General features: G+C 50.4%; 80 protein-coding genes. 66 read left to right on the forward strand and 14 right to left on the reverse strand.

Annotated features, from left to right (window positions below):
* The 13 genes from ACFQ0N_RS32375 to ACFQ0N_RS32435 form a co-directional block, all read left to right on the forward strand.
* Positions 1 to 391, forward strand: a 391-nt coding sequence (locus ACFQ0N_RS32375) for a hypothetical protein (protein ID WP_379334251.1), incomplete at its 5' end; no start/stop codon positions are given.
* Between the two features lie 662 nt (positions 392 to 1,053).
* Positions 1,054 to 2,667, forward strand: a complete 1,614-nt coding sequence (locus ACFQ0N_RS32380) for a response regulator (RefSeq protein WP_379334252.1) — start codon at positions 1,054 to 1,056, stop codon at positions 2,665 to 2,667.
* 10 nt (positions 2,668 to 2,677) lie between these two features.
* Complete coding sequence (locus ACFQ0N_RS32385; protein ID WP_379334253.1) at positions 2,678 to 4,516, forward strand: cache domain-containing sensor histidine kinase; 1,839 nt, start codon at positions 2,678 to 2,680, stop codon at positions 4,514 to 4,516.
* Positions 4,516 to 5,517 (forward strand): substrate-binding domain-containing protein, encoded by a 1,002-nt coding sequence (locus ACFQ0N_RS32390; RefSeq protein WP_379334327.1) that lies wholly within the window; start codon positions 4,516 to 4,518, stop codon positions 5,515 to 5,517. The genes ACFQ0N_RS32385 and ACFQ0N_RS32390 overlap by 1 nt, the downstream gene beginning before the upstream one ends.
* 127 nt (positions 5,518 to 5,644) lie before the next feature.
* The gene (locus tag ACFQ0N_RS32395; RefSeq protein ID WP_379334254.1) at positions 5,645 to 7,144 is read left to right on the forward strand and encodes a sugar ABC transporter ATP-binding protein; all 1,500 of its coding nucleotides are present in this window, start codon (positions 5,645 to 5,647) and stop codon (positions 7,142 to 7,144) included.
* Positions 7,145 to 7,183: 39 nt separating this feature from the next.
* Positions 7,184 to 8,170: an ABC transporter permease gene (locus ACFQ0N_RS32400; protein WP_379334255.1), complete on the forward strand. Its 987-nt coding sequence runs from the start codon at positions 7,184 to 7,186 to the stop codon at positions 8,168 to 8,170.
* 56 nt (positions 8,171 to 8,226) lie between these two features.
* A complete protein-coding gene (locus ACFQ0N_RS32405; RefSeq protein ID WP_379334256.1) occupies positions 8,227 to 9,228 on the forward strand; it encodes an ABC transporter substrate-binding protein in 1,002 nt (333 codons plus the stop codon).
* A 34-nt stretch (positions 9,229 to 9,262) separates the two neighbouring features.
* Positions 9,263 to 9,907 carry a fructose-6-phosphate aldolase gene (gene fsa / locus ACFQ0N_RS32410; protein WP_379334257.1) on the forward strand — a complete coding sequence of 215 codons (645 nt, stop codon included), beginning with the start codon at positions 9,263 to 9,265 and terminating at the stop codon, positions 9,905 to 9,907.
* An 18-nt stretch (positions 9,908 to 9,925) separates the two neighbouring features.
* Positions 9,926 to 11,485, forward strand: a complete 1,560-nt coding sequence (locus ACFQ0N_RS32415; protein WP_379334258.1) for a xylulokinase — start codon at positions 9,926 to 9,928, stop codon at positions 11,483 to 11,485.
* A 682-nt stretch (positions 11,486 to 12,167) separates the two neighbouring features.
* On the forward strand, positions 12,168 to 13,484 hold the full coding sequence (locus ACFQ0N_RS32420; RefSeq protein WP_379334259.1) for an ABC transporter substrate-binding protein: 1,317 nt from the start codon (positions 12,168 to 12,170) through the stop codon (positions 13,482 to 13,484).
* Positions 13,485 to 13,586: 102 nt separating this feature from the next.
* Positions 13,587 to 14,489: a carbohydrate ABC transporter permease gene (locus tag ACFQ0N_RS32425; RefSeq protein WP_379334260.1), complete on the forward strand. Its 903-nt coding sequence runs from the start codon at positions 13,587 to 13,589 to the stop codon at positions 14,487 to 14,489.
* A gap of 1 nt (position 14,490) precedes the next feature.
* Entirely contained in the window at positions 14,491 to 15,360 is an 870-nt protein-coding gene (locus ACFQ0N_RS32430) for a carbohydrate ABC transporter permease (protein ID WP_379334261.1), read from the forward strand.
* A gap of 30 nt (positions 15,361 to 15,390) precedes the next feature.
* Positions 15,391 to 16,152, forward strand: coding sequence for a phytanoyl-CoA dioxygenase family protein (locus tag ACFQ0N_RS32435; protein WP_379334262.1), 762 nt, complete (start codon positions 15,391 to 15,393; stop codon positions 16,150 to 16,152).
* 347 nt (positions 16,153 to 16,499) lie between these two features.
* Here ACFQ0N_RS32435 and ACFQ0N_RS32440 read toward each other — a convergent pair whose 3' ends face one another.
* A complete protein-coding gene (locus ACFQ0N_RS32440; RefSeq protein ID WP_379334263.1) occupies positions 16,500 to 17,495 on the reverse strand; it encodes a LacI family DNA-binding transcriptional regulator in 996 nt (331 codons plus the stop codon).
* A gap of 84 nt (positions 17,496 to 17,579) precedes the next feature.
* Here ACFQ0N_RS32440 and ACFQ0N_RS32445 point away from each other — a divergent pair, with 84 nt between their 5' ends.
* From ACFQ0N_RS32445 to ACFQ0N_RS32485, 9 genes are all read left to right on the forward strand, one after another.
* Positions 17,580 to 17,774: a hypothetical protein gene (locus ACFQ0N_RS32445; RefSeq protein WP_379334264.1), complete on the forward strand. Its 195-nt coding sequence runs from the start codon at positions 17,580 to 17,582 to the stop codon at positions 17,772 to 17,774.
* 7 nt (positions 17,775 to 17,781) lie between these two features.
* Complete coding sequence (locus ACFQ0N_RS32450; RefSeq protein ID WP_379334328.1) at positions 17,782 to 19,065, forward strand: Gfo/Idh/MocA family protein; 1,284 nt, start codon at positions 17,782 to 17,784, stop codon at positions 19,063 to 19,065.
* Between the two features lie 41 nt (positions 19,066 to 19,106).
* A complete protein-coding gene (locus ACFQ0N_RS32455; protein WP_379334265.1) occupies positions 19,107 to 20,630 on the forward strand; it encodes an ABC transporter substrate-binding protein in 1,524 nt (507 codons plus the stop codon).
* 84 nt (positions 20,631 to 20,714) lie between these two features.
* Positions 20,715 to 21,659 carry a carbohydrate ABC transporter permease gene (locus tag ACFQ0N_RS32460; RefSeq protein WP_379334266.1) on the forward strand — a complete coding sequence of 315 codons (945 nt, stop codon included), beginning with the start codon at positions 20,715 to 20,717 and terminating at the stop codon, positions 21,657 to 21,659.
* Positions 21,659 to 22,498 (forward strand): carbohydrate ABC transporter permease, encoded by an 840-nt coding sequence (locus ACFQ0N_RS32465; RefSeq protein WP_379334267.1) that lies wholly within the window; start codon positions 21,659 to 21,661, stop codon positions 22,496 to 22,498. The genes ACFQ0N_RS32460 and ACFQ0N_RS32465 overlap by 1 nt, the downstream gene beginning before the upstream one ends.
* Before the next feature lie 45 nt (positions 22,499 to 22,543).
* Entirely contained in the window at positions 22,544 to 27,847 is a 5,304-nt protein-coding gene (locus ACFQ0N_RS32470) for a sugar-binding protein (protein WP_379334268.1), read from the forward strand.
* Between the two features lie 193 nt (positions 27,848 to 28,040).
* A complete protein-coding gene (locus ACFQ0N_RS32475; protein WP_379334269.1) occupies positions 28,041 to 28,499 on the forward strand; it encodes a double zinc ribbon domain-containing protein in 459 nt (152 codons plus the stop codon).
* A gap of 127 nt (positions 28,500 to 28,626) precedes the next feature.
* Positions 28,627 to 29,790, forward strand: a complete 1,164-nt coding sequence (gene nagA, locus ACFQ0N_RS32480; protein WP_379334270.1) for an N-acetylglucosamine-6-phosphate deacetylase — start codon at positions 28,627 to 28,629, stop codon at positions 29,788 to 29,790.
* A 202-nt stretch (positions 29,791 to 29,992) separates the two neighbouring features.
* The gene (locus ACFQ0N_RS32485; RefSeq protein WP_379334271.1) at positions 29,993 to 30,601 is read left to right on the forward strand and encodes a DUF1361 domain-containing protein; all 609 of its coding nucleotides are present in this window, start codon (positions 29,993 to 29,995) and stop codon (positions 30,599 to 30,601) included.
* Positions 30,602 to 30,662: 61 nt separating this feature from the next.
* Here the strand turns inward: ACFQ0N_RS32485 and ACFQ0N_RS32490 are convergent, their stop codons facing one another.
* Complete coding sequence (locus tag ACFQ0N_RS32490; protein ID WP_379334272.1) at positions 30,663 to 31,463, reverse strand: polysaccharide deacetylase family protein; 801 nt, start codon at positions 31,461 to 31,463, stop codon at positions 30,663 to 30,665.
* Positions 31,464 to 31,646: 183 nt separating this feature from the next.
* Here ACFQ0N_RS32490 and ACFQ0N_RS32495 point away from each other — a divergent pair, with 183 nt between their 5' ends.
* The 7 genes from ACFQ0N_RS32495 (at position 31,647) to ACFQ0N_RS32525 (ending at position 36,694) form a co-directional block, all read left to right on the forward strand.
* Positions 31,647 to 31,835: a PepSY domain-containing protein gene (locus ACFQ0N_RS32495; RefSeq protein WP_379334329.1), complete on the forward strand. Its 189-nt coding sequence runs from the start codon at positions 31,647 to 31,649 to the stop codon at positions 31,833 to 31,835.
* 94 nt (positions 31,836 to 31,929) lie between these two features.
* Positions 31,930 to 32,463, forward strand: coding sequence for an RNA polymerase sigma factor (locus ACFQ0N_RS32500; protein WP_379334273.1), 534 nt, complete (start codon positions 31,930 to 31,932; stop codon positions 32,461 to 32,463).
* On the forward strand, positions 32,423 to 33,781 hold the full coding sequence (locus ACFQ0N_RS32505; RefSeq protein ID WP_379334274.1) for a DUF4179 domain-containing protein: 1,359 nt from the start codon (positions 32,423 to 32,425) through the stop codon (positions 33,779 to 33,781). Before ACFQ0N_RS32500 ends, ACFQ0N_RS32505 begins: the two co-directional genes overlap by 41 nt.
* Before the next feature lie 96 nt (positions 33,782 to 33,877).
* Positions 33,878 to 34,306, forward strand: a complete 429-nt coding sequence (locus ACFQ0N_RS32510; protein WP_379334275.1) for an ester cyclase — start codon at positions 33,878 to 33,880, stop codon at positions 34,304 to 34,306.
* Between the two features lie 114 nt (positions 34,307 to 34,420).
* Complete coding sequence (locus tag ACFQ0N_RS32515) at positions 34,421 to 35,299, forward strand: ROK family protein (protein ID WP_379334276.1); 879 nt, start codon at positions 34,421 to 34,423, stop codon at positions 35,297 to 35,299.
* Positions 35,300 to 35,734: 435 nt separating this feature from the next.
* The gene (locus ACFQ0N_RS32520) at positions 35,735 to 36,472 is read left to right on the forward strand and encodes a phytanoyl-CoA dioxygenase family protein (protein WP_379334277.1); all 738 of its coding nucleotides are present in this window, start codon (positions 35,735 to 35,737) and stop codon (positions 36,470 to 36,472) included.
* Between the two features lie 72 nt (positions 36,473 to 36,544).
* Complete coding sequence (locus ACFQ0N_RS32525) at positions 36,545 to 36,694, forward strand: hypothetical protein (protein WP_379334278.1); 150 nt, start codon at positions 36,545 to 36,547, stop codon at positions 36,692 to 36,694.
* A 46-nt stretch (positions 36,695 to 36,740) separates the two neighbouring features.
* On the opposite strand, the gene ACFQ0N_RS32530 is transcribed toward ACFQ0N_RS32525, so the two are convergent.
* From ACFQ0N_RS32530 to ACFQ0N_RS32545, 4 genes are all read right to left on the reverse strand, one after another.
* Positions 36,741 to 37,184, reverse strand: a complete 444-nt coding sequence (locus ACFQ0N_RS32530; RefSeq protein WP_379334279.1) for a hypothetical protein — start codon at positions 37,182 to 37,184, stop codon at positions 36,741 to 36,743.
* Position 37,185: 1 nt separating this feature from the next.
* Positions 37,186 to 39,393 (reverse strand): MMPL family transporter, encoded by a 2,208-nt coding sequence (locus tag ACFQ0N_RS32535; protein ID WP_379334280.1) that lies wholly within the window; start codon positions 39,391 to 39,393, stop codon positions 37,186 to 37,188.
* 984 nt (positions 39,394 to 40,377) lie between these two features.
* Entirely contained in the window at positions 40,378 to 41,766 is a 1,389-nt protein-coding gene (locus tag ACFQ0N_RS32540) for a sensor histidine kinase (protein WP_379334281.1), read from the reverse strand.
* The gene (locus ACFQ0N_RS32545; RefSeq protein WP_379334282.1) at positions 41,766 to 42,443 is read right to left on the reverse strand and encodes a response regulator transcription factor; all 678 of its coding nucleotides are present in this window, start codon (positions 42,441 to 42,443) and stop codon (positions 41,766 to 41,768) included. The genes ACFQ0N_RS32540 and ACFQ0N_RS32545 overlap by 1 nt, the downstream gene beginning before the upstream one ends.
* A 251-nt stretch (positions 42,444 to 42,694) precedes the next feature.
* On the opposite strand from ACFQ0N_RS32545, the gene ACFQ0N_RS32550 reads away from it, so the two are divergent.
* The 5 genes from ACFQ0N_RS32550 to ACFQ0N_RS32570 all read left to right on the forward strand — a co-directional run bounded on the left by ACFQ0N_RS32550 (position 42,695) and on the right by ACFQ0N_RS32570 (position 49,391).
* Positions 42,695 to 43,999 (forward strand): response regulator, encoded by a 1,305-nt coding sequence (locus ACFQ0N_RS32550; RefSeq protein WP_379334283.1) that lies wholly within the window; start codon positions 42,695 to 42,697, stop codon positions 43,997 to 43,999.
* Between the two features lie 9 nt (positions 44,000 to 44,008).
* Positions 44,009 to 45,784, forward strand: a complete 1,776-nt coding sequence (locus ACFQ0N_RS32555; RefSeq protein WP_379334284.1) for a sensor histidine kinase — start codon at positions 44,009 to 44,011, stop codon at positions 45,782 to 45,784.
* 119 nt (positions 45,785 to 45,903) lie between these two features.
* Complete coding sequence (locus ACFQ0N_RS32560; protein ID WP_379334285.1) at positions 45,904 to 46,866, forward strand: ABC transporter permease; 963 nt, start codon at positions 45,904 to 45,906, stop codon at positions 46,864 to 46,866.
* Positions 46,860 to 47,720, forward strand: a complete 861-nt coding sequence (locus ACFQ0N_RS32565; RefSeq protein WP_379334286.1) for a carbohydrate ABC transporter permease — start codon at positions 46,860 to 46,862, stop codon at positions 47,718 to 47,720. Before ACFQ0N_RS32560 ends, ACFQ0N_RS32565 begins: the two co-directional genes overlap by 7 nt.
* A 105-nt stretch (positions 47,721 to 47,825) precedes the next feature.
* A complete protein-coding gene (locus ACFQ0N_RS32570; RefSeq protein WP_379334287.1) occupies positions 47,826 to 49,391 on the forward strand; it encodes an extracellular solute-binding protein in 1,566 nt (521 codons plus the stop codon).
* 61 nt (positions 49,392 to 49,452) lie between these two features.
* On the opposite strand, the gene ACFQ0N_RS32575 is transcribed toward ACFQ0N_RS32570, so the two are convergent.
* The gene (locus ACFQ0N_RS32575) at positions 49,453 to 50,250 is read right to left on the reverse strand and encodes a helix-turn-helix domain-containing protein (protein ID WP_379334288.1); all 798 of its coding nucleotides are present in this window, start codon (positions 50,248 to 50,250) and stop codon (positions 49,453 to 49,455) included.
* Positions 50,251 to 50,380: 130 nt separating this feature from the next.
* Here ACFQ0N_RS32575 and ACFQ0N_RS32580 point away from each other — a divergent pair, with 130 nt between their 5' ends.
* On the forward strand, positions 50,381 to 52,627 hold the full coding sequence (locus ACFQ0N_RS32580) for an FAD-dependent oxidoreductase (protein ID WP_379334289.1): 2,247 nt from the start codon (positions 50,381 to 50,383) through the stop codon (positions 52,625 to 52,627).
* 89 nt (positions 52,628 to 52,716) lie between these two features.
* Here ACFQ0N_RS32580 and ACFQ0N_RS32585 read toward each other — a convergent pair whose 3' ends face one another.
* Positions 52,717 to 55,494: an S-layer homology domain-containing protein gene (locus ACFQ0N_RS32585; RefSeq protein WP_379334290.1), complete on the reverse strand. Its 2,778-nt coding sequence runs from the start codon at positions 55,492 to 55,494 to the stop codon at positions 52,717 to 52,719.
* A 554-nt stretch (positions 55,495 to 56,048) separates the two neighbouring features.
* On the opposite strand from ACFQ0N_RS32585, the gene ACFQ0N_RS32590 reads away from it, so the two are divergent.
* The 5 genes from ACFQ0N_RS32590 to ACFQ0N_RS32610 all read left to right on the forward strand — a co-directional run bounded on the left by ACFQ0N_RS32590 (position 56,049) and on the right by ACFQ0N_RS32610 (position 61,535).
* Complete coding sequence (locus ACFQ0N_RS32590; RefSeq protein WP_379334291.1) at positions 56,049 to 57,002, forward strand: ABC transporter permease; 954 nt, start codon at positions 56,049 to 56,051, stop codon at positions 57,000 to 57,002.
* On the forward strand, positions 56,992 to 57,945 hold the full coding sequence (locus ACFQ0N_RS32595) for an iron chelate uptake ABC transporter family permease subunit (RefSeq protein ID WP_379334292.1): 954 nt from the start codon (positions 56,992 to 56,994) through the stop codon (positions 57,943 to 57,945). The genes ACFQ0N_RS32590 and ACFQ0N_RS32595 overlap by 11 nt, the downstream gene beginning before the upstream one ends.
* Positions 57,936 to 58,694 (forward strand): iron ABC transporter ATP-binding protein, encoded by a 759-nt coding sequence (locus tag ACFQ0N_RS32600; RefSeq protein ID WP_379334293.1) that lies wholly within the window; start codon positions 57,936 to 57,938, stop codon positions 58,692 to 58,694. Before ACFQ0N_RS32595 ends, ACFQ0N_RS32600 begins: the two co-directional genes overlap by 10 nt.
* Positions 58,695 to 58,775: 81 nt before the next feature.
* Positions 58,776 to 59,810: a siderophore ABC transporter substrate-binding protein gene (locus tag ACFQ0N_RS32605; protein ID WP_379334294.1), complete on the forward strand. Its 1,035-nt coding sequence runs from the start codon at positions 58,776 to 58,778 to the stop codon at positions 59,808 to 59,810.
* Between the two features lie 153 nt (positions 59,811 to 59,963).
* Positions 59,964 to 61,535 (forward strand): helix-turn-helix domain-containing protein, encoded by a 1,572-nt coding sequence (locus tag ACFQ0N_RS32610; protein WP_379334295.1) that lies wholly within the window; start codon positions 59,964 to 59,966, stop codon positions 61,533 to 61,535.
* A gap of 48 nt (positions 61,536 to 61,583) precedes the next feature.
* On the opposite strand, the gene ACFQ0N_RS32615 is transcribed toward ACFQ0N_RS32610, so the two are convergent.
* Entirely contained in the window at positions 61,584 to 62,966 is a 1,383-nt protein-coding gene (locus tag ACFQ0N_RS32615; protein WP_379334296.1) for an ADP-ribosylglycohydrolase family protein, read from the reverse strand.
* A 276-nt stretch (positions 62,967 to 63,242) separates the two neighbouring features.
* Between ACFQ0N_RS32615 and ACFQ0N_RS32620 the strand changes: the two genes are divergently transcribed.
* The 4 genes from ACFQ0N_RS32620 (at position 63,243) to ACFQ0N_RS32635 (ending at position 72,739) form a co-directional block, all read left to right on the forward strand.
* Positions 63,243 to 65,759, forward strand: coding sequence for a DUF4855 domain-containing protein (locus ACFQ0N_RS32620; protein WP_379334297.1), 2,517 nt, complete (start codon positions 63,243 to 63,245; stop codon positions 65,757 to 65,759).
* Positions 65,760 to 65,788: 29 nt separating this feature from the next.
* Positions 65,789 to 67,459 carry an extracellular solute-binding protein gene (locus ACFQ0N_RS32625; RefSeq protein ID WP_379334298.1) on the forward strand — a complete coding sequence of 557 codons (1,671 nt, stop codon included), beginning with the start codon at positions 65,789 to 65,791 and terminating at the stop codon, positions 67,457 to 67,459.
* Positions 67,460 to 67,746: 287 nt separating this feature from the next.
* Positions 67,747 to 69,678, forward strand: a complete 1,932-nt coding sequence (locus tag ACFQ0N_RS32630; protein ID WP_379334299.1) for a DUF4855 domain-containing protein — start codon at positions 67,747 to 67,749, stop codon at positions 69,676 to 69,678.
* Positions 69,679 to 69,721: 43 nt separating this feature from the next.
* Positions 69,722 to 72,739, forward strand: coding sequence for an NPCBM/NEW2 domain-containing protein (locus tag ACFQ0N_RS32635; RefSeq protein WP_379334300.1), 3,018 nt, complete (start codon positions 69,722 to 69,724; stop codon positions 72,737 to 72,739).
* 105 nt (positions 72,740 to 72,844) lie between these two features.
* Here the strand turns inward: ACFQ0N_RS32635 and ACFQ0N_RS32640 are convergent, their stop codons facing one another.
* Positions 72,845 to 73,555, reverse strand: a complete 711-nt coding sequence (locus tag ACFQ0N_RS32640; protein ID WP_379334301.1) for a FadR/GntR family transcriptional regulator — start codon at positions 73,553 to 73,555, stop codon at positions 72,845 to 72,847.
* A gap of 154 nt (positions 73,556 to 73,709) precedes the next feature.
* Here ACFQ0N_RS32640 and ACFQ0N_RS32645 point away from each other — a divergent pair, with 154 nt between their 5' ends.
* The 4 genes from ACFQ0N_RS32645 (at position 73,710) to ACFQ0N_RS32660 (ending at position 77,224) form a co-directional block, all read left to right on the forward strand.
* Positions 73,710 to 75,125 (forward strand): FAD-binding oxidoreductase, encoded by a 1,416-nt coding sequence (locus ACFQ0N_RS32645; RefSeq protein ID WP_379334302.1) that lies wholly within the window; start codon positions 73,710 to 73,712, stop codon positions 75,123 to 75,125.
* Positions 75,118 to 76,479 carry a (Fe-S)-binding protein gene (locus ACFQ0N_RS32650; protein ID WP_379334303.1) on the forward strand — a complete coding sequence of 454 codons (1,362 nt, stop codon included), beginning with the start codon at positions 75,118 to 75,120 and terminating at the stop codon, positions 76,477 to 76,479. Before ACFQ0N_RS32645 ends, ACFQ0N_RS32650 begins: the two co-directional genes overlap by 8 nt.
* 59 nt (positions 76,480 to 76,538) lie before the next feature.
* Positions 76,539 to 76,829: a YqkE family protein gene (locus ACFQ0N_RS32655; protein WP_379334304.1), complete on the forward strand. Its 291-nt coding sequence runs from the start codon at positions 76,539 to 76,541 to the stop codon at positions 76,827 to 76,829.
* Between the two features lie 134 nt (positions 76,830 to 76,963).
* Positions 76,964 to 77,224: a hypothetical protein gene (locus ACFQ0N_RS32660; protein WP_379334305.1), complete on the forward strand. Its 261-nt coding sequence runs from the start codon at positions 76,964 to 76,966 to the stop codon at positions 77,222 to 77,224.
* A 232-nt stretch (positions 77,225 to 77,456) separates the two neighbouring features.
* On the opposite strand, the gene ACFQ0N_RS32665 is transcribed toward ACFQ0N_RS32660, so the two are convergent.
* The 3 genes from ACFQ0N_RS32665 to ACFQ0N_RS32675 form a co-directional block, all read right to left on the reverse strand.
* A complete protein-coding gene (locus ACFQ0N_RS32665; RefSeq protein WP_379334306.1) occupies positions 77,457 to 77,729 on the reverse strand; it encodes a hypothetical protein in 273 nt (90 codons plus the stop codon).
* Positions 77,730 to 77,848: 119 nt separating this feature from the next.
* Entirely contained in the window at positions 77,849 to 78,553 is a 705-nt protein-coding gene (locus tag ACFQ0N_RS32670) for a hypothetical protein (RefSeq protein ID WP_379334307.1), read from the reverse strand.
* Between the two features lie 655 nt (positions 78,554 to 79,208).
* Positions 79,209 to 80,231 (reverse strand): LacI family DNA-binding transcriptional regulator, encoded by a 1,023-nt coding sequence (locus tag ACFQ0N_RS32675; protein ID WP_379334308.1) that lies wholly within the window; start codon positions 80,229 to 80,231, stop codon positions 79,209 to 79,211.
* Between the two features lie 289 nt (positions 80,232 to 80,520).
* Between ACFQ0N_RS32675 and ACFQ0N_RS32680 the strand changes: the two genes are divergently transcribed.
* The 3 genes from ACFQ0N_RS32680 to ACFQ0N_RS32690 all read left to right on the forward strand — a co-directional run bounded on the left by ACFQ0N_RS32680 (position 80,521) and on the right by ACFQ0N_RS32690 (position 84,072).
* Positions 80,521 to 80,907 carry a hypothetical protein gene (locus ACFQ0N_RS32680; protein ID WP_379334309.1) on the forward strand — a complete coding sequence of 129 codons (387 nt, stop codon included), beginning with the start codon at positions 80,521 to 80,523 and terminating at the stop codon, positions 80,905 to 80,907.
* Positions 80,840 to 83,134 carry a glycoside hydrolase family 2 protein gene (locus ACFQ0N_RS32685; protein ID WP_379334310.1) on the forward strand — a complete coding sequence of 765 codons (2,295 nt, stop codon included), beginning with the start codon at positions 80,840 to 80,842 and terminating at the stop codon, positions 83,132 to 83,134. Before ACFQ0N_RS32680 ends, ACFQ0N_RS32685 begins: the two co-directional genes overlap by 68 nt.
* A gap of 299 nt (positions 83,135 to 83,433) precedes the next feature.
* A complete protein-coding gene (locus ACFQ0N_RS32690; RefSeq protein WP_379334311.1) occupies positions 83,434 to 84,072 on the forward strand; it encodes a phosphatase PAP2 family protein in 639 nt (212 codons plus the stop codon).
* A gap of 64 nt (positions 84,073 to 84,136) precedes the next feature.
* Here ACFQ0N_RS32690 and ACFQ0N_RS32695 read toward each other — a convergent pair whose 3' ends face one another.
* Entirely contained in the window at positions 84,137 to 84,796 is a 660-nt protein-coding gene (locus ACFQ0N_RS32695; RefSeq protein ID WP_379334312.1) for a GntR family transcriptional regulator, read from the reverse strand.
* A gap of 237 nt (positions 84,797 to 85,033) precedes the next feature.
* Between ACFQ0N_RS32695 and ACFQ0N_RS32700 the strand changes: the two genes are divergently transcribed.
* The 15 genes from ACFQ0N_RS32700 (at position 85,034) to ACFQ0N_RS32770 (ending at position 102,696) form a co-directional block, all read left to right on the forward strand.
* The gene (locus tag ACFQ0N_RS32700; RefSeq protein WP_379334313.1) at positions 85,034 to 85,690 is read left to right on the forward strand and encodes a helix-turn-helix transcriptional regulator; all 657 of its coding nucleotides are present in this window, start codon (positions 85,034 to 85,036) and stop codon (positions 85,688 to 85,690) included.
* A gap of 95 nt (positions 85,691 to 85,785) precedes the next feature.
* A complete protein-coding gene (locus tag ACFQ0N_RS32705) occupies positions 85,786 to 87,264 on the forward strand; it encodes an aldehyde dehydrogenase family protein (protein WP_379334314.1) in 1,479 nt (492 codons plus the stop codon).
* An 11-nt stretch (positions 87,265 to 87,275) separates the two neighbouring features.
* On the forward strand, positions 87,276 to 88,013 hold the full coding sequence (locus ACFQ0N_RS32710; protein ID WP_379334315.1) for an MBL fold metallo-hydrolase: 738 nt from the start codon (positions 87,276 to 87,278) through the stop codon (positions 88,011 to 88,013).
* Between the two features lie 223 nt (positions 88,014 to 88,236).
* Positions 88,237 to 88,698 carry a RidA family protein gene (locus tag ACFQ0N_RS32715; RefSeq protein ID WP_379334316.1) on the forward strand — a complete coding sequence of 154 codons (462 nt, stop codon included), beginning with the start codon at positions 88,237 to 88,239 and terminating at the stop codon, positions 88,696 to 88,698.
* Positions 88,699 to 88,793: 95 nt separating this feature from the next.
* Positions 88,794 to 89,888 carry a sugar ABC transporter substrate-binding protein gene (locus ACFQ0N_RS32720; RefSeq protein WP_379334317.1) on the forward strand — a complete coding sequence of 365 codons (1,095 nt, stop codon included), beginning with the start codon at positions 88,794 to 88,796 and terminating at the stop codon, positions 89,886 to 89,888.
* A gap of 44 nt (positions 89,889 to 89,932) precedes the next feature.
* On the forward strand, positions 89,933 to 92,440 hold the full coding sequence (locus ACFQ0N_RS32725) for an ATP-binding cassette domain-containing protein (protein WP_379334318.1): 2,508 nt from the start codon (positions 89,933 to 89,935) through the stop codon (positions 92,438 to 92,440).
* Between the two features lie 38 nt (positions 92,441 to 92,478).
* The gene (locus ACFQ0N_RS32730; protein WP_379334319.1) at positions 92,479 to 93,492 is read left to right on the forward strand and encodes a Gfo/Idh/MocA family protein; all 1,014 of its coding nucleotides are present in this window, start codon (positions 92,479 to 92,481) and stop codon (positions 93,490 to 93,492) included.
* Positions 93,493 to 93,528: 36 nt separating this feature from the next.
* Complete coding sequence (locus tag ACFQ0N_RS32735; RefSeq protein WP_379334320.1) at positions 93,529 to 94,977, forward strand: aldehyde dehydrogenase family protein; 1,449 nt, start codon at positions 93,529 to 93,531, stop codon at positions 94,975 to 94,977.
* A gap of 4 nt (positions 94,978 to 94,981) precedes the next feature.
* Positions 94,982 to 95,968, forward strand: coding sequence for an ABC transporter permease (locus ACFQ0N_RS32740; protein WP_379334321.1), 987 nt, complete (start codon positions 94,982 to 94,984; stop codon positions 95,966 to 95,968).
* Between the two features lie 23 nt (positions 95,969 to 95,991).
* Positions 95,992 to 97,197: a M20 family metallopeptidase gene (locus ACFQ0N_RS32745; RefSeq protein WP_379334322.1), complete on the forward strand. Its 1,206-nt coding sequence runs from the start codon at positions 95,992 to 95,994 to the stop codon at positions 97,195 to 97,197.
* Positions 97,198 to 97,202: 5 nt separating this feature from the next.
* Positions 97,203 to 98,012, forward strand: coding sequence for a creatininase family protein (locus tag ACFQ0N_RS32750; RefSeq protein ID WP_379334330.1), 810 nt, complete (start codon positions 97,203 to 97,205; stop codon positions 98,010 to 98,012).
* Complete coding sequence (gene thrC / locus ACFQ0N_RS32755) at positions 98,009 to 99,211, forward strand: threonine synthase (protein ID WP_379334323.1); 1,203 nt, start codon at positions 98,009 to 98,011, stop codon at positions 99,209 to 99,211. The genes ACFQ0N_RS32750 and thrC overlap by 4 nt, the downstream gene beginning before the upstream one ends.
* Before the next feature lie 51 nt (positions 99,212 to 99,262).
* The gene (locus ACFQ0N_RS32760; RefSeq protein WP_379334324.1) at positions 99,263 to 100,285 is read left to right on the forward strand and encodes a Gfo/Idh/MocA family protein; all 1,023 of its coding nucleotides are present in this window, start codon (positions 99,263 to 99,265) and stop codon (positions 100,283 to 100,285) included.
* A gap of 24 nt (positions 100,286 to 100,309) precedes the next feature.
* On the forward strand, positions 100,310 to 101,473 hold the full coding sequence (locus ACFQ0N_RS32765) for a pyridoxal phosphate-dependent aminotransferase (RefSeq protein ID WP_379334325.1): 1,164 nt from the start codon (positions 100,310 to 100,312) through the stop codon (positions 101,471 to 101,473).
* Between the two features lie 254 nt (positions 101,474 to 101,727).
* Positions 101,728 to 102,696 carry a Gfo/Idh/MocA family protein gene (locus ACFQ0N_RS32770; protein ID WP_379334326.1) on the forward strand — a complete coding sequence of 323 codons (969 nt, stop codon included), beginning with the start codon at positions 101,728 to 101,730 and terminating at the stop codon, positions 102,694 to 102,696.
* The last annotated feature ends 223 nt before the right edge of the window (positions 102,697 to 102,919 follow it).

Below are 102,919 nucleotides of genomic sequence, written 5' to 3' on the forward strand. Positions count from 1 at the left end.
TTTTCATGAGACCGCCTCGTTTCGATTAGTTTGTGGGGACAAACATTACATCGACTGGACGGTCTTTTTTATTAGTTTTTTACCATTTATTGCATACCTTTTTTTGGCTAATCAACAGGCCTACACAAAACGCAATATTTTCAGCCGAAATCGCTGGATTTTGCGAAAATGTTGTACGTTCTGCAACAATCATCACCGTTTAACCCCCTTGATGGAGAAGATTGTTGCATTTCGTACAACAATTCGGGGACATGCTGAATTCCCCTTTAGGTTTGTTGCACAAACTGCAACATTTGAGGGGGAGAGGGCAGTTGGTCGGACTGTGGGGGCGTGTCGATTAATGGCGAGCAATGTCAAATCATCGCCAATATGCTGCAGTTTCCATTGGTAAGCGCGGGGGAAGCGGGCCTGAGCGGACCGTAGATCCGTTATCTGTGAACAAACGTGCCAAAACGGCGGGGCGGCGGACCGTGGTTCCGCTATCGGCCTCCAATCGCCTGGAAAATCAGGTGAACTCCGCAAATAAGGGATCGTGTGTCCGTGAAACTTCAAATTGTCCTGTTTTTCGGCGAATAACGGATCGTAGGTCCGCGTAGGTCACCGAGCTGCGCAGAAAGGCAGCTCGATTGCCCGGTTGCGGTGCTGGACCGTATCGATGGCCGGGATGCAGCTGTACTAGAACTGACGATCTCACATAGTTCGATTGTAATTTTTTGGACAACTTCTTTAACACAAATGAAATATTTCTGTGATGTACCGATAATATTAGTCGGGTATTATAATAGGCAAGACCCCCTTTTAATGATATATATCTTTAGAGTCTGCCCCGTTGGCAGGCTCTCTTTTTTTGTATACAGCTCAGGAGGGAGTTTGCCCAACAACAGCATTGATTTGACGGAGGCGCCATTGCGTACTATCATATTTCCCTAGATGGAGTAATCAGCTTACAGATGAAATGGCCGGAACTTCCAGGTTTGAACAGATCAATGTAAAGGCTTACAAAAACTTGGGCCGCTTGCACCGCTGCAAGAAACCAGATAGGGGGAAAATGGGATGTACGATATTATTATCGTGGATGACGAAGCGGTTATCCGGGAGGCGATCCTCGAACTGATAGACTGGAACAGTCATGGCTTCAACTGTGTTGCACATTGCGAGAACGGGATAGAGGCGCTCGAGCTGGCAGTCAAGCTGAGGCCTGCTGTTGTATTGACCGATATTTCCATGCCGTTTATGGACGGACTGGAAATGGCGCGCCGGCTGGCTGAAGAGCATCCCCGCTGCCGGATCGTGTTTCTGACCGGATACGACGACTTTGAATATGCCAGGCAGGCTGTCAAGCTGAAGGCAGACGATTATATGATGAAACCGATTACGGCAGCTGAGCTGCGCGCTCTGCTGGATAAGATACGGAACGAACTGGACGAGGAACGTTCCCGGCTGGAGGATATGGGCAGGCTGCGCCGCCAGTTGAATGAAAGCTTGCCGTTATTGCGGGAACGCTTTCTTGAGCGGTTGGCAACATCCGGAATGTCCAAGGAAGAAGCTGATGAAAGACTGGCTTATTTTGATATCGGCATAAGCGGTACGGATTACATTGTGCTGGCGATCGACCCTGATCACTTTCGGGTGCATGACAATGCTGACGATCATGAATTGCTGCGGTTTGCAGTATACAATATTGTGCAGGAGCTTGCGCACCGGCAAGCTCAATCGGCAGTGTTTCGCAGCCGTGAGGAGCGCGTGATGACCATTGTGTCAGGAGTCGATGCCGGCGGCAGCGGGCTGGAGGAGCGTGCACAGCAGCTCGCGGAGGAGATTCGAGAAGCGGCGGAGACTTATCTGGACATTACAGTTACAGTCGGCATCGGGCGTAAAGTCGGCGATTTGCGCGAGCTGGGCCGTTCATCGCGGGACGCCGTTACTGCGCTCGATTATCGGCTGCTGCTCGGCAACAACCGGGTGATCAGCATTTCTGACATGGAGGGCAGGGAAAGCGCACGCACTGTGGATACGGCTAGATGGGAGAAAAAGCTGATCTCGGGCATTCGCACCGGAACGGAAGAAGAAGTGGAGACGGCAATCTCAGAGATCTTTTGCCATTTGCAGCATGTTTTCCCGGCGATTGACCGATGCTACATCCAGATTCAAAAAATCATTCTTGCACTCATCCAAACCGTGGTCGAGCTGGGCGGCAGTGAGGCCGACGCATTTGGCCCACAAGCCAATCCGCTGACTGATATTTATGCTTTCACGAAGCTGGGCGATATCGAAGACTGGCTGAAAGCGGCCAGCCGCAGCGCCATTCGATCGGTCGCCGCGGCGAGGACGGATTATTCCCATATGCAGATGCTGCAGGCTGAAACGTATATTAGGGAGCACTATGACGACCCGGACCTGTCGCTCAAAATGATCTGCCAGCATTTGCATATGAGCGCGAGCTATTTCAGCTTGATGTTCAAACAGCATACCGGCCAGACTTTTGTCGAGTTTCTGACTGCCCATCGGATCGGGAAAGCGAGGGAACTGTTGAAGTTCAGCGACTTGAAAACCTATGAGATTGCCGAAAAAGTAGGCTATAGGGACCCTCATTATTTCAGCATGCTGTTCAAAAAAACGACTGGTCAGACACCGAAGGAACATCGGCAAAAAGTTACGGCGGAGTGAGGCTGAAGTTATGAAGTGGCTGCCTTTCAAAAGCATACAGACTAATATGGCGGCAATGTTCGCCGGTCTAATCCTGTCAACGGTACTGTTGTTCAGCTTCATTGCCTACCAGTTGTCCGCCTCGGCGGTGCGGATCACTGCGGAAGATTATACGGCCGAGCTGGTGCGTCAGGTCAATGCCAATATCCGGACCTATGTTGATAATATGCACACCATCTCTTCGCTGGCGCTTAATAACCGCGATGTGCGATCGTATATAGCCAACGCCGCAGCGATGCCGCCGGAGAAGCGGCTGGAGACGGAAGAGCGCATTTCGGATTTTTTTCATTCGGTGCTTATTTCACGCAAAGATATCGCCTCTATCAACATCTTTGGCTATGACGGGACGTTTGTCTCCGACAGACGGGACGTGCGGCTGAATCCGAACGTGAGCACCGCCGGGCAGTCGTGGTACAAGCTGGCCAAAGCGGCGGAAGGAGAAGTGGTCGTCTCTTCCTCCCATGTACAGCCGATCTTCAAAGATGAATACCGCTGGGTCGTCTCGCTCAGCCGGGAATTAAGGCAAGAGGACGGCACGGGCGTCGGCATTTTGCTCGTCGATCTGAATTTCAATGTCATGAATGATATGCTGGCGGAGATTGATCTTGGGCAGCGCGGTTATGTTTTCATAATCGATTATGACGGGAAGCTCGTTTATCATCCGCAGCAGCAGCTTGTTTACAGCGGCTTGAAGTCAGAATGGATTGACGATGTTCTTCGTCAGGGCAGCGGCAGCTTTATGACAGATGAAGGCAAGCAGAGCCGGATCTATACGATTCAGGATTCAGGGTTTGGCTGGAAAATCGTCGGGGTTTCTTATGCCAGCGAGCTAGTCGGCAACAAACGTACGATGGCGATGTCGTTTGTGCTGTGGGGCGGTTTATGCCTCCTCGTTGCCATTATGCTGTCCGTTTTGCTCTCCCGCACACTGTCGCGGCCGATCAAACGGCTGCAAGAGCGGATGCGCGAAGTAGAGCGCGGCAATTTGGACATTTTCGTCCCCGTGGACAGCCAGCGGGAAACTGGCCTGCTCGCCCGTACGTTCAACATTATGGTTGCCCGCATCAAAGAATTGATGAGCCAGGTCGTACGGGAACAGGAATTTAAGCGGCAAAGTGAGCTCAACGCCTTACAGGCGCAAATCAATCCGCATTTTTTGTACAATACGCTCGATTCAATCGTCTGGATGGCCGAGGCGAAACGATTCGAGGAAGTCGTTCTGATGACATCGGCGCTGGCCCGCTTGTTCCGCAGCTCCATCAGCAAAAATCAGACGCTTGTGCCGATCCGCACAGAGATTGAGCATATTTCAAACTATTTGACCATTCAAAAAATGCGTTACAGAAACAAAATGGATTACCGCATCGATGTTGATCCGGACATTTTGGACTGCCGGACGATTAAGGTGCTGCTGCAGCCGCTTGTGGAAAATGCCATCTACCATGGGCTGAAAAATAAATATGGCTCCGGGATGATTGAGATTACCGGCAAACGATCTGACAGCCGGATCATTTTCACCGTCACTGACGATGGGGTTGGTATGGATGAGGATACGCTCCATCGCATTTTGATGCCCGGCGACGGGCCGGAAGGCGGAAAAGGGGATGGAACAGGTATCGGAGTTGCAAATGTTCATGAGCGGATCAGGCTCTATTTTGGCCGGGAATACGGTCTTTCGTATGAGAGCGAACCGGAGGAAGGGACGACCGTAACGGTTGTTATTTCCGCAATCGGGCCGGTAGAGGCGGATGAACGGGAGAGTGCAGGCAGGAAGCGGGGGGAAGCCGGAGAGGAGGGAGATGTTCTGTGATGGTAAAGAACGGACGATTGGGGCGGATACTGTTTTTGCTGGCAGCGTTCATTGCCGCCGGAGCGCTCATTTATTACGCCGTGGTGCAATTTTCCTCTTACAACGAAGGAAACCGCAAGCTGAAAATTTCGGTAGTCATCAAGGAGTCGGAGTCGATGGAGTTCTGGCAAGTGTTCGCGGACGGCTCAGAGGCGGCGGCCAAAGAATTCGATGCCGACATTGAAGTCATCGGAGCAGAGAATGAAACGGACATCGACGGTCAAATCAGGCTGGTGCGGGAGACGATCGGCCGGGAGCCGGATGCGATTGTGCTGGCGGCCTCGGATTTCAACCGGCTCGTGCCAATTGCCGAAGAAATCGGGAAGGCGGACATCCCGCTCATTACCATCGATTCAGGTATTAACAGCGATTTGCCGCTAAGCTTTATCGCAACCGATAATGTGGCTGCCGGAGAGAAATCCGGCAATTTGATGGTCGAGCAGCTGCCCGGCAGGCGCGGCAAAGTAGCCATCATAAGCTTTGTAAGGGAGACGGCGACACAAATCGAACGGGAGCAAGGGGTACGCAATATTTTGGAGAAGACGCCCGGTGTGGAGGTGGTCGGCACATTTTACAGCGACGGGATCGAACGCAAAGCTTATGAAACGGCGCTTGAGCTGCTGGAGAAGCATCCCGATCTGGCAGGCATTGTCGGGCTGAACGAGCCGTCCTCCGTCGGTCCCGGCAAGGCGCTGCGCGAGCTTGGTTTGCTGGGGCGGGTTAAGCTGGTCGGTTTCGACAGCTCGGTTGAAGAGGTGAAGCTGCTGGAGGAAGGCATCATGCAGGCAACTGTCGTACAGCGGCCGTTCAATATGGGCTATTTGGGCGTCAAAACAGCCGTGCAAATCCTTCGGGGCGAGAGAGTACCCAAGGTCATCGATACCGGCTCCGTCATTATTACGAAGGCCAATATGTATGAAGACGAAAATCAGAAGCTGCTTTTCCCGTTTGTGGGAAAGTAGCTTTTTTTCCATTTATGAAGGAAGGAATATCTCCCACTCATGAAAGTAAGATATTCAAGCTTTTGTGGAAGTTATTCTATTCTTTCTAATTGTGAATCCGCTTACAATAAGGGCGTGAGGTGATCGCATGAACGAAGTGTTAGTCCGTATGGAAGAGATCAGTAAAGCGTTCCCCGGCGTTAAGGCGCTCGACCGTTGCCGGTTCGAACTGCATGCAGGCGAAGTCCATGCTTTGGTTGGAGAGAATGGCGCGGGAAAATCGACCTTAATGAAAGTGTTGACCGGTGTCTACGCCAAGGATGAGGGCACAATTTTTTATAAAGGAAAGCTATTCGACGCTGCAAACACAAAGGCGGCGCAGGATGCAGGTATTGTTATGATCCATCAGGAGCTGAATCTGGCCCAGGATCTGACCGTCGCCCAGAACATCTTTATCGGACGCGAACCGCGTCTGGCCGGGCTGTTCATTGATGAGAAACGCCAGGAAAAGATGGCGCAGCAGCTGCTCGACCGGCTGAATCTGAACATCAGTCCGCGAGAGGTTGTTTCCGGGCTGACGGTCGCCAAGCAGCAAATGGTGGAAATTGCCAAAGCACTGTCATTTCATGCACAAACGCTCATTATGGATGAACCGACAGCGGCATTAAGCGATACGGAAATTGAGGATTTGTTCGGCATCATCGGACAGCTGCGCGCGCAAGGTGTCGGCATCGTTTATATTTCCCATCGGATGGAGGAGCTGAAACGGATAACGGACCGCATTACGGTTATGCGCGACGGAGCTTATATTAATACCGTAAAAACGGCCGATGTGACGAGCGATCAAATTATTTCGATGATGGTCGGCCGCGAGTTTTTTCATAGCGTTCGCAGCGATATCGTAACTGAAAGCAGCGAGTCTGTATTGGAAGTAAAAGGGCTTTCCCGGGGCAATACGCTGAAAGATATCCATTTTAGACTGCGCAAAGGCGAAATTCTCGGGTTCGCCGGTCTGGTGGGAGCCGGCCGCACGGAAGTCGCCCGGGCCGTGTTCGGAGCTGACCCGATCGATTCCGGCGAAATTTTCATTCGTGGCAAAAAGGTGACGATGCGCAGTCCGTACGACGCCGTCCGCCATGGCATCGGCTATTTGTCTGAGGACCGCAAGCGGTTCGGCTGCATAGTCGACATGGATGTGAAAACAAATGTCGCCATCGCCTCCTTCGGCTCCTTCACCGGGGCCGCAGGCTTAATGAAAGACGGAGCCATCGCCAGTGCAGCGGACGGCATCGTGGAGAAGCTTCGGGTGAAGACGCCCGGCATCCATCAGAAGATGAAATTCCTTTCCGGCGGCAATCAGCAGAAGGTTGTTATCGGCAAATGGCTGACGCGCAACTGCGACATTCTGATCTTCGATGAACCGACGAGAGGGATCGATGTCGGTGCGAAGAGCGAAATCTACAAGCTGCTGGATGAGCTGGCGGCACAGGGCAAATCGATTATTATGATTTCTTCGGAGCTGCCGGAAATTCTCCGTATGAGCCATCGTGTGATTGTGATGTGCGAGGGACGCATCACCGGCGAGCTGCAGCATGATGAAGCATCGCAAGAAAGCATTATGAGTCTGGCAACAAAGCATATGGCCTAGCGGCCAAACCTTCAGTCCAAGAAAGAGAGGGAACCGGACATGAACTCGAATCCGTCCGTTGCAACAACGAAAACGTCCCGCCTCCCGTCAGGGATGCTCCAGCAGCTGCTGGCTTTCGCGAGCCTGATCATTCTGATCATCGTATTTTCACTATCATCGGCCAATTTCTTGCAGTTCTCGAACATTGCCGGCATTTTGCTGTCGACGGCTGTAATCGGCGTATTGGCGTTAGGTTCTACCTTCGTGATCATTACCGGCGGCATCGACCTGTCGGTCGGCACCGTGATGACGCTCAGCGCCGTTATGACCGGCGTGTTCATTTCGTACTGGGGTTTTCCGGTACCGCTTGGCATTATTGGCGGGATTCTAACGGGTGCAATATGCGGTTTCCTGTCGGGTTTTTTCGTCTCCAAGCTGAAAATTCCGCCGTTTATTGCGACGCTGGCCATGATGATGGTCGCCAAAGGGCTGGCGTTAGTCATCTCGGGGGCAAAACCGATTTATTTCACGGATGCGCCGGTATTTTCAAAAATTTCGCTAGGCACATTGTTCCCCGGCTTCGGCATTCCGAACGCGGTTCTGATCTTCTTTGCCGCAGCGGCGATCGGCAGCATTTTGTTGTCCAAAACGATTGTCGGCCGTTACAACTTTGCGTTAGGCAGCAATGAGGAGGCGACCCGGCTTTCCGGCGTCAACGTGAAGTACTGGAAAATCGTTATTTACACCATAACAGGTACGTTCACCGGTCTGGCCGGTGTGTTGATGGCATCCCGCTTAAGCTCGGCCCAGCCCGCTCTTGGCCAGGGCTATGAGCTGGAAGCAATAGCTGCCGTCGTCATCGGCGGCACGTCGCTAAGCGGAGGCAAAGGGACGATCATCGGCACGGTCATCGGCGCGCTGATCATGAGTGTGCTGACGAATGGGCTTCGCATCATGTCGGTACCGCAGGAATGGCAAACGGTCGTCGTCGGCCTCGTTATTCTGCTGGCGGTGTACACGGACATTTTGCGCCGTAAATCTGCATAAGGCATAACGGCCCGGCGCAGCTTCTGCAAGCAAAAACTTTTAAGGGGAGATCTGGAATGAAGAAGAGAACATTCGGCAAGTTCGTTACGGTTGCATCTGCACTGACGCTGTTTGCGGCACTTTTCACGGGATGCGGCAGCAGTTCGGAAGGTTCCGGCGGAGGAAACGGGGCAGGAGGGGACAGCGGCAAAATGTATATTCCGATCGTCTCCAAAGGGTTTCAGCATCAGTTCTGGCAGGCTGTCAAGCAGGGAGCCGAGAAAGCGGCCAAGGAGCTGGATGTGCAGATTACGTTTGAAGGTCCGGAATCCGAATCGCAAGTCGACAAGCAGATTGAAATGCTGCAGGTAGCGCTGGATAAGAAGCCGGCGGCGATTGGATTCGCAGCGCTTGACAGCAAGGCCTCCATTCCGCTGCTGGAGCAGGCAAAGTCGGGCAACATCCCGGTCATTGCCTTCGATTCCGGCGTTGAAAGCGAAATTCCGCTGGCAACAGCCGCAACGGATAATATTGCAGCAGCCGGTCTGGCCGCCGACAAGATGGCAGAACTGATTGGCAGCGAAGGTGAAGTGGCGATGATTGTGCACGATCAGACGAGCCGCACAGGGGTTGACCGCAGGGACGGCTTCAAGAAACGGATCGAGGAAAAGTATCCGAACATCAAAATCGTCGATATTCAATACGGCGGCGGCGATCATCTGAAATCGACTGACCTGGCCAAGGCGATTATGCAGGCTTACCCGAACCTGAAAGGCTTTTTCGGTTCCAATGAAGGCTCGGCGATCGGTGTGCTGAATGCAGTAAAAGAAATGAACATGCAGGGCAAAATCACGCTGATCGGCTATGACTCCGGCAAGCAGCAGATTGACGCCATCCGCAATGGGGAAATGGCAGGCGCCATCACGCAAAATCCGATCGGCATTGGCTATGAAACTGTGAAAGCGGCAGTCGCCGCAGCCAAGGGAGAAAAAGTAGAGGCGAATATCGACACTGGTTTTTTCTATTATGACAAGTCGAACATGGATAATGAAGAGATTAAAGCAGTGCTCTATGAATAAGCCGATTCGAGAGCAGAGAGGAGAGCGCCAGGGTATGGAACTTTACATTGATACAGCTGATCTGAAGCAAATAAAAGAAGCGATGTCGTGGGGGATTTTGGAGGGGGTGACGACAAACCCCTCTCTTATCGCCCGCGAGAAGCGCGGGTTTGAGGAACAAATCCGGGATATCGCTAAGGAGGTGCAGGGAAAAGTTTGGTGTCAGGCAACAGGTGCGGATGCCGCTGCAATGGTGGAAGAAGCCCGCATGTTTCAAAGTTGGGCGACAGATGTCGTCGTTAAACTGCCCATGGGAGCTGAAGGCATCAAGGCGGCCAGCCGGTTGTCGAAAGAAGGCATCGAGACAAATATGACGCTTGTCTATTCTGTCGGCCAGGCGGTGCTTGCCGCCAAGGCCGGCGTACAATATGTCAGCCCTTATTTGGGACGGGTCGACGATGTGGCCTGGTCCGGGGCGAACCTGATCGGTGACATCGCGGCCGCCTTCAGTCAGCTCGGATTGCCGACCAAAGTAATTGCTGCAAGCGTTCGCGGACCGCAGCAAGTGCTCGATATGTTCCGTCTCGGCGCGCACGCCGTGACAACCTCATACCCTGTGCTTGTTGCGATGATGAAGCATCCGATGACCGACATCGGATTGGAAGGATTTATGCAGGACTGGAGAGAGGCGGGATTGTAAAGCTAAGGGGGCGGTGAGATGTCGCGTTATATTATGGCCCACGATTTGGGCACTTCTGGCCATAAATGCTCGGTCTTTAATTTGAACGGAAAGGCCGTGGCCTCTGCCTCAATGTCTTATCCGACCTATTACGGCGAACGGGGCGCGGCCGAACAAGATCCAGCTGACTGGTGGGAGGCGGTTGTGCAGACAACGCGCAGCGTGCTGGAGCGGGTCGAGCCGGCGTCGATCGCCGCAATCGGTTTTAGCGCCCACATGATGGGTGTCTGTCCGGTGGATCATGAAGGCACACCCCTTGGGCGGGCGATGATCCATGCCGACACCCGCAGCGCGGAGCTGGAGCAGGAGGCATTCTCGCTCATCGATCCGGTCCGCTTTTACGAAAGGACAGGCAATCGGCTCGACAGTCACTATCCGCTGCTAAAGCTGCTGTGGCTGAAACGGCGGCGCCCGGATATTTACCGCAGAGCAGCACATTTTGTGCAGGCCAAGGATTATCTGGTGTGGAAAATGTCCGGCATGCGGGGGATCACCGACTTTTCGGATGCTTCTCTTACCGGGATGTTCCATATTGGCAAATGCCGCTGGGACGATGATATTATGGCGGCGTTCGGTATTGAGTCCGCGAAGCTGCCGGATATTGTGCCGTCGGCAACGCCGGCCGGCGGTGTAACGGCCGAAGCGGCGGCAGCGACCGGGCTGCTGCCGGGGACGCCGGTTATTTTGGGCGGCGGCGACGGTTCTTGCGCTGCGTTAGGTGCAGGGGCAATCGCCCCGGGCGACGCTTATGTCTATCTCGGGACGACCGCTTGGGTCTCGCGGGTCGTGGGCGCGCCTGCGCTGGATACAAGCAGGCGGATCTTTACAATGTGCGGTCCGACGGCCGGACTGTACAACGCGCTGGGCACGATGCAAACAGCGGGGGCCGCATACCAGTGGGCAGTCCGTGAGCTTGCATCGCGAGAGAGTTTACTGGCAGGGCAATCAGGACAGACAGGACAGATTGGACAGGCTGGACAAACAGGTCAGTCACCATATGAACTCGTTGAAAACGAAATCGGCAAATTGCCTTGGGGAGCGGATGGTTTGCTGTTCCATCCCTATCTGATGGGCGAGCGGTCACCATTATGGGATGAAGAAGTGCGCAGTTTATTTTTTGGCCTCAGCTTGAGCCATACACGTTTTCACATGCTGCGCGCTGTTCTGGAAGGTGTCGCTTATGCGCTCCGTTCAATTGCTGAACCGCTGCAGGAAAGCATTCCCATTGACCGTTATACAGTGATTGGCGGCGGTATGAAAAGCCCGGCTTGGCGTGAAATTATGGCCTCTGCGTTAGATGCGCCGATCCGCGTACCGCTGCAGATGGAAGAGGCGACATCCCTCGGGGCGGCGATGTCGGCCGGTGTAGCTATCGGCGCATACGCCGATTATGCCGATGCCTGGCGCCAGTTCGATGGGGGCAGCTATGAATATAAGCCGCAGGCCGACCGCGACCGCGTGCTCGCAGGATACAGCTTATACCGCGAGTTGTACGACCGGCTGCAGGAACTGTATCCGCAGCTTCAGCAATTGAGGTAGCTGAATTGCCTAAACTGGGGAGAGCTCGCTCGTAGCAGGACATACGGTCCGCTCTGGTCCGCTCGTTCATGTTGAACGAATGCTAACGGATGCCACAGACGCTATTTGCGAAAATTCGACCGATTTAAAATTGTAACGGAACTGTGAGCCCCTATTTGATGATGATGAGCCCGATTTCGCAAGAAAACGTCGAATTAAGATCGCTCATTTCCGTTAGATTTCAAAAAGGAAGGTAATTGACGAAATAAGGTCCGTGGCTTCCATTAGGGCCGCAAACGAACCTGACAACCCATATTCGGCTCAAAATGGGGCCTTGCGGGCTGTAACGAATCTACCGATCGTTATTCACCTAAAATCGGCCGCTTCCCCGCCTTTTTTCCATCAATAGCGTGTCTGAGGTTCGTTACACGCGAATCAAGTCGATTTTTCGGCCAATAGCGTGTCTCAGGTTCGTTAGCCCTCATCGTCAACATAGGGAGGATGAAATGGAGGGCCTCCGATTTGAAGGGGATTCGATTTTGCTGTAATCGAAAGGGAGAAAATGCATGTAGTTCCTCGTGAGAGGAGGAAAAATCCTTTTTAAAATAATAAAAAGGATTTTTTTATTTATAATCTGTCCTCAGCGTGAATACAATGATTTTGAAAGCTCCTTATTACCAACTGATAAAGGTGGGGGTTGAGCGTGAGGAATCATACGTTGGCAAGCAAAGCGGCGTTCGTGCTGCTGGCATGTGCGCTTATGTTTTCGCTGGCACTTACGGCGTGCGGTAACGGGGGAAACAAGGGTGGTAACGGCGGCCAGAGCGACGGCAACAAATCAAAGGTTGTTGTATGGTATTTATGGGGCGGAGCTGAAGGGGAGGTTATGGAGGAAATTATTCAGGACTTCAACAGTAGCCAGGATAAATATGTAGCTGAAGGTCTGTCCGTACCGGATGAACAAAAAGTGAAAGTGGCGATCGCAGGCGGCAACGGGCCGGATGTGACGGATTCCTTCGATTGGAGCGTCCCGCAGTATGCCCAACAGGGAATTGCTCTTTCGCTGGAGGAGTTGATTGCCAGAGATCAATATGATTTGGCGGATTTTATTCCAGCTGCCATGGAAGCGGTCAAATATGACGGCAAAGTTTATGCGCTGCCGCTCAATGTTTCTTTTTCGCTGATGTATTACAACAAAAAACTGCTGGCTGACGCGGGGTTTACAGAGCCGCCGAAAACAGCCAGCGAACTGCTTGAAGTGGCCCGCAAGACAACGAAGCTCAACGCCGACAAGTCGATTGATGTGCTTGGTTTTCCGTCATACCCGTCTGAAGGCCATGCATTCAGCGCAATGGCCTATGGATTCGGATCAACCTATTTGAATGCTGATGCTACAGAGTTGACGATGAATAATGAAAGCACGATGGCGGCGATGAAGCTCATTACGGATTATAATACTGAATTCGGCGTTGATAACATCCGGCAAGTTCAGGCATCCGGCAAATGGCTCGACCCTACCGATCCATTCCTGACGGGCAAGCAGGCGATTCGTTTTGACGGGCCATGGCTCTCCGCCCATATTAAAAAGAAACAGATTGATATCGATTACGGCATCGCGCCGCTGCCATATCTGGACAGCAAACCTGAGAGCGCCGGCGGCGGAGTAAACAGCAGCTCAATCTTCTACATTGCCAAGACGGCGAAAAATGTTGACGGCGCCTGGGCGTTTATGAAGTATCTCTATTCTCCCCCGGCGTTGGCCAAGTTTTTGGTGAAGCTCGGCAATATTCCGGCGACGAAGGCAGCTATGGATGAGCCTGCAATGCAAGAACTTGCCGACGGCAAGCAAATCATTGAGCTGAGCAAAAGCCCGAATTTGAAATCAATCCCGAATTTTGTGAAGCGGAACGACTTTGATAAAGCGATGAACGAGGAACTGGAGTTAATGTTCAATCTCAAGCGATCGCCGGAGGAAACGATGAAAGCATTGGAAGAACGTTTAACTCCAATGTTGAAGTAAGCCGTGATTCAGCAGCAATGCATGGTGTCGCGGCAGTGCATCCTCTCCGCCCCGCCCGGAAAGCGGAGGGGATGACTTCCCAAGGAAATGAGGGAGACCAGTGTGCTAAGGAGGACGACGATAACCGGTTTGCTTTTTTCCAGTCCGTTTATAATTGGATTTTTGGTCTTTACGTTATATCCGATTGGCGCTTCTCTCGTCTACAGCTTTACCGATTTTAATATGTTCAAGGCGCCGACATGGGTCGGGCTAGACAATTATAAATGGGTGTTGAGCGAGAAGGAAGTGTGGAAAAGTATTACCAACACCCTCTATATGGTGCTTTTTGCTACCCCTGTAAGCCTCATCGTCGGATTGCTGCTTGCGCAGTTGCTGAACATAAAAGTGAGAGGGCAGTCTGTTTACCGCACGCTGTTTTATATTCCGTCCATCGTCCCGGCGATTGCCACCTCGCTGGTATGGATGTGGGTGCTGAACCCGAAGAGCGGGCTGATCAATACAGCGCTCAGCTATATCGGCATTCGCGGCCCCAACTGGCTGCTGGATCCGGTCTGGACGAAGCCGTCGCTGATTCTTATGGGGGCATGGGGAGCCGGGGGAACGATGATTATTTTTCTGGCTGCACTGCAGGATGTGCCGAAAAGTTTGTATGAATCCGCAGAAATGGACGGCGCAGGCAAAATCCGCAAGTTTTTCAGCATTACACTGCCGAGCATTTCACCCATTATTTTGTTTCAGTTAATTATGGGCTTGATCACTTATTTTCAATATTTTGCCCAGGCGTTCATGCTGGCTTCCTTAACGAATTCGGGCGCCAATCAGACGATGGCCGGTCCGGAAAAGTCGCTGCTTTTTTATGCGATTCTGCTGTATCGCGAGGCTTTTGTCGATTTTCGCATGGGGCATGCCAGCGCAATGGCGTGGATTTTATTCATCATCACGTCAGTCGTCACTTATCTGATCTTCCGCACGTCGAACCGCTGGGTCACATATGGAGGTGAATGAGATGACAGCCGCTACGGCAAATGCGCTCGGACGGTCAAGGTCTGGCGGGCGCGGAGGGAAAATCGTCTCGCATTTCTTTCTTGTTTTGTTCGGAATTGTGTTTGCGGCACCGCTCTGCTGGCTGCTGCTCACTTCGATCAAGTCGGACAAGGAGCTGTACGCCAACCCTCCGGTCATCGTGCCGCCATCGCCCCGATGGGCGAATTATGCGGATGTGTTCCGGGAAATTAATTTTATCGGCATGACCTGGAATACGCTGTTCATTTCCCTGTTATGCGTAATCGGAATTATGTTCTCGGCTCCGCTTGTCGCTTATGCCTGCTCGCATATCGACTGGAAAGGGAAAAAGCTGATATTTGCGCTGGTCATTGCGACTCTGCTGCTTCCTTATCAGGTGACGATGATTCCGACTTATATGATTTGGAATAAGCTGGGTATGATTGGCACTTATGTTCCGCTTGTATTACCGGCTTTTTTAAGTGCGGGCGCGGGGTACTATATTTTTTTGCTGCGGCAGTTTTTTATGACGATTCCGCCATCCTTGATTCAGTCGGCGAAAATTGACGGGGCCTCGGAACTCCGCATTTATGCGCAAATATTGCTTCCGCTGAGCAAGCCGATCATCGCCACGGTGGGGGTGCTCATTTTTCTGGCGACCTGGTCGGACTTTCTCGGCCCGCTGCTTTATTTGAACAATGAAAAACATTACACGCTCTCGCTGGGGCTATACGCCTTTATGCAGACGCATTATGTCATGTGGGAAAAATTAATGGCTGCCTCCGCCATGTTTACGTTACCGATTATCGTCTTGTTTTTCTTTGCCCAAAAGCAGTTTATTGAAGGAATTACGCTGACGGGCATCAAGGCGTGAAAAGCGTCATAAGGACAGGAGGGACGCACAGTGAAGTTATCGGCTGAACAGAAGCATTTTTTTGCAGAAAATGGTTATCTGGTTGTGCCAGATCTATTAAGTCCGGACCAGTTGGCTGAGCTGAAGACGATGGTGGACAGGGTGCTGGATGGTTCGGTCAAACCGGAGCGCGGCAGGCCTGATGGCGATTTTATGCTGCAGCTGGAGCCCGGTGTCAAGGATCGTGCGGACATCCCGCGCAAGGATAAAATCCGTGTGGCGTTTCATTTATGTCATACGCATTCCTATTTTTGGAATCATGCGGCAAGGCCGGAAATTGTTGATGTAATTGAGTCGCTGCTTGGTCCGCAAATCAGGCTGTATACCGACCAGCTATTCGTCAAACCGGCCAATCACGGAAGCGAAGTGCCCTTTCATCAGGATCATGCGTACTGGACACAGGTTCAGCCTTATAACATGATCAGCTGCTGGTTGGCGCTGGACGATGCAACCGTTGAAAACGGCTGTGTTCATATGCTGCCGGGCACGCATAAACAGTTACTGCCGCACCGCGAATTTGAAGGAACGCAAAAATACGGCTTGCTGGAGGAGGACGTGGAGCTTGCCGGAGAAGTGCCTGTCGAAATAAAGGCCGGCGGCGCGATGTTCCATCATTCGCTGACGGTCCACCGCAGCTTTCCCAATCGAAGCGATAAAGGCCGCCGGGGCCTGGTGTCCATCTACATGCCGGCTGATCTGACCTTCGTCAAACCGTGGGACTTCGAATATGGGTTTAAGCAAATCCGCGGATGATTATGATGAATTAGCAAAATAAATAATAGTCCAAGGAGCCTGGCTGTAGCCAGGTCCTTGTTTTTTAATGCTGACGATGAGAGCTAACGAACCTGGGACACGCTATTGGCCGAAAAATCGGCTTGTACCGCGTGTAACGAACCTGAGACACGCTATTGATGGAAAAAAGGCGGGGAAGTGGCCGATTTTCGGTGAATAACGATTGGTAGATTCGTTACAGCCCACAAGGCCCATTTTGAGCCGAATAAGGGTTGTCAGGTTCGTTAGCGGCCCTTCAACTCAAATCTGCCAAGCAACTCCAACAATGGTTCTCGGGGTTACCCAGCTAACGTCCTCGGCCACACCTGCTAAGAACGAGCATGAGGTGGAGCAGCGGTGCCGCCTTCATGGCATTCGAACTCGGTAAAGCGGTAAGCAATGCCGCTAGTTTGGCGTGAATTCATAATGTCGACCAGCAGATCGACCGTTTTTTCTTTTTTCTCGGCTGGCACGTAGAAGGTCGTAAGCTGAGGGATGCTCACTTTGACCAGCTCGGACAATCCGGAGCCGATCAGGCTGACTTGCTGGGGCACAGCTACCCCATACTCTTTCAGCCGTTGCAGAACGCCGAACTGTATGACAGTATTGGCGCAGAAGGCGGCTGTGTATTCGATTCGCAGCTTTTGTGTACGTTTGCACAGCTCGTAGCCATTCTCCTCGTCGCTGATCTGCACAAGTCCTTTATCGATCGGAATGCCATGATCGGTGAGGGCCTGCTCATACCCTTCCAAACCAAGCTGGTGAATGTCATAGTCCAAGTTGCCGAGAAAAAGCGCAATCCGGGTATGGCCGAGAGAAATAAGGTAGCTGGTAGCGTCATAGGCCAGCTTGCGGTCATCAATAGCCGCAAAGTTGACTTTTTCGATGTTGCCCAGCAAAGGGAGACCGGCAAAAATATAAGGTGCATTGGAATTGCGGAATATCTCGACAATGGTATCATCGACATCCCCGGAAACGATAAATCCTTCAATCTCCTGATTATTCAGCAGCCGCTGCAGTTTATCCAACGATTCCGCATTAGAACGAATGTTCATAAACACAAGCCCATATTTATAACGGCTGGCTGCTTCCTCCATCGTTTTAAGGTCAGCCATATAACGCGGGTCATCTGCTTCACGGTCATAGAGAACATAGCAGAGCTTCGGACTGACTTCAACATCGCGATAACCCAGATCCTGTGCGGCTTTCAGTATCTTTGACCGGGTTTCGGCAGAGATGGTGCTGCTGGGTGAATTGTTCAAAACGAGCGATACGGCAGTACGTGAAATACCGAGGTAATTTGCAATATCTTTCTTAGTAACCATCAAATGCGCTCCTTCGCAGAAGCTCCGTTTGCACGGAGTTTATAACGATAGGTATATTTTAACCGTTTATAACGGGTTTCGTCAATGAAAAACAAGCGAGTTGGTCAGGGGGGATTTTTCCGAAAAAACGCGTTAGTCCTAGATCTAACAAGAATTATCGATATTGGACACAGAAAAATCAAAAATAACGAAAATATTTTACAGGAAAATTTTGTTGACAACGTTTATAACGTGGGTTATATTCGTTTTGACAAAAGTAAAGAGCTGGAAGGGGGTTGATTGCTTGATGCGCCCAATCACCGCAATATTAATTGGGGCCGGAGCGAGAGGGCGGATGGTGTATGGCCGGTATGCCGCACAGTATCCGTCGGAAATTAAAATCGTCGCTGTGGCGGATCCAGATCGAGAGCGCAGGCAGCTTGCGGTGGAGGAGCATGGGATTCAGGCAGCTCGCAGTTATATTAGTTGGGAGCAGCTATTGACAGGAGAGCGAATCGCCGATGTCGCCATCATAGCAACGCAAGACAAAATGCATTATTCACCGGTTTTGAAAGCGCTGTCTTTAGGCTATCATATTTTGCTGGAGAAACCGATGTCGCCATCTTTGACTGAAGTGCTGGATATGGCGGGAGCAGCTAAGGAGCAGGGACGGATGTTGACCGTATGCCATGTGCTGCGTTATACGCCATTCTGGTCCAAGATAAAGGAACTGTTAGCTGGCGGGGCAATCGGCGAGATTGTATCGATCCAATTAAGTGAAAATGTAGGCTATTTTCATATGGCGCACAGTTTTGTAAGGGGAAATTGGCGAAGTGCGGCAGAAACGAGTCCGATGATTTTGCAAAAATCATGTCATGATATGGATTTGATTTCTTGGTTGATGGGGAAAGCTTGTCTGCGCGTAAACTCTTACGGCTCCTTAGTGCACTTTCGTCAAGAGCATGCCCCGCAAGGAGCGGCGAATCGCTGCACGGACGGTTGCCCGGTCGAGCGGCAATGCCCGTATTCGGCGAAAAAGATTTATGCCGAGGACCCGACGCATGAATGGTCGCAATTCATTACACATGAGCTGACTGAGCAGGGAATTATGCAGGCATTGCAGAAAGGGCCGTTCGGCCGCTGTGTGTACCGCTGCGATAATGATGTCGTCGACCATCAAGTGGTCAATATGGAGTTCGAGGGCGGAGCGACTGCCGCCTTCACAATGTCGGGATTTACCCACGAATGTTCCCGTACGATCCAAGTTATGGGGACGCATGGTGAAATTAGAGGCCACATGGAGAAAGGGGAGATTGATCTTTATCCCTTCGGCAGAAAGCCGGTTCACTACGATATTCAAGGGGAAGGCAGGCATGGCGGCGGCGATGAACAGCTGATGCGCTCATTTGTGGCGCAGGTGCGTGCGGCCGATATTGGCGGAGCGGCCAGGGAGCAAGGGCTGACCTCGGCAGAAGTGTCGGTACAAAGCCATCTGATGGCATTTGCGGCGGAGCAGTCGCGCGTTGCCGGCGGTCATTCCGTTGAGATCAAGGAACTGCTGCGGCGGGGAAGCTTGACATCGGCAGTTTAAGACAAGGGGAATATTAATTTATTGATCAGGGGGATTGTACAATGGGGAAAAAATCAGTGGTCATGATGCTGTCAGCAATGATGGTTGCGCTTACGATGGCTGGCTGCTCGGGTGGTAATGGAAGCGGAACCAACAAGCAGGGCGAAGTGGACAAAAATACAAATCCAGCGAATACTAACAAGACCAATGACACCGGCAAGGAAGCCGGCCAGCAGCAAAATACTACTGCCGAGAAAGAAGTTTATCCCGAGAATGGCTTGCCTAAGGATGAGAAGGTCGTCCTGAAGGTCGGCTTCTGGGAAAATGGCGGCGGGCGCTCATGGATGGATGCGGCGATGAAGAAATTTACAGATAAATACCCGAACGTCACCTTCGATATTACATCGACGCCGACATTGGAGACGATTCTTGAGCCCAAAATTGCTGCCGGCGACGATAATGATATGTATGATCTGTTCTTCCCGAGATTTACGGCGGCCGGGCAATTTGACCGTCTGATGGAAGCGGGCAAAATTGAGCCGCAGGATGATTTATGGGATCGGGAGCTGCCAGGGGAGACAGGAAAAACGTTAAAGTCGGTTATTTCAAACGATATGTACGAAGGGTCGCACAACGGCTCGTTGAATATGACCGGCAGAGTGCCGGTAGCCGGATTTACGGCCGGACTGTTTTTTGATCAAACGTTCTTTGATGAGAATGGATGGAATAAAGATCCGCAAACATGGGATGAGTTCGTAGCGCTGATGGAGGCTATTAAAGCGAAAAATATCATTCCAATCACGTTCCCGGGCGTGTATGCGGGCTACTTAACGAATTATACGTTTGATTTACTGCCGTTCTCGTTGGCAAAAGCGGCCGGGAAGTTCGATGCCTATATTGACAATTTCCGCAATTACAAAGGCCCGCAGCTGACGACGGATGAAAATAAAGAAATGTGGAACAGATTGTACGATTTCGGCAAGAAGGGTTATTTCCCTAATGGTGTAGCTGCTCTCAATCATACGCAATCGCAGATGCAGGTGCTGCAGCATAAAGCGGCGCTCGTGTCGACAGGCGACTGGGTCGGCAACGAGATGAAGGACAGTACGCCGGATGGATTCAAATGGGGCTTTATGGCGATCCCGGCCACAAATGATAAGGAGCAGACGATCTTTATTAATTCTGGCGTCACCGATGTCGGTTTTGCCATTTGGAAAAATAAACCTGATCTCATCAAGAAGTGGGCAAAGGAGTTCATTTTGAGTCTGTACAGCTTTGAAATTCAAGAAATTATTGCTGCAGAAGCAGGCGCATTCCCGTCTCGCCTGGATTTTGGCGATGACCCGGCGCGCATTGCCAAGCTGCAGCCGGCTCCGGCAGCGGTAATGGAGTATGCGACCAAGCATAAAGTGGAATATATTTCATTCCGCCGCAATTTTGCGCTCACAAGTCCGGAGGCCGGACAATCGTCGAAGCTGGTTTCCGAAATGATAACAGCAGTTGCTAATGCGAAGAAGGAGCCAATCGCTACTTTGGAGGAAGCAGAGAAGCTGCTGCAGCAAAGTATCGAAAAGGATCGCCCATAGCGGCAATTTGGAGCACGGGGAAAGGGAGAAGGGGGATTCACCGTAAGTCCCCCTGCCCTTTCTCACAAGTAAGGAGGTAGCGCGTTGGCTATTGGAATGGAGCAAGTGGCGACAACTGTAAACACCCGGAAGGGGAGCGCTAACGCAAAGCGGCAAAAAATCATTTTTCTGATGATCGCAATTGTGCCATCATTTGCAGGTTATCTGCTGTTTACGCTTTATCCGAATATACTCTCCATCTACTACTCATTATTGGAATGGGATGGCTTGACGGATGCCAAATTTGTCGGCTTCAGCAATTACATTCATATGATATCTGACAAGTTTGTGTGGCGCGCCTTATATCATAACGCGGTTTATATGGTAGTCGTGCCGGCTGCGATTGTCTTTATATCGCTTTTGATAGCTTTTTTGCTGAACAACAAGCCCTATCGGGAAAATCCGTTTTACAAGGTGCTTTTCTTTTTTACCAATGTGTTGTCAACGGTAGTAGTTGCGCTGTTATGGACCTTTATGTACGATGGCAGCTTTGGACTGCTCAACGGCATTCTTAAATTGCTTGGCCTACCGATAGAAGATTTTTACTGGCTTGGCGATACGAGAACGGCGATTTGGGCGCTTGTACTGCCAATGATCTGGGGTGGTGTCGGGCTATATGTCGTTATTTTTATGAATGCAATCAGCGCGATCCCCAAATCGCTCTATGAAGCGGCCACTCTGGAGGGCGCGCGTCCGATACAGATTTTGTTTCGCATTACCATCCCGCTTATTCGCGGCGTTATCCGCGTCTGCGTCATTTTCGTCGTTCTGGGTACGTTGAAAGGGTTCGAAATTATTATGATTATGACCAATGGCGGTCCGGAAGGGTCGACGGATGTCATTGGGCTGTACATGTTCAATATGGCTTTCGGCAAAGAGTACCATAACTATGGTTATGCTTCGGCAATCGGCATGCTGCTGTTCCTGTTTCTTGTCGCTGTAAAGCTGATCATCGACAAATATTATCCGGATGAAGGTGTTGAATTCTGATGGTTGGAAAGAGCAGAGTTGTGGTCGATTTGTTCTGGCGGCTTTTATTATTGTTATGGGCGCTGTCGATTATACTGCCGATTGTCTGGCTGCTGATTCAGTCGCTGCGGACGAATGCCGATTTTTTTCAATCCATATGGGGACTGCCGCAAAAGCTGGAATGGGGCAATTATGAACGCGCGTGGACGAGTTACAATATCGGCAAATCAATGCTGAATACGCTCTATTATGTAGGGGCGGGCCTTTTGTTTGGCACCTTTTTGACCGTGCTGAATGCTTATGCGCTGACGAGAATTGCCTTCAAAGGGCGCAAGCTGCTATGGTCGCTGATCATGCTGTCCTTATTTTTGCCGGGGATTAACGCTTTAGTGCCGCAATATATTTTGATGAAATCTCTTCATTTGACGAATAGTCTGACAGGGCTTGTCGTGCTCGACAGTTTGGGGGAAAACGTGTTCTTCCTTATGCTGTTGGGCGGATTTATGTCCTCGCTGCCCAAAGATTTGGAGGAAAGCGCCTTTGTGGACGGGGCGACCCTGTTTCAAGTGTTCTGGCGCATTATTGTTCCGTTGTCGACGCCGGGCATTGTTACCGTGGCCATTTTCAAATTTTTAGGGTTGTATAACAATTTCCTCGGACCGTTCATCTATTTGAGCGATCCGGCCAAATACACGATCGGCGTTAATATGTATCAAGCGAATATGAGGATGAACTACAGCGCCGATTGGGTAACGATGTTTGCTGGCGTCATGATTGTCATGGTGCCATCGATCATAATTTATATTCTGTTCCAGCGACGGATCATGGAGGGGGCGACGCTTGGCGCGATGAAAGGGTAGAGCTGCAGCATGCAAGGAAACTACTAAAAGGGAGCGGATTTACAGATGGCCAGGTTGTATGCAGCTAGCAAACGACTAATGGTATGGATGTTAGTAGCAAGCTTAATGATTCCTTTTATTGTTGGCAGTAGTTCAATTGTAAAGGCGGAAGCAGCCGGCGGCAATGTAATTGTCAACAGCGGCTTTGAAAGCGTAACGAATGGCAATCCCGATAGCTGGGTGCATTCTGCAGGAGTGTGGGGAACCGAATTCGGATTAAGCAATACCGAGAAGCACACCGGCAGCTACAGCGTATTTATTAATCATTCCACAGGTGAAGGTTTTCCGTTATGGTCGCCCGCTGCCAGAGTCGCGCTTGATGAGACAAAGGAGTATGAGTTTTCAGTCTGGCTGAAAGTGGCGGACACCAATATGTCGGGAAATCCGATGCTTAATCTCGACTTCTACGGAACGGAAATCAATCCGGTAACGAATGACACGTGGATTGGCGCAACGAATCAAAAGCTGGAGAAGTCCGAGTTTACCGGCGACTGGCAAAAGCTTACTTATCGCTTTCAGCCGCTCGCGGGCGCAAAAGAAGCGATCGTCTATTTGATGGTCACTGGCGGGACTGGCCGTGTCTACTTCGACGATGTCGAGTTTGGACTGGCGGCGGCCGACCCCGACCCTGCAGCCGGCGACTACAAAATATGGACAGCGTCCAATACGATGAACCTGACGCGCAAGGCGAAGCCGCTGGCCTCAACTAGTGTAACGCTCGATATGGCTGGCCGAGAATATCAGAGCGGGCAGGTGCTGGTGACCGCCCAGGATGGCAAAGCGGATATTACGACTGCAACCGTTACAGATTTAACTTATGGAACATCGGTCATTCCGGCCAGCCAAATTCAAATTCTTGTGCAGCAGTATGTGCAGGTGACGCAAACCACCAATGCCGCCCATGGCCCGGGAGCCTATCCGGATGCGCTGGTTCCGCTGGATGCCTATATGAATAAGCATGGCAAAATAGCAGTCAATCCAGGCGACAACCAGGCGCTGTGGTTTACAGTGCGGACAGAGCCGGAAACCCCTGCGGGCGTCTATCAAGGGACGATCGCTCTGACTGTGAATGGCGAAGTGAACAATGTGCCCATCCAGGTTCGCGTCCGCAGCTTCTCATTGCCCGAGGAAAATCATGCCCAGACCGCTTTTGCGATTTGGGGAGGTGACATGCTGCTGGCCGGACATCCGGGGATTGCCGATCAATCGCCGGAATACTGGGAGTTAATGCGCAATTATTATCATTTCATGCTGGACTATCATGTCACGCCTACAGATCTTCCGATACCGGCGAATAATTACAGTCAATATATTTTGGATGCCGAGCCATACATTCATGATCCTCGTGTGTCGGCCTACCGGCTGCCATATACAATAGGAGATTTTGAGAATGGCAAGGCCGCCGCTTTGGTCAACGGTTTGAAACAGAAAGGTCTGCTGGATAAAGCTTATTATTATTTGGGAGGCGAAATCGATGAGCCGACACCGTCGATGTTTCCCAAAGTCATTCAGCGAAGCCAGCAAATTGCTGCCATCGATCCGGACCTGCGGCATGTGGTGACGACAGGGCTGCACGCCGAATTGGAAAACGATGTCAACACCTTTACGCCGCTGTTCAGCGAATTTCTCTCACAGACCTATATCGATGAAGCGAAGCGGTTGCAGGCTGAAGGCGGTCAAATGTGGTGGTACGGGTGTGTCGCTCCTAAATATCCGTATCCGACTTATCATATCGACGACGATCTGATCAGTGCGCGGCTCGTTTCCTGGATGCAGCGGTCTTATGGCATTGAAGGCAATTTGTACTGGTCGGTCAACATTTATAAAAAATATACGGGAACGCAGTATGTTGCCCGCGATATTTGGAATGATCCGCTCGCTTTCCCCGGGGCGAATGGAGACGGTTATCTGCTTTATCCGGGCACAAAATACGGCATTAACGGCCCAATTGCGACCTTGAGATTGCAAACGATTCGCGACGGCAATCAGGATTTTGAATATTTGTGGCTGCTTGAGCAGCGTATTAAAGAGGCATCCCAGCTGCTTGGCGTCGATGTGAAGCTGGAGCAAATCATGCAGCCATACTACGATCGTTTATTTACGAATGTGAAAACGTTTACTAAAAATGTAGGCGAGCTTCAGGCGGTACGCAGCGAAGTGGCCGACCTGATCGAACAACTGGAGCGGGATCCGAAAGCGCTCATCCTGGTGAATGATCATCCGGCGCTGAGCTCCAAGAAGGAAATCGTCGTATATGCAGCGAAGGGAACCGAGGTTGCCGTTAATGGAGAAGCGGTGACGGCTGAGCCTATTGCCAATAATACGATCGCGGTCAGCTACAAAAAAACGGTGACTGTCGCTCCCGGTATGAACCAGGTGACCATTACGCTTCGCAAGGCCGGTCAAGAACTGACGGCAGTGAAGCATATTTATGTAAAGCCGCGTGCGATTGAGCCGATCATGAAAAAGATCATTATTAACAATTTTGCCGATGCGCAATCTCTAACGGGCGTTACAGCGGAATATCAAGTTCAGCTTGAAGGGCCGGTGGCCGATCATGCTACGGGCGAGGGCAAGGCATTGAAGGCGACTGTTCCTGTGCTGACAGGCGAAGCTTATCCGGGTGTGCGTTTTCCTGTCCGTCCGGAGATTCGAAATATTACGGGCTATGAATCGGTGGAGCTGGATATATTCAATGACTCCAGTCAAACGATGAATCTTTTTATCAAGTTTTTTGATTCACACGGAAAAGCATCGGATCATCAGCTTGGAACGTTAGTTCCGGGAGCGAATCATCTCTCCTTCCCGGTTGCGCAGGTCAATCTCGATCGGGAAAATCTTTCTTCTATTTTGTTCTGGACCTTCTCCAGTACAACGCCAGTACCGCTGTATTTCAGCGATCTTCATTTCCTGGCGGTTGACGAAGAGGCGATGAAGGGAATGGAGCTGCCTTTTTCTCCAATTGTTCCTGCGATTGACGGGTCATTGAGCGATCCGGTGTGGCAGCTTGATCGGAAGCTGTCTCACAAGACGGGTACGACAGACAATACAGCGTCTTATGATTTGCGCTATAATGAGGAATATTTTTTTATCGCAGTAGATGTGACCGATAGTCAAGTGATCAACTCGCAAGCGGCGAACCCTTGGGACGATGACTCGGTAGAAATTTTCGTTTCCGGAAGCGGCAATAAGGGCGACTATGACGATCAGACCGTTCATTATGTTTTTCGCTATAATGACAGCACCGTACATGCTTATGGAGCGGGGAACAAGCAAACGGAGGAGATTCTGCACCAATCGCAGCGGACTGCTGGCGGCTATGCGATGGAAATCGCCATTCCATGGCGTACGATCGGCGTCCAGTCAGCGGAGGGGAATGTGATCGGACTTACGATCCACGTCAATGACAAAAACAGCGATAACGCGTCTGCTGCCGCGCAAGGTAAGCTGAGCTTGACGGCGGATGCAGCGAATGATGCTGTATCCTCGCTGCACTGGGCTGACAAGGTACTGACGAAATCGGCGATGACGTTCGCGCTGGGGAAGATTTCGGACCAAGCGCTCGTTATTGACGGGAAGCTGAATGAGGCTGTGTGGAAGCCGAAATATAATATAGGTCAGCGGACCTTCGGTTTCATGAATGATACCCATAATGCCGCCAGCCTGGGGCTGCGTTGGAGCCCAACTTATTTGTACGCCGCGTTCGATGTAAAAGACAGTAATGTGCACGCGCCGCAAACAAAGCCCGTCTGGGAAGAAACAAGCGTCGAACTGTTTGTAGACGGCAACTTCACGCGCGGGGTGCGCGATTCCTCCGCCCATCAATACACAATTCGTTTTGATGACGATACCGTATATTATAATGGCGCAGCAGGCGGTCCGACGGACGGAATCATTCACAAATCGGTGAAGACTGGGGACGGCTATCAGGTCGAAATAGCCATTCCGTGGGAAACGATCGGCGTTACAGCCGAGGAAGGTAAGTGGATCGGAATTACTTCTCATATTAACTTTGTGCAAGACTCCGGGGGCGCTGTACTCGGCTTAACGGAGAACGGAACCGGCGATGTCACGACGACGGCGGATTATCTGGCCTTCCAACTGACGGGAAATAATGATCCGGTTGACCCTGTCGATCCTGGCAATCCTGACAATGGAAGCGGCTCCGGCATTGTCTGGCCGGGCGTACCGGCTGCGAGTTCCAGCGTGCTCACCGTTCTTCCGGGCGATATTGGCTCCGCGCAGCCGAAGATTGAGCTGAAGCCGGAGCAGGCAGAGGTAGCGCTGCCGCTGGCGACACTTCGCAAATTGGCGGACAGCCAGGCAAATCTTCTGCTTGTAAAGGGAGAGGCGCAGCTCACGCTGACCAAAGAATGGGCGGCATCGCTGCTGAAAGGGCAACAAGCAGACGAAGCAGAACTGCATATTCAGTTCAACAAGCTGGATGAAGCAACCGGAAAGCAGCTGGCAGAGCTGGCGGCTAAGACGCAATATGCCGACATTCGGTTAAATGATGCAGCATGGGAGCTTCATGCATGGTGGATCAGCAGCGGCCAAAAGCAAGCGATTGACGAGCTGACGGTCCCATGGATTTTATCGCTGCCGCATGGCCGGCAGGCTCCGGATGGAATCTATCGGCTGCAGGAAGGCGGACAAGTCGCTTATGCAGGCGGCAAGCCAGTGGCAGATCGGCTTGAAGCGGCATTGAAGCAAACTGGTGTTTATGCAGTTTTATCCTATAATAAGAAGTTCGATGATGTAGCTGCCGCTCATTGGGGGGCGAAAGCTATTCAGCAGCTTGCCGCACGGCAGGTTGTTAATGGCACATCGCAATCTGCCTTTACCCCTGAACGCCAAGTAACCCGTGCCGAATTTACGGCTTTAATCGTCAGAGCGCTTGGGCTCGATGAGAAGGAAACAGCTGATAGTATTACTTTCCCGGACGTCAAATCAACGGACTGGTTCGCCGGCGCGGTGGCGGCAGCGGCCAAAGCCGGCTTGATTCAAGGCAATGCTACCGGCAGCTTCTTGCCCGGGGAGATGATGTCGCGCGAGCAGATGGCTGTGCTGCTTGTTCGTGCTTACGAGTGGAAAAATAGGGAGAACGCGGCATTGGCAGAGCGGCCGTCCCGATTTGCCGACGAAGGGCAGATTGCTGCCTGGGCGAAGGCCGGCGTGCATACTGCAGCCGGGCTTGAGCTGATGAAGGGACGCTCTGCAAATTTATTCGTGCCTAAAGGTGTAGTGAGCCGGGCGGAAAGTGCACAGGCAATTTATAATCTGATGAAGGTTATGGGGCTTATATCATAATCGTTCAAAGGGCCAGAATGTTGTATTTTTATACAATATTCAGCCCTTTTTCTTATAATTTTGGCAGAAAGGAGTCAATTGGAAAAAAAACGCCGGGCGGCTACAATTTACAAAATTTAAAGCATGGACGAGCCGCTTTCATGTATACTAGAAGCACTTCACTTGGTTTGGACGTATGGAGGTGCTGTAGTGAATGGCGGTTAGAACATGCCCCAGCTGCGGGGAAGCCAATTCTGAAAATGCGATACAGTGTATCGTGTGCAGCAGTTCGCTCAAAAATGCACCTATAGAAGGGACGCCTGATGCGGACAAAAATTTGGATCAGTTATTCGGGGCAAAGTCTACCCATTGCTGGCATTGCAATGAGAAGGTGGAGCAGGATGCGCTGCGCTGCAAGTATTGCGGTAGTACGATCATTAAACCAACGAGAAATGAAGGAAGATACTATAGCTCGGGAGGAGAGGGCTCGCCGGATGGGTGCGCTATCTTTCTGCTTTTTGCGGCGACCTTTATCATTCCGTTAGTCGGCCTGATTGTAGGCGGGATCTTTGTTTTCAATGATGACCCCGGAAAGCGTGATTTAGGCAAAGGCCTGCTTATTTTTGGATTAGTTATGATCGTGATCTTTTCCTTACTCAGTTACATGTTTTGAGCGAAATTCTACATCTTCCGATGGTTGAAGCGGGGCAATGATGCTATAATAGAGTTAGTTTGGAAAACATTTTTATGTATGGAAAATAAACTCGATCGCTAATCAACGTTGGAGGGGAACTTAAGCCATGAGTGACGGTAATCAAGTGACCGCTATTGTTCATGCCAAGCTGGTAACGCCTCATTCGGTCATTGATAACGGCGTTATCGTTGTCAAGGACGGGCGCATTGCCGAATGCGGCTCGCACAAAGAAATTGCTGTACCTGAGGACGCTTTCATTATCGATGCTGAAGGGCAGTATGCAGGGCCGGGCTTTATTGATATTCACTGCCATGGCGGTGGAGGACATTGGGCCTGGGAAGAGCCGTATTTGTTCGCTTTGTCGCATCTCAAGCATGGGACGACCGGCATTTTGCCGACACTGTTCTATAACCAGAGCCGGGAAAATATGCTTGAAGGTGTGCGCAATGTGGTACAGATGGAGAAGCAGCCGTTCAGCAGCGCGATTGTCGGGATGCATTTGGAAGGGCCGTATATTAATCCGAAATATGGAGCGATTACATCGCCGATCCGCCCGCCGGATCCCGATGAATATCATGCCTTGCTGGAGCTGGCGGGCGACCGGATCAAGGTGTGGACGCTGGCGCCCGAGCTGCCGGGGCAGGAGGAATTTGCCGAAGCCGCGGCCAAATACGATATTGCACTGTCTGTCGGCCATTCCGAAGCGGATGCAGAAACGATTTTTTCGTTTGTGCGCTACGGCTTGCAGATCGGCTGCCACTGCACGAATGCATCAGGCACGACGCCTTCACCGTCCAGGTATGGAGGGACTCGCGAGGTAGGCGTCGATGAAGCGGTGCTCGTCCATGACGATATTTATGCCGAAGTTATCCCGGATGCGAACGGGATTCATGTCCGCCCGCTTATGTGCAAATTGATTTATAAGACAAAGGGGACCGATAAAGTCATTATCATTACTGATGGAATGGATACAGCCGGCTTGCCTAGCGAACCGGGAGATCCGTTTGAGGATGTCAATTATGTTGAAGGTCTGGGCTTATCCGGCAGCAGGCTGACGATGGACCGGGCAGTGCGCAATATGATGCGCCATACTGGAGCAGGGATAGTCGATGCGTTTATTATGGCATCGCTTAATCCCGCGAAGGTGCTCAAGCTGGATAAGGAGATGGGAAGCCTGGAAAAGGGCAAGCGGGCCAATATCGTCATTGTGACAGGGGATATTGAAGTTAAGCAGGTGATGTTGGAAGGTAAGCTTTATAAAGAAGGTTAATTGCCGCAGGCTGGTAACTTTTTGGCAGGGCGAATCGTCTTAACGGATAACATCATGTTTTGGGAGGCGATTCGCCCTGCTGAAGTCGGATCAATTTCGGGCCAAGCTCGTTGTACTATCATTATTGTTTATTGCTACGATATGCTGCCTGGGGCTAGGCGCGTATATACGGCATTATACAGGAAGAGGCATCTATACCTATTTGAATTGGGATATGTTTCTCGCCTGGGTACCGGTCGGATTCGCTTTGCTGCTTGATCTGATCGTGCTAGGCCGCGACAAGGTGCAGCTCTGGCATTATGTCTTAATAGTGCCGATCGGCATGGTATGGCTGTTCTTTTATCCGAATTCAGGCTATCTGGTTACAGATATTTTGCACCCGTTTCTTCATTATAAGCCAATGACGGGCGGCAATTATTTTTATGAAATCGAGTTCTGGCATCATTTGCTGCTCTTTTTTACGGCCGGCGTAATCGGATTGCTGCTGAGCTTCTATTCCTTGTTTTCCTTGCAGGAGCTGGTCAGGCGCCTGTTCGGGCGAGTGGCAGGCTGGCTGTTTGCTCTGGCTGTTCTGCTGCTGAGCAGTTACGGCATTTACATTGGCCGCTTTATTCGCTGGAATAGCTGGGATGTGTTTACCCGGCCGCGCTATTTGCTGCGAGAGCTGGTTTTCATTATGACGGATAAGACGAAGGTGCTGCACATTATTGCATTTTCAAAGGTGATTTTCCTTTGCTTGCTGCTTAGCTATTGCATCCTTGTGGCAATTACGACACTGGCTGCCAGCCGGCGTCCGGTCACGGAAAAATGAGAAACGATCCCTTCACAGCGCTTGATCGGCTGTACGAGAAGGGATCGTTTTTTTGTCACTGTTACTCAGTCAGATTAACGGTCTGTCCGGCACCGATTTTACGCATAACGCCATCCGCGGAAATCCAGATGTCGAGCGAGGACGGATTGTAGACGATCGTTTGCGCGGCGGAAAAACGCAGTTGGCGCATCGCGTTGATATAGTCGACAATTTCAATATTAGTCGCATACCAAATATCGTTTCGCCCGCCAATCATTTGGCAAAATTGCTCGATTGTTTCCCAGTTGTTATCATTGTGGAACTCATAGCTATGACCCCATACATATAAAAGCTGCATATGATCATATCTTTGAGGCTGGAGAAACTGCTCTCCCACCCGGAGCATATCATTGTGGTGACAGGTCGGGTGCCATTCCAGCCAATTGTCCGGCAGTGTAAATTTGCCATGGCTTTGGACGGTCCGTGCATATTCAATGCCGAGGGCGGGCAGCAGGCCGATCACTTTTTCATTATAGGTGCCGTTAGGATACGACATGCCTCTGACCGGATAGTTCGCCAGCTGCTCTAACGCTGCGCGGTCATCGACGATCTGCTTGATCACCCCAATTTCAGGGATCGTTTCGAGAAAAGGGTGCGTGCACGTATGGGCGGAAATTTCATGCTCGGCAAACAAGGCGGATACTTCCTCAGCTGTAATGTAGCCATCCCGGCCGAAAAAGCCGGAGTTCAGATGGAAAGAGCCTTTAATATGATAGCGGTTCATGATTTCGACCAGCCGCCGGTCGTGATCCCGCCCGTCGTCGTAGCTGAGCGTGAGCGCTCTGGTAACACCGCCGGGGAAGGCATTCAGCTTTATGTTCATCATTGTCATCTCCTCAGATCGCAATATGCAACAATTTCGACAACCGGTTATATCACTCCTGCAAGTTCAGGCAAGTATGCTGGCTTGCCTCCGGGTTATGATATGATAGTGAAAAAATGAGCGATCGAAGGTGAGAGGGCAGCAACGGCCAGTTCAGTAGCTTCGAATAATAACACAAAATGGATCGGCGAAGAAAAGGCGAAGCAACTGGCGCTCGTAGCCGTACAAGGCCAGATTAAAAGCATGGAAATTGAGCGTGGACATGGCGTCCGCTATTACGAAGTGGAGTTGGAGACCGACAAGGGCGAGGTTGAGGTTGACGTTGACGTCGATGCCTATAACGGTAAAATATTATCTGTTAATTATGACTGAATATGAAAGACGATCTGATGGATCGTCTTTTTTTATTGGTTTGGGAACCGCGAGGCCGTTCTATGCATAATACCAGTGAAAGGAGTGGACGAAGGTGGAGCGTGAAGAACGATTGAAGGCGTGGATGCTGCAATACACCAATCGGTTGTATCGGCTAGCCTACACGTTGACGCGCAATAAGGCCGAGGCGGATGACCGGGTGCAGGACGGTTACATTAAAGCATTTTATGCGATGGAATCATTTGACTCTGCTCGAGATCCGTTCCCCTGGCTGGCGAGGATCGTCATCAATGAATGCAAAATGGCCAAGCGGCGCAGCTTTCGGGAAATTGTAATGGATCTGCTGCCCGAACGGTCAGTGGCCAGCACGGAGGAAGCGGTATTGCGTTCTGCGACGAGGGAAGAGATCTACGATGTTATTTTGCGATTGCCGCAGACGATGCGGATCCCGATTGTGCTGTACTACTTTGAAGAGCTTAGTGTGCAGCAGATTGCCGAAGTAATCGGAACGCCGGCAGGCACAGTGAAATCCCGTCTGGCACGGGGGAGAGAAAAGTTGAACCGGTGGTTAGAGGAGGCGGAGCGTAATGAACGAGCAACAGATTCAGAATGCAAAACGATCGTATGAAGTGCTGGAGACGGATGTGGAACTAATGATGGAGAAAGTGGGGAAGAGGTTGCAGAGCGGAAAGGGAAGAGCCGTCCAGCGCCCAAAATGGATGATTCGCCGGATGTCGCTGACTGCTGCCGCCGCGGCGGTGCTGTGCACGGTCGTTTTAGGCAGCGGATTTATCTCGCCAGCAATGGCCGCTGTCCTGAAAGAGATCCCGATCGTCGGTTCTATATTTCAAAAAGTTCGCGGTCCCGGGCTGCAGACAGCTGCGGAAAGAGGGATGAGCGAAACAGTTGGTCAGGCTGTCCACAACAACGGCGTCACCTTGCAGATTCAAGAGATTATCTATGACGGCGACCGGGTGTCGATCGGCTATGTTCAGCAGGCAGATGAAGGCTTTGTCAATGGTTCCGGTCCCTGGGACGGCATTGACTTCAAGATCAACGGCGAGCCGTATTCTGATTCGGTTCATGGCACCGGCACTGAAGCGCTGGACAGCGGCGGCAACACAAGAGTCGGACAAATTACGCTGCAGCCAAACAAACAGAAATTGCCCGATCAATTTGAACTGACGATCGAGGTTGCTGCCGTCGGAGGAATTGCCGGCGAATGGAATTTTACGATCCCGGTGAAAAAGACGGTGTCAGACATCCGTTCTATGATGCCGATGCTCACGAAAAGCGACGGCGAAACAACGCTTCTACTAAAGAAAGTGAGCTTTAAACCCGGCGTGGTGGATGTCGAAGTCGAGCTGCGTCGCCCGGCGGCCATGGCAGGCGAGCGGATGTATTCTACGGAGGTCGTCACAGACCGCGGCATTGCTTTGGAAGGAGGCAACATGGAAGGGGACGGCTACATTGAAGGGGATACGCATGTCCAACTCGGAACATTCCATTTTGATGCGCCGGAGCAGATGCCGAAGTCGATCACGATCCAGCAGAGAATCCCTGAAACATATACGGAGGATGAACGTTGGAACAAAGTGGAGTTGACCGGCGAACCGACAGAAAGCAATCCGCTTGTTATTTCGCAGGGAGCGGCTGGACGCCTGCTCATTACCAAGATAGAACAGTCGGAAAACAATACTATGGTTTATTTCCGGACAGAGGGGAACGACCCGAAAAATCAGGGATATGTTGTTATCGAAGATAAGCAACAACCGTGGGGGTTCTTGAGTCCGGATAAACAAACGGAAGTTGATGCGGAAAAATACAGTTACGTCAGCGAGTTCGCGGCAATCCCTGCCGATCAGTCGCTCGTCTTCATGGCTAACAACTTGAAAAAGCCAAACTACAATAAAAAGCTGGAAATTACGCTTCCGCTTGAATTTTGATAGCAAGATGGGCTTCCCGATAAGGGAGGCCCTGTTTTGCTTTACTTGTACAACTCCTTTAAAATAGTTGAATAGATTCGTTAAGGAGTGAAATTTATGGATCCTATTCAACATAATAATGATTTGTATGAAAAGTGGGTTAAAGCATGGAATTCGGATATTCATATAGTAGACAGCATTGTATCGGAGAATTGCATTTTTCATCGCAATAGTGCAAGCGGAGTCAATGCCGGCGAGATTACCGGAGCCGAACCTTTGAAAAAGCTTATTCAAAATGGCACTAAGCCATTCAAAGAGCATCAGATGGAAATTGTTGTAGGCCCGATTACAACTCCGGAATACGTATCTGTCCGCTGGCGGTTTACAGGGAAATATAATGGAAAAATACCGGGCGCAAAAGCGAAGAAAAATAAAGTGATCGCTTTCGAGGGGATCGATATTTTTAAAATACAGGATGGCCTGATTAGTGAATATTGGGTCAACTCCGAGGAAATGTCGACGATGCAGCAGCTCGGAATGCTATAAAATGACAGTCGTCATAAGACAAGTTTATCGAGAAATCCCCTTTTCTTTTGGCACAACTTCCGTCACAATGGAGAAGTAAGGTAAAGGCATCATAATTGTTGGAGGTTTACATTCATGCGTATTGGTGCAATCGAGGCAGGCGGCACAAAATTTGTCTGCGGCGTAGGAAATGAAGAGGGGATTATCGAAGATCGCGTCAGCTTCCCCACTGAAAAGCCGGAAATTACTCTCGCTAACGTAATTAACTATTTCCGCGATAAGCAAGTGGAAGCGATTGGCATAGGTTCTTTCGGACCGATTGATTTGGATCGCAGCAGTGCGACTTATGGTCATGTGACGACAACACCGAAGCCGGGCTGGACGGGGTATCCGTTTCTCGGCACGTTGAAGGAAGCATTCGATGTCCCGTTCGGCTGGGATACCGATGTGAATGCGGCTGCATTCGGCGAGGCCACCTGGGGGGCCGCCCGCGGCCTGGATAGCTGTGTGTATTACACGATCGGTACTGGTGTCGGGGTTGGCGTTTATGCCGAAGGCAAAATGGTGCATGGTCTGGTTCATCCCGAGGGAGGCCATATTTTGACCCGCCGCCATCCGGAGGATGAATACGCCGGCACCTGCCCTTATCATGGCGATTGCCTGGAAGGGATGGCAGCAGGACCGTCACTGGAAAAGCGCTGGGGCATCAAAGGCAGCGAGCTGGGCGTAGACCATCCTGCCTGGAAAATTGAAGCCTTCTATATTGGACAAGCAGTCGCGGGCACGATTTTGCTGCTTTCGCCAAAAAAAGTCATTCTGGGCGGCGGTGTCATGCATCAGGAGCAGCTGTTCCCGCTTATTCGTGAAGAAGTAAAACGCAATTTGAACGGTTATGTCAGTGCCGCGGCTATCCTTGAGGACATTGATTCGTATATCGTGCCTCCGGGATTAGGCGACAACGCCGGTCTGTGCGGCTCGCTGGCACTTGGCTTGGATGCACTGCGCAATAAGTAAACTATAGGCGACAGTATAGGCGCGAACCTTTGGGGGTTCGCGCTTTTATTGTTTAAGGGAGGGCGGTCATGGCACATGAACGAACGCTAACGGATGCCACGGCCGCTATTTTCGAAAAATCGACCGATCTGAAATTTTAACGGATCTGTGCGCCGCTATTTGATGATCATGAGCACAATTTCGCAAGAAAACGTCCAATTAAGGGCGCTCAGATCCGTTAGATTTCAAAAAGGGGGGGAATTGGCCAAATAACGTCTGTGACTTCCCTTAGATAAAACCGCTTTGCAGTCTGGCCCCTTGGGGGTTCGATAGCAACAGTTATGTTCCGAAGATACGCAGTATTTTTCGGAGCAAAAGAAAAGAAAACCTTTGCACTGTCCCGTTACAATGTTCGTAGCAGGATGAATACGACGATAAACATGGAGGGGACGCGCAATGTCGACGGCAGCACTGTCGCAGGAGGAAGTGGCTTACTACAAGGAAAACGGGTACTTGTTGCATCACAAGCAATTATTCAGCCCGGAAAAAATGCAAACTTTAACGGATATTTTTGAAGAGCAGCTGGCATTGAAAGGAAATAAGCTTTCAGATGAATTGGATACGCCGCATTTTCGCGATGAGCGGCTGCTCGATTTTTTGTTAAGCGACGAAGTGCTTGATTTGGTAGAACCGATTATCGGACCAAACATCGGGCTCTGGTCCAGTCATTTTATTTGCAAGGATCCGCATGTTGGCCGCTCGACGCCATGGCACGAGGATTCGGCCTACTGGAAGGGAAGACTTAGCTCCTTTGATAAAATTGTAACTGTATGGCTGGCCATTGACCGCAGCTGGAAGGAAAATGGCTGTATGCGGGTTATTCCAGGCACCCATAATAATGGTTTTTCCGATTATGAGAATGTTGATGCACGAATGAATTTGTTTGCGACACAAATTAAAAATGTCGATGAGTCCAGGGCAGTCTATTTTGAGCTGGAGCGCGGCGAGTGTTCGCTGCATGATTCCCGGATTATTCACGGTGCCACAGCCAATACGAGCCCATATCGCCGCTGCGGCTATACGATGCGTTATTTCTCCACGGAAGCAAGAGTCATTCCGGAAAAGAATCCAGGTTTTAAAGTGTGGCTGGCGCGCGGCAAGGATTTTGCCGGCAGTCCGTTTGTCAATGTTTAACGCCCGGCATTAAAGTATAAGCTGGCGATCAACCCGACATCCTAAGTTCAAACAGGAGGGAGGTGTTGATCGATGGCTAACAAGCAAAGGGCATCAAAAGCCGACGTCCAAACGACTAAATTGAATCAAATGCCTGAAGTTAAGGCGGAAGCAGCGAATGAGCTTGCACCAAGCCAAAACGAAGTAGGAGCAAAACGCAAAAAAGTAAATCAAAATAAATAATGTATAAAAGCCTCCAAGCCGCGAAAAGCGGCGGGAGGCTTTTTCTTCAGTATTTCATGCTGACAATGAATAATACAGCGGCAATCAGCACAAGCGATAAAGCTGAGGAACGGACAAAGCCGCTTATTTTCACCGAGCGATCCTCTAAATTTGACATCCGGCGTATCGTCCGACTTCCTACGATGCCGGTTAATATGATGGAAATAATAATGACGCTGCCGCCGCCTTTTTCCATAATACTAAGCCAAAAGGGTTTATCTTTTATATTGAGGTCAAGGATCATATATACGCCGCTTATCAGCACAAGAAAGGCGCCGAGATGGGAAATCCGCATCGCAATTCGGGCAATGCGCTGAGCGAGTTCGCGAATTTCGTTCGTCCCGTTTACATGGGATTTGACAAGAATGAACACAATAGTAGAGAAGAGCAGAGCACCGATCCATAATGAAAGGCCTGCAAAGTGAGCGAATAAGGAAATGCCGAACAGCATATTAATGACCTCCTGCTTGAGTTTGTTGTTTTGGCTTAAAGCCGATTGTCATAATTGCCGGCAGCAGCATGCCGCGTACGAGGAAAGTATCGATTAAGATTCCAGCAGCCATCGCAAAGCCGAAAAGATACAGCTCTTGTACCGGTTGTGTGATCAGCACTCCGAAAGTAGCGGCCAATATAATACCGGCTGAGGAAATGACGCCGCCGGTTGCGGCAACCCCATTCCGCACGGCATCACGCCATGAATGCTTGTGCGCCTCCTCCTTAATTCTTGAAACCAGCATAATGTTATAATCGACCCCAAGTGCAACCATAAAGACAAACGTATAGACCGGCAAGCGGTAGCTAAACGATTCGAAGTTGAATCCATAGTGGAACACAAGCCAGCTAATGCCGATTGTTGCCGCGTAGGAGACGAGGATCGTCAGCATCATATAGATTGGCATAACGATTGAACGGGTCTGGAAAGCAAGCATAATCGTAATCAATAAGGCGATGAGTGCAAAAATAATGATGGTATCGCGCTCGTTCATTGTCCGAACGTCGAGCTGCTCCGCTGTTTGCCCGGCAAAGTGAAGGGCATCGCGTACAGAGTCGAACCCGCTGCTATTAAGAATCGTGTTGCTGTCCTGACGCCATTTGGCCAATAGATCGAGCGCTTCTTGTTCATAAGGATGCGTATGCAAGACTGCCGTAAAGGTTAAAGTCTGTTTATCATCACCGAGCATGCTTGCGACTTTTGTGACATCCAGCTGATCCGGGTTAGGCTGCAATCGATCGATTTTGCCGTCTTGCCGCAATTGCGCCATTAGCGCGCGAACGCGCTGAGCCAGCTCATCGTCCGCTGTCATCGGCTGATCCGCATGAAGCATAACCGTAACCGGAGCCAGCTCGCCTACCGGATAATGCTGCTCCAGCAGTTCGAAACCGGCCCGCGAAGAAGTATCGGCCGGGAATGATTTCAGCAAGTTAAAGGAAAATTGTATATTCCATGCATTGCCGGCGGCCGCCAGCAGCGGCAGAAGGATAACAATCAGCACAGTTTTCGGTTTTTGTGTGACGAAGGTGCCGATTTTTTCCCAAAGTGACCGTTTACTATGCTGCAGTTGGGAGGTTTCTCCCGCCTTCGGAACAAAAGGCCAGAACGCTTTTCGTCCAACGAGCGCGAACAGGGCTGGAATCAAGGTAAGCCCGGCCAGTAATATGACGGCAACAGCAATCGAGAATACGGGTGCAAAGCCGTTATAGGGCTTGAATACTGCAGTGAAAAGAGTAAGCATGGCGATCAGCACGGTGCCTCCGCTGAACAAAATAGGCTCGGCCACATGCGTCATCGCTGCGCCCATTGCGGCATACTTTGATGCTTCCGTCCTGAGTGCTTCGCGGTAACGGGAAAAGACGAACAAGCAATAGTCGGTAATGACCGCAAAAAGCAAAATCATCATGATCGATAACGATTGCTTGTCGATTTCGAACAAGCCAAGCTTGCCTGACAATCCGATGATGCGGTCAACGGCAGCATAGACGATTCCGGCAATGATTAATGGGAAAATGGCCAGCAATGGCGAGCGGTAAATGACGATCAGCAAAATAAGAATGAGTACGACGGTGGCAATCATCAGTACAAAATCGGCATTGCGGAACAAGGTCAACGTATCGGAGGCGATGGCTGCCGGGCCGGTCAGATCAAGCTTGAGCTGCGGCGGAGCATTTTCCTCCCAGCGGGCTTTGACCTCATCCAGCGCCTTCAGCATTTCATCCGTCGTCAAATGATCCTGTAAACTGACCATAAGCAGAACAGTGGAGTGATCGGCGCCAAATAATCCAGCTCTCGCAGCTGCAGGCAGTGTATGAAAAGGGACTGCGCTTGCTATTGCTTGCGGCCGCTCCGCAGAAGCGAGCCATTCGCTAAAGGCGATGATTTGCTGCTCGGCAGCCGCGTCAATCGCTCCGTTTTCCTGATGGAAAACGAGTAATGCCGGCAATCCCTCGGAAGTAGTGTGCTGCTCATCAAGCAATTGCTTGGCGATGGCTGAAGGTGTATTTCCATCGACATGCCCTTCACCGGCGCTAATGGCAAATTGCTTTGCAGTCGGGGCTGCTGCGCTGAGCAGCACAATCAGAAGCAACCAGCCAACCAGTACAAGCTTGGCGCCCCGCTTGCTGGCTGCAAATTGAATGATAGGTTGTAGCGGCGAGCGTGTCATGTCTATTCCTCCTGTCGAGGGGTACTGCAGCTATTGTCGGGCAGAAGTGTGAATGGACTGTGAACAAAAGATTACAATGTTTAGGGGCGGCGGTAGCTCCTCCTCGAAGGACTTCGATAGAAGTTTATCTCTATAGTGTGGCCTAATTTAACGGATGCCACGGCCGCTATTTCCGAAAATTCGACCGATTTGAAATTGTAACGGAACTGTGAGCCGCTATTTGATAATGATGAGCCCGATTTCGCAAGAAAACGTCGAATTAAGAGCGCTCAGATCTAAGCTTGACCCACATCAGTTCCATGAAATTCCAGCAGACTATTTGTGGAGTAGAACCTGCTATTTAGGCGCTTTTAGGCAAACCATATTCATTGAGTATTTCCAACGAAAAACTTAATGTGGAATAAAAATCCTTAAAAACTCCTTTTAAGGAACGTGTAGAAGAACCCTCTTCACTATAGAAATCAGCTTTTTCGAAACAAAACACCTGATGGTAATCGTTTTCATCACCTTATTGTTCCTTTTTTGGATCAATTATTGTATTTCCATTTAATTGGAAGCGTTGTGGGGCAAGCTTAGCGCTCAGATCCGTTAGATTTCAAAATGAGGGGTTAATGGCGAAATAACGTCTGTGGCTTCCGTTGCAGCCGATTAGGGTGAGTTTTGGCTTATGAAGCAGTTTTCTGGGAGGGTTTTGAGGTAGGCGGACATACGTTCCGTTATTTGCTCGAAAAACAGGCGATTGGAAGTTTTCGTGGACAGACGATCCGCCATTTGCAGATTTTTCCTGCGTTTCGTGGCAATTTGAGGCCAATAACGGAACCAGGGTTAACCAGGGCCGCCCTGCCGTTTTGGCCCGTTTGTTCACAGATAACGGAACCACGGTCCGCACGGGTCCACTTGGGTCCGCACGGGTCCGCTTGGGTCTGCCACGCCCACGATTACCCAAGCCCAAGGAACCGCAGTGCGGCAGCGGCGGCTCCGACTTTAGCCTTGCAGACGTGGCAGATAAACAGTAAAGGCAGTGCCTGCATGGAGCTCACTCGAGACATCGATACGGCCGCCATGAAGGGTTAAGATCGTATGCACAATTGCCAGTCCGAGGCCGCTGCCAGCTCCGCCGGCAGCCCGGCTGCGTGCTTTGTCGGCCTTGTAGAACCGCTCGAACAGATGCGGCAGCTCCGATTCGGAAATGCCGGCCCCGGTGTCGCTTATGGTGACGATAATCCATTGCGGCGTTTCGCTAATGGCGACACTTAGCTTATCTTCAAGGGAAGAAAACTTGATGGCATTCGTAATCAGATTGAGCCACACTTCATAGAGCAAGTTGGCGTCGCCGACGATTTGTACGGCAGGCAATTCCAGCCCAAGCTGCAGCTGCTTTTCGCTCCACTGCCATTCCAGCATAATGATAATTTGCCGGATTTGCTCATCAAGCCGGAACGGGGCTTTGCGGATGTCCCGCTTTTCATTGTCCAGTGAAGCAAGGGTGAGCAGCTGCTTGCTGAGCGCGGACAGCCGTCTGCTCTCTTGTTCAATAATTTGCAAATGCTGCCGGGTCTCAGCCGGAATGTCATTGGTTAACGAAGCCTGCGCCAGTCCTTGAATCGAGGTGAGCGGCGACTGCAGCTCATGCGATACATTCGCTACAAATTCCTGCCGCATCTGCTCCACTTGTTGAATGGACTGCGTCATTTTAGTAAAGTTGAGCGCCAGATCGCCGAGCTCATCTTTGCGTGCTACGTCAAGCGCAACGTCATACTGCCCGTCTACAATTTGCTTTGTCGCTCTTGTCAGCGCCTTGACCGGCCTGACGATCAGCCGGCTTAGCAAAGCAATCAGCAGCAGGCTGACGATAAAGGTGGAGCCGAGCAGAACGGCGACGATCAGCCGTACCTCGCCAATTTGCTGCTCAAGGTCGGGGCGGACGAAGAGCGCGCCTTTGCCGCTTGCTCCATCGACAGGCAAGCCGATCGTATTGCGCAGGCTGTTTTCGAAAAAAGCGAATAGCATCAGCCGGCGGTATTCTTCATTGACGCCTTTGTAGACATTGCCGTCCAGCACGCCCCTGATAATGTCCGGCTGCAGCGAGCCATGCTTGAACGGAGAGCCGTAGGAGGTGCCATGCATACGGTCGTCGACGTAATAAACCTGGTAGCCGAGTGAGGCGACTTGGGCCAAATATGCGTCGCGCTGCTCAGGCGCCGTCTGTTCCAGCATGGCCGTTATCGTTTGTCCGGCCTGCCAGATTTTTTGCTGATTTTTTGTGTGGAGCGCTTCCTGATAATACAAATTCGTCAGCAGCAGGCCGATCAGGCAGCTGATTAGGGCGATTCCCATGAACGTGGCGACGATGCGTACATAGAGCGTCTTCACTAGTCCTTCACCTCAAGCTTGTAGCCAAGGCCGCGAATGGTCGTAATGGCAAAGTCCTGCCCGCTATCCGCAAATTTCTCCCGCAGCCGTTTAATATGCACATCTACCGTGCGGCTGTCCCCGGTATAATCGGCTCCCCACACCAATTCGATCAATTGCTCCCGCGTATAGATGCGTCCCGGATTGCTGGCCAGTTGGGCCAGCAGCTCAAACTCGCGAAGCGGCAGCGCGACCGTCTCGCTGCCGCGCTTCACCTCATAGCTTCTCCGGTCGATCGTAATGCGGCCAAGGCGTATCTCGTCAGAAGAGACAAGGCGATAGCGGCGCAGCAGAGCCTGCATGCGAAACAGCAATTCCTTCGGTTCGAATGGCTTGACCATGTAGTCGTCGGTACCGGCAAGGAAGCCGCTGGCTTTATCGTCGAGCTCCCCCTTTGCTGTCAGCATGATGACGGGCAAATCGTAGTGCGCGCGAATTTCCTGGCACAGCTCCAGCCCATCCATCGCAGGCATCATCACATCGACAATGGCGAGATGCACCTGTTCCTGCTCCAAAATTGCCGCCGCCTGCCGTCCGTCCCCGGCTTCCAGCACGGCATAGCCTTCCTTCGTTAGAATCAGCCGCAGCAAAGCGCGGATCGCCGGATCGTCATCAGCAACTAATATGTTCATGCGCATAGTAACAACTAGCTCCATTCTCACGTGAAATGATACTCAGAGTGTATCATAGAAGCCAGGCATGCATCCAATCGTGAAAATCAGTTGGGACAACTGCAGGCCGTTTATGGCATTATTTAAAATATAAGCTGTGTATAAGTTTCACCTTATACACAGCTTATATTCTAAGGGAAGAAACTTGGCGATGCGTCAAGGACAGCGTCAGCCGTTTCTTCTTGACTATCGATGCGTAGAGGAAGGAGATGAGACTAATGTTATATCCGGAAAAATTAACAGTACTTGTCGTCGATGATGAGGAGCCGCTGCGTGAAGAGCTGCGATCCTTGCCATGGCAAGACTATGGCGCTGAATTAGCGGGTGAAGCCGAGAATGGCGAGGAGGCGCTGATGATGTGCGCCGGGCTGCAGCCTGACGTCATCGTAACAGACATTATGATGCCGCTTATGGATGGGCTAGAGCTATGCCGCGCCATTCGCAGCCGCTATCTGCAGACGCAGATTATACTGCTGACTTGCCATAGTGAATTTGAGTATGCCCGGGAAGCGATTCGGCTTGGAGCGATCGATTATTTAATGAAGGTAGCGCTTGATGAAGACGATATGAAGAAGGCGCTGGATAAAGCGCGCGAAGCGATCAGGAGAGAGCATGCCGGCCGCAGAAGTGAACGGCATGGCAAGCGCAGCGAATTGTCGCGGCTCATTGCCAAGCTGGTGAAGGAAGGCGGCGAGCATGAGACAGAGACCTGCCGGCAGATTGAGCACCAGCTATTTGCGGGTTTGCCGCCGGTGCACGTGGCCAGACTCCACACGGAATGTCAGCCGGAATATCGCTATGAAGTGGCAATGGCTGTCCATCAGGTGCTGGATGAGCAGATGCTGCTGCCTGCGGAGCGGTTTGATTGGACGCCGGTGGATGAGAACGGGTACATGCTTTGGTTTAAGCCTGGTAAGGGTGAGGAGTGGGAGGCGGAGGCGATTCGAACGGCGGCGGAACGAATCATGGCCGCTCTGCAGCAAGGGGTGGATCGCCTGCTGCCTTACCTTAGCGGGGAAGTAAAATGGTTTACTCTGCTTGGCTCATCTGCTAAGGAAGCGAGCCAATTACCAGGCATTTTGCAGCAGTTGGAGCTATCCTCCAAGCATACAGAGGGTTATTATTCCGGTGATGTGCGTATGGCAGCTGCTGCTTTGTCGCCTGATACTGGCTCGACACTGACCCAGCGCGCCCCGCAGGAGCGCATATATCGCAAAGAGGTGCAGCATGCCATGGAATGGATGGCCAGCCGGTTGGCTGAACCGCTCACGCTCACTTCGGTTGCGGAGGAAGTCGGCCTCAGTTCCTTCTATTTCAGCCGCTTATTTCGCGAAGAAAGCGGAGAGTCATTTAACGATTATTTGACGCGGCTGCGTATTGATCAGGCGATTCGTTTATTGCAGACGACCAATTTGAAAGTCTATGAGGTAGCAGAGCGCGTCGGTATTCCAAGCTATCGTTATTTTTCTGTCGTGTTTCGGGGGAGGACAGGAGTATCGCCGACGGAGTTCAAGAAAGGGTGACGAAGGCTTATGCTGCGATTAAGACAACGGATCGGACGCCTTAGCATTGCTTCCAAGCATTTTTTATTTTTGTTTGCAGGGACATTGCTGCTCTACGGCTTACTGGCATGGTTAAATCTGAAGGACGCCGAGCAATTGTTTCGCGAGCAGGTTGTCAGTGATGCCGAAATTATTATTGACCGGACTAATCTCTATATGGACGCCTATTTGGATAATGTGCAAAATATATTGCTGCTGTTGTCTGATCGTGCCGATTTGCTGAAGGAAGGCAAGGAGGAGGAGGCGGTTAAGCTGCTGCGTCAATTTACCGAAAAAAACCGGACGCTGTACCGCAACCTCTATTTGGTAAATGCAGATGGGCGTGTATTTACGAATGCGCAAGTGAATTTTGAAATTATTGGAAACCCTGAGTTGGATAAGCTGTTAGAGCAAGCGCGGACAAGTCATGGCGTGTTTATTACGGAGCCTTACGATTCTCCGATGTCAGGGAAGACAGTAGCTTTTGTTCTGCCTTTGCGCGAACAGGAGCAGAAATTTCAAGGCATGGCTGTGGTCGAAATCGATCTCATTAAGCTGACTGGAGTACTGGCTCCTTACATGAAGACCAAAAACCAGACGTTTGCCATCGTAACCTCGAAAGGGAATGCAGTGCAAATGTTTGATTTTACCGAGCCGCTAAGCAGTTATCGGCTGCTGCCTTATCGGACGAATGTTGTGCCTCCGCAGCTGGAGCCGGCTTTTTTACAGCAAATTGATGAATTGAAGACAGGAGTGTCAGATCTTACGGGGCCGGAGGGGAAGCTGGTTGCGATCAAAGCAGGGGTCAATCGGCTTGGCTGGCATTTTATTGCGTTTTATGATGATCGTTATTTTTACCAGAATGTGTTTAAGCTTTATCGCAATTATGAGCATGTTGCTGTCATTTGGGTTTTGCTGCTGCTCTTCGGTTCCTATTTGATGAGCCGATATTTCGCCTATCCGCTGCGCACGCTGGTGGCCAAGATGAATCGGGTACGCGAGGTAGAGGTGTTGTCCAGCATTCATGTGACGCGCGAGGATGAGATCGGCGAGCTGACTAAAAGTTATAATGCGATGATGGAACGGATTCAGCATTTGGTGCATGAAATTAAAGAGGTGCAGACTCATAAGCGGCAATTCGAGCTGCAAATGCTGCAGAGTCAAATTGCTCCCCATTTTTTATATAATACCTTGGCATGTATAAGCAGCTTGGCGAAACAGCAAAAAACTGACGCGGTGAGGGAGACCATTAAATCGTTGGTGCGGCTGCTCTCATTCAGCTTCAACAAGCAAAGCGAATATGTCACGCTGGAGGAGGAACTGGAGGGGCTGCGCATGTATGTTCATATACAGCAGGTACGCTATGGGGACAAATTCAACTTGCATACGGAGATTGAGCCAGAGGCCTTGCAATGCAAGGTGCTGAAGCTGACGCTGCAGCCATTAGTGGAAAATTCCATTTTTCATGGTATTGCTCCAATGAAGCGGCATGGTGAAATTCGGCTGCGTGCCAAGATAGCAGGCGGACGGCTAATATTGCTGCTGCGCGACAATGGAAAGGGGATGGAGCAATCGCAAGCGGAACATATTTTGACAGAAAGAAGGCAGCCTCCTAACAAGCACCGCTTTACTGGAATCGGCACGATGAATGTGCATGAGCGGATTCAGATTCATTTTGGCCAGCCTTTTGGGCTGCAGGTGATGAGCGTGCCGGAGCTTGGGACGCTGATCCGGATCGAAATGCCGGCAATTACTGCTGAAACGTAAGCGATTGCAAGAATTGAAACAGTTTCGCATAATCCATGCATATTATCTCGCTTTTGTGCTTGCTATACTTCAATTACAACAGTGTAAGCGCAAACATGAAAGGACGAGGTGATGTGGAAATGGAGAGGGCAGCGACAGTCCCCGTCCCTGTGACCGGGGAAGTAAAGCCGCCGCCAAGGCAGCTTGGCAAACGGATGTGGGCATATCGCGCTTTTTATTTGATGATGCTGCCCGGTATTGTGTATTTTATTTTGTTCCGTTATTTGCCGATGTACGGCGTGGTGATTGCCTTCAAGGACTACAGTATGCTGGACGGCATGCTTGGCAGCAGTTGGGCCGATCCGTGGTATAAATATTTTGAGCAATTTTATAACTCGCCTTACTTTTCTCAGCTGTTGACGAACACGGTTGTAATTAGCTTTTATAAGCTGATTTTCGGTATTATACCGCCAATTTTAATGGCGCTGCTGTTCAATGAATGCCGGGTGCGATGGTTTAAGACAGTGGTGCAGACGCTCACGTATATGCCGCATTTTTTATCCTGGGTTATCATTTACGGCATTTTGCTTGCTTTAATGTCGCAAACCTCTGGTTTGCTTAATCGCTGGATTGAAGAAGCGGGTCTGACCTCGATTCCGTTCCTAACCTCAACCGATTATTTCCGTTCGATATTAGTCGGTTCGGAAATTTGGAAGGATCTCGGCTGGGGAGCGATCATTTATTTGGCGGCAATGACTGGCATCGATCCGACGCTATATGAAGCGGCCAAGGTGGATGGTGCAGGACGGCTGCGCATGGTTTGGCATATTACTTTGCCAGGCATTCGCAATGTCATCGTCTTGCTGCTTATATTGAAGCTCGGTCATATTATGGATGCCGGATTCGATCAGATCTACATTTTGTACAATATTCAGGTGTATGAAGTGTCCGATATTTTGGATACATGGGTGTTCCGCAATGGCCTGCAGCAGCTTAATTTCAGTCTTGGTGCAGCTGTCGGATTGTTCAAGTCGCTCATTGGCCTTGTCCTCGTACTCGGCTCCAATCATTTAGCCAAGAAATGGGGCGAGGGTATATGGTAAAAAGCTGGGAAGACCGCGTTGTGAACGGTATTGTCTATCTGGTGCTTGGTCTTTCGGCGCTGGCTGCAATATTGCCGCTTATGTATGTCGTCAGCGTGTCGATCACACCAATCTCAGAAGTGATGAAAAACGGCGGCTTTATTCTTATTCCAAAAACAGTAACGTTTTCCGCCTATGAACAGCTTTTTTCGCAAACGGGCATTTTGCGGGCGATGTGGGTGACGGTATTTATTACCGTTGTCGGCACAGCCGTCAATCTCATATTAACGGCCCTGCTAGCGTATCCGCTTAGCCGCAAGTCCATGCCGGGCCGCAGTCTGGTGCTGCTGATGATTTTGTTTACGATGCTGTTCAGTGGAGGCATTATCCCAACTTATTTGATTGTGAAATCATTAGGCTTGCTCGATTCGGTATGGTCGATGATTTTGCCGAATGCGATTTGGAGCTTCAATGTACTCATTATGAAAAGCTTCTATGAAGGGATGCCGGAGGAGCTGTTTGAGTCGGCGAGAATTGACGGGGCAAAGGAATGGCGTGTGCTGCTGCAAATTGTTGTACCGTTATCGATGCCGTCGATGCTGACTATTGGCCTGTTCTATATGGTTGGCCACTGGAATGAGTTTTTTCAGGCGATTATGTTTGTGACCGATCGTTCATTGTTCCCACTACAGGTCATTATTCGTGAAATACTGATGATGACGCAGCAACCGCTGGAAAATGTTGAAAACATGCTGCCGACAGAGACGATGCAAATGGCATCCGTCATAACGGCGAGCTTGCCTATTATTCTCGTGTATCCGTTTATTCAGAAGCATTTTACGAAAGGGATGCTGCTTGGATCGGTGAAAGGCTGAATGCCGCAGCGATTGTCTGCTATTGATGAGCGCACTGCAGGGCGTCATCATGTAGATTCAATCGACGGATTCACATAATGAAATGGATGAGAGGGGTTGCAGGCGATGAGAAATAAAAGCATCATTACAAAATTTATGGTTGTTCTGGCGATAGCTGGTTTGATGGCTGGATGTGGAAGTACGGGGGACGGCAACGGTTTAACTGCTGGAGCCGGGGAGGGTGTTCAAGAGAAAAAGCCGGAAAACAATGCCGGCGGCAAGAATAAGAATGATGCAGGAAAACCGATCAAAATCGAGGTCATTGAGCCAGGCAACGGCCTGCCGTCGCCTGATCAGGATATCATTAAGCAGGAGCTGGATAAAGCGCTCGGCATCGAGATGAATTTGACCGTTTATGCCTCAGGGGATGACTATCGCAATCAATTGAATGTGCGGATGGCTTCCGCAAACTTCCCTGATCTGTTCCGGCTTGATCGCCAGCAAATGAAACAATTTTCCGAGCAAGGTCTGCTGCTTGATCTGACGCCTTATCTCGACAAGCTCAAGCCGACGATTGATTTTATCGGAGAAGAGAGCTTGAAGAAAGGGACAATGAACGGCAAAGTGTATGCGATCGCCAAGTCGCCGCAAATTCCGTACAACACTTTCTGGATTCGCAAGGATTGGCTGGACCGTCTGCAGCTTGATGTGCCGAAAAACCTGGATGAGCTGCTCGCGGTAGCTAAAGCCTTTACGACAGGCGATCCGGATGGCAACGGCAAGAAGGACACTTTTGGACTGACTGGAGCGGGAATACAAACCTTCAATACCGTCTTCGGCGCCTTTGGCATCGGCTTTGATGGGGGACCGGTAATCTATATGAAAGATGGCAAAATGGTCAATTCCCTGTATGACCCCAGTATGAAGGATGCCTTGGCGTATATTAAAGAAATGATTGCCGCAGGCGTCGTTGATCCGGAAATTATGGCTAATACCGGCCTGCAGCATCACGAAAAAGCGATCAAGGGGCAGTCCGGCATCATCTATATCGACTGGCCGAATATGACGAAGGAGCAGTTTGTTGAGCAGATCAAAGCGGTCAATCCGAATGCGGAATGGATTCCGGTGAAAGCGGTGGAGGGGCCTGGCGGCGCATACGCCAGCGCATGGGATGTCGGGATGACTCCCGGCCTGAACGCGCTGCCAAAATCGCTGGAGAAGGATCCGGAAAAGCTGGACAAAATGATCGAGCTGCTCAATTATGTATCGACGGAAGGGGCCAATCTTGTTCAGTATGGCGTGGAAGGCTCGCACTTCAATATGGAGGGCGGCAAGGTCGTGCCGACAGAGCTGCTGAGCAAGGAAGGGGCGTATTTCTGGCTGTACCAGTTCACCGGCCGGCCGGAGATGGAATATTTGCAGGTTAAGTTTGCCAAGCAAAAGGAATTTATTGAGTTTGCGGATAATGAACCGCGTGTTGATTCGTATGGCGGCTTTATTGATCCCCCCGATGGCTTCAACAGCGCCGATGCATCCCGATACATTGGAGAAGAGCTGACCAAGTTTATTTACGGCAAGCGGCCTATTGAACAATATGATGACTTTTTGAAAACGCTGGAAAGCTCGATGAACTATCGCGTCTTCCTTGATTCTGCCGAGCAGCAATTAAAGGCGCTGGGATATATACAGTAATCTGGTGAGGCCTTCGTCCCTACTGAAAAGTGGGGCGGGGGCTTCATGCTGCTCTGCCAGGCTACACCTGGCGGCTGCGGCGGTAAGCGGAAGGATTGATCCCCCGCTTGCGCGTAAATAGACGGCTGAGGTAGAAGCCGTTTTCGTAGCCGCATAGCTGGGCGATCCTGTCGATGCTGAACGACGTCTCTTCCAGCAAGCGCGCCGCCCGGTCAAGGCGGAGCGCAGTCATATATTCAAGCGGCGTAACGAAGTAGGCTGCCCGGAATCCGCGCGTAAGTTGAACGGGAGTAAGCCCGATTGTACCGGCGAGCTTTCGCATATTGACCGGTTCATGCGCATGCGCGGTCAAGTATTGCTGCGCCTCCCGGATGCGCGGATCGACATCGATGGGGGGCTCGGGTTCAACGACGGCCGGCTGCTCCTTCATCGCCCGCTCGATGTGGATCATTTGCCACAGATCATTAAGCAGATGCTGCTTGCCGGATAAGACCGCTTCCGCTGTCCAGTCTGCAAGGGCGGATATTTTGTTCAAATAAGTCAGGCTGGAGAGCAACCGCTCTTTGTCGGCGAACAGCCATAAACCGGGTGGCATGTCCGGGAAGCCGTTCCACTCGAACTGCAGCACATGAAAGGAAAGCGGTTCGACTGTTTTGCGGTAAAACCAGGTGTGCGGAGGACAGAGCACGAGCTCGCCGGAGCCGGCAATGCCCTCATAATCGCCGATGGCAAAGCTGAATTTGCCGGACTCGACGGCAAACATCGTCCAATCGCTGTAGCTGTCGCGCTCCAGCGCGAACTGTTTTTTATGATGCCAGTAGACATGGCTTTTCAGCAGCGGGAAACGATCATTTTCCATCGTCTTCGCATCTCCTTTATTTGATGAAATAACGGATATATATGTTTGCAATAAGGTGCATGTTATTTGTATTTTATGGGGTGTATGATGAAATTACGGATATAATTATATCATAAAGGAGTGCCTTGCGGTGAAATACGAAGTTGTGCAGACAGAGGTAACGGTAATTGGCGGCGGTCTGGCGGGCGTATGTGCGGCGATTGCAGCGGCCAGAGCTGGACAGACGGTATCGCTGGTGCAAAACCGGCCGGTGCTGGGCGGCAATTCCAGCAGCGAGGTCCGCGTGTGGGTATGCGGAGCGACGGGGCATGGCATTAATCGCTATGCGCGTGAAACTGGCATTATGGGTGAGCTGTTTGTCGAAAATCAGTATACGAACCCGGAAGGAAATCCGTATTACTGGGACCTGGTCGTACTGGAAGCAGTTAAGGCTGAAAAAAATATTACTTTATATTTGAATACAGATGTACATGAAGTAGAGGCCGATGGGGACGAGGAAAATCGGGTTATTCGTTCCGTTACCGGCTGGATGATGGGGTCGGAGCGGCGCATCCGCTATGAAAGCCAAGTTTATATCGATTGTACGGGTGACGGGCTGGTCGGCTTTATGGCCGGCGCGCGCTACCGGCTCGGCCGCGAGGCGAAAGCGGAATATAATGAAGATTGGGCGCCGGAGATAGCCGATGATATTACACTCGGCAGCACGATCCTTTTCTATACGAAGGATCTGGGACAGCCCGTCAAATATATTCCGCCCAGCTTTGCCATTGATATTACGAAAACCTCAATTCCCGTCAATCGCGTCATTCGCAGCGGCGACAACGGCTGCGCCTATTGGTGGATTGAGTGGGGCGGCGAGCATGACATCGTGCACGACAATGAGCGGATTCGCGACGAGCTGTGGGCGGTCATCTACGGCATTTGGGACTATATTAAAAATTCCGGCAAATTCGACGCCGATAATATGACGCTGGAATGGGTCGGCACCGTGCCGGGCAAGCGGGAGTACCGCCGTTTTGTCGGCGATTATGTGCTCAATCAGAATGATATTCTTGCGCAGATGGAGTTTGATGACCGGGTTGCTTACGGCGGCTGGTCGATCGATTTGCATCCGCCGCAAGGGGTCTATTCGACGGAGAGCGGTTCGAAGCATTTGCATGCTGACGGCATCTATCATATTCCGTTCCGTTCGCTCTATTCGGCCAATGTCCGCAATATGCTGATGGCCGGCCGCAACATCAGTGCTTCGCACGTTGCTTTCGGCACGACCCGCGTTATGGCAACTTGCGCTGTAATAGGCGAAGCGGCCGGCTTCGGGGCGGCGCTTAGTGCGCAGAAGAAAGTGACGCCGCGCGAGCTGCATCACAATCATATGAAAGAATTGCAGCAGCTGATGCTGAAGCACGATTCTTCCATTGTCGGTTTATGCAATGAAGATGAGCTGGATTTGGCGCGGCAAGCGAAGGTATGTGCTTCCAGTACGATGACGCATCTGGCGATTGAAGAGCAGATCGGCAGTTTTGCTCTGAGCAGAGACGTAGCTGTCCTTGTTCCCGCCGACCCGGGCCTTGACGGCGTGGAGCTGCTGGTCGAAGCAGCGGCAGCGACTAAGGTGGAAGTGGAGCTGTGGCATACCGGGCGCGGCGAAAATTATGTACCGCATACGATGCTGTCCGCGGCGTCGGCAGAGGTGAAGGAGCCGGGCAAGCAGTGGGTGAAGCTGGACGTGAGCTGGACGCCGGATACGCCGCAAAATGCGATCATTATCATTAAAGCGAATGAGCATCTGGCGATCGGCCTGTCGGAGCAGTATACGGGCGTGATGGCTTTCCTGAAAGGCGATAAGCCGCGGGTTTCCTCGAATCTGGAGGATCATCAGCCCGATCAGCCTGTCGTGCAATGGGCGATGCGCCCCTTCGCGCGCAAAGGGGTCTGCCTGCGGCTGACGGCGCCAACGGCCGCTTATGCGCCGGAAAAGGCGACCGACGGCTATATCCGCCCTTATGCCGGACCGCATATGTGGTCTTCCGCCGCGCTGCAAGCGGGCAAGGAAGAATGGCTGGAGCTGAGCTGGGAGCGGGAAGTGAGCGTGCGTTCGATCTGGCTGAAGTTCAACGACGATGTCAACGAAGATTTGATCAATTTGCATCATCATCGCACGCCGTTCGATGTCATTCCGGAGCTGGTGCGCAATTACCGGATCGAGGCCGAGGTTGCCGGCGAGTGGGTTACGGTAGCGGCACTGCAGGACAATCGCAAGCGGCATCAGATTCACATGCTGGATGAAACCGTGACGACGACAAAGCTGCGTGTGGTGGTGGAGTCGGTCAACGGCGGCAAGTTTGCGGAAATTATTGAAGTGCGGGCATACGCATAAGCGGCCGCAGAGAATGAACCGCACCAGCAACGTCAGGCTGCGGGAGTCCTTTGGGCCCCCGCAGCCGTTTTTTTGTCAGCTTATTGCTGCTATTCCTTGCTGCTGCGTACCAGACGTTCCATGACCATGGCCACTTCGGCACGAGTAGCTGTATCCTGCGGCTTAAGCTTGCTGCTGCCGCTACCGATCAAAAGTTTGCTGCCGACAGCCCACTCCATAGCTTTGGCAGCCCATGAGGAAACAAGCTGTTTGTCTGCAAATCCGGAAAGTGATTGCGCAGCGCTGAGATCATAATCGGCATTTTTGGCATAGTTGAACAGGATAAGCGCCAGCTGCTCGCGGGTAATGAGCGCATCAGGCGCAAATTTGCTGCTGCTGATGCCGTTCACAATACCGTGGCTGCTTGCCCATGCAACAGCATCATAATAGTAGGCATTAGCATCCGTATCGTCGAAGCGGGCTGAGCTGTCGCCAGCAGGCTTGCCCGCTAAACGGTGCAGCACAGTGACAAACATCCCGCGAGTCATTTGGCCGTTCGGGCTAAAGGTGGTGCCGGATGTGCCTGTGAACAGCCCGCTGCTCACAACAAAGTCAATAGCAGAAGCCGCCCAATGATTGCCAACATCCGTAAAGCCAGCTGATGGGACAGTAGGCTTCTCCGGCTCAGGCCTCGGTTCGGTCGTTATTTTCTCAAAGGTAACGACGACGGTATCCGTTGATTTTAAATCCTTAAGAACGGCAAGCTGGCCTTTGGAAACGCCGTTAACCGTCACATCTTTAATCCGGTAGCCTTGGTCAGCAATAATCGAGACGCTTCCGTCATCATTCGTTTTTGTCGTACCGCCATCGCCTAAGACTGTAACGCCAGGCTTGGACGGAACCGGAATCGGCCAAGGATAGCCGGATGAACCGTTGTTGGAATTATCGGACGGCAGCGCTTTGACAATGACGGTGAAGTCCTTGTCCGCGCTTTTGCCGCCCCGGGTTACCGTCGCGGTCAATGTAATGCGCGCATCGTTCGATCCGCTGGACGGGCGGGTGACGACCGCCTTATCCTGATCGATTGTTAGCGTACGCTCATCGCTACTCTTCCATTGGATGGCGGCGCCATGCAGTCCTTCGGACGGCAGGGTGAAGGAGGCGGTTACGTCACTCGTATCTGCCAGCTGCGCAGTAATTTTCGCGATCGTATCCGCTACAGCCTGCTCATCGCTCAGCTCCGTTACGTTAACAAAGATCGGATTCGAATAGAACCACAAGCCTGTATAGTTCCGGTCGTTAATAAAGTTGAAGCGATCTTCATTCTGCCCGGATTCAGGCGCATCGCCAGGCTTATAAGGCTGATCCATCAGCGGCTCGCCATTTTCCGTATAGTTTACAACGTCGGTGCCCAAGTTCGTCCCGCGCAAACGATAGTAGCGGTTCTTATCCGCTGGTACGGTATAAGTAATCGTATAATAGCCGTCTGCATCAGGCTTGCCCCAATCCGCCTTCGTAAATCGTTTTACGACCTTTGTGGTTTCATTTGTTGTGTCCGCATATTCGCTTTCGTCCAGCTTGCCTGTCACTTCACCGGAAATCAAATCAATATGGTCGACTTGAACGTTGTTCGTTACAGCAGTCTGATGGTCGCTAATAGGAGCGTAGTTATTGTGGTCAGGGCTCTTGAAGCGAATGGTGATCGTCGTATTGTCTCCCTCGGTCACTTGCAGTTGTCCGCCCATTTCGGCTTGCCCGTCTTTGGCGCTTGCTTTAAAATCCAGCGCGTCAATAAGATGGCCGTACACGGCGAAGGATTTGCCGGAACGCATGCCTTCTGCGACATCTTTGAATTTATCGCCATTGACCCAGACATAGTTCTGGGAAAATTCGCTGGGCCAATAGCCGCTGGAATAGTTGCGGTTGCTGCTGACTTTGAAATGAAAATCCGAATTTGCAAAGTTCCAGAAGCGCCGTCCCTCACCGAGCAAGGAATCCCAGATTCCCCCGACCTCGGCAATCATCACGTCCGCTCCGCCGTAAATGTCGATCATCTCAGAGCGGTTCTCGCCTCCCGCCATATGGTTGCCCGGCATTCCTTCCATGCCGAAGACGATATCAGGCGCAATGTCATTCATCTTGCGAAGGTCTTCAATCCGTACGACGCCGGTATCGCTTCCGTTATGGCGGGAAGGATGGTTCGGCAGTACAAAGCTTTTCGGATAGTTTTGGTTCAGCCAAGCGATTGCCTCAAACGTTTTATCCTTATTGAGCTTCAGCTCATCCTTGCTCAGTCTCGGTCCCCACAGCTCTTCCTCATTGCCGTGAAACTGATCCTTGCTGGTGTCATAGCTGTACAGCCATTCAAATTGGCGGATCGCTTCGACCGGCACCTCATCATTGGATGAATCAATAATGCCGACTGAACCATGGTCCAGTCCCATCATATCCCACTCAAAACCGGAATAAATGATCTTTCCGGCAAATTTTCCGGCTTCCTGCAGCTGCTTCAGCGTCGCCTGCTGATCGCGAATCGCTTCCCATCTGGCAGTCGGCTTATCGTTGCCGCCAGGGTCGCGAGGAGAGTTGCGCAAATGGTCGGATAGCATAAGGAAGTCGAACGGCGCGCCGAAGTTCAAGGAAGCAATGGCCTCCGGAGGCAGCTGCTCCAGGTCTTCGCGGAATGCCGCATTCAATATATTTTCCAGCTTCATGAACGGTTCGGATGCATCGCTTGATTGCACCGTATGGACATGGTACTCGCCGGTCAGCCATTTCCCTTCTGCCGGAGCGGATGGCTCAGCCTGGGCAGGGGTGATGGATAGCGCTTGAGACAGCATCAGTACAGCCATTGAGCCGCCGATCAAGGGGGTTCGTCTTTTTTTCATGGTAGTTTCCCTCATTTCACAATTTACATAGAATGGCACGATACAAACTTGTATGTAAGCAACGGCCGCACACACGGCCTGGCAACATGAAAAATAATAATAAAAGTTTGTAAAAACAGTTCGTGCATTTCATTGATAAATTGTAAAGCTGGTGTGGGAATAACAGGGAATAAGGCGCCGGCTCACGACCAGTGGTATTATGGCAAATTGCGCGGTGACGGGCGAAACACTATTCTGCTTACCGGTCATTTGGCTGCCGGAAGTTACGGACGCCGCCTGCTGGAAGAACGGGCGGGCTGCAACTGCCGGGTGGAACGGGTCCGCTACAAGGTTCATCAAGGGATTGATGATAGGTCCAGCCCTGCCCGCCATTGTGACAAAGCATCGACCCGGAAGACATTCTACAGAAAAATCCATGCTAAAAATAGAAAAGTCCATTCAAGTAGCCGGAAATATCGGTAGTATTATAGAAGGTAATGATAATCATTATCAACAACAAGGTTTGCTGATACTCAATTGGAGTACATATTATAACAGGGATTGAAGGACGGGTCATGAGAATAAGCTATTTGTGGACGGCGCTCATCCTATTGTCGGTGTGCTCCGTATTTATTGGCGTGAAGGATATCTCGCCGCTGGATCTTTTCAGCTTGTCGGCCGAGCAGCAACAGACATTGATTATCAGTCGCATTCCGCGTCTGATCAGTCTGATCATTGCAGGCGTGAGCATGAGCGTCGTCGGTCTTATTATGCAGCAGCTCAGCCGCAATAAGTTCGTCTCGCCCACGACAGCGGGGACAATGGATTCCGCCAGTCTGGGCCTGCTCGTTGCCGTGCTGATGTTTGCCTCGGCTACGCCGCTGACGAAGATTGCTGTAGCATTCGTATTTGCGCTGGCCGGAACCTTTCTCTTCATGAAAATACTGGATAAGGTCAAATATAAAGATTCGATCTTCATTCCGCTGGTAGGCTTGATGTTCGGGAATGTAGTGGGCTCCATTACTACGTTTTTTGCATACAAATACGATCTGATTCAAAGCTTGTCCGCATGGCTGCACGGCGACTTTTCGATGATTTTGAAAGGGCGCTACGAGATGCTGTATGTCAGCGTCCCGCTGGTCGTGCTTGCCTATATTTTTGCCAACAAATTCACCGTTGCCGGGATGGGCGAGGAATTCGCGGTCAACCTGGGGCTGAATTACAAGACGGTCGTCAATTTGGGGCTTGTTATCGTAGCGCTTGTATCGGCAGTCGTCATTTTGACGGTCGGCAATATTCCGTTTCTCGGCTTGATCATCCCGAACATCGTTACGTTGTACCAGGGCGATCATCTGAAAAAGAATTTGCCGCATACGGCATTGCTTGGCGCAGTGTTCCTTATCTTTTGCGATATCTTGGGCAGGATCATCATATTTCCGTATGAAATTTCGATTGGGCTTACAGTCGGTGTAATCGGAAGCGGCATATTCCTGTACTTGCTCATGAGGAGAAAGTCATATGGGTTATAAAATGAAAATTGGCCTGCTGGCTGCTGCTGCAATCGTGCTTGTCATTGTCTTTTTGACCATTGATGCCGGCGGCAACTGGGATTATGTGCTGCCGCGCAGAGGCAAAAAAATACTCGCCATCATTTTGACCGGCGGCGCGATTGCCTTTTCGACGCTGGTGTTCCAGACGATAACGAACAACCGTATTTTGACGCCGAGTATTATCGGGCTGGATTCGCTTTATTTGCTCATTCAAACCGTAATCGTTTTTGCCTTTGGCTCGATGACGCTGACGATGATGAATAAAAATCTGCATTTTTTGCTTTCTGTCGGCTTGATGGTGTTATTCGCTGGCGTCTTGTATAAGATTTTGTTCAAGCGAGAGGGGAGCAATATTTACTTCTTATTGCTGGTCGGCATTATATTCGGTACTTTTTTCTCGAATATTGCTTCGTTTATGCAGATGCTGACCGACCCGAATGAGTTTTTTACAGTGCAGAACAAAATGTTTGCCAGCTTTAATAATGTAAAAACTGAGTTGCTTATTATCGGAATTATTCTCATCGCCGCGGCGATCGCCTATTTTATGCGCTATGCCAAATATTTGGATGTTTTGTCACTGGGCAAGGATCATGCGGTCAATCTTGGCATCGATTACGATTTTGTCGTCAAGCGGATGCTGCTGGTCGTATCAGTGCTCGTGGCGGTATCGACGGCCTTGGTAGGGCCGATTACGTTTCTCGGACTGCTGGTTGTCAATGTCACCTATCAATATATACGCACCTTTCGCCATCGGCTGCTTATCCCGACCGCTATGCTCATTAGCATCGTCGCCCTGCTGGGCGGGCAGCTGATCGTTGAGCGAGTCTTTACCTTCTCAACTACGCTCGCAGTCATCATTAACTTTATCGGTGGAGTTTACTTCATCTATCTTGTACTGAAGGAGAACAAATCGTGGTCGTAGTCCGTAATGTGACGAAGCAATATGGTAACAAAAAAGTCATCGATAACGTCTCGGTACAGATTGAGCGGGGCAAAATTACATCGTTCATCGGGCCGAACGGAGCCGGCAAAAGCACGCTGCTCTCGATCATCAGCCGCCTGATTGCCAAAGACAGCGGTGAAGTGACGATTGACGGTCAGGACGTATCGAAGAGCAAGAGCGGCGACTTAGCGAAGAAAATATCGATTTTGAAGCAATCCAATCATATCAACGTCCGTCTGACGGTAAGGGAACTGGTCAGCTTTGGCCGCTTTCCGTATTCGCAGGGCAGACTGACGAAGGAAGACTGGAAGTATGTAGATGAAGCCATTGCCTATATGGAATTGACCGATATGCAGGACAAATATTTGGATCAGCTTAGCGGCGGTCAAAACCAGCGGGCCTTCATCGCCATGGTCATTGCGCAAAATACCGAATATGTGCTGCTCGATGAGCCGCTGAACAATTTGGACATGAAGCATTCGGTGCAAATTATGAAGGTGCTGCGCCGTCTGGTCGATGAGTTGGGCAAAACGGTCATTATCGTTATTCACGACATTAACTTTGCTTCCTGTTATTCGGATTATATCGTCGCCCTGAAGGGCGGGCGCATTATCCGGGAGGGGCCGACGGAGGACATTATCGATTCGGCGGTCTTGAAGGAAGTGTACGATATGGATATTCATATCGAGCAAGTGCAAGGCAAAAAAATATGCGTGTATTTTACTTAGAGCGCCGACGCTTGTGCGTACGACGAGCCAACGCACTATAGTAATAATATATAGAATAATCTAAAAGAAAAGGTGGACACTATGAAAGCAAAAATTTCTTTAGTATTGCTATCTATTTTACTGGTTGCTGTTCTGGCGGCCTGCGGTTCCAAAGAAGCTAACAACCCTGCGCCTGCCGATAAAGGCAATAAGATTACCGGCTCAGCATCGGCCAACAATGCAACAGGTAAAGAGAATGCTGCAAACAACGGGAACGGTGAAGCCTCCCAGGCATGGCCGATGACAATTAAGCATAAACTTGGCGAAGCACCATTGGACAAAAAACCGGAAAAGGTTGTCGTCTTTGACTCCGGTGTACTGGATACGCTTGATGTATTGGGAGTGCCGGTGGCAGCAGCTCCCCGTGACGGTCTGCCTGCATATCTGAAAAAATATTCAGGTGATGAGTACACGAACGCCGGCACGCTGTTTGAGCCAGATTTTGAAAAGCTTAACGCTTTGAAGCCAGACGTAATTTTCATCTCGGGACGTTCCTCCGAGGCATACGATGAGTTGAACAAAATTGCGCCAACGATCTTTATGGGCGTAGATACAGCGAACTACTACGATTCTTTTGTTGAAAATATGAAAAACCTTGGCCTGATTTTTGAAAAGCAGTCAGAAGTAGAAGCGGAGCTGGCGAAGCTGGATGACGAAATCGCCACTGTGCGCGAAGCTTATGAAGCAAGCGGCAAAAAGGGTCTGATTGTATTGACCAATGCCGGCAAAATGAGCGCATACGGCAAAGGCTCCCGTTTCGGCTTGATCCATGATGTGCTGGGCGTTGCTCCTTCGGATGACAATATTGAAGTATCCACACATGGCATGAGTGTAACGAGCGAATATATCGCCGAGAAAAACCCGGATTTCTTGTTTGTCATTGACCGCAGCGCAGTTGTACAAAGCGAAGGCGGCGAGACTGCACAGCAAACGATCGAGAACGATCTGGTGAAAAATACGAATGCATCCAAAGACGGCAAAATCATTTACCTGGATCCGAACTACTGGTATCTGTCCGGCGGCGGATTGGCGTCGATGAGCGAAATGGTGAAAGAGGTTGGCGCAGCGATCAAGTAATAGCTGAGGCCGGCTCGCAGAGCGGGTTGAATAAATCCGCCTGGAGCCGGCCTTATATTTTTTTGCCAAGTTGACAGTCAAAATGAACTTTCACTATGATGGAGTTAATGGAAGAAGCTGAGCAGACAACTGAATTAAAAGGGGCGCCTAAGGATGAGTCGAGCATATGAAGATTCCCCGTTCTCACTCACTTATCAATATACAGAGGAAGTGCGCATCGAGAGCGGGTTGAGCGCAGACATTCCGGCACAGGCTGAAGAAGCCTTCTGTTTTGCGCTGAAAGAAGGCGTGCGGGTAACGCTAGCAGACGGAGAAAACGAGCGAAGCGGAAAAGTGCTAGGCGGCGAATTGTTTCATGTGCCGGCAGGCTGCCGTTGTTATATGCAAAGCGTGGCCAAATATGAGACGCATCTGATCATTATTCGCTACAGCAAGGAAGCGATTAAGGATAAAAAGCTGGCGGCCGGAGACGGAGAAAATGTAAAGGAGCCTGCACGCAGGCTTACCGTCTTCCGCATGCCGCAAATCCGCAACTGGATACAGGATTTTTTGAATGATGCTTCCGAGCTGGATACGGTGACCTTTTATCAATTGCAAGCCTATCTGTATGCAATGACGGCGGCGATGTTGTCCGCTGTACATCATCCAAAGGAGCCGGAAGAGGATTTGCTTGCTTATGTAGAGCAGACCAGGCGCTATATGGTGGAGCAATTCCAGCAGCCGATGGACATAGAGAAGCTGGCTCTGCAGTCTGGGACAAGCAGCAGCAAGTTTTATCAAGCGTTTCGCCGTTATACGGGCTTAAGTCCGCACAAATTCATCACGAAGGTCCGGTTGGATGCTTCACTCTCCATGCTGGCCAGCTCAATGATGCCAATCATTGAGGTTGCCCATTCGCTCGGCTATACGGATGAATATTATTTTAGCCGCTTGTTCAAAAAGCATCTCGGCATGGCGCCAACGGAATTTGCCGGTCTGGCCCAGAAGAAAATCGTTACTTTATGCCGCGTATTCAATGGTGATCTGGAGGCGCTGGGCATTACGCCGATGATGTCGCTGAAAGCCGCATGGACGGAACAGGCGGAAGAAGGGCTGGCCGCCATTCGGGCAGCAGAGCCGGAGCTGATCATTACCGGACCGGCGGATGAGCATATTATCGCTGCGTTGTCCGATATTGCCCCGACCGTCATACTAGCGTGGAAAAGCTACTCCTGGAAAGAGCGCTTTGTGGAAATTGCCGAGCTGCTGGGTCTTTCCTCGGTGGCCGAGCGCTGGCTGGCTTACTATGATTTGAAGGTCGACAATGCCCGCCATCATGTGCGCCGGCATTTGGGCGATGAGCCGCTGCTGCTCGTCATGGCATGGCCGGAGCCGGAACGTTACCGGGTATTCGGCACCAAATGGCGGAAGCTGAGGGATGTCTTCTATGAAGATCTGCATATTTCATCTCCGGATTCCGTACAGGAAATCACTGTGCTCGTAACGGAACAATTAGATGAAGCCGCAGAATTGGCCTGCCCGAATGTGCTGTTTTTCATCGAAGATTCGGAGCCGGACAGCTTCTGCCGCCAATTGGAGGAGCGCTGGCGCATTTTGAACCGTGCCCGCGAACGGCATTATTGTCTGTTTGTTCGCTATCGCGACCATTTGCAGTACAATGCCTCGATGCATGAAAGTCTGGTCGAGCAGACGGTGCGCCAGCTGCTGGCCAACAGCAATTGTTAAGAAAATAATCGTTGAATGGAGAGCTTTCGCAGAACGTTGTTCTGCTGTTTACTGCTGCAATTTTCGGAAAACATTATAGCTTCTACGAGCACATTCTGAGATAGCAATCGGGTGGAAGCCGCTGACTTCCGCATACAAAGTATCGTTTAGAGGCGTGATCCAGGTCTCAGGCAGCGCTGCCGCTCCGAGCGATGCGCCAAGAATGGAACCGACGGTGGCGCCATTGCAATCGGTGTCCCAGCCGCCGAGCACGGCTGTAGTAATACCTTTTTCAAAATCGCCGCCGGAATGAATGAGCGCAGCTGCGCATAATGCAGCATTATTATTGGTATGAACACAGTTATAGTGTTTAAAGGCCTCCCAAATTTTTTCGACCAGTTCCAGTTGATCTGGTGTATCCTCGGCAATTTGGACCGCCAGCGCAATGTCTTCCGCCAGACGGCTGTGCTGCGGAATTTCACTCAACCCGATCTCAACGATCCGCTTCACATCGCTCTCAACGAATGCGGCAGCAATCATAGCAGAGCAGAACATGGCGCCGTAAATGCCATTCTTCACATGGGAGAAGGAGGCATCTCGCCAAGCAAGCTCAGCTGCAAGCTGGGGCTGGCCGGCAGCGCCGTAGGCATAGCCGTCAACGCGGATTTGAGCGCCAATCCATTCGCGGAAGGGGTTCAAATAGGAACGTCCCCAATGGATATGCTTCTCCCAATCATCGGGCTGATCGCCGCTAATATGCGAAGTGACTCGGGCAAAATTCAAGTATGTTTGTGCTTCAGCAGTGAATACTTGGCCGAATGACAGACGACGGTGCCACAGCTTGCCGACATCCCAGGAGTTAAAATCAAGGCCGCGCTCCTCAAGCATAAGCAGGCCAAGCACTGTGTAACGGATATCATCATCTGTTTCCATGAAGCGGATATTTTCCCGGCAGCTGGCCAGACTGCTCCAGCGGGCAATCTCGATGCCATATTGAGCCTCGGCAGTCGATTCACCCGGTGTATAGTGGCGAATCGGCCATTGTCCGGCGCCTTCGAACCAAAGCTTAATATTGTGCCAGCCGGGTCTGCCCCCTGAGCCCTGCATGAAGGATGGAGCCTCCAGCGGCTTGCCCAGTGCGCAACCGGCCGCGCGGCCGAGCCAAGCGCCATAAAACTTGTTTTGCCATTCAGCGTCAACCCAGTTTTTGTCCATAACGCGCGGCCCTTCTGGGCGTTCTGCGCGAATCGCTTCCAAGTCCGATGGCTCGATATATTTAAAATCCGTGCTTGGCTCAAGAGCCATTAATGCACGATATACCTCCATAATCGGAGCTTCATCCATGCCGGCTGCTTCCAGTCGTTCTGTGAAGCCTGCTACGTCGCAGCCTTCCTCGCCGCGCTGCTTTATTTCCTCCCGAACAATGTCTCTCAGTCCAATCCATTTCGTCATATCGGATTCCTCCCCAATTACGTGAAAGCTTTATCACCTGATTATAGCCAGCGTTGTCGTCTATGGCTTCTCAAAAAATGAGGGCGATATTCTCATTTTTTGCGCATGGAGCAAGCCCCATCGATAATCGGTAATTGATCGGAGACATGTCAAAGCGAATGTAAAGAAGTGTATATAAAAGTAAACATTTATCTATTTTCAACGCCGTAAATATGCTCTTAGTATTAACTATTGAAGCGGCCACTTCGAAAAATTACCCAAGGAGGAAATTGTTTGATGATTGTGAAAAGAGGGCTTTCACTTGTTATCAGCGTCATATTGATGCTTATGATTGTTCCGCACACATATGCAGCAGCATCGGATCCATCAACTCGCAATCTTGCGATTGGCGCAACATATGAATGGTCGATGACACCGGATTCCGATCACCCGGACAACGGAACAAAACTAACAGACGGTATGAAAGGGAATTTGGATATCAATGATCCGCAATGGGTCGGTCAAAAAGGGAAAATAACAAGGGAAATTGTGTTTGACTTAGGAGCTTCGCAGTCGATATCCAGTATTAACGCCCATTTTTTACAGCATTGGCCAGATTCGTCAACATTGTTCCCGCTGACCGTATCGATGTATGCATCAAACGATAAACAAAATTGGGGTAAATTGGCAAATAAAGCAACTGAACACTTCTGGGTAGACGGCCCGCCAGTCGACCAAAATTATACCTGGGAGGCAAGCAAAGATGGCGTGCCGGCAATCGAAGGCAGTGTGAATATGATATATGCACGTTATGTGAAGGTTACATTCACACTACATCCGAGAGCGCTTTCATTGTTGGATGAAGTAGAGATTTGGGGTGCGGACGGTAAAGTGCAAGGTGCCAGGGAAGTGCCTGCCGATACAGTGGATTACCTGCATCCAGGTGAAGCAACAGCAGGAATTAGCAATTTGTCATTATTTTATAACGGCTACTATCGTGATCATGAAAAATGGACGAAAGAAATGATTATTCCGGAAATCAGCTATGTGAATAAACAAGGAGAGCCTGTGGATTGGTTTTTTGACGGCGTGCTGACATTGGGGTTAAGCGCCCCGGGCGGACAGGGCTTCAACGGCGGCGCAACGAAGGCGGAATGGAGCTGGTATCTGGACAAAACATTCAATGCTGACGGCGATATGCATCAACTGAATGAGGCCACCAAGGAGGTAGGAGCCAAGCTGGGACAGCCTGATCATCGCTTGAAGGTAGTGATCATGATTCCTGATCCGGGCGAGTATATAACGAATTTCGGCGATGTTGACGGCGATGGGATCTCTGAGAACTTTAACGCAAGCGAAGTCGGAGAAGAGACAGCGGCCGCAAATCGAAAAAAAGCTGTTGACTGGTGGATTCAGCAAGTTTTACAGCGCTGGGAAGGGCAAAATTATTCCCATCTTGAACTTGCAGGTCTGTACTGGCTGGAGGAGCAGATTAGCACAAGCGCCTCCGGACCTGACACGGTTCGGGCAGTAAATGATTTGATTCATGAACAAGGGTTGAAATCATTTTGGATTCCACATTCGATGGCCTATAAAAGCTATATGTGGAAAGATGTCGGCTTCGACGCAGTTGCCTATCAGCTGAATTATTTTTTTGAAGATGTCAGTATTGAACATATCGAGGATGCAGCATACACGGCACAGCATTATGGCACAGGCGTTGAGATCGAATTCGATGGCCGCATACTGCAGGATAGCGCGTTCCGCAAGCGCTTTATGGAATATTTGCAGGGCGGTATCCAGTATGGCTATATGACCAATAGTTTTAAAGCTTATTATAAAGGCAGCGGGCCTGTTCTAGCCCAAGCGGCCGCAAGCCAAGACCCGGAAATACGCGGTTTGTATGACAATCTCTATAATTTCACAAAAGGAACTTTCGGCGCAACAAACGCTGCACCGGTTGCAGAAGATGCGAGCTTCAACACAACAGTAGATCAGGCAGTAAGCGGTATATTGCCAGCAAATGATGCCGATGGGGATACACTTGTTTACTCCATTGTTGAGAACGGCAAGAAAGGGAAAACGGTGATCACCAATCGTGCAAGCGGTGCTTTCACTTACAGGCCTAATGCGGGACAGACGGGGACAGATACGTTTAAATTCAAAGTGAATGACGGAAAGGCCGACTCCAATATTGCGACAGTAACTGTGCAAATTGCTTCCGTACAGACCGATTTCCAAACGAAATTGACAGGGACAGGTGCAGTTCAGCCTGGAGAAACATTTGCGGTCATTTATGGTCTGACAGGGGGCGCAGAGGGGATTTATGCCCAAGATGTCACACTAAAATATGATCCGGCTGTAATGGAATATATATCGGCAAAGTCACGTGATAAAAGTGTTCAAATTGTGGAAACCGATAAGAAAACAGGCAAACTGCGCTTCGTTCTGGCAAGTGAAGGAGAAAATCATGCAATGAACGGCCGTGAAAATCTGATTGAACTGACTTTCAAAGCAAAAAAAGTCGGAAAAACAACGAGTGCCAGCATTACGGTAACGAATGCTATACTAGGCAATAAACAAGGTCAGGAATTCCAGGCAGCACCGGCATCAATGGAAATTGTAGTGGGAAAACCAGGTGACTTTAATGGCGATGGCCTTGTAACAGTTGGTGATCTTGCAATTGTGGCATTTCATTACGGCAAAACATCACAAAGTCCGGACTGGGAGCAAGTAAAGCGTATGGATTTGAATAAAGACGGCAAAATCGACAGCGCTGATTTGCAAGAAATAGCCAAACTAATGATTAAGTAAGCCTTATACAGATACTGGAGGGGTTAAATATGTTGTTGAAAAGTAAAAAGGCATTTGTGGGTACTTCCTTGGCGCTTGCTTTGGCGCTTACAGGCTGTGCCAATAAAACGTCGCCGGAGCCGGGCCATTCGCCTGGAGATTCCAAGGAACCAACAGAAACAACAGACACAGGAAAAGGCAATGAAGTGATTGAAGTTTCAACCGTTTCACCAAGCGATCCTTACTTGAAATTTGACGAAGGTGAAAGCTTCGACAAAAACGCGGTTTATGATGCTTATGAAAAAGATGTCGGCGTAAAAATTACCAACAAATGGATCGCAGATATAACCCAATTTAAAGAGAAAGTAAAAATTACAATTGCATCGGACGATCTTCCGGATTTCTTGCTTGTAAACGCGACACAGCTTAAAGAGCTGACTGAAGCGGATATGATTATGGATTTGACAGAGATTTATGATCAGCATGCTACAGAAGAGACGAAGAAGTTTCTGACAATGGACGGCGGCATGCAAATGAAAACAGCCATGATCGACGGGAAAATGATGGGGATTCCCAGCTCATACAACCCGTTCGATTTTCAAAACTTGTACGTTCGCACCGATTGGCTGAAAGAACTGAACCTGCCTGAGCCTAAAACAATGGACGATGTCTTTAAAATTGCTGAAGCGTTCAAAGAAAAAAATCTTGGCGGTGCCAAAGAAGCTTTCGGTATCTCGATTAGCAAAAACCCGTTTAGTATTGAAACCGGCGTTACCGGTTTGAGAGCGTTCTTGAACGGTTATCATGCCTATGAGAACATTTGGCTGGAAGACGGCAACGGCGGCTTGATGAACAGCGACATTCAACCTGAAATGAAGCAAGCTCTTGCAGCATTGCAAGAAATGTTCAAAAAAGGTCTGATCGATCCTGAGTTTTCGGTTAAAGATCCGGAAAAAGCCGCCGAGCTTCTTTACGACGGCAGCATCGGCATGGTGTTCGGTGCTTCCTGGGCCCCGGCGCAGCTTGTCAAAGGTGCAGTTAAGGACGGCAAGGTCGTTCAGGAGTGGGGGGTGTTCCCGATTCCTTCTGTTGATCATAAGCCTACATTGAACCAAATCGGCCTTGGCGTTGACGAGTATTATGTCGTGTCCGCAAAAGCCAAGCATCCGGAAGGCGTTATCCGCTTGCTTAACCAATGGATCGTTGTTGACAATCATCCGACGGAAGAACAAAAAGTATACGGGTTAGGCAAAGACCGAGTTGAAAAAGGCAACAATTACTGGTTGTTGAACCCGCTTCGTGTAAGTAGACAAATTAACAATAACGGTGAAATTTTGCCGAAAGCAATTGAAAACAAAGACGAAAGTATACTTGAGACCACGGATCAAAAAAGACGTTATGAAGGTGCTATGCAATATGTGAATGGTGATGCAAGCCTGTGGTGGGAATATATGATCTCTGGTCCTAAAGGAGCCTACTCGCATATTCCGGAAATTCAAAAGAACAAGCAATACCTGCGAAATAAATTCTATGGCGCTCCAACGCCTGCAATGGCTGACCGCCAAGAGCTTTTAACTAAAAAACGTGATGAAATATTTTTCAAAATCATTATGAACCAAGTATCTGTAGATGAGTTCGATAAATTCGTCGAAGAGTGGAAAAAGCTTGGCGGCGATGAAATCACGAAGGAAGTCAACGAGTGGTACAAATCGCTTAAATAGTTTCCGCAGCCCTTAGCACGAGGTTGCTCATCCATGCTTCATGACCGTCGATGACGTGATCCGAACCGGCACCTCCCTGAATCGCCCTGCGATTTGGCGGAGGTGCCTCCCGTTTATCCGCGCAAGAAGCGCATCCGCGGCGATGGAACTGCTAGCCTTCCGCGACCGTACAATTATCCAACAAATATGAACGATAGTGAAAGAACGGAGACAGGGCGGGTGCTATAATCGGTTAGAAGAAATGTAAACGCTTCCGCAGGTTCGTTAAAAATTTAAGGAGGTTGTGTATGGTTTCTGTCAAAAAAACAGGATTCACCCTCATGTTGGCCGCTGTCATGTTATTTTCGCTTGCTCCAAACGCATTTGCCAAGCAAGAAACGCAAGATCCGAGAAACCTGGCTGCGGGTTTAAGCTACCAGTTCTCTGCCGCCGCTTATGAAGGCTACCCTGACTCCGGAAATGAATTGACCGATGGCATATACGCATCGATGGACTACTTGGATAGCGCCTGGCAGGGGCACCTTCGGGGAATGACCCGCGAAGTTGTATTTGACTTGCAGGATTTTAAATCGATTAACGCCGTGAAAGCGCATTTTATGCAGGACACGGACAACGGTATTTTTTATCCGAATACGGTTTCCATGTACGTGTCGGATGACGGCGTGAATTGGGCGCCTCTGTCGCATAAAAACACCGCTATCCAGCTTTGGTTGCCGGGGCCGCCGACCGATCAGACGTTTGTCTGGGATATTGCGGCTGACGGCTTGCCGAAAGAGAAAAAAAATGCGGAGTTCGTGTATACGCGATATGTAAAAGTTACGTTCATGACCCAAGTATGGACCTTTCTTGATGAAATCGAAATTTGGGGCATCGACGGTAAAGCCCGTCACGCCGTCAAGCTGAAGCCGGAGCAGCCGGCTTACTTAGAGCCGGGCAAAGCGACAGGAGGCATTCGCAATCTTGCGCTGCTGTATAATGGACATTACGATAGCGGGGCCGGAGATTGGACGAAAGACAATATCATCCCGTACATCAGCTACGTGAACGCGCAAGGCGAACCGGTCGACTGGCTATACGACGGCGTACTTTATCTCGGCATTAGGACGCAGGACGGGCAGCGGGATTTTGGCATCAATGCCAAGCTTGAAGATTGGCAATGGTATCTGGACAAAACGTTCGCTCCTCAAGGCGATATGTGGCAGCTCAATGAAGCGGCCAAAGAGGTCGGCGCAAAATTGGGCGAACCGAAACACAAGACCAAGGTCGTGCTGATGGTTCCGAACCCGGGCGATGACGTTGGCGAGTTCGGCGATGTTGACGGCGACGGCGTGATAGAGAACTTCAACCCGGATCAGGTTGGCGCGGAAGCGGCTTTGGCCGGCAAGCAAAAAGCCATAGATTGGTATATGCATCAGGTGAAACAGCGCTGGACCGAGCACAATTATTCCAGCCTCGAGTTGGCCGGGATGTATTGGATGGCGGAAAGCGCCGACCCTTATGATGAGAACAATACGAAGATCATCCAACATACGAGCCGGCTTGTCCACCAGGAAAAACAAAAGTTTTTCTGGATCCCTAATTTCTTCGGCAAGGGCATATTCGCTTGGGAGAAGCTTGGCTTCGACGCGGTAGCGCAGCAGCCGAACTACTTCTTCGATGATCCGGGGGATCCGTCCCGGCTTCAAGATTCGGCCGGTCTTTCCAAGCAATACGGCATAGGCGTGGAGATGGAATTCGATGAAAAGATGAATTCGCATTCAACATTCAGGGACCGCTACATCGACTATTTGAACGGCGGAGTCGACTACGGTTATATGAACGATGCCTACAAAGCCTATTATCAAGGCAATATCGCGCTGCTCGACAGCGCAAGAAGCAATGACCCGAATAATCGCATTCTATACGATTGGATGTATCAATTCGTAAACAAAAATTATCAAAAAAATGATGTGAATGTATCTCCTGAGACGATGGCCGAGCTTGTAAACCGCTATATCGCGTTGAACGAGATCGATCCGGCTTTTGGCAATGACTTAACCTACCGCTTGCAGATCATCAAGCAGCTTCTGGACGAAAACAAACCCGATGAGGCCGCAACGTATATGCAGGATTTTCTCGCGCATATTCACGACCAAGCCGTCCAAGCGCAAGGATTGATATCCGTCCGAATAGCATCGGTGCTTGATTCCTACGCACAGGTTCTCATTCATCGCTTATGACAATCCGGACAAGATTAAAATAAAAGAAAGGGTGATAGGTTCAATGAACAACCCTTGGTTTCAAAAGCCGTTGGCAACGCTTTTGTTTTTGTTTGCGCTGGGAATTGGTTTGTTAGGGTTCAATCATTCGCAAGCCCATGCGCTTGACAATGGGCTTGCGGAAACGCCTCCGATGGGCTGGAATGGTTGGAACGCCTTTAGTTGCAATGTTGATGCTGATCTCGTGAAGGAAACGGCTAAAAAGATTGTTGAGTCCGGGATGAAAGAAGCGGGCTATCAATACGTCAACATCGATGATTGTTGGATGCTTGATCATCGCGATGAAAATGGCAATTTGATTCCCAACCCGGAAAAGTTTCCAAACGGGATGAAAGAAGTCGCCGATTATGTCCACTCTCTCGGTCTGAAAATTGGTATTTACGCAAGCGCAGGCACCACGACTTGTGCCAACTATCCGGGGAGTCTCAATCATGAAAAACAAGATGCCCAAAGTTTTGCCGAGTGGGGAATCGACTATTTAAAGTATGATAACTGCGGCGACCCTCTGGATCAAGCGTTACAGGAACGCTATTCGAAGATGCGCGATGCGCTCGCGGATACAGGACGGGACATTGTTTTCAGTATGAGCGTTGGAGGAAGCGAAGATCCGTGGGAATGGGGCAAGCAGGTGGGCAATCTGTGGCGGACAACCGGTGATATTAGTGATTCGTATGTAAGGATGTTAGTCCATTTCCTTAAGAATGTTGAACTGTACCCGTATGCCGGTCCGGGCTATTGGAATGATCCCGATATGTTGGAAATCGGTAACGGGGGCAAGAATCTGGAAGAATATCGTACCGAATTTAGTCTTTGGTCCGTAATGGCTGCGCCATTGCTCTCGGGTACCGATTTACTGAATGCCCCCCAAGAAATTTTAGATATTTACGCCAATCGTGAAGTGACTGCGGTGAATCAGGATCCAATCGGAATACAGGGGCATCCCATCAAGCAGCTCAATGACGGAAATTTTGTATTGTTGAAACCGATGGCCAACGGGGACAAAGCCGTGTTGTTCTTCAACTCAACCGATAATGCGTCAACTATCGAGATAAGCCTTAGTCAATTGGGCATACCAGCCTCTGCCGACAATAAAACCTATACCGTTCGGGATCTTTGGGCGCATGAAACGGCAACGGCCACTGAAAAAATCAGTGCTTCTGTTCCGTCTCACGGGATTATGATGTATCGCATCAGTCCGGGAAGGGGAAATGAGGTTTCATCGGACGGATTTAAGCGTATTATCAATCATGACGGCAAAGAAATTTGGGTAAAATCGTTGTCTGACGGAAGCAAAATGATTACATTGGTCAACCGGACTACTGCAGCGGCAACAATCAGTGCTGAACCGGAAAAATTAGGTTTCAAGCATGCTTCGGTTTATTTGGCTGAAGACTATTGGACTGGCCAAATAATGAGTTATGCCGGCAAAATCGTCTCCGATATTGAACCATTTTCAGCAGTCACCTACCGTGTAACACGGGGAACACCGAACGAGGCGCCTGCCGCTGTTCGTATATCGTTCGACGGTCCTTCTTTTATAGCGCCGGGTGAAACCAAAACGATCGTAACAACGATGACCAATGATGGAAGAGTGGCTGTCCATAACCTGGATCTCAATCTAAATGTACCGGAAGGATGGACAGTAATCCCCGGTTCGGACACTACATTTCAAACGATTCCGCCGAATGGCAAAAACAATTCCGTTAAGGTGAGTTGGAAGGTGACGGCGCCTCAGGACGCTGGGGCTGGCTGGAGTCATCTTACAGCGGATGCCGGGTTCGATTCCGGCGGGGGAATTCAAGGGCATGCACGCTCGGGATTTTCCGTGCAAGTCCCGTCCGCCCCTCCGACGGAAGATACCTTTCTCAGCGACATGCCTTTTTTCGGCAACGTTTCAAACGGCTGGGGTCCGGCTGAAAGGGATACAAGCGTCGGCGGGAGCGGTGAAGGAGATGGCAATATGATCACTCTGAACGGTACAGGATATGAAAAAGGATTGGGTGTCCATGCTTACTCTAAAGTTTCATTTTATATCGGTAAAAACTTTTCGAGGTTTATCTCTGATATTGGACTAGACGGTGAAACGCAAGGGGGCTCTGTCGTCTTTCAAGTATGGGGAGACGGGGAAAAGCTCTATGATAGCGGTGTAATAAAAGATAACGCGGATTCCCGGCATGTCAATGTTGATGTTTCCGATGTCGATGTTCTTATGTTGGAAGTAAAGGACGGCGGCGTCGGCAATGGTGCGGATCATGCTGATTGGGCTGGAGCTAAGCTGTTGAAAGAGGTGTTGGTAGATGACATCAAGATCAACGGGGAATCCTTCTCAAGTTTTGATCACGTAACCAATGATTACTACATGACATTTTTGGAAGGCACGATATCGGATGTACCCGCGGTGGAAGTCGTTCCGGCCAATAACGATGTCAAGGTAGATATTTCACCGGCTGAACAACTTCCGGGTACCACTGTGATTACCGTCACTTCGGGAGACGGATCAGTGACGAAAACGTATAAGATTCATTTTAACATCACTTCACAATTGTATTTAAGCGACCTTCCGTGGATTTATGCGACGACTGGCTGGGGAACGATTCATCGGGATGCTAGTGTTGAAGGGAACCCGATTAAATTGTTAACTGATTCGGGCGTTGTCGCCTATGATAAAGGAATTGGAACGCATGCGAATTCAGAAATCATTTACGACATTGCCGGGAGAGGGTATGGTCGCTTTCAAGGCTATGTAGGCCTTGACCAGGAAAAAAACATGAGCGACGTCGGGTCCGTAGATTTTCAAGTATGGGCCGATGGCGAAAAATTGTTTGACAGCGGGACGATGAAAAGAGACACACCGGCCAAGTTTGTTGATGTTGATGTTAGTGGAAGGAAACAATTAAAGTTAGTCGTTACCGATGCCGGCGATGGAATTGGCAATGATCACGCCGATTGGGCGGACGCCCAATTTATTGCCGACAACACGGCTCCCGAAATCCATACAGAGATGAACGGTAAGGATCTTTAAACTGAAGCGACTATGCGGCAGCCGCTATTGTTTTATTTCATACAACAAGGAGGCTGGCAATCCTTACCTTGCCGGCCTCAATGGCGGGTGGAAGTCTGCTCCGCTTTATTTTACACTGTCGCTGTTCTCGTAGAGCACGCGTTCGACCTTGGCGATGTGGCCTTCCATTCTGGCAATCGCCAACTGCTCATCCTGTGCGGCTATCGCTTCATAGATCGCCGTATGCTCCTGAAGCAGCCGCTCGGCAGAGCGGCGTTCAGCATAAAACCACAGCGCGCGGGTATCATGCATGCTTTCGTGCAGCCGCTGGGACATGGTGCGGACGAGCTCGGTCAATACCGGATTTTGTGCGGCTTCGGCAATTTGCAGGTGAAACCGGATATCTGCCTTTTCGCCTGCCTGCTCATCCTCCAGGCAGGTCTCCATCTCGCCAAGGATCGTTCTCAGGCACTCGAGATGCGCTTCTGAGCGGTGGCGCGCCGCAAGCGCGGCACAGCCGGATTCGAGCACCTTGCGCACCTCCAAAATATGCCTGAGCGATTCTGCGCGCGAGATCCAATCTGCTGCCCCTGTTTCGGGAGAAACAGGGGCGTCCGCCTTGAGATACGTTCCGCCCCCCTGACGGATATCGAGCATCCCGACCGCCTTCAATGCGCTCAGCGCTTCCCGGATTGTGGAACGGCCTACATTGAACTCGGCTGCCAAATCCACGACGGAGGGCAGCTTGTCTCCCACCTTCCATACACCTTCAGTGATTTTCTCCTTTAATAGATTGGCAATCCATTCACTGCTTTTAAGTGGTCTTGTATGGGACACGATCGTTTACCTCGCTATATAGTAATAATGAAACCTAATTCATACAAAACAATTCGTTCAAATTTATTGTACCCGTTTTTAAAGCAATGTGGTATACTTTTCACAAAAGTCATCAGATGACCTGATTAATTTTTGTGACCGGGAGGGTTTTCCCATGTTGTCCGATAATGTGAAACGCGAGCTGCAAGCTGTAGTAGGGGAAAAGTGGTTAAAGGACGATCCTGAGTCGTTAGTGACTCATTCCTATGATGGGACACCGATGCTGCAATCGATGCCGGATGCCGTCATTTATCCGGAAAGTACGGCGCAGGTATCCGAGATTATGAAGGTTTTGCACCGCCATAAGGTGCCTCTTGTAAGCAGAGGCTCAGGGACGAATCTGTGCGGGGGCACGGTGCCTGTACAGGGCGGAGTCGTCATGGTCATGCACCGTATGAACCGCATTGTGGAGATCGATATGCAAAATTTGATGGCGACGGTACAGCCCGGACTGAACACGAAGGAGTTTATTACCCATGTGGAAGGTCTCGGATTATTTTACCCGCCTGATCCAAGCAGCATGTCCATTTCTACAATTGGCGGCAATATTGCCGAGGGCTCCGGCGGTTTGCGGGGATTGAAGTACGGGACGACCAAGGATTACGTGCTGGGGCTCGAGGCTGTGCTGGCGGACGGGCAAATTATCCGCACGGGCGGCAAGCTGATGAAGGATGTCGCAGGCTATGATTTGACGAAGCTGCTGGTCGGCTCGGAAGGAACGCTGGCTGTTATTACGGAAGCGATATTGAAATTGGTACCGCCTCCAAAATATAAGAAGACGATGCTGGCGATGTTCAAGGATATTTATGGAGCGGCGCGCACCGTATCCAGCATTATCGAGAATCAAATTATTCCGGCGACGCTGGAGTTTCTGGACCGCCCGACGATTCGCGTGGTCGATGATTTTGCCAAGCTGGGGCTGCCGCTTGATATGGAAGCGATCCTGCTGATCGAGCAGGACGGCGACGAAGAAGCGGTAGAGCGGGATATCGCGCGCATTGCCGAGATTTGCCAAAGCGAAAATGCGGACCGCATCCAAGTGGCGGAGACAGAGGAGGAGGCGCTGAAGCTGCTGACCGCAAGAAGAAGCGCCTTCACTGCGCTGGCCCGCCTGCGCCCTACGACGATTTTGGAGGATGCTACCGTGCCGCGCTCGAAAATCGCAGATATGGTGCTTGAAATTAACCGGATTGCCGAGAAGCATAAGGTGACGATCTGCACCTTCGGTCATGCAGGTGACGGCAATCTTCATCCGACAGCGACGACGGATGCCAGAGACCAGGAAGAAATTCATCGCGTAGAGGCGGCGTTTGCCGATATTTTCGAAGCGGCTATTCGTCTTGGCGGCACGATTACCGGCGAGCATGGCGTCGGCATGGTGAAGGCGCCGTTCCTGGAATGGAAGATCGGCCCGGCAGGCGTCGAGGTGATGAAGGGGATCAAGCAGGCTTTCGATCCTCACAACCTGCTCAATCCGGGCAAAATGTTCGCCAAAGCGGCACGCAAAAGGGTGGTAATAGATCATGGCTGAACAGAGAACAAAAGAAACGGATATGAGCCTGTCACTGGTTAAAAGCTTGCAGAACAAGCTGGACTATGATCAGCTGACGAACTGCATGCGCTGCGGCTTCTGCTTGCCAGCCTGTCCTACCTTTCGGGAAACCGGGGTAGAGGCCGAGTCGCCGCGGGGGCGGATTGCGCTTATGAAGGCAGCGGTCGACGGCCTTATGGAGCCGGATCACAAATTCGAGGAGCAGATGGATCATTGCCTCGGCTGCCGCGCATGCGAGCCGGCCTGTCCGGCGGGCGTGAAGTATGGCCAATTGATCGAGCAGGCGCGCGATGCGGTCGAGGATCATACCGTCCGCCACCGCTGGTGGGTCAAAGGGGCGCGCAAAATCGCTTTTGACGGCTTGTTTCCGCATCCGCGCCGGATGCGGCTGTTAGGCGGCGCGCTCAAGCTGTACCAGAAATCCGGCCTGCAAACGATCGCGCGCGGCACTGGCATTATGAATTTGTTCCCGCCGCATCTGAAGCTGATGGAGAAGATTATGCCGGATACGGCCGGTACGGGCGTGGTGAAGGAAATTGGCATGCGTCATCCGGCCAAGGGCGAGAAGCTGGGCACAGTCGGCATGTTCCGCGGCTGCATTATGGACATTATGTTTACGAAGACAAATATTAATACGGTTAAATTGTTGACCGAGGCCGGTTTTGAGGTTGTCATTCCTGACGAGCAAACCTGCTGCGGCGCCCTTCATTCGCACAGCGGCGAAGGCGATGGCGCCAAGGAGCTCGCGCGGCGCAATATTCGCGCATTTCGCGATGCCGGCGTAGATTGGATTGCGACCAATTCAGGGGGCTGCGGCGCCCTGCTGGTTGAATACGACCATTTGCTGCATGATGATGCGGAGTGGAGCGAGGATGCGGCCTGGTTTGCCAAGCAAACCATTGACGTCAGCCGTCTCGTGGTCGAACATGGGCGGGTTCCGCAGTTTGCGGCCAGCAAAGCTGGCACGCGGATTACTTACCAGGATTCCTGCCATCTGCGTAATGTGATGAAGTCTTCGGATGCGCCGCGCAAGCTGATGAAGAGTGTAGCCGGGGTGCAGTTCGTGGAAATGGTAGATTCCGACCGCTGCTGCGGCTCTGCGGGGATTTACAATCTGACACAGCCCGAGATGTCCGGAGGTATTCTGGACAAAAAGATGGAATGCGCCAAAGACACTTCCGCACAGGTGATGATCACCAGTAACCCGGGCTGTCTGCTGCAAATGAAGGCCGGCATAAGCAAGAGCGGCATGGATAAGGAAATGGAAGCAGTCCATATCGTCGATTTTCTCTATGAAAATATGGCGGCGGGATCGAGCCCGGAAAGCAAGTAGGAAGGTGTCGCCAGACAGGCTGAGCATGCTATAATAAGCATGATTAGAGGTGATGGATAATGGCGAAAGCGAAAAAGCGGCAATCAACCGCCGCGCGCAATGATCAGCGGCCTTCCTCGTCTGCTGCCCAAGGAGCAGATAAGCCTGCGACACTCAAGGATTTGCTTCGTCCGGATCTGGTGGAGAAGTTAAAGGCCCATTCCAGTGAACTGAAGGCTGCAGATGAGCAACGCAAGGAGCAGGAGCGCCAGCAAATCGAAGCAGCGCGCAAAGCGGAACAGAAGCGGCTTGAGAATGATTTTGAGCACTTATTGAATAATAGTCGGATGGATTGGCGACAACATAAATAGACGGGAAAAGAGTCAATCGTTGTTACAGGGATTGTTGCAGCATTCATGATGAAATTGACAACGCTCTGACATTGACAACATAAGGTCGGAAAGGCTATGCTATTTTTAAATCTAGAATATAGGCGGTCTGAACAATGTCCTTTAACCCGAAAATTGTGGATATTCAACCATCGGATACCAATGAGAAAACGAATCTTTACCAGTATGTTGTTACGCTTGCGGATCAATCCAAGTACCGGCTGTTTCTGAGAAAGAACCCAGAATGGAAGCTGGACAGCGCCAACCGGCTGCTGAACATTCCTTGTCCAATGTGCCGCAAAGACTACTACTGCAAGTGCATGGACAAACATTTGGAGAAGCTTGAGAGTGAATTTCTGTCCAAAATTGGCGGTTAATGTGACCGTATGCTAATGAAAGTGTCCGCAGTGCGGCCTAACGGCCATCCGGACATCTACAGAACAGGGCTGTCCCTAAGTCATCGTTGATGGCTAGGGCAGCCTTGTTTTTTTGTTTTTAAGCGGCGGCAACTGATTGTCTGGTCACCAAATCTGGCTTAACGAGAATTTTATTGCATGGTTAACCGGGATTTTCCATCCGCCAGAGCTGCAGCTTGTCTGTCTATCTTCCTCATAATTTCTTCCATGTGAGCCCCCGAATATTTTTTCTCCTACCACTATAAATGATTAGAGCGATTCCAATGATTGCAAATAAAGGTACAAAGAAATTGTCAGTAAATTCAGCTGTTTTTGGCTCAGGTACTGCCCCTGTCCCATTTCCAGCTAAGAACCCCGCAATTATTTCATGACTTGCGATATTTGTAGCTGCACGTTCAATCGTATATAATAATCCAGACAGCATAATGAAAATAGCGCCAATCAATGGAATTAATTTTGAATGCATAGCGCGATTGCCCCCAATACTTAAAAGTAGAAAGTGAAGTCCTCCTCGTATATTTTACACACAAAGCTCTCTATAAAACCCAAGAATAAAGAGGCACACAAAAAGTGTGCCTCCCTTCTTTAAAAAATATATGTCGCGAAACAAACACCTATTGGTTTATAAGCAGTCCCAGATCCTAAAAGGGAATCAGAAAACCACCCTTTACTCCATACTTCAAATTCTTTTACTAAATAAATGGGGTGGGCAATTATTTCCCCGCGTTTTCCTTTAGGAACGCTAATATTTTGGGAATCGGAGACATTAAACGTTTCAGCTACATCAAATCCGACTCCAGCAGTAACTACTGATGCATTAACACTTACAGAGGAAGAAAAGGTTGCTGAAAGCCCTTGACTAATGGTCATCGTGCCTCCTGGGGGGGAATAATAGGAATCTCTAATAACCTCTGCACCACAGGCATTGCTTGTACTTGTTACCTTAACATATAAGTCACTTGCAAACAAAGAAGGGGAAAGTGGATTTGCATCAGTTAGGGAAGAATTTGTTGTGTTTTCGCTGATTATAGGGACAACCAAAGTTACTTCCCCAATTTTATCAGGATACCGAAGACCGTTTTGTTTAGCAAATTCCTTTGGATTGTTTACCTTAATTATTTTTTTTACGGTACCATCTTTATTGATTTGATAGCTTACAGTGCCATCAACGTTTGAACAATCCATAGTTTCCAGTGGTTGATTTGGTGTAGGGGCTGCATTTGCAAATGAGGAAAATGCGAGTATTAGTACAACAGAGAAGAAAAGAAATAATTTAAATCTTTTTTTCAACAATCTTCACCCTTTCATTAATATTTGGTGTAAAATAACTGCCATGGCAACTTTATTATATTATATTTAATGCTAAATTGTCAAAAACTTCTTTTTTTGTCGCGAATATAGGAGGTTTGGGTGAATCCCTGATGAAATGCAGCTGTGTCTAGTTGTTAACAAGCATAAAACTGAAAGTGACTTTACGCAGTTGCTGACAGATATTGAAAACAGGAACTTCACGAAAAGGGCTCAATGTGATCGAAATCGCTTTATCCTTGACACAACAAACTCAAATAGCTCGTTATGACCTCGACATATTGATAAATCGGATGCTCCATTCCCTTCACTTTTGTCCGGTTTAGTCGCTTGTTCAGCTTTGTATGGGAGAGCAGCGCGTCGACTGTTGCCAGACCCGAATGTGTCCGTTAATAACATTTCCTTTAATTATACAAAATGGATTTTCATTTTGGTACCCTTTGGTGATTCTCTATTTTTCTTTTTTATTACTTCATAGATTCAGGTTATCCTGATTTGGAGAAGGTTGAGAGCGAGTTCTTGTCCAAATTCGCGGGTAATGATGGTGCAAGCTTAAGGCAACGCGTCCGCTATTGTGGGCAGTGAACATAACAGAGCTGTCCCTAAGTCATTATTAAGTCTAGGACAGCTCTGTTTTTTACTTTTTGGCGATGGCCACGGACTGTCTGCTCACCAAGTCCGGCTGAATGAGAATTTTATTGCATGGCTCGCCCGGATTTTCCATGCGCCAAAGCAGCAGCTTGACCGTCTGAACAGCAATTTGTTCTCGCGGATAATGAAGAGAAGTTAATGGCGGCGACTGCCACTGGCAAGAATCAAGGTTATCAAATCCGATGATCGATACTTGATCCGGAACCTGTATGCCCTCCGCTATGAGCGCATTGTTCAAGATGAAGGCGATTGGATCGTTGGCGCAAAAAAAGGCGGTTGGCAGCTGGGTGTAGTCGAGCTTCTCCTGTACCGTGTTGAAATGAATATTTCCGTATGAATCGGCGAAGCGGATGTCGTAAATATAGGCAGGATGGAGATCGAGCCCCCAATATTCAAGCGCATCGCAAAAGCCGCGGTAACGGGCGTGAAATCCAGGCGAGAGCTTGCTGTCTCCAATAAAGCCGATACGGAGATGGCCGTGATTGACAAAATGTTTGACCGCCAGAAAAGCGCCGTAGTAATCATCTACAAGTACGGCGTCGATTTTGGAATAAGGGAAGAAATGGTCAATGATGATTAGCGGTTTATTGGTCTTCTCCAGCTGCTCGGCAATGTTGACGGAATTTCTCCCGAACAGCAGGTGGGCGATAACCTCCGGATCGCGCATATAAGGCTCAAGCAGCAAATCAGCATCGCCGTGCGGCAATGCTTGCAGTGTAACCTGCAGGCCATATTCCTTGAAGGCTTTGTCCATAAAGAAAAAAGACGTCATCGTATGCGCCTCTGTCATAACGCGATGGTCGACCAGAAACAACACCTTGCCGGATAAGCTTTTATTTTCTGCAGGCAGATCAGTGAAATTTTTATACTTAAGCCTTTTGGCCGTATCGATGACAAGCTTCCTCGTTTCATCGCTTATACCTTCCAGCCCCCGTAAAGCCTTGGAAACAGCGGCTGTAGATAGTCCAAGCTGCTTCGATATATCGTGAAGTGTTATTTTTTTTGTCATACAAGCCTCTCAAATCCGTAGTATAACCCCCATTTTAACAATGAAATTAACTAAAATCAATGTAATAATCTAATGATTTTTGAGTTAAACTCTTTTGATTATCAAGGTATGGATTTAACAAATAAATATTTAGTTAAAAAATTAACTAAAAATATTATTGACATATTAACTTAAGGGGGCATAGTATTAACTCTAGAACCGCTTGAACTTGAGAAAGGGGTCTGTGCGATGAGGAATAATTGGAGCACTAGTGTGAAAGGGCTATGCTGCATGATGATTGAGGCTTCGCTTGTTATGGCACCGGGCATTGAACATTTTCGCCGTAGAGGTGCGCAAGTACGATCAGCATCGCGTTATTATTAGCGGAAATAGTATTCCGCGGCCGAGCGCTTGGAATCAAAAGCATCAGCGAACCTTCGATCAGGATACGGAGGAGCAGTTTGCCGAGATGCTGCTGGCAGAACACCCTGATCCGCTCAATATGCTGTCGGTTCATTTCTATTTGTGGGGAGAGCCGTGCTTACCAGCTTGCAGCGCTGCAGCAATGGAACCGGCGTTTGGGCGGAGAATAATATATCTATTAAGCATCGCAGATGGAGGAGAGAGACATGGAGAAAATAAGCTTGAGCGGAGTGTGGGAGTTGCATTGTTTTCCACAGAAATCGACTGCAGTTAAGCATCCTGCAGATTTGGCGTGGCAGTCTGAGAGGCCGATTCCCGCCGCGGTGCCGGGCAATGTGGAGCTGGATTTATACGAGGCCGGCCTTATTGCTGATCCGTATACTGGAAGCAATATTCGTCAGCTGCAAAATTATGAGCTGCATGAATGGTGGTATGTGAAGGAGTTCGATGCCCCGCAGCAAAGCGGGCGCATTGAGCTGGTTTTTCATGGCGTGGATTGCATGGCCACTTACTGGCTGAATGGTACTGAGCTGGGCACTTCAGATAATATGCTGATCGGGCATTCATTTGAAGTGACCGAATTGCTGAAGCGGGACGGAAGCAATCTGCTGCATATTCGTCTGCAGTCCCCCATCCTGGAGGCGCTGAAGTATGAATATGATCCGTCTATGCTGGCGATGGACTATAACTGGCCGCAGCTATGGGTGCGCAAAGCGGCGCACAGTTACGGCTGGGATATTATGCCGCGCGCTGTATCGGCGGGCTTGTGGCGGGAGGTCGAGCTTGTCGTACATGATGAAGCGGAGATAACGGATGTTTATTTTTATACGAAGGAGGCTGACGCCGATTCGGCTTATGTAGGCATCTACTATGAAGTGGAGATTGACCCGGCCTTGTTCCGCAAAATGTTCATCCGCTTTACCGGGCATTGCGGCGAATCTTCTTTTGTGCAGGAGTCTCGGGTCAGCTTTGCCAAAGGCTCTTGCGAGTTTGGCATACCGGAGCCGGCGTTGTGGTGGCCGCGCGGTTACGGAACGGCTCATCTTTACGAGCTGACGACCGAGCTGCTGCTGGACGGTGAAGTTTTGGCAGAGCGTAAAGATATCGTAGGGATTCGTAAGCTGGAGCTGATCAGAAGCGAGATTACGTCTCCGGACAATCCGGGCGAGTTTCGTTTTGTTATAAATGGGATGTCCATTTTTTGCAAAGGCTCGAACTGGGTACCGGCCGATATGTTCCACAGTAAAGATGCCGGACGCATCCCGGCGATGCTCGATCTGTTTGCCGATTTGAACTGCAATATGGTGCGTGTATGGGGCGGAAGCGTCTACGAGGATCATGCTTTTTTTGAGCGCTGCAGCCGGGAAGGGCTGATGGTATGGCAGGATTTCTCCCTGGCCTGCGGGCTGTATCCGCAGACGGAGCAGTTCTTTGAAAAGATCAGGAAGGAAGCCCGCTATATTGTACGAAAACTGCGCAATCATCCTTCGCTCGTGCTGTGGTGCGGCGATAACGAAATTGACCAGTTCAGCATTCATCGCCAGCTGGATCCGAATGGCAACAAAATATCGCGGGAGGTCTTGCCGGCGGTCGTAAGGCAATGTGATCCGTTCCGTCCTTACTTGCCAAGCTCCCCGTACTATTCGAGTGCGTTCTGGAAAACGAAAAATATGGCGCTGCTGCCTGAAGAGCATCTCTGGGGGCCGCGGGATTACTATAAGAGCCGCTTTTATACAGGAAGCCAGATGCACTTCATTAGCGAGATCGGCTATCACGGCTGCCCGAATTTGGAATCGATCAAAAAATTTATTGAGCCGGAGCATCTCTGGCCATGGGAAAATAATGAGCAATGGGCGCTGCACAGTTCCGATCCGATCGGGCTTGGCGGAACATGGTCATACCGGATCGAGTTGATGGCGAATCAGGTGAAGGAGCTGTTCGGCGAAGTGCCGGAGCGGATTGAAGATTTTGTGCTGGCCTCACAATTCTCTCAAGCGGAGGCCAAAAAGTTTTTCGTAGAAATGATGAGGCTGCGCAAATGGAGCAGAACCGGCATTCTGTGGTGGAATATGATCGACGGCTGGCCGCAATTTTCCGATGCTGTCGTCGATTATTACGGGGGCAAGAAGCGGGCCTATCACTATTTGAAGAGCGCCCAGCAGGATCACTGCATTATGATAGATGAGCCGAGCGATTGGCACGTAAGAGTCGTACTGGCGAATGACACCCTGGAAAGCAAACAGGGGACATACCGCATATGGGATGCTGATACGTCGGAAACTTTACTGGAAGGTACATTCACATCAGCGGTTAATGCGAATATGGCCTTAGGACGCATACGGATCTCGCATAGTCAACAGCGCATGCTTTTCATTCAATGGACGATAGACGGGCAAGTCCGATATAATCATTATCTGCTTGGTTTTCCGGCTTTTTCTCTGGAAAAGTACAGGAGTTGGGCCGCGAAGCTGGCGGAGTTGACAGAAGGGCAGACCGAATAGAAAAACTCCTTATTGCAGCGATCGTAGGGCTCGTCTGCAATAAGGAGTTTTTTTGCATCAACAGAAGGGGGGGGAGTCGTCTGGACGCCCTCCAATTCATCCAACCTCCTGTCTTCTATCTTGATATGAAAGGGAGGTAGAGCGGGAAACTGGCAGATGCCGATTTATAAGCAGGTTTAAGCAGGTATAAGCGGCTGCTTTATAAGACTTTTAGACTGGAATTCGGCCGAGCATTGCTCCTGTCTGTCAAGATGGCGTATAATAAGTTTTTGTAAACGATTAGGCTGGGAGGAAGTAACGTGAAAATAATCGGTTGGCTGCTGGCACTAGCCGGATTTTTCGGCTGGGCTGCACTTGCCACACATGAGAAGCTAGTTGATTTTGACCTATCAGTTATTGAGACCGTACAGGGCTGGGAAAATGATACCCTTACAAGTGTGATGAAAATTTTTACATTCCTAGGATCGTCAAAAGGTGTTATGATTCTCGCCTTTCTAGCAGCGGTTATATTATTCTTGGTCCTCAGGCATCGAATGGAGCTTGTGCTGCTGATTGGCTCAGTCGGCGGCGTGGCAGTGCTGAATGAAGCCTTGAAAATGCTCTATCAACGTAATCGTCCCGAGCTTCACCGGCTGATTGAAGAAACCGGCTTCAGCTTTCCGAGCGGGCACTCGATGGCGGCATTCACCTTCTATGCGGTGCTGGCTTTTCTGCTGTGGCGTCATACCAAATCGTTGCTTGGCCGTCTGCTTCTAGTCGTCCTTGCGGCAGTGATGATTGTTATGATCGGGTTAAGCCGCGTATATCTGGGGGTACATTTCCCATCCGATATTATTGGCGGCTACTGGATCAGCGCTTGCTGGACTTGGGTATGTCTATCTGCATTCCGGCAATACAAGGGCAAACGCCGACAAAATCAGTATTACGTAATGAAGTAGTTTATAGAATAAAGAGAGGCTGCCATTGGGTAGAAATTCATTCCCCAGGCAGCCTTTCTTTGCATTATAGATAAAGCAAACAGTCATCGTCGCGAATATGGCGCTCCCACAGCGCTGCGATGTCATCGTAGTTGCCGCTTTGCAAGGCGTCAATTAATGTGTAATGGTCAGCGGCCATCTGCGGGAGATTCGTTATATGGCGGCTGTTGTTCATAAAGTGCAGCCGCAGGCGGTTGGCGATGCTGCTCCAAATTTGCCGCGCATAGGAAGAGTCATCGTGGAGCAGCACAATTTGCTCGTGGAAGCGAATATCCTCTTCCACCAATACAGGCAAATCGCCGGCGGCAGCTGCTTGATCCATGCGCGCGGTAATGGCTTGCAAGCCTTCGAAAAAATCGGGCGTAAAGCGCTCAAGATGATATTTTATCGAATACAGCTCCAGTTGGAGCCGGATCGGCAGCAGCAGGTCGACAATCTCTTCCCGCTTGACATGCGCGACGAAGGTCTCTTTGTAGGGCAGGCAGGTGACCAGCCCCATCGCTTCAAGGTCGCGAATCGCTTCGCGGACAGGGCCGCGGCTAATGCCCATTTGATCGGAAATTTCCTGCTCCCGCAGCTTTTCTCCTGCCTTGATGTCTCCCCGAATAATAGCATCGCGAATATCTGCGGCAACCTTCTGACGCAACGATAATGTTTCCTGACTTTTAAATTGAAATTTGGCCATGTAAAATGCGCTCCTTGCTTTAACCTGCACCGGTTGTTTGCTGTTCTTACTATAGCGGAGTTTATTGAATAATTCAACTGACACCAATTTACGATAGATTGTTGACAATATCCTGCCGATGTATCTTGATATTGACAAAAATTTTTTTATTACTTAAAATTATTTTGTAAATACTAGTTTGAATCTCAGCCTATCAAGGAAAGAGTGGGAGACTATGCGAATAAGGAGCAAATGGTAATGATATCGGTTAAAAATATCGATGAAGCTTTTGAAATCTTGAAACCGTTGGTTAAGTTGATTGGAAGCGCTTTAGGCTCGAACTGTGAGGTCGTTCTTCATGATATGAGGAAACCGGAGAAATCCATCATTGCGATTGAGAATGGACATATTACCGGGCGAAAAGTCGGCGACTCAAGTACCAATCTCGGTCTCGAGGTGATCCGCAAGCCGGAGGAAGAAGGGGATCTTCTTAATTACTTATCCACTTCTAAAGACGGCAAAATTTTAAAATCCTCTTCCTTGTATTTTTATAACGATGAGGGACAGGCGGTTAGCTCCATCTGCATAAATTACAACATTACAGATTTTATGATGGCTTCCAATGTGCTTAACGAGTTCATCCGGACAGCCAAAAATGTGCATGAAACCTTTACCGGAGATATTAACGATGTGATCGAAACGCTGCTGAACGAAGCTGTCGACAATGTTGGCAAGCCGGTTCCTTTTATGAATAAGGAAGATAAGATGAAGCTGCTGAAGTATTTGGATGATAAAGGTGTATTTACGGTAAAACGCTCAATGGATCGAGTTGCCATGTTTTTAGATATTTCAAAGTTTACAATTTACAATTATTTGGAAGAAATACGTCTTAATAAAAATAATTATATTAAATAATACTTGCGAGCATTATAAAATCTGCCTCTCTCTGCATATGGATTTCGTTGGAAAATGGCAGGGAGGGCAGAAATGACAAAGAGAGGAAGCGAAACATGAGTACTCTTAATATTCAGAGCTTTGAGAGCAACCCGCCGGTATATAAAATGTTTATTGACGGGCAATGGGTAGAAAGTGTTGGCGGTGGAACCTTTGAATCGTACAATCCTGCAACCGAACGTGCAATCGGCCATCTGCAGCTTGGAACGCGTGAAGATGCAGTCCGGGCCATTCATGCGGCAAGGGCTGCAGCGGAGAAATTCAGGGAGACTTCTCCTTGGGAGCGCGCCGAATTGTTGAAGCGGATTGCGGCTGTAATTGCCAAACGGCAGGATGAGCTGGCGTTTTTCTTGACAATGGATCAGGGCAAGCCTTATCATAGCGAAGCCGTGTTTGAAATCCGCAATATGGTCAAAACATTCGAAGAAGCATCAGAGCAAATCAAATGGCTTGAAAGCGCTGTTATTCCTGTAGAGGATAAAAACAAACGCGTCATTTCGATCCGCCAGCCTAGAGGGGTTTATGCGATCGTAACGCCATGGAATTTTCCGTTTATGATTCCAACCGAATATCTTTCTGCGGGATTGGCTGCAGGCAATACGCTGGTATGGGTGCCGGCGCCGACGACATCCATTTGTGCCGTCAAGCTGGCCGAATGTCTGGAAGAAGCGGGGCTGCCGCAAGGAGTCGTCAACCTGGTAACGGGACGGGGAGATGTCGTTGGAGATGAAATCGTTTCCAATTCTGGAACGGATGCAATCGGCTTTACCGGAAGCACCGCGACAGGAAAGCAAATTGCCATCCGCGGGGCGGGCAAGCCGCTGCTGCTTGAACTTGGAGGCAATGGGCCGACGATCGTATTAAAGGATGCAGATCTTGAGCTTGCAGCCCGTTCCATAGCCGGCGGATGTTTCGATAATGCAGGGCAAGTATGCTCTTCAACGGAACGGATACTGGCGGATCACCGCATTTACGATGAACTGCTGGACAAATTAGTCGCTCATGCGAAAAAAATCAGGGTTGGAGATCCGTTTCATCGGGATACGACAATGGGGCCGCTCAACAATGGGCAAGTAGTGGAGAAGAATCGCGCTCATGCCGATGACGCGCTGGCCAAAGGGGCCCGTTTGCTCACAGGCGGCAAGCCGCTTAAGGGGCTGGGCAGTTCGCTATTTTTTGCGCCGACTGTTATAGCGGATCTTACATTGGATAGCTTGTACCATACCGAGGAGTCATTTGGCCCGGTAGCTCCGGTATTTCCTTTTGAGACCAATGAAGAAGCGCTCCGTATTGCCCTTGACAATCGTTGGGGGCTGGTAAATTCTGTGTTTACAACAAATTTGAAAGATGCTGTACACTTTGCGGAGAAGCTGCGAGCAGGCGTCGTCAATATTAACGATAACAGCAATTATTGGGAGCCTCATCTGCCATTCGGAGGGGCAAGCGGAAAAGCCAGCGGCCTGGGAAGAATAGGCGGCAAATATTCCATTATGGAAATGTCCGATCTGAAAACAATCACATTGGATTTGCGCTAAGGAGGGCAGCCATGCAAATATCGGAAAAGGTCGCCTTGGTCGGAAGCGGTATGTCCGGGATTGCGATTTCCCATCCGCTTGATTGCAACATTTATTTGCTTGACGGCGGAGCGGGCTATGCCTTGATTGACGCGGGAACGGGCATTGAGTCGGAACGGCTGCTGCAGCGCCTGGAGGGCTTGCAAATCGATTTAACGAAGATCACTCATCTTCTATTGACGCACGTTCATGGAGATCATGCGGGAGGGGCCGCATTTTTTCGGGACGCACTCGGTTTGAAGGTGGTCTGTCCCCGCGAGTCGGCGCCTTGGCTTGAGAATGGAGATTTGGAGCGGACAAGCGTCCGCGCAGCTGTGGCTTCTGGTCTGTATCCTGATGATTATCGTTTTTCGGCCTGTATAGTAGATCAGGCCGTAAGCGGCAATGACCGGATCCGGATCGGGGAGCTGGAGGTTCGTGTACTCGAGACGCCCGGCCATTCAAGGGGACATGTTTGCTATAAGGGGGAGTGGGCCGGACAAAAATATTTGTTCGGCGGAGATGCTGTTTTCGCCGGCGGCAAAATCTCGCTGCAAAACTTATGGGACAGCTCGATTCAAGATTATGCTGCCTCCATCCGGTTGTTGCATCAGGAGCGCCCTGATCAGCTATACCCTGGGCATGGCCCCTTTTTACTCAGCGAGGGATGGACGCCAATTGCGCAAGCATACGATTATTTCTCGAAATTGTCACTCCCTCCCAATTTATAATGGGATTTAACGCATTAATTTCTTCCAAATTATGAATATTCATTCTTTATCCCTCTTGTAAGCGCTTGAATTTGGCTGTGTTTTTTTGTGGCAAGCCAATCTATAATGCTTACAAATTATTTTTAACCAATTGACAAATATTTTTGTAATAAATAAAATATAATTGTAATCGCATACAAGATTGCGACATCATGAACGCACCAAACAGAAGGAGAGGAAGCAATTGTCACAAGTTGAGCAAAGACTAAAAGAGTTAGGCATTGAGCTGCCGGGGCCGATTGAACCGAAATTTGTATATGTTCCAGCGAAAACGTTTGGTAATTACGTTTACACATCGGGGCAAGATTGCCGGGTTAACGGGGTCTTGAAATATGAGGGGAAAGTCGGAAAAGATCTTACGGTTGAAGAGGGGAAGGATGCGGCACGGCAAACGGCGATCAACCTGCTGACAGTTTTGAAGCATCATATCGGAGATTTGGATCGCATCAAGCAATTCGTCAAGGTGCTTGGCTGGGTTAATTCCGCTGACGGTTTTACAGATCAGCCTCAAGTCATCAACGGGTGCTCGGAGCTGCTTGAGCAAGTATTCGGCGAAAAAGGCAAGCATGCGCGTTCCGCCATTTCAGCCAACGAATTGCCATTAAATACACCGGTTGAGATCGAGCTTATCGTGGAAATTGAGTAAACAGCAGCGCTTGAGAGGGGGAATGTCCGGAAGCAGACAAGTCAGTCAGAAGTTAGTAAGCAAGGATATAATTCCAATGGGAGGGCACAATAAACATGAAAAAAAATAAAATGAAAGTCATCACATTGTTATCAATGGTTACGCTCTTCGTATTTTTGACTGCTTGCGGCAGTTCTACCGGAAACGGAGGGTCCAACACTCCGGCTGGCGAGGGGGCAACTCCACCAAGCGACAGCAAAAAAGTTAAGATCGGCGTAGCCGAAATTGATTTGACCAATTCTTTCTTTGTTCGGATGAAACAGGCAGGCGACGTTGCTGCGAAGGACTACGGGGTCGAAACCGTTTGGCAAAGTTCGGACAGCTCCCTCGAAAAGCAAATCTCAATCGTTGAAAACTTTATTCAACAAAAAATGGATGCGATCCTGATCGATCCAATTGACGCGAAAGGAATTATTCCTGCAATTAAAAAAGCGAAAGAAGCCGGCATTCCTGTCATTACGATGGGCAACAAAGTGGAAGGGGACTGGAACTACAATACGTTGTACCCGGATTATGACAATATGGGGATGGTAGCGCGGGCTCTCGGAAAAGCGATGGACGGCAAAGGCCAGGTGGCGCTGCTGTCGGGTTCAGCCGGCAACTATGTGTCGGATACACGGGAAAAAGGATTTACGGATGTGTTGAAGAAGGAGTTTCCGGAAATTGAACTTGTTGGCGTACAACCAACCAACTTCGATACTTCGGAAGCGCAGCGTGTGACGGAAACATGGCTGAATAACTATCCGGACTTGAAAGCAATCGCTTTCATCAGTGATCCGCTCGGTCTTTCGGCCATTTCCGCTGCCGAAGCAAAAGGCAAGAAGCTGTTATATGGCGGTCATGATGGCGATGCTGAGATGAGCGGATTTCTTGAGGACGGTTCCTTGGTCATCGATGTATTAACGGGAGCCGAGCGGGTTGGGTACTGGAATATTGCCGCAGCCGCCAGAATTGCCAAAGGAACGAAATTCCCGACGGATCTCTTTATGCCGACACATTTTGTTTCGAGCGATGCGGTGGCACAGACTTTGAAGGACAAAGGATTGGATTATGAACATCTGACTCCGGAAGCAGCAGCAGAGATTGCGAAAGGCTACACGGCCGAGCTGGGTCCGGATCAGCCTGACGAAAGGATAAGTGGACAAAAATGATATCGGCGAAGACAGGCGTGAAACCACAACGAAGGAACGGACTAATGAAAGATCGTTCGAGCCGAATTAATATCACGCTGGTCGGAACCATTCTTCTGTTCATTGTCGCCTTTGGCATTATGCTGGATAGCTTTCTTGCTTTGGGCAACTTCATTAACATGGGACACCAAATGGCGATTACAGCTTTGATTGCCTTTGCAATGACCGCTGTAATTTTGGCAAAAGGAATCGACCTTTCGGTCGGTTCCGCTCTTGCCTTGGCCGGCATTGTAGGTGCCAAAGCCTATGAAAGCGGCATGCCTCCGGTTGCCGCCCTGCTGATCGTCATATTGACGGGGGCGGCAGTTGGCGCATTGAATGGCATTCTGGTTACGACCTTCAAAATCAGTCCGTTTATCGCTACATTCGGAACGATGGCGATGTGCAAGGGGGCTGCTCTCAGCTTATCCAATGCGAAGAGTATTTCAATTGCGGATCCGGTTATGATCTGGCTCGGATCGAAAACATTTGGATCCGTTCCATTTTCGATTATTTTCACCCTTGTTTTGCTGGCCGTCTGGTGGATCGTCTTAAATCGTACTGTTCTGGGACGGTATATTTATGCAACCGGAGGCAATGACGAGACGACGCGCGCATCGGCCATCAGCAGCAAGGGCATTCAGTTTTTGACCTACCTGTTGTCAGGGACCTCGGCAGGGATCGCGGCGATTTTGCTGATTGGCCGAGTGCAGTCGGCACAACCTCTGGCTGGAACGAATCTGCAATTCGATGTGATTACAGCTGTCGTCATCGGCGGAACGCTGCTTAGCGGCGGTGTGGGCAGCGTAATTGGCACGATGTTTGGTGCCATCCTTGTCACGATTATCCGCACAGGACTTTCTTTTTACGGCGCAAGCCAAGAAATTATTTATATCGTTACAGGTGCTATGATTTTGCTGTCGGTTATTTTGTATCAACCGAATATTTTAAAAACGCTCCGCTTATCTTCAGGGAAGTCAACAAAGTCTAGCAAGCTATCAGCGCAGTCAGGCAGTATGAATGCTCAAGGCCGGCATTCGCTGCGCCTGCGCGATATAGGTAAGCTTTACTCAGGTGTACGGGCTTTGCAAAAAGTTTCGTTTGAAATTTCATCCGGCGAAGTAGTCGCCTTGGTCGGTGAAAACGGTGCCGGCAAATCGACGCTCGTCAAAATTATGACAGGTGTCATCACACCGGAAGAAGGCGTGCTTGAGCTGGATGGCCAGCCGATCAGCCTTTCTACGCCAAAGGCGGCCAGGGAAGCGGGGATCGGCGTTATCCACCAGCACTACAGTCTCATTCCTGAGCTTACGATCTATGAGAACTTGTTTATCGGGCGGGAAGAGACGACAGGGGCCGGTGTGCTCAAACGGTCAGAGATGAAACGGATTGCCAAACGGCTGCTCGATGAATTTGAAATCCCCCTTCAGCCGGAGAGCAAGGTCAGCTCGCTGACTGTCGGACAAATGCAGCTGATCGAAGTTCTGAAGGCGACACTGGGCAACCCGTGGCTTATCATTATGGATGAACCGACATCGTCGCTTTCTAAAAGCGAAAGCGAGAAGCTGTATGAGCTGATTGACAAATTGAAAGCGAAGGGCGTTGCGATCTTTTTCATTTCGCATAAGATGGAAGAGCTTTATAAGCTATGCAGCCGGGCAGTCATTATGCGCGACGGCGAGCATGTGGGCGATGCAAACTTGCCGGAAACCGACGAACAGGCCATCATTACGATGATGGTTGGCCGCAGCATTGAAAGCGTATTTCCTTATCAGCCGGCTTCGCCGAAAAAGGTTGTACTGGATCTGGAAGGGATTGGAGACGGCGAGCGTCTGAAAGACGCTTCACTGCAGGTGCGCGAGGGCGAAATTGTCGTACTGGCCGGACTGATGGGAGCGGGACGAAGCGAAGTGCTGAACGTGCTGTTCGGTATTACAAAGCTGCGCAAAGGCTCCATTCGTATATTCGGAAAGCCCGTCATGCGGCCGATGCCGAAGAAGATGGCGGCGCTTGGATTGGCTTATGTACCGGAGGACAGGCATAAATCCGGGTTTGTCCCTATGTTCTCTATTCGCTCTAATATGTCTTTGTCGTGGCTTAGGCTGAAGCATAGATTTGGATTTATTCCTTTGAAGGAAGAAGCGGAGCTGGTGGACGATTTAATTAAGAAGCTGAACGTCCGTCCGGCAGATCCCGACAAGCATACGATCAATCTGTCGGGAGGGAATCAGCAGAAAGTTGTACTGGGCAAATGGCTGGCGACAAATCCGAAAATATTGCTGCTGGATGATCCGACCCGAGGCGTCGACGTCGGGGCCAAATCGGAAATTCACCAGTTGATAGCAGGACTCAAGTCTCAGGGAGTCGCGATTCTGATGGTATCCTCAGAATTGCCGGAGGCCCTTGGCGTAGCGGACCGTATTATCGTGATGCATGAAGGCCGTTCGGCAGGCGAGCTCGAACACGGAGCAACGGAGAACCAAGTGATGCACTATGCGCTTGGCATGCATTTGGCAGGCAAAAAGGCCGAATAAGTTCGGTTGTGTATCTATTCATTGGAGGAGAGATGATCATGGAAAGATTGAAAATGGCGGTAGTAGGCGCTGGCGTTATGGGGCAAACCCATGCAAGAACAGTTGCAGAATGCGATTCGGCGGAACTGGTTGCGATTGTGGATCTGAATGAAAAGCTGGGTAAGGAAGTCGCGCAAAAATATGGTGCGAAATATATTTCAAGCGTGGAAGAAGCGATAGCGGATGAGTCGATCCAGGCGTTTACAGTTGCCCTCCCGGACCGGCTTCATGTCGACGCTTCCGTGAAAATTTTGTTGAGCGGCAAAGCAGTCCTGCTGGAAAAGCCGATGGCCGATACATTGGCAGGCGCGCAGAAAATTGCCGAGGCGGCAAAGAAGGGCAACGCTCGTTTAATGGTAGCGCAAATTATGCGATTTGACCCCCGCTATGCGCAGGCTGCGGAAAGTATCCGCAAAGGCGAAATCGGTGAAATTGTTCATGTTAACGCCAAGCGTTTTTCCTACCAGGAGGTTGGCATCCGGATGAGAGGAACCAGCTCGGTTATGTTCTATCTCGGCGTACATGATGTAGATGCAATGCAATGGGTGACCGGCAAAAAGGTAAAAAGCGTGTATGCCCGCTCCGTCTCCAAGATCATGCCTTTGCACGGCGTAAACTCGGAAGACGCGATTTTTGCCAATTGTCTGTATGAGGACGGAGCTATTGGCAGCCTTAGCGTCTCCTGGGGGATTCCTTCCTATATGCCATCCGGTATTAATGCGGCACTTGAAATTATTGGTACGAAAGGCGTCATTCAAATCGATACGTCCGATCACGGCCTGGCAATTATAAACAGCGAAAAAATTGTTCTTCCGGATGGACTGCACTGGCCGGAAGTTCATGGCCGCATTACCGGCGATTTGAAGGATGAAGTCCAGCATTTTGTCACTTCGGTTCGCGACAACAAACCTTTCATCATTTCCGTTGAAGAAGCGCTGCAGACGGTTGCTCTCAATGACGCCATATTAAAATCGGCAGAAACGGGTGAAATCGTCGAAGTTGAATCCATTTAACAGCTGAATCTTGGCTTAAAGGAGGTCTCGGGCATTGTGATCTATCCAATGTATATTGACGGCGAATGGTATTCGGGCAGCGAATCCGGACGAAGAGAAGTCGTTAGTCCCGTAACCGGAGAAAGATTGGGTTATATTCCAATGGGAACGAGGGAGGATGCGGACAGGGCCGTTCAGGCGGCCCATCGCGCCTCCAAAACGCTTGCGAGGATGACCGTGTTTGAACGGGCAGAGCTGTGCATGAGGATTGCGGATAAGATTGAGAAAAATAAGGAAAAGCTGGCTCATCTGCTTACGATGGAGCATGGCAAGCCTTACGCGGATGCGCTTGGAGAAGTTGCCGGTGCAACTGCGTCCAGTTTTCGCGAGGCTGCAGAACAAATTAAATGGATGAATGATACGATCATTCCGCTTCGCGACCCCAATAAACGGGCGTATACGTATCGCAAGCCGAGAGGTGTCTATGGCATCATTTCTCCGTGGAATTTCCCGTTGGGCAATGCTTGTGTATATTATTTGGCTCCGGGAATCGCTGCCGGGAATGCTATCGTTTGGGTTCCGGCGCCGTCCAGCGCCGCAGTTGCCAGCGAGTTTGTAAGATGCCTGGAGGAGGCGGGATTGCCAAAAGGGACGCTGAATCTGGTCATCGGCGAAGGGCCTGTCATTGGCGATGCGGTTGTCGTTCATGAGCTGACGAGCGCGATTGGCTTTACCGGCAGTACGCCAACTGGCAATACGATTGCATCAAGGGCAAAAGCAAAGCCTTGTCTGCTGGAGCTTGGCGGCAATGGCCCTTCTATCGTTTTGGAGGATGCCGATCTGGAACAGACGGCGGAAGCGCTTGTTCGATCCAGCTTCGCAAACTCTGGGCAAGTATGTACATCAACAGAGCGGGTGCTTGTTCACGAAGCGGTTGCTGACCGCCTGCTTAAAATGATTATTGAGAAGACGAAGCAGGTCAATCTGGGCGATCCCTTTGACAGTTCCACCACAATGGGGCCTGTTCACAATCGCCAGGTGGCAGACAAGGTTCTAAGCCAGACCAAGGATGCGGTTGCCAAAGGCGCGAAATTGATTGCTGGCGGCAAAGTTCAGGAGGGGCGTCCGACCGATCTGTATCTTGAGCCGACCATTTTGGACCATGTCACGACAGATGCGCTTATCAATATGGAAGAAACATTTGGACCTGTGCTTCCGATTTTGCGGTTCAAGGATGAAGCCGAGCTTCCGGAATTGATCGCTTCAAGTCCGTTTCGGTTGTCCGCTGCTATTTTCTCGCGCAACGTCGATAAAGCGATGATGATGGCCGAGCAGCTGGAATTCGGATTTATTAACGTAAATGAAGGCGGGAGCTATTGGGATACGATGATTCCGGCGGGAGGAGCATCCGGAAGTGCAAGCGGTACGGGAAGAAGCGGGGGCAAATGGTCAATTGAAGAAATGAGCGAATTGCGTACAGTTGTCGTTCATTTCACAGGAGTGTAATAAAATGGACAACATAAAGATGAACAGAATAACCATTGCACGACTGCTTGATTTTGCTCCGCTAATTCTGCTGGTCGTCTTCTTCATTGTATTCTCGGCTATGGACAGCCGGATCATGACAGGCACGAATTTGCTTCAGGTGCTGATTCAGGCGGCGCCGATCGCGATTTTGAGTCTTGGCGCCATGATCGTGCTGATATCGGGCGGTATTGATCTGTCGGCGGGTTATGGGGTAAGCCTTTGTGCCGTTGTGGCAGGTGTTATGCTCAAAGACAACGGCTCATTGCTCGGAGCGATAGGGACGACATTGCTGGTCGGCGCTTTAATCGGCCTGTTCAACGGTTTTTTCGTCGGGAAGCTGAAGCTGCAGTCATTTATCGTAACATTGGGCTCCATGTCGGTTATTCAAGGCCTTACGTTATACCTGGCTACCAGCGGGGTTATTCTCATCACCAATCCGACACTGAAGACGCTGGGCATCAAGAGTACGCTCGGTATCCCGAATATTGTATGGATTGCCGCCATTCTCATTATCATTGCCGCTTTTCTCATCAAGAGAACCAGCTTCGGCTTGCGGACATACGGGATCGGCAGCAGTGAAGAGTCCACCCGCGTATCCGGTGTGCCGATCGTAAGGCAGCAGTATCTTATCTATATTTTTAGCGGTGTTTGTACAGCTTTGGCCGCTCTAATGCTGGTCTCCCGCGTCTCGATTGTCTCGCCGAATATCGGCGGCACAACCTTGCTGATGGATGCGATCACGGCTGCAGTCGTGGGCGGAACAAGCATTTTTGGCGGAAAAGGATCCATTGCCGGTACGCTTGTCGGGGCATTGATCATCAGTCTTATTACACAGGCGATGTCCATTTTCGGGATAAGCGCGTCCAGCCTGGACTTCTATAAAGGGATGATTATCGTCCTCGCATTGATTCTGGATACAGTGATTCGCGAATCAAAGATCGTTTTGAATAAGCGGCGCTTATCGGCATGATGAAGAGAGGAAGCGAACAAAGGATGGACAAGTGGATGAACGAACCCGGCCTGATCGGCTTTGAATCTTTTTTTGACGAGGGAGAGCTGCTTCAGATTGCATGCAGTCTCATACGCATCAATACCGAAAATCCCCCAGGCGGAGAAGAAGCGGCGGCCCTTTATATTCAGAGCGTTCTCAAGGACAACGGCATTGATTCGGAATTGTCCTTGGCCGCTCCCGGCCGTGCCAACTTAACGGCCATTCTGGAAGGCAGGCTTCCAGGTCCGACGCTGGTTTACAATGGCCACCTGGACGTTGTGCCTGCCGGGGACCGCTGGACGAAAGAACCGTTTGCCGGGGTCGTCGAGAATGGAAGATTATATGGAAGAGGAGCGTCCGATATGAAGTCGGGCGTCTCCGCAATGCTGTATGCTGCCATTATATTAAAGCGGTTAGGCAATCCTTTCGCAGGGAAGCTCATCTTATTTTTCAATGCGGATGAAGAAGTCGGCAATTTGGGTATGAAGCATTTTATGAAGGCCCCGTTTATGGCTGATTATGCGGTATTCAGCGAACCGAGCGATCTGGATGTATGCGTCTGTCATAAAGGGGATGCCCGAATTCGGATTACGACATCCGGTACTTCCGGGCATACGGCTGTCGTTGAGCATCCTGATAACGCCATTATGAAAATGATCAAGCTTGTCCAGGCGCTTGAAGGGCTGGGACGCGAAATCGGCACCCGGAAGCACGCAATGCTCGGGGCCGCCTCGTTGACCGTCTCGAAATTCAATGGCGGCAGCGCTCCGAATATGGTGCCGAATCGGGCCGTCGTTGAAATTGATCGCCGAGTAATGCCAGGGGAACGTGAGGAAGATGTGTTTGCGGAGATCGAACGGACATTGAGCGAGGTTGCACGGCGCGAGGGCTTCGATTACCAATTCGATCCTTATTTGTATGTGCCGCCGCATGAAATTGCTGCCAATCATCCGCTGACACAAGCGGCGCTTCGCATTTCAGCGGAGACGACCGGCCTGGGGAAAAAGGCGAAGCCTTTCGCCGCATCAGCCGAATGCCCGTTTTTCTCCGAACGTCTTGGCGTGCCGACATTGATACTGGGTCCCGGAAGTTTGCTGGAAGCTCACACAGCCAATGAATCCGTCGATATTCGGGAACTGACGGATGCCGCCAAAGTATTTGTGCGGCTGGCCTGCGAAATGCTGCAAGAAGGGGGGATTTCATCGTGAGCAACATGAGTGTGCTATGGAGCGATTACACGACAGAAGAACTTCAGCGAATCATTTTGCAGGACAATCCGGTCGTCATTGTACCGGTTGGGGCGACGGAGCAGCATGGTCCGCATTTGGCTGTCAATACGGATACGGATATTGGCGAGCAGCTTGCCCGCAAGGTTGCGCAGCATGCACCGGTTCAAACACTTGTTCTCCCCTCGGTGTGGGCCGGTTTTTCTCCGCATCATATGGGTTTTACAGGAACGATTACGTTGCGGCAGTCTACGTTGACCGCTGTTTTGCTCGATATTGCCGAAAGTCTGATTAGGCATGGCGTCCGCAAGATTTTGCTGTTGAATAGTCATGGCGGCAACGCTGCGCTTATGAAAACCGTTACCGATGAAATAGGAATCAGGCACGGGGTGTATCCCGTTAGCGTCACTTATTGGCACTTGATTTCCGATTTGATTCCGCAAATCCGCAGGTCGGAGGCAGGCGGGATGGCGCATGCCTGCGAGTTGGAGACGTCGCTAAAGATGATCTTTACGCCAGAAGATATCCGGCCTGAGTTAATTTCCGATGTTATGATCGAGGCAAATGAATTTTATGGTGTTGATATGTTTGCCGCCAATAAAATTGGCATTTACCGGCCGTTTGAGTACTGGTCGCGAACCGGGCAGATCGGCGCTCCTTCTCTGGCCTCGCGCGAGACGGGCGAACGTATTTTGGCCGCCTTATTGAAAAAGTTTGCCGAGTTGTACCGGATTGTCTGGTCAGATGAGGAGGATCAGGCGAAAACGCTGATTTCGAAGGGAGAGAGCGTCGGATGATGACAGGATTGCAGTGTATCTCTTGCGGAGCCTCTTACCCGGTATTACCGCTGTACAATTGCGAAGGGTGCGGCGGAATTTTGGACGTTGTCTACGATTATGAACGCATTGCGGACAAATGGCGACGTGAAGGAGAAAACACCGACGATTTGCTTCCGCTGCCTTTTGCAAAGCGGGTGACATTAGGAGAAGGCAACACACCGCTGCTAAAAGCCGACAGGCTGGCCCGCCGGCTAGGCATTGAAGAGCTTTATTTAAAGTGCGAATTTGCCAATCCGACAGGCTCATTCAAGGACCGGCCCGTTTCGATCGGCGTATCGATGGCGATTGCGTTCGAATGCGCACAAATTATTGTTGCCTCGAGCGGCAATGGCGCCGCTGCCACTTCGGCTTATGCAGCGAGGGCCGGGCTGGACGCGGTCATTTTGGTGCCGGAAGCGACGCCCTCAGAAAAAGTGAAACAGTCCGTTGCATACGGGGGCAAGGTAATCAGAGTGGAAGGACCATACAGCAATTCTTTTGCCCTGGCAAAAGAAGTTGGCGAGCAGTTCGGCATGTTTAACGTTACTTCTACCTTTATTAACCCTTATACCATGGAAGGGGATAAAAATGTAGCTTATGAAATGTACCGGCAGTTGGACGGACGCGTTCCCGATTGGGTATATGTGCCGATCGGGGCTGGGCCGCTGCTGGTCGGAATCGATAAAGGTTACCGCGAGCTGATGAAGCTGGGAAAAACAGCGCATTTGCCAAGAATGGCCGGGATTCAGGCAGAAGGCTGCAGTCCAATCGCGCGCGCATATCGGGAAGGCCGGGAGCGGGTTGAGTCTGATCCAAGCCCCGCAACGATAGCAGGGGGGATAAATGACGGACTGCATGGCTACGCCCAGGACGGCACCTATACACTGGAGGCGATTCGCCGCTCCGGCGGCTATGCGAATGCCGTGCCGGATGAGGCTATACGCGAGGCGCAGAGCTGGCTGGCCAAGGATGAAGGATTGTTTGTCGAGCCTTCATCTGCAGTCTCTATTGCCGAGCTGAAAATGAGCGTTGAAGCAGGACGGGTCGAGCCCTCCTCCGCCGTTACTGTAATTTTGACCGGTCACGGACTCAAGGATATGGGAAGTATTCGTTCTGATTATGAAGCGCCGCTAATCCCAAAACAGGCGAATGCGCTGGTTGAGCTGCTGCAAAGCTAGTCCCGGGGATAAGTAATGCGGGGCATTCAAGGAAAGGAAGTGCGTGCAAGCATGAGAGTTGGGATTGTCGGAGTCGGCAGATTTGGCAGGCTGCATCTGAACGTATTAAAGCAAATCCCCGGCTGTGAGGTGGTTGCGGTCGCAGATATTGACGAGGCGCTGGTTAACGAGGTCGCGGCCAAATTCGATATCGGGCTCGCGTTCGGCGATCCAAAACAGCTAATCTGCTCAGATGAGATTGATGCCGTGGACATTGTCTCTGATGAAAGTACCCATGGTCCTTTGGCAATATTGGCGCTGCAGCATGGCAAACACGTTTTTATCGAGAAGCCGATTGCTACATCGTTTGCCGAGGCGCAGGAGATTGAACGGCTGGCTCATGAACGGAAGCGGGTTGTCATGGTCGGCAATATTAGCCGTTTTGGGCTGCCGTATCATTATATTCACAAATATATTCAATCAGGAGCTTTGGGAGCGGTCGGACATATACGGGCCAAGCGGGATTTCAGCCGGGAATGGTTTGAACATTTTGGCAAGCGGGTTCATCCTGTATACGAGTCCGGCATTCACGATCTCGATCTCATTTTATGGTATGTAAACAGCCGCTGTACAGAAGTGTACGCCCTGGAGCGCAGACTGAGCGGCAATGTTTATCCCGATTTGTTCACAGCATTGCTTACGTTCGAGAATGGAATCATCGCCACGCTGTCCTCCGCATGGCTTGTTCCGCGGCAAGCTCCGCAAAATCTGGTGCAATCGCTGGAGCTTGGCGGTACGATCGATGCCCATATCGAGATTGTCGGTTCGAAGAGTTCGGCAAAGTTCGATACTTTGAATACCGGGCTGACAGTGTCGACCGATTCGGGCTACCTCATGCCGGACTACATCTTATGGCCGGATGAACAGGAGGAAACAGGCGGTGCCATCCGGGCGGAACTGCGGCACTTCATCCGGCAAGCCGAGCGGAATGAGCCGTCGCCTATTGCGCCGCTGTCCCATGCGGTCGAATCTTTGCGAATTGCCGATGCGATTGTCCGCTCCGCGGGCGAAGGAGCACCGGTTCGTTTAGAGTAGCTATGGGGAAGAGGGAGTGGGAGGATGAGAGGGATACCTTCTGTTCACAGAGAGCGGATGAGGCCCAATAGTGTCCGGAAAATGATGATTGAAGCCGCACAGTATCCGGATGTGATTGAACTGCAAATCGGTGAACCGGATAATGCTACGCCTGCTTTTATCGTCGAGGCTGCCAAGCTGGCGCTTGACCAAGGTTTCACGCATTATACAGCCAATGCGGGATTGCCCGGTTTGCGGATCGCGGTCGCTGAACGGATGAAGCGCAAGTATGGGCTCGCGGTAAGCCCGGATCGTGTCATCGTCACTGCAGGCGGGGTAAGCGCTTTGCATATTGCTTTGTTGGCGCTAGTGGATGCGGGCGAAGAAGTGCTCATTCCCGACCCGGGATATCCCAATTATGAAGGCCTTGTTTATATGCAAAATGCCGCGCCGATTTATTATCCGGCGCATGCCAGCCATAAGTTTCTGCCGGATATTGGCGAACTGGAGAAGCGGGTGTCAGCTTTGACCAAAGCGATCATCGTCAACTCGCCCAACAACCCGACAGGCGCCGTTTATCCGGAGGAAACGTGGAAAAAATTGCTTGAATTTGCCGAGCGTCATCATTTATATGTCATTTCGGATGAAATCTATGACGAACTGGTATATGAAGGGAAAACATATTGTCCATTAGCCGTCCGGCAAGATATGTCAGACCGGATTATCAGCATCAATGGCTTCTCCAAAGGGTATGCGATGACCGGCTGGCGATTGGCCTACATGGTTGTACCGGAAAGCCTCGTCGGCCTTATGTGCAAGCTGCAGGAGCCAACGACTACTTGCGCGGCCGCGTTTACGCAGAAAGCTGGCGTAGCCGCATTGAACGCCGGCGACGGTTATATCGCGGATGCGCTCGCCAAGTATAGGAGCCAGCGCGATTCGGTGTGCAGGATGCTGGACCGTTATGGCATCCGTTATTACCGTCCACAAGGGGCGCTTTATGTCTGGGCCGATATTGCGGATACAGGGCTGACTTCGGAGCAATTCGCCTTGCAGCTGTTGCATACCGAGCGGGTTATTGTGGCGCCGGGAGACGGGTTCGGGCCGGGCGGCAGCGGCTGTATCCGCATCTGCTTTGCCGGAAACGCAGAACGGTTGCGCGAAGGTTTGCAGCGCATAGGGAAGTTCTATACACATATAAGCAGCTAGCAAGACCATCCCCTGGTACTCGTCATTTCGACGGGATCAGGGGATTTGTCGTTGGGCCTGCAGAATAGATGGGTCCAGAGAGAAGGCAGAGGTTACCGCCAAGACTGTCCGGGCCGTACGGATGACTGAGCTGGCGAGGTTTCAGCAAGGCAATGGCACACTTCCGATATTGAAAAAGATGTAGCATCCTTTCCCAGAACGTGCTATTTTGATGGTAGTACAATTAACCTGCCAACGATTGGGAGTGGATGATTGTGAATCAATTGAAAATCGGATTTATAGGCAGCGGCGGCATCGCCGCTGGACATGGACGCCAGCTGCTCGCAGTGGAAAGTGTAGAAATTGCCGCCATCGCCGATCCAAGCCATGACAATGCCGCCAAATTTATGGAGCAAGCCGGCTTGACGCAGTACCGTCCGCTAGTCTTTCCAACGCATCAGGAGATGCTGCGAGCAGGAGGTCTTGACGCTGTCGTCATATGCTCGCCGCATACGCTTCACTTTGGCCAGGCGGCGGACGCGCTCAATAGCGGATGCCATGTGCTGGTTGAAAAGCCGATGACCTGTTCGGCTCGGGAAGCGGAGCAATTGATTGGCCTTGCCAAGGAGAAGGGCAAGGTGCTGCAGGTATCGTTCCAGCGCCATTGTCAGCCGGAGTTTATTTTTATTCGCGAAGCGATCGCCGGCGGTGTGATCGGCAAGCTGTCATCCGTTACAGCAACGCTATATCAGGATTGGCAGCGGTCGCAGACAGGAACGTGGCGGCAAGTTGCTTCGTTATCCGGCGGCGGCATGTTGATGGATTCCGGCAGCCATATTATCGATATGCTGCTCTGGACGACAGGGCTGACCCCTGTGGAAGTGAAGTCGACCTTGAGCACGAACGGAGCTCCTGTTGAAATCGACTCCTTTACAAGTATTCGCTTTGCTGAAGGAGCGATCGGCGGCCTGAATATTATCGGTCACGTTCCCGGCTTTAATGAAACCTATGCATTTTGCGGGGATAGAGGAGTCATCTATTTCAATAACGGTACGATTAAAATTGAGACTTATGAGAGCGGCGAGCTGCCGGTGCAGCTGCCGGAGCAAGCTACGAACCCGGACCGCAGCTTTATCGAAGCGATTCGCGGCGAGCGCGAGGTGCTTGTATCGGGCGAGTATGCGCTGAAGGTCATTCGGCTGACCGAGGCAATCTATGAATCGGCGGGCTATAAGCTGCTTTAATACATGTAAGGGCAAGACTGGGCGGGTAAGCAGTATAACGCTGGTCTTGCTTTTTTTTTGGCCCGTGCGCTGGGGCACGCACTATGTTGCACAGAATACAGGCCTGTTGATTATCCAATATTTAGGGTCGCATTTTCAAGAAACTGGTAAGCAAAACTAGCCATTCCGATGGTAATTTGTCCAGCTCAAATAACCGATCAAATTCGGCAAAAGTTAACTTCGC

This window comes from Paenibacillus sp. GCM10027626, assembly GCF_042676285.1.
Lineage (GTDB): Bacteria > Bacillota > Bacilli > Paenibacillales > Paenibacillaceae > Paenibacillus_Z.

What these genes read in the sequence shown, in the direction of transcription:
- ACFQ0N_RS32380 (WP_379334252.1), top strand. Translation starts at nt 1,054, where the DNA reads ATGTACGATATTATTATCGTGGATGACGAAGCGGTTATCCGGGAGGCG.
- ACFQ0N_RS32385 (WP_379334253.1), top strand. Translation starts at nt 2,678, where the DNA reads ATGAAGTGGCTGCCTTTCAAAAGCATACAGACTAATATGGCGGCAATG.
- ACFQ0N_RS32390 (WP_379334327.1), top strand. Translation starts at nt 4,516, where the DNA reads ATGGTAAAGAACGGACGATTGGGGCGGATACTGTTTTTGCTGGCAGCG.
- ACFQ0N_RS32395 (WP_379334254.1), top strand. Translation starts at nt 5,645, where the DNA reads ATGAACGAAGTGTTAGTCCGTATGGAAGAGATCAGTAAAGCGTTCCCC.
- ACFQ0N_RS32400 (WP_379334255.1), top strand. Translation starts at nt 7,184, where the DNA reads ATGAACTCGAATCCGTCCGTTGCAACAACGAAAACGTCCCGCCTCCCG.
- ACFQ0N_RS32405 (WP_379334256.1), top strand. Translation starts at nt 8,227, where the DNA reads ATGAAGAAGAGAACATTCGGCAAGTTCGTTACGGTTGCATCTGCACTG.
- fsa (WP_379334257.1), top strand. Translation starts at nt 9,263, where the DNA reads ATGGAACTTTACATTGATACAGCTGATCTGAAGCAAATAAAAGAAGCG.
- ACFQ0N_RS32415 (WP_379334258.1), top strand. Translation starts at nt 9,926, where the DNA reads ATGTCGCGTTATATTATGGCCCACGATTTGGGCACTTCTGGCCATAAA.
- ACFQ0N_RS32430 (WP_379334261.1), top strand. Translation starts at nt 14,491, where the DNA reads ATGACAGCCGCTACGGCAAATGCGCTCGGACGGTCAAGGTCTGGCGGG.
- ACFQ0N_RS32440 (WP_379334263.1), bottom strand. Translation starts at nt 17,495, where the DNA reads ATGGTTACTAAGAAAGATATTGCAAATTACCTCGGTATTTCACGTACT.
- ACFQ0N_RS32445 (WP_379334264.1), top strand. Translation starts at nt 17,580, where the DNA reads ATGAAAAACAAGCGAGTTGGTCAGGGGGGATTTTTCCGAAAAAACGCG.
- ACFQ0N_RS32450 (WP_379334328.1), top strand. Translation starts at nt 17,782, where the DNA reads ATGCGCCCAATCACCGCAATATTAATTGGGGCCGGAGCGAGAGGGCGG.
- ACFQ0N_RS32455 (WP_379334265.1), top strand. Translation starts at nt 19,107, where the DNA reads ATGGGGAAAAAATCAGTGGTCATGATGCTGTCAGCAATGATGGTTGCG.
- ACFQ0N_RS32465 (WP_379334267.1), top strand. Translation starts at nt 21,659, where the DNA reads ATGGTTGGAAAGAGCAGAGTTGTGGTCGATTTGTTCTGGCGGCTTTTA.
- ACFQ0N_RS32470 (WP_379334268.1), top strand. Translation starts at nt 22,544, where the DNA reads ATGGCCAGGTTGTATGCAGCTAGCAAACGACTAATGGTATGGATGTTA.
- ACFQ0N_RS32475 (WP_379334269.1), top strand. Translation starts at nt 28,041, where the DNA reads ATGGCGGTTAGAACATGCCCCAGCTGCGGGGAAGCCAATTCTGAAAAT.
- nagA (WP_379334270.1), top strand. Translation starts at nt 28,627, where the DNA reads ATGAGTGACGGTAATCAAGTGACCGCTATTGTTCATGCCAAGCTGGTA.
- ACFQ0N_RS32490 (WP_379334272.1), bottom strand. Translation starts at nt 31,463, where the DNA reads ATGAACATAAAGCTGAATGCCTTCCCCGGCGGTGTTACCAGAGCGCTC.
- ACFQ0N_RS32505 (WP_379334274.1), top strand. Translation starts at nt 32,423, where the DNA reads ATGAACGAGCAACAGATTCAGAATGCAAAACGATCGTATGAAGTGCTG.
- ACFQ0N_RS32510 (WP_379334275.1), top strand. Translation starts at nt 33,878, where the DNA reads ATGGATCCTATTCAACATAATAATGATTTGTATGAAAAGTGGGTTAAA.
- ACFQ0N_RS32515 (WP_379334276.1), top strand. Translation starts at nt 34,421, where the DNA reads ATGCGTATTGGTGCAATCGAGGCAGGCGGCACAAAATTTGTCTGCGGC.
- ACFQ0N_RS32520 (WP_379334277.1), top strand. Translation starts at nt 35,735, where the DNA reads ATGTCGACGGCAGCACTGTCGCAGGAGGAAGTGGCTTACTACAAGGAA.
- ACFQ0N_RS32525 (WP_379334278.1), top strand. Translation starts at nt 36,545, where the DNA reads ATGGCTAACAAGCAAAGGGCATCAAAAGCCGACGTCCAAACGACTAAA.
- ACFQ0N_RS32530 (WP_379334279.1), bottom strand. Translation starts at nt 37,184, where the DNA reads ATGCTGTTCGGCATTTCCTTATTCGCTCACTTTGCAGGCCTTTCATTA.
- ACFQ0N_RS32535 (WP_379334280.1), bottom strand. Translation starts at nt 39,393, where the DNA reads ATGACACGCTCGCCGCTACAACCTATCATTCAATTTGCAGCCAGCAAG.
- ACFQ0N_RS32545 (WP_379334282.1), bottom strand. Translation starts at nt 42,443, where the DNA reads ATGCGCATGAACATATTAGTTGCTGATGACGATCCGGCGATCCGCGCT.
- ACFQ0N_RS32550 (WP_379334283.1), top strand. Translation starts at nt 42,695, where the DNA reads ATGTTATATCCGGAAAAATTAACAGTACTTGTCGTCGATGATGAGGAG.
- ACFQ0N_RS32555 (WP_379334284.1), top strand. Translation starts at nt 44,009, where the DNA reads ATGCTGCGATTAAGACAACGGATCGGACGCCTTAGCATTGCTTCCAAG.
- ACFQ0N_RS32560 (WP_379334285.1), top strand. Translation starts at nt 45,904, where the DNA reads ATGGAGAGGGCAGCGACAGTCCCCGTCCCTGTGACCGGGGAAGTAAAG.
- ACFQ0N_RS32565 (WP_379334286.1), top strand. Translation starts at nt 46,860, where the DNA reads ATGGTAAAAAGCTGGGAAGACCGCGTTGTGAACGGTATTGTCTATCTG.
- ACFQ0N_RS32570 (WP_379334287.1), top strand. Translation starts at nt 47,826, where the DNA reads ATGAGAAATAAAAGCATCATTACAAAATTTATGGTTGTTCTGGCGATA.
- ACFQ0N_RS32575 (WP_379334288.1), bottom strand. Translation starts at nt 50,250, where the DNA reads ATGGAAAATGATCGTTTCCCGCTGCTGAAAAGCCATGTCTACTGGCAT.
- ACFQ0N_RS32585 (WP_379334290.1), bottom strand. Translation starts at nt 55,494, where the DNA reads ATGAAAAAAAGACGAACCCCCTTGATCGGCGGCTCAATGGCTGTACTG.
- ACFQ0N_RS32590 (WP_379334291.1), top strand. Translation starts at nt 56,049, where the DNA reads ATGAGAATAAGCTATTTGTGGACGGCGCTCATCCTATTGTCGGTGTGC.
- ACFQ0N_RS32595 (WP_379334292.1), top strand. Translation starts at nt 56,992, where the DNA reads ATGGGTTATAAAATGAAAATTGGCCTGCTGGCTGCTGCTGCAATCGTG.
- ACFQ0N_RS32605 (WP_379334294.1), top strand. Translation starts at nt 58,776, where the DNA reads ATGAAAGCAAAAATTTCTTTAGTATTGCTATCTATTTTACTGGTTGCT.
- ACFQ0N_RS32610 (WP_379334295.1), top strand. Translation starts at nt 59,964, where the DNA reads ATGAGTCGAGCATATGAAGATTCCCCGTTCTCACTCACTTATCAATAT.
- ACFQ0N_RS32615 (WP_379334296.1), bottom strand. Translation starts at nt 62,966, where the DNA reads ATGACGAAATGGATTGGACTGAGAGACATTGTTCGGGAGGAAATAAAG.
- ACFQ0N_RS32620 (WP_379334297.1), top strand. Translation starts at nt 63,243, where the DNA reads ATGATTGTGAAAAGAGGGCTTTCACTTGTTATCAGCGTCATATTGATG.
- ACFQ0N_RS32625 (WP_379334298.1), top strand. Translation starts at nt 65,789, where the DNA reads ATGTTGTTGAAAAGTAAAAAGGCATTTGTGGGTACTTCCTTGGCGCTT.
- ACFQ0N_RS32630 (WP_379334299.1), top strand. Translation starts at nt 67,747, where the DNA reads ATGGTTTCTGTCAAAAAAACAGGATTCACCCTCATGTTGGCCGCTGTC.
- ACFQ0N_RS32635 (WP_379334300.1), top strand. Translation starts at nt 69,722, where the DNA reads ATGAACAACCCTTGGTTTCAAAAGCCGTTGGCAACGCTTTTGTTTTTG.
- ACFQ0N_RS32645 (WP_379334302.1), top strand. Translation starts at nt 73,710, where the DNA reads ATGTTGTCCGATAATGTGAAACGCGAGCTGCAAGCTGTAGTAGGGGAA.
- ACFQ0N_RS32650 (WP_379334303.1), top strand. Translation starts at nt 75,118, where the DNA reads ATGGCTGAACAGAGAACAAAAGAAACGGATATGAGCCTGTCACTGGTT.
- ACFQ0N_RS32655 (WP_379334304.1), top strand. Translation starts at nt 76,539, where the DNA reads ATGGCGAAAGCGAAAAAGCGGCAATCAACCGCCGCGCGCAATGATCAG.
- ACFQ0N_RS32660 (WP_379334305.1), top strand. Translation starts at nt 76,964, where the DNA reads ATGTCCTTTAACCCGAAAATTGTGGATATTCAACCATCGGATACCAAT.
- ACFQ0N_RS32665 (WP_379334306.1), bottom strand. Translation starts at nt 77,729, where the DNA reads ATGCATTCAAAATTAATTCCATTGATTGGCGCTATTTTCATTATGCTG.
- ACFQ0N_RS32675 (WP_379334308.1), bottom strand. Translation starts at nt 80,231, where the DNA reads ATGACAAAAAAAATAACACTTCACGATATATCGAAGCAGCTTGGACTA.
- ACFQ0N_RS32685 (WP_379334310.1), top strand. Translation starts at nt 80,840, where the DNA reads ATGGAGAAAATAAGCTTGAGCGGAGTGTGGGAGTTGCATTGTTTTCCA.
- ACFQ0N_RS32695 (WP_379334312.1), bottom strand. Translation starts at nt 84,796, where the DNA reads ATGGCCAAATTTCAATTTAAAAGTCAGGAAACATTATCGTTGCGTCAG.
- ACFQ0N_RS32700 (WP_379334313.1), top strand. Translation starts at nt 85,034, where the DNA reads ATGATATCGGTTAAAAATATCGATGAAGCTTTTGAAATCTTGAAACCG.
- ACFQ0N_RS32705 (WP_379334314.1), top strand. Translation starts at nt 85,786, where the DNA reads ATGAGTACTCTTAATATTCAGAGCTTTGAGAGCAACCCGCCGGTATAT.
- ACFQ0N_RS32710 (WP_379334315.1), top strand. Translation starts at nt 87,276, where the DNA reads ATGCAAATATCGGAAAAGGTCGCCTTGGTCGGAAGCGGTATGTCCGGG.
- ACFQ0N_RS32720 (WP_379334317.1), top strand. Translation starts at nt 88,794, where the DNA reads ATGAAAAAAAATAAAATGAAAGTCATCACATTGTTATCAATGGTTACG.
- ACFQ0N_RS32725 (WP_379334318.1), top strand. Translation starts at nt 89,933, where the DNA reads ATGAAAGATCGTTCGAGCCGAATTAATATCACGCTGGTCGGAACCATT.
- ACFQ0N_RS32730 (WP_379334319.1), top strand. Translation starts at nt 92,479, where the DNA reads ATGGAAAGATTGAAAATGGCGGTAGTAGGCGCTGGCGTTATGGGGCAA.
- ACFQ0N_RS32740 (WP_379334321.1), top strand. Translation starts at nt 94,982, where the DNA reads ATGGACAACATAAAGATGAACAGAATAACCATTGCACGACTGCTTGAT.
- ACFQ0N_RS32745 (WP_379334322.1), top strand. Translation starts at nt 95,992, where the DNA reads ATGGACAAGTGGATGAACGAACCCGGCCTGATCGGCTTTGAATCTTTT.
- ACFQ0N_RS32750 (WP_379334330.1), top strand. Translation starts at nt 97,203, where the DNA reads ATGAGTGTGCTATGGAGCGATTACACGACAGAAGAACTTCAGCGAATC.
- thrC (WP_379334323.1), top strand. Translation starts at nt 98,009, where the DNA reads ATGATGACAGGATTGCAGTGTATCTCTTGCGGAGCCTCTTACCCGGTA.
- ACFQ0N_RS32760 (WP_379334324.1), top strand. Translation starts at nt 99,263, where the DNA reads ATGAGAGTTGGGATTGTCGGAGTCGGCAGATTTGGCAGGCTGCATCTG.
- ACFQ0N_RS32765 (WP_379334325.1), top strand. Translation starts at nt 100,310, where the DNA reads ATGAGAGGGATACCTTCTGTTCACAGAGAGCGGATGAGGCCCAATAGT.